Source organism: Peribacillus sp. Bi96 (genome assembly GCF_918698115.1).
In the GTDB taxonomy this organism is placed as follows: domain Bacteria; phylum Bacillota; class Bacilli; order Bacillales; family DSM-1321; genus Peribacillus.
In genome coordinates this window covers 57,290-172,632 of the sequence record NZ_CAKKLV010000009.1, presented here as the reverse complement: position 1 = coordinate 172,632, position 115,343 = coordinate 57,290, and the positions used below count along the sequence as shown (strand labels likewise).

Here is a 115,343-nt window from a genome sequence, read left to right as displayed (position 1 = left end):
ATCTTTTTATCCTAGGGCATCTTGAACAAGGCGTCAACAAACTGCAGAACATTGACCTGTCATTTAGCACGAGAACTTTTTCGATTAACTAACCGATGCAAAGATTAATTCGTCCTGAATCCAGATATTTCGGCCGATGAGTATCTTTAGGAATGCATCCCTTTCATCTCAAATGTCCAGCAAAACAAAAAGCCGGTTCCTCACATTCCAGGAATCCGGCTTTTCCGTTTATTGATGATTCATTTATAAGGAGCGATATTTTTTTAAGCTAATGATATTGATGGTGATAAAAATGACTGAAAATGCTAGGAGAATCAATAAATCCAGCGAAACATCCGTGAACGTGAAACCTTTGTACATGATGCCGTTCATGGCATCCGATGCATAATATAGCGGCATGATTTTTCCGATTTTTTGCAGCCAGTCTGCCATGCCATCCAATGGAAAAATCCCGGTAAAGAAGACTTGCGGCACGATGACCAGTGGAATGAACTGTACCATTTGGAATTCAGATGTTGCGAAACTCGACAGTAATGTACCGAGTGATAATGCAACGAGTGCGACAAGTATATTGGTCAATAAAACGAGCCAAATGGAACCAACTAGCACAATATCCAATACATTTACTGCATATAGTACGACAATTATCGTTTGAATCAGAGCAAATGATCCATATCCGATCACATAACCTGCCACGATTTCGTATCGTCTAATCGGTGTAGCAAGTAACCGTTCCAACGTTCCACTTGTACGCTCCTTCAAAAGCGCAATCCCTGCTATTAAAAAGACAAAAAAGAAAACGAAAAAGCTCACAAGCATCGGACTGAAAGTATCAAAACCCTTAGTTTTGGCATCCCCGTATACATATTGCTCCTCAATCAACGGCGTGGTTTTGACATGACCTTGCAACCCTTGCATAAGCTGCATTTGGACGGCCTTTGCACGAGACGGTTGGTCGTTCAAAAGTGTCAGTTCCATTTTGCCATTTTCAGCATGCAACCAGCCATCTGTATTCTTTTCAATCATTACTTTCTTTGAAAACTTCTCGGCCACCGTTACTTGAAAACCTGCTTGTTCCAATGCTTTAACCATGGTTTCATCACTGCCTGTAACAGCGATTTTCAAATCACTCGCTTCTGTATCGAAAATAAAATACATGAGCGTTAAAATGAGCAATGGAGCAAGGAAAAATAATGCGAGAGTCCTCCGATCTCGGCGCATCTGCTGTGTAATTCGAGTAACAAGGGAGGCAATTCGCATTACCGCTCACCTCCAATCTTCAGAAAAACATCATCAAGCGTTTCCACTGCATATTGTGCCTTTAAAGCTTCAGGGGTACCTGATGCGATGATTTCACCTTCACGCAGCATCGCTAGTTTATCGCATCGCTCCGCTTCATCCATTACATGCGTCGTTATAAGGATCGTCTTATGATCTTCATTTCTTAAACGCTCAAGTTCCTGCCAAATGGATTGTTTCAGGACAGGGTCTATGCCTACGGTCGGTTCATCCAAAATGAGAATCGCAGGATTTTGGATGAGTGCTACCGCTAGTGACAGACGGCGTTTCATTCCCCCAGAATAATACGCAACCCGAATGTTCAAATCATTCGTTAATTGGACGATTTCAGCTGCGTATTGAATACGTTCCCTTCGTTCCTTTTTCGATAAACGATAAAGCTTCGCAAAAAATTCTAGATTTTCAGCACCCGTCAGTTCTGTATATAAAGCATCGGACTGTGCCATATAGCCAACGTCCATTAACAGTGCTTCATTTGGAACTTCATGATCCAGAACCGTGATTTTTCCAGCATCCGGCTTAATCAATCCGACAATCATTTTAATCAACGTCGTCTTACCGCAACCGGATGGACCTAACAAGCCGAATATGCCGTTTTTTTCAATATTCATGTTCAATGACCCAATGACCTTTTTTTGATGAAAGCCCTTAGCAATTCCTTCAATGGTAACCGCATTTTTCAATGTACACACATCCTTCCTCTTTAATTAACACAGTGTTGAATGTATTTTCATTTTAAGGTAGCATTTGGTCTAATACAATCAACACATTTGGAAAAATGTTTAGTGAAAGGAGATATTAGAATGGCATCGATTCATGAGGAAATGGTACAAAAAACGAAAACGCAGATACAATATCATTTTATAGCACTAGTTGAAGAGGATGGGTTCTCACAAGTATCAGTGAAGAAAATTGCAGAACGCGCGAACATTAACCGGGGCACATTCTATTTGCATTACGTAGATAAATATGAATTGATGGATCACTTACAGCAGCAATTGCTGAATGAGCTTCAAGCACGCATTACTGCCATTTTGCCGAAAGAAGTTTTTATGGCTCTTCATCAACAACAACTTTACCCACCTTTCGTAGCGATTTTTCAATTCATCAGTGAGCATGCCCATGCATTGAGGGCCATTCTTGGTGATAAAGGCGATCCCTCTTTTGCAAAAAAAGTTAAGCGCGTATTCGGAGAAGTACTGTTGGAGCGTTTAATCAGCCAGCATCCAGCAGCGAAAGACGAAGAGTTTCTTAAGTATATGAACGCCTTTATGACATCTGCAATCTTAGGCGTGATCCAGGAGTGGCTGGAGAATTGCGAGGAGCAATCGGTTGAGGAAATGGCAAAAATCCACTTTCAAATTTTGAAATTCATCAGCCAATTACGTACATTCATTGAATGAACTTCATAAAAGGCATGTTCCATTAACATGCCTTTAAAATGGGATACACTCTTTACACTTATCTCTTTTCCTCCGCATTTGCCTCTACATTACCAATATGATAATACCTGCTCTTCGAGGTCTTCATGCTAAGCATGGACAATAATATCGATAGAGCGAACATGATCACGGAACCTGAGATCACCACGAACCGAATCGAAATGAAATGAGCTGAAATTCCAACTATTGCGGTGGTCATGATGATCAACAATGCTTCTAACAGTCCAAAAATACTTCCGACCCTCCCCATGATTTCCACTGGAATGTTGTTTTGATAAAATGTTTGAAAACCTGTGTTGGCAAAAGCCAGTGAAAAGGCAATAATGAAAAATCCAATGGCCGCTATCGTAAACGAAGTTGAAAAAGCAAAGATCATATAACCTATTGAGACAAATAAGGATCCCAGGCCAATTAGATACGATATTTGCACTTTGCTGATGGATACAGCATTGACGATCGCACCTGCTATGATGCCTGCCCCGGCTATACTTACAAGGAAACCATAATCGCTGTCAGACAAAAGGAGCACGGCCTTGGCAAACGCCGCTTCTTGGGAGTCTATGGCCGTTTCCATTACGACCATACAGCTGAAAAAGAAATAAATGAGCATGATATAAGAAAATTTACGGCTGAAGTTCAGCACGATCCCCCAATCCTTTTTCATGATGGTCCAAGACAGGTAACGATCGGATTGTTCAAAGGAATGTCCCTTTTCAAGGTTGGGCATAAATAGAGTTATGATGCCTGATAGCAATAAGGCTGCTGCGTTCATATAGATGGCCAAGACCGGTGTGCCGATCAAGAAAAGAATACCCGCTATCGCTGGCCCAATCAAAAAAGCTCCAGAATCGATTAAGCTTCGCAATGAGTTAAATCGTTTTCTCTGTTCTACGGGTATTAATTTTGTGATATACGACCTTGATGTTGTTACAAACATGGTCCCGGCCATATTGATCACGAAGACAACGGAATAAATGACCCAAATTGAAGAAATCGTTGGCAGCAAAGCTAGGAATACCGTTCGAAATAGGTCAAGTGCCACCATTAGATTCCGCTTATTTATCCTGTCGATCACGCTTCCTGCCCACACATTCGTGAATAATGAAGCCATCGGTTTAACGATATAAAGTCCAGCCACCGCTAAGGCTGAATTCGTCATATCCAGAATGATTAAATTGAGAGCGATAAAATAAACCCATGCACCGAAGTTTGAAATTCCGATTCCGCACAATAGGATCGAAGGATATTTCCAAGATATGAATACATGTTTGAATGTCAACGTTTCCTCTCCTTTAAACGTAATGAGGTATATAAGCAATAAAAAAATCCCGTTCCCAAGAGAAGCATCTTGTGGACGAGATCATATTTCTTGGTGCCACCGTAATGCTAGGAGACTGCCCTCAATAAACATGGTTGGAAAGCGATCCCTTCACCACTGTTTTCATCTAAATTTTAACATCAATAGGATAATATTGTAAATAATACGATTTTGCACGCAAAAAACCCCATTTTATATAAATGGGGTTTTAAAGCGAAACAAGATATGGATTCCTCGGCTTCAAGGTTCCTGGCCATAACGCAGGAATTAATAAAAAAATGCCGCCTAAAGAATGGTGGGATTCAAGGATTTTACCTTAGAGAAAACAATTTTAAAAAAGGGTTCTTTTTCTTATCCGTTATCCTTAACTCTTTCATTATGATTTGATCCTCATGATCGGCTATCCATTTTTTTAGTGCATCTTTATCCTGGCATTGTGTTAAATATGTCTGCCCGCCTTTGCCTGTCGCGTTAATAACATATCTATTGTACGTCTTCTCCATATTTGCCCGCCTTTTTTATGAAATGTCAAAAACTTTTTAAATACGAATGAATTGCTTTATCATTCCCAAAAGTAATTTTATATATTGTTCTACTTGAAAATGCTGTATATCGTACATCGATTCTGATTGTCATTTTTGATTTAATCGAACCTATCATAATGTGCTAACTAATATTTGTCAATACGTTTTCAAAATGTAAATAAAACGTAAATTTTCAGTTTTGTTAAAGAAATATTTTTTTACAATATAGGGGTTTACAACTGCTAAATGATGGGAGTAGAATACGTTTATCAATTTAATAGAATTCGGCCAAGACTCAAGGAAATTGAGTACGGAGGACCCACTTATTTGGGGTTAATTCTGCCTTGCAGAAGGGATGAGATTTGCTCTTTCGCCATCCTACCCGTCAGCTAACTTCGTCGGCTAAAGCGAAGGAGGTCATAAGACCGCCTATATCGAGAGTTTTTTTTCACGCTTTTTGTGGCAAATTAACTGTGATGTTTTCGTAGGTCTTTTTATTATGCCTTAAAAAAAATTGTGGAAAGAAGATTGATGGTTAAGATATTCATACAGTTTTAAACAATATTTTTATGGGTAGGGATGATCATTTGAATATGACAAAAAAATTATTGGATCCGCCAAAAATCCTTGTACTCGGCTTTGCCACCTTGATACTTATTGGGGCCTATTTGCTGACCCTGCCGATTTCCACTGAAAATGGAAATGGTCTTGCTTTTCTGGATGCTTTATTCACCTCAACCTCCGCTACATGTGTAACAGGGCTTGTCGTAGTGGATACGGGAACGACTTTCACCACCTTTGGTGAATTGGTCATCTTAACACTGATTCAGATAGGCGGCTTAGGATTCATGTCATTTGCTACGTTTTTCTTTTTCCTTTTAGGCAAAAGGATTTCTTTAAAAGGCAGGTTACTCTTGCAGGAGTCCTTAAATAATCTATCCATGGCAGGTATAGTCAAGTTAGTAAAACGGCTTTTAATTTTCACAGGCATCATTGAAGGCATCGGTGCCATCATCTTATCGATTCGCTTTTCTTTTGACATGCCAATCGGCAAAGCGATCTATTACGGGGTTTTTCATTCCATATCGAATTTCAATAATGCCGGATTTGATTTAATGGGAGAATTCAAGAGTTTGACCCCTTATGTATCGGATCCATTCGTAACCCTAACGGTCGCCTTCCTGATCACGTTTGGCGGAATAGGTTTTATCGTGATGAATGAACTATACGAATATCATGATACCCATCGTTTATCCATACATACGAAGGTTGTATTGATGACTAGCTTGATCCTTACAATAGGCGGTGCCATTTTAATCTTTTTATTTGAATTCGGTAATGCCAAAACATTGCAGCCTTTATCTTTCATGGGTAAAACGTTATCGTCTCTATTTCAATCGGTTTCACCAAGGACAGCAGGCTCCAATACGCTGAATATCCCTGATTTAACGCAGCCCACATTACTGCTCATCATTTTCTTGATGTTCGTTGGGGCTTCACCTGGATCGACTGGCGGCGGGATTAAAACAACCACATTAGCGACGCTCGTCGGAACGGTCTGGTCACAAATTACAGGAAAGGGTGATGTGGTATTATACCGTCACCGCATTGTGAGTGAAACGGTCTTTAAAGCGTTATCCGTTACATTCATTGGCGTATTCATCGTTTCCATAATCACCATTCTGCTGACCATCACTGAAAGCGGAAGTGATTTCTTGATGATTTTATTTGAAGCCACTTCAGCATTCGCCACCGTGGGACTTTCAATGGGTTTGACACCCGAATTATCACCGGTTGGCCGGATGCTCATCATATTCACGATGTTTGCAGGCAGGGTGGGTCCTTTGACTATTGCCTTTGCTATCGCAATGAGGCGTAAACCAGATCCATTCCGTCGGCCAAAAGGGAAAATCATGATTGGGTAATCATAAATGAAGGAGTGAAAAAGATGGGAAAACGACAATATGCCGTTATCGGTTTAGGTAGATTCGGAACGAGTGTGGCCCATAGATTGTATACGGCCGGTCAAGAGGTATTGGGGATTGATATCAGCGAGGAAAGAGTCGAGAATGCAGAATTAAGCGTTACCCATGCGGTCATTGCGGATACCACTGAAGAAGAGGCATTGAAGTCCATGGGGATCCGTAATTTTGATTGTGTCATCGTAGCCATCGGGAATGATATGCAATCCAGCATTTTAACCACCTTGCTTTTAAAAGAGCTGGGTGTCGAAAAAGTCATTGCCAAAGCCCTTAATAAAAATCACGGTCAAGTGCTCACCAAGGTTGGTGCTGACTGGGTCATCTATCCTGAGAGGGATATGGGGGAACGGGTCGCGAATCAGCTCCTGTCCCCTAACATGTTGAACTATATAGAACTCTCTAAAGAATACAATATCGAGGAAATCATCCTCCCCATGAGCATGAAGGGAAAAAGCCTCAGAGAGCTTGATTTACGTGCAAAGTATAATATCAGCGTCATTGCCATCGTGAGTAATGGTGAAATTATCATAGCACCATCACCTGATCACAATATTCATGAAAAAGATATGCTTTTAGTCGTCGGTAATAAAGAAGATCTAGCCGTGTTTGCTAATATTGAATAAGCTATGCCGTATCACTCTTTCCTGCTCTATTTGTAGGGAGACTTAATAGAGCAGGTCCAACTACCGATTATTTTTTGACACCCAACGCTAGCAGTATTTCCGCGGATACTACTTAGAATGTTATTATTATCCGTTATTTTATGTTCCCTCAACTCAGCTGGTCAGGTTCTTCCAATTCATTAGAAATAAAATCCGTGACATCTTACTCGCAACTGTAAGTATAATGAGAGCGCGGCCTTAAGTATCCTATCATTCTAGCTTTTACTGATAAAAAAACCGCCAAATGGCGGCCTTCTCATTGAAGCTTATGAAACCTTAATTTTCACAAAAGCGAGCATCCCAAGGACATGATTACGTATGTATTATTTAATGGTATTAATCGCTTGGGCAAGCGTGGATTTTATCGTCACTTTATCAAAAGGCAATTGAAGCTTGACTGCCGTTATGGCTATTTCCGGTCGTAGTCCTGAAAGGGTTGTATGGATTCCAAGCAGATGCAGGGATTCAATCAATTGTGACAGTTGATGAGCAGATACACTATCTATCGCATGAACGCCCGATAGGTCAATGAAAAGCCTAGTGACATTTTTTTCAGCGCACTTTTGTAAGGTGTTTTCAAGCAAGGACATGCCCCTCGCCGTGTCTATATCACCAATCAATGGGAGCAATGCTGTATTATCTTTAAGGGATATGATGGGAGAGCTCAATTCATCAATCGTTGCCTGTTGGGCTTTCATTATTTTATTGGCATATCTATGATTTGCTTCCGTAAACTTCTCCATCACTTCACTGAAAACCTTGATCACTATCCGATACCAGGAGTTTATTTCCTCTTGTGTATATTCCTCTTCATGCAATGCAACAAATTGGTCAATATAATCCAAGTATTGCTCTTGCGTTCGAAAAAATTCCCTCAATATGAAATATACGGGTGTTTTTAAATGTTGCTCATCCTTACCGATATCTTCAATCCAACCATCAAGATGCTTAAAGAACTCCCTTTCCTCTGTAACGAAGATTTGAAAGAAATGTAAGTGGAATTCATTATTTTGCTGTTTCAGTTTCTTTATAACTTGGGGATCAGGTGAGCTATAAACCCCCGCCTTATCATTTTTATTCAATGTTGCGTACCAATCCTCAGTCATTTGTGTTGCCTTACCTAATAAAAAGGAATATAGCTCTTTATTTCTATGCATAGACTTCTCCACCTATTTATTTTTTTAGTATTCCAAATGGTCTCGGCACACGATACATTTAACGCTCTCAAGACTGAATCGGCCATTATCAGGGTTTTGAAAGGGTAACAGCCCTCTTTCCATATACCTTCTCAGCTGCTTTTGAAAACCATAAAATCACCGATTTAGAAAAAAAAAAAAGGTTCTGCTCTTTTTCTATTTATCTGGTAAATCAAGTCCCCCCCAAGGATTGCAGCATTTTGATTCACTTCATTTATTGTTATAGTTTACCATTTTTTATTTTAGTTAACAAATCAACCTTTTTCATCCCCCTCCTCTTTAAAACGCAAAAAAAGGATCTGCTCCAGATCCCCTTTTGGTGACATTCAGCCAAGCTATCCCCAACCTCATAACTCCATCTTATCACCATTTCTCCTATCTCAAGAATTACTTTTTCATAAATAAACCCGTCCATAAACCTTGTACCCCAAAGGCTTCTTTTGATTGTTCCATATTCCTCATTTTACGTATTTCCACCACTTCAAAGTCCTTAAAGATTGTTTTAATTTTTTCTTCACTAAAACCCAATCCGCCTTTAAGGCTTCTTTGCCTATATACCTCCCAATCTGAAATATCGGCACCACCTAATATACCGCCTTCAACAAAACAAATAATCGAGTACAATCCTTTTGGCTTTAACGCCTTTTTCACCATCTCCAAATAATTAATCCTTCGATGTGGAGCAATATGATGAAAACAGCCTGAATCATAGACGAAGTCATATTGCCCTTCCTCAACTTCCAGCTCAAATATGTTTCTTTGAATGAAGTTCACATGCACTTTCTTTTCTGCCGCTCGTTCTTTTCCCCATTCCAAGGCTTCTTTTGAAAGATCCACCGCATCAACAGAACACCCCTTTTGAGCAAGGTAAATAGCATTTCTTCCAGGGCCGCACCCAAGCTCAAGAACCCTTCCTGAACCAAGTAATTCACTATCAAAGTAATGAATCAAATTCTCATCAGGGAGGTTTTCAAAAAAGGGAATCTTCTTTTCACGGTTTTCATAAAAACCATCCCAGAATGCAGTTGGCTCACGCAATAACGAGTCTAGCATATTTAAAACATCTTCATAGGTTGTAATCGTCTCCGACAAAACCATCACCTTCTCCCATTAAATCCCACATTTTAATTATACATTCTTTTTATAAAATCCAATGGAGACATCAAGATCACACACTGGTAAATGTGCTTCTTAAAGACCTTTTATCATGGCTACACTACTATTTGTGAAATTTAGTAAATTCTATTCATTCACGCTACTCCGTATTGAAGGATTCAGCTTCAATAGTTCTTCAATGAAATCCTCTCGATTTAAAGGAGATGAGGGCAGTATGATGAATGCCATATTGTATTTTTAAACGGTCAAGTGAAAGAGCTGGAGAGGATAAAGGGTTAAAGGACCTATCAATCGATTTGATATCATGGATGGAAATGGTTTTATGGATGAATGCCGACCGAATGATTAAGGTTTTACCTTCAATGACATAATAAGTCGTGAACCAAACCCAGAGAAGTAAACAGATGACGGGAATGCCGACCCATAGACTTGCGAAGTCTTTATCCAAAACTGCCGGTGAGAGAACCGCCAAGAATATTCCAAGAAAAATGGGATACATCCACCAATCTTTTTTTGATGGGAATTTCATACCTTCCACTCCTTTTCACAAAGATAATAAAATTAAATTAGCTGATTATTTTCGTTTATTGATTATGATCTTTCTATACATGCCATTCAGCATAATCGCTCGGTCTTCTTCAATTTTCATATTCTTATCATGCCTGCTGAACAAGTCTTCAAATCGCAAGCCAATATCTGTACCTAAAAATCTAATGATGGGTCTCACAAGCCTTTTGGGGAATGAAGGCTTTTCATCATTAGAGATGAATTTATCGAATAGAATGATTTTCCCGTCTTTTTTTAAAACCCTGCTCATTTCCCGAAGACATTCTTTTGCATCAGGTACGACGGAAAGGATCAAACTTCCAACTATATAATCAAACGATTCATTATTAAATTTCATATTCTGTGCATCCATCTCTAAAAAAGTGATCGAAGTATTTTTATATTTCCCCTTCGCCCTTTTCAGCATATCAGGTGAAAGGTCGATCGCTGTAACCTCAAGGTCAAGATGCTTGATTAACTCTAAATCTGCCCCCGTTCCTACACCCACAAAGAGAATCTTTCCTTTGTCGTGAAATGATATCTCTTCAAATATTCTTGTTCTGGCATTGAAAAAGAGATGTGAGTTGAAGATTTTGACGTAAACTGGAGACCAAACCTTATAAATAATTTTATTCCAAGAATTATTCAACACTCCCGCCTCCTGCACTTCTTCACATACTTCTTCTATAAAACATAAAAAATTCCTTCAAGCTATTATATATATGGAAAATCAGTGCTTATTTATACCTTCCATTTCTTCATATGTCGTACGCCAAATATTCGTTTCCCATTTCTTAAAATCCCTCTCCAAATATACTGATCGCACACATATTTGTGTAACCAAATTACCTTGACTGTCATAGTAATATACTATAAGATATACCAAAGGAGGTGAGGATTTGGTTCAACGACAACTATCCTCTGACTTACTTCGCGGACATGTAGATACGATGATTCTAAAGCTCCTGCAAAGTGGCGATAAATACGGCTATGAAATCAGTAAACTGATATACATGAGTTCAAATGAGCAATATGAAATAAAGGAAGCTACGATGTATTCCAGCTTAAAACGTCTAGAAAAAGACGGGTGCATCCTCTCTTACTGGGGAGATGCTACACAAGGCGGAAGAAGGAAATATTACAAAATCACCTCCATCGGGGAAGACACCTATACACAAAATAAAAATGACTGGGAGCAGGCCAAGCGCATACTAGAACGCCTCTTATAAGGAAGGAAGATGATATATGATTGAAAAACTGAATGCACATGTTCATAGCATTTTTGCCCCGTACGAAAGTGCAAAAACAGCAAAGGAATTGGAAGAAGAGCTGCTACAAAACTTACTGGAAAAATACAATGACCATAAAAGGAATGGTGCTAGTGAGCAGGAAGCGTATAAGCTGACCGTGGATTCGATTGGGGAAGTATCAGAGCTGATGGAATCACTCAATCTACAATATAATGTGCTGGAGCAGGCGATAAACATGGACTATTCCAGACAACGCTTAGTGGATTCCGACTTCCGCTCGGTATCCGTGCATGATGGGAAGTTTAATTCCTGCGATTTAAGCGGTTCTGATTTCAGTCATTCTGACCTAACGAACAGCACATTTAAGAGCAGTAACTTAAATAATTGCATCTTTGAAAATGCCAATTTAACGAGTACCTTATTTAAAAGTGCTAATTTAAAAGGCGTCACTTTCAAGAACAGCATTTATAACAAGACTCATTTTAAAGGTTGTAATTTATCTGGTCTTATATTTGACGGGGAAACATTCAACCAAACCATTTTCGAGGGTTCTTCATTGAAAATGGCATCATTTCGCGATGCCACACTCATCAATGTTCAATTCCGGATTTCCGATTTAAAGAAAATCGACTTTACTGGAGCATCAATGAATAAACTTACTTACAACTTTTTATATGGAGCAAAGGTCGATCTTAGCAGCGTAACCATCATCTAAAGGAGGGATTTCCAATGACTTTACCGATTGCGATTGTCGTATCCACCTCAATCATTTGCATAACCTTGTTCCTGACTGCCGTAACCTTAAAAGGGATGAGCATGGGAGACTGATAAAAACCCTGATGCTTGACGTTTCAAGTCAAGCATCAGGGTTTTTACAGGTTCAACATACCTTCCATTTCATGTAGCAGTACGCTCCCTAGCGTTAGGGGTGATCCATGAATGTAAAGTAATTGGCGGGTGAAAATAATGGCTAATAAATAATTGCAATATCAAGGATGGCACAAAGTATAACATCCACATGCTCCCCAAAGCCTCAGTGGAATTTGTAAGTTCATAGATAAGGATGGAATTGCAAAAGGTTCCAAAGGTAGCTCCTAATTCAAAGATGATATTTTTCCATCATAAATGACAACCGGCCATCCTCCTCTTACTTATACCTCCACTTCAAATTCTTTAACGTAAACAGCATTCCCTCTAATTTCAATATCATAGGTGTCATGGTTTTTTGTAACAGTAACGTGAACTCTGCCATCCTTACCGATTTCATTTCCCTGTTCTATTAACAGGTTCAATTCATTTTCAAGGTCACCCTTTTTGTATTTTGCATAATAAGCTCCCATTACACCTGAAGCCGTTCCTGTAACAGGGTCCTCAAGCGTACCTGAAAACGGGGAGGAAAAATGCCGTGCATGCATATGGGCATCCTGATCATCCGTTTCCAAGCAAAAGGGATGAACAGAAGCTCTAGGCATTTCCTTTAATATTTGTGGAAACAGGTTATTGTTCGCCTTCATCTTTTTGAATGCTTTGCGTTCTTTTATCGGAACCAGTAAAGTCCATAAACCTGTACTTCCATATAAAATTGGCAATTCCGCATCCAGATCTTCTATATCAAGTCCTAGGGAACTGGCTAAATCCCCCTTATCCCCGCTAAACGCTTCAAACTGTGGGGTGGCCTGTTTCATCGTTATGTATAGCTCTTGCTCCGCGGTCGTATCGATCTTGATTGGCAATATTCCCGCTCCTGTTTCAATCTTCAGCTCGTTTTTATCCAACAATCCCCTTGTCTTCAGTGCATGAATGGTAGCCATTGTGGCGTGTCCACAAAGATTCATTTCGTGACCTGGTGTAAAATAACGAATCCTAAGATCGGCAATATCGGATTTAATGGGAAAAGAGGTTTCATTGAACCCCACCTTCTTTGCTATATCTTGCATTTCCTTTTCCGTCAGCCCATCTGTATCTAGGACGACACCAGCCGGATTTCCTTTATTCGGCTTATTACTGAATGCATCATAATGAAATACCCTTACCATTTTCAAACAGAACATCTCCTATTAAATGAATGATAAACCTCTGATTAGTAATTCTATATCCTTATTAAAATCCCTTTTTGGTAAAAGGACTTGAAGGGAGCTTTAAAATATTTCTCCTGCGATGTTTCTTAAAATAAGGCTATTTCACCAAAAGTAAACCGCCTTCAAGAGAAGGCGGTCAATTAACTATCGTTGAGCTGTAAAATCCCGAAGGTTGGTTTATTGTTGTAGTTAAAAAGATTGGGCGAGTCGGAATCCAAGGTCGTCTATGCAAAATGACGGATGGCTGCGACGCCGACATGAAGCCCCACAACCCCTGGCCTCTTCAGCCCAACTGCCTCCTCGGAAAATTCGGTAGGAGCCGTACACTTGCTCATCATATAAATCCCAACACCACTCCCAAACATTCCCTAACATATCATACAGACCCCATGCATTCGGTTCCTTTCTTCCTACTTCATGGATTTTGCTCTTTGAATTTTCGCTATACCAAGCAATCTTATCAAGCACTCCGTATCTATAACCAGTCGTCCCTGCTTTACATGCATATTGCCACTCCGCTTCTGAAGGAAGGCGATAACCGTCTGATTCCCAATCACATATAATTTTTTCACCATCATTACTTATAGAATAACACGCTTTCAGTCCAGCTTTCTGTGAAAGTAGATTACAAAAAGAAATGGCCTCATTCCAAGAAATATTCACAACCGGTTTTAGATCTCCATGAAAAGAATGAGGTGACTTATTGGCAATGTCATAGTATAGACCCCTGGTTACAGGATAACAAGCAAGACGAAACGGTCTTATTTCCGTTTTCCATTTGCTTTTTATTCTATCGTCTCTTAACTTTATTTCTCCCCCTGGAATTTTTGCCATTGGATAGTCAATGTAACTGTTTATATCATTTGACAATCTACCTTCCTCCTAATGAACTTGGTTTTACAAATTCCACCTCATTTACAGTACCAATATCTTTTAATTCTATGCCCCACTCTCATATTCCTTGCTGTTTAAATAACGGAAACTTCAAATACTTGTTTGCAACACCATTAAAGCGTTCGATCCAGCGTTTCAACGGTAACTCATCTCCGAACGCCAATAACAGAACGCACATCAGTAATAAAAATAAAAAAAGAACGACTTTAAAGTAAGTCGTTCTCCTAACTGAAACGTTGTTTTGGTTCTTCACCACTTGGAAAAGCCAAGTAACCTATCATTGAATTAGTTATTGTCCTTTAATTCATTTGAGATTTATGCCATTTCCACGCACTTTCAATGATCTTTTCCAAATCTATTGTTGCTTTCCATCCAAGGTCTTCATATATCTTATTAGCTGAAGCAACCAGACGAGCTGGATCTCCTGGGCGACGGTCTGCATACTCAATGTTCGGTTTCACTCCTGTGACTTTTTCACATGTGTCGATTACATCTTTTACTGAAAATCCTTTTCCATTCCCCAGGTTGTAGATTGCTGTATCTTTCTTCCCGGACAATAGTGCTTGAAGCGCTATTATATGAGCTTTAGCTAAATCGGTAACGTGAATATAGTCACGAATGCAAGTACCATCTTCTGTGTCATAGTCTGTACCAAACACGGAGATTTTTTCCCGTTGACCTAATAAATGCTGTAAAATAATAGGAATCAGGTGTGTTTCCGGATCATGGCTTTCCCCGATTTCTGCCGTCTCATGTGCTCCAGCCGCATTAAAGTAGCGTAAAACGACGTAATGAAGTCCATATGCATGTGCAAAATCACCTAAGATTTGCTCTACCATCAATTTAGAGCGACCATATGGATTAATCGGATTTGTTGGCTGATCTTCATCAATCATCTCTACATTTGGTATCCCGTAAGTAGCTGCAGTGGATGAAAAAATGAAATTTTTAACATCATGCTTAATCATAGTTTTCAATAATGTTAGAGTTGCACCAACATTATTATCATAGTATTTATAAGGGTCTTGAACAGACTCCCCCACTAAGCTATTAGCAGCAAAGTGCATGACCGCTTTAATTGGGTATTTAAGGAATATCTCATCCAAAACCGCTTCGTCCCCTAAATTCCCTTCTACCAAGATTGCTTTCGAATCAACAAGTGAGCGAAAACCTGTTGAAAGATTATCTAGAATGACAACCTCTTCTGTATTTACTAACTCTTTTACAAGATGACTTCCAATATACCCTGCACCGCCAACGACCAAAATCATATTATATTTCCCCTTTCAAAACTACCTTCATTAGCGAAAAGCATTTCTGATGTTTTCATGGCTAAAGCATTATATTGGTGGTAATCAAACATTATGTAGGATTATCATGACTAACCATGGTAGATATGCCTTTTCCAGTCCATCTTTAACCTTTTCCAAAACGGTTCTTCGCATTAATTAAACTGATTATTCTGTCAAATCATTCATTGAAATTAACCATATTCACATCGTTTCATTTGCTTTGAGAAAAAGGACAAGTGAAAAAAGCCTATCATAGCCGGCTTTTTTCACTTGGATCAGATATAAAAAAGACTATTTGGTTGCTGCCTTGTGCATCTTGAGTATATTTTCCAGTTCTTTCAAAATATCGTCTCTCAATTCAGGACGTTGTAGGGCAAATTCAATTGTAGTTTTCACAAAGCCATCCACAACTCCAACATCATAGCGTTTTCCCTCAAAATCGTAGGCGAATACTTTTTGGATTTCATTCAATTTTTGGATGGCATCCGTCAATTGAATTTCTCCGCCAGCTCCCGTTTCCTGTGTAGCTAAGAAATCGAAAATTTCCGGTGTAAGTATATATCTTCCCATGATGGCTAAATTGGATGGTGCCGTCCCTTGTTTCGGTTTTTCAACGAAACGATTCACTTCGTATCTTCTACCTTCTTGGGCTAACGGGTCAATGACCCCATATCTATGTGTTTCTTCTTCATTTACTGGCTGAACGCCAATGATAGAAGAATTTGTCGCATCGTATTGGTTGATTAATTGACGTAATGAAGGCACTTCGCTTTGAACGATGTCATCGCCTAAAAGTACGGCAAATGGTTCATCACCAATAAAATTTCGTGCACACCAAACAGCATGTCCAAGGCCTTTAGGCTCTTTTTGCCTAATGTAATGGATATTGGCTAAATTGGATGGGTATTGTACTTTATCCAATAAATCGAATTTTCCTTTTTCCCTTAAGTTGTTCTCAAGCTCATAGGCATTATCAAAATGATCTTCTATCGCACGTTTATTCTTTCCTGTGACGATGATGATATCTTCAATTCCAGATTTGACGGCCTCTTCTATAATATATTGAATAGTTGGTTTGTCCACTATTGGCAGCATTTCTTTTGGCATTGCCTTCGTAGCAGGTAAAAATCTAGTTCCTAACCCCGCTGCAGGTATAATCGCCTTTTTCACTTTTTTCATTCTTTTGTAGCTCCTTCATATTGACTTTTTAAATAGATCCATAAAACTAGTCAGTGTTCCTAATCACTTATTTATAGTAACATAGTCTCGTTTTTTGTAAATATTTTAGTCGGCTGAATGCAATTTCACATTCTTTATTATATACCAATTTCTTCAAAATTAAAAACCCCCGAAAAAGGCATGCACCCTTTTTTTATACCTTTGACCGGATTGCCAGACATAAATGCAAGTAATTGTTCCTGTTTCGTGCAGTTTTTACTACATGGAAATAAATGCAAACGACCTTTCCCTGTATGATTATCAGGAAAAGGCCTTATGTTGTTCATATAGCTGTCAGGTCCTAGGACCGACTTATTTTGAACTATTAATTATTCCATTAATTGTTTCCATAAAAGCATTCATGACTTGCTTCAATTTCAGCTCAGCTTCTTCCATCTTTTCACCTTGGATTCCGAAATAGAATTTGATTTTAGGTTCTGTGCCAGATGGTCGTAAGCAAACCCAAGTGCCATCCTCAAGGAAGTACTTAATTACATTTGATTTAGGTAAATCAATGACTGCCTCCTTATTGGTGCCCACCGTTAGCTTCATGCTGCTTTGATAATCTTCCTGTACCGTTACAGCTTTTCCAGCTATTTGCTTTGGAGGATTCTCACGGAATTGGTTCAGGATCCCTTGGATTTGCCCAGCGCCTTCAATCCCCTTTAAAGTCAGGGATTGAAGCCCCTCAAGGTAATATCCGTACTTTTCAAAGATATTAAGCAACCCTTCATAAAGGTTCATACCCTGTTTTTTATAGTAAGCACAAACTTCCACGGCAAGAACGGCTGCTTGGATTGCATCTTTATCACGGGCAAAATCCTTGATTAAATAACCATAGCTTTCTTCATAACCGAATAAGAAGGTGTGCTTACCACTTACCTTATATTCGTTTATTTTTTCAGCGATAAATTTAAAACCGGTTAATACATCAACTGTCCCTAAACCATATTCCTTTGCAATCCTGCGCCCGATTTCAGACGTTACGATCGTTTTTAAAACAACGCCATTTTCAGGTAAAGTGCCTTTTGATTTCTTTTCTTTTAACAGATAATCCAATATAAGTGCCCCTGTTTGATTACCTGTAAGCACCACATATTCTCCATCATTATTTTTAACGGCTATACCGAGACGATCAGCATCCGGATCGGTTGCAATCAACAAGTCCGCCGATACCTCATTTCCTAATTCCATAGCCATTTCAAATGCGGCATGTTCTTCAGGGTTAGGGGATTTTACCGTCGAAAAATTGGGATCAGGCAATTCCTGCTCTTTTACAACATGAACCTTGTCGTACCCCAGGTCTTGTAAAGCCCGCCTTACCGACTTATTTGCCGTGCCATGAAGTGGCGTGAACACTACTGTCACATCAACTTCTTCACTTAAGTTTTTGTTTTCGGGAACTGTAAGCAATTTTTCATTATAAGCAGCATCGATATCCTCACCGACAATTTCAATGAGGCCCTGTGCTTTCAATGTCTCTTCATCTTTTACTGAAATGGTCAGTTCATTTTCAATTGCATCCACGAATTCAATCACTTTATCAGCCGTTGCCGGAGGAAGTTGAGCACCATCTGGTCCGTACACTTTATAACCATTATATTCCGGAGGATTATGACTTGCCGTGATAACAATCCCAGCATAGGCATTCAGTTCACGAACGGCAAAGGATAACTCTGGCGTTGGCCTTAACTCATCGAATAGGTAAGCCTTAATACCTTCTGATGCCAAGGTCTTGGCTGCTTCCAAGGCAAATTCAGGTGATTTAAAACGTGAATCATAGGCAATCGCGACACCTCTGCATTTTGCTTCATCACCGATTGATTGCAGATAATGAGCCAATCCCAATGTCGCTTTGCGGACTGTATAAAGATTCATCCGATTCGTACCTGCCCCGATTTCCCCGCGCATACCACCTGTGCCAAATTCCAAGTTCTTATAAAACGCATCTTCAATCTTTTTTTCATCATTTTGCATCTTGTTAAGTAATGATTTCATTTCCTCATCAAGGGAACCGAAATTCACCCATGAGTTATAAGAACTTTTCCAATCCATTTTCACATAATCCTTCTTTCTTCCTGGTTTCCGTTGGTAAATCTAAATAATTATAGCAAAAACTAACAGTATTGCATGAAATAAAAAAGCCGTTAATAGGACTATCTTCGCTATATTATCAGCAATAAATAGACATCAGTCAATCTTTTCAACATAAAAAAGTTTGCTTTATTACAACGGGGGGATATCCTGATGAATTTGAATGGAGGAATAATCTGGAAATGTAATGTCTGTCTATGGATTAGGCATGGTTGACATCGCCCCTGTCTTACTGAAAAGTTGTTTCTGTAAGACAGGATCGACGCCCGCTATGGAAAAATTATTCAGCTTCGGATACAACGGTAAAGCGTTGATTGATGTGTTGCGGATTTTCAATTTCATCAAGTACTGCAATGGCAAAATCGGCATAACTTACATAACTTTCGCCTTTCGAGTTTACAAGCAGGTTGTCTTTACCCAATTTATAACCACCTGTTCGATTTCCTTGCGGATCAAAGAAGGCAGAAGGACTGATGAAGGTCCACTGAATGCCATTGGCACTTTGTAAATCCTCGAGGTTTTTAGATTGATTATATGCTGTAGCAAAGTATTCTTTAGGGAATTCAGGCGTATCCAGTACACGAATCGTTTTCGCCTCGTCAACGAACAGGCTTCCAGCTCCGCCCACAACAATCAGTTTAGTTTGCGGAGCACCTTTCATGGCCTCAATTAAGACCTTTCCTGCATCCACATGCAGATTTTCTTTCCCTGGAGCAGCACCAAAGGCATTCACGATCACATCAAATTCTTTAATATCGTCTGCTTTCAGCGAGAATATGTCTTTTTCCACTACGGAAGCCGCGATATTTTGAACTTTGGCTTCGTCCCTGACTATGGCCGTAACTTCATGTCCCCTAGTCATTGCTTCCTTTAAAATTAGATTTCCGGCTTTTCCGCTTGCACCAATAATACCTATTTTCATTTTTCATTCCTCCTATATCGTTTGCGAAACATTAATTGTAATAAAATTAGTTACATGTAATAATATAAATTACATGTTAGCGATTTGTCAATTCTTTAGTATGGAGGATGGTGTTGCAATTCGAAGATAAATTGCCATTTTTTGCAGATATATTACAATTTTCGTAGATATATTCCGATTTTCGCTGATATATTGCAATTTTCGTAGAATATTCCAATTTCCACTTATATTGCGTTTCTGTTCTGCGATAAAAAAGCACCATTCCATGTAGGAATGGTGCGCTTATCATATTACCAATCAGTTCTTCCGATTCTTGCTCATTAGCAATCCCATACATACAGTAATGAGAGTAAAAGCAATAAAGGCCAAAAACGGAATCGTGATGAACCCTAACCAATTTATATACTCACCTGAGCAAGGAACACCACTTTGGCACATTTCGAATTGTTGTAAAGCTGGGATTTTTTGCAGACAATAGTGATACCCTGACACCAACATGCCCAAAATTGATAATGGGAGGATGTATCGATAAATTTTCAGGTCTTGCTCATAAAAGGCCCGGCCTAATAAAATAACGAGTGGGTACATAAAGATCCTTTGATACCAACAAAAGGTACAAGGTACATAATGGAGAACCTCACTAAAATAGAGACTTCCCGCAGTGGCCATGATGGACAGGATCCAAGAAAATAATAGTGGCTTGTTCATCAACTATTTCTCCTTCGCTGCTTCATCAACCATTTTCACTAAGTCATCAATTGTATTCCCTTCAAACTTCTTGCCATTAACAAATAAGGAAGGTGTTCCGGATACGCCCAATTCGTCGGCTATCTCCATATCCTTATTCCATTGGTCCTCGGATTTTTCGGCTTTAAAAGAAGAAACGACCTTTTTTGCATCGCTGTCATTGACGATTTCTTTCAATGTTTCTTCTAAAAACTTGTCCGTAAATACATCTTCCTTTTCATATTTCGGGTCATCTGGCTGCTTACTGTATAACAACTCATGAAATTTCCAAAAAGTATCATTTCCTAATTCCTGATAAACACTTTCCGCAAATTTAGCAGATCTAGTTGAATCGACGTTAATGAACGAAAAATTCATGAAATAAAATTGCGCTTTTCCAGTATCAATCAATTCACTTTTTATAGAAGGAAAAAACTGCTCCTCGAATGTCTTACATACTGGACATTTATAATCACCGAATTCAACAATTTGAACAGGAGCCGATTTATCTCCCAAAAAAGGCTGTGATTTATAATCGATTTCATAAACAGCTGTATCTTCGCCTTTTCTATTTGCCAAAAATATAAAGCCAATAATGATTACAGCGATTAATCCTATGATCCAAAACGTGAATGCAGAAGATTGTTTTTGATTATTATTTTTTTTGTTTTTTGTATTAGACACCTTATACCTCCATATCTGTTGTAGTTGTTTAGAATTTCCTTATACAGCCGTAGTGGAACCTATAAGGAACCATTAAAGCCGATTTCATTTCCCCCTTTCCTTCCCTACCTGTAACTGGTTCATTTACATGTTAAGTTTCACCATGATGTTTTGTCAATTACACATACCTTTTATTTTTGCCACTGACTAAACGGCCTTTCTTTTAAAGGATAATGGAATGAATTAATTTATTCTTGCACATCTTTCTAACTTGTAACTACTTGAATTACATGTTAAATAATTTATACTATATAAGAATAGAGATTTTAAAGGAGAGATAAAGATGTCAATCAGTACCCGTTTTTCCGTAGGAATCCATATATTATCTCTTTTAGAAATAAATAAAGAAGGCGTTAACACTTCTGATTTTATTGCCAAAAGTGTAAACACCAACCCTGCCTTAATCAGAAAAATCACCGGAATGCTTAAGACTGCAGGTTTAGTGAACGTTCGGCCAGGCATCGCTGGTGCAACATTAGCCAAGGAATTATCGGAAATTACTTTGCTTGATGTTTATCAAGCTGTTAACGTACTGTCCGACAAAGAGTTATTCGGAATACATGAAAATCCTAATCCAGCTTGTCTTGTTGGAAGAAACATACAGGGTGCAATAGAGCCCATCTTTTCAGTTGCTGAACTTGCCTTGGAAAAGGCATTGGGAGTAGTAACGATCGAAGATGTCGTTAAGGATATTATAGCAAAGGATAAAGATGAAAATTAGTCGATCTATCATTTCGGAGATATAATTGTACCTTTCGTTGATATATCTCCATTTTCGGAGATAAAATGACACTTTTCGTCGATATATCTTCATTTCCGGCGATATACTGGCACCTTTCGTCGATCTATCTTCACTTCCGGCGATATTCTGGCACCTTTCGTCGATCTATCTCCATTTCCGGAGAAATAATGACACGTTTCATCGGTATATCTCCATTTCCGGAGATATACCGGCACTTTTCGTCGATCTATCTTCACTTCCGGAGATATTCTGGCACTTTTCGTCATCTATCTTCACTTCCGGAGATATTCTGGCACCCTTCGTCGATATTTCTCCATTTCCGGCGATATACTGACACTTTTCGCCGATCTATCTCCATTTCCGGCGATATTCTGGCACCTTTCGTCGATATTTCTCCATTTCCGGCGATATTCTGGCACCTTTCATCGGTATATCTCCATTTCTGGAGATATTCTGGCACTTTTCGTCATCTATCTTCACTTCCGGAGATATTCTGGCACCCTTCGTCGATATTTCTCCATTTCCGGCGATATACTGACACCTTTCGTCGATCTATCTCCATTTCCGGCGATATTCTGGCACCTTTCGTTGATATATCTCCATTTTCGGAGATATACTGACACTTTTCGTCGATATATCTTCACTTCCGGAGATATTCTGGCACTTTTCGTCGATCTATCTTCTTTTCCGAAGATAAATTGGTACTTTTCGCAGATATATCTCCATTTCCGGCGATATACTGACACTTTCCGTCGATCTATCTCCACTTCCGGAGAAATAATGACACCTTTCATCGATTTATTTCATTTCCGGAGAAATAATTGCACCTTTCGTCGATAACTCTGTAAATCATAAGCTTCAAGATAGTTTGAGAGGCAAAAAACACATGAGATAAGACTCATGTGTTTTTTATTGATTGTTTATTTGTACTTAGGAACTTCTATCGTCAATTTATAGGAATCTAATAAACTATATAAATTATAAATCTGTTTCACTTGCTTTGTTGCCCAACCAATATCCGTTGCGTACTGGTGTGAAGCATATCCATACTTCTCGGCTGCTGTAGGATTCCATCTCATTTTGTACAGCGTATCCTGTCCAGCAGAGATATATCCTTTGGCGATAAATTCGGCACCGCCTATGATGGCCGCTTCCGGAGTGAACCAGCCTGCATTATATGCGTATTGTGCCCCGCTGCTTAACGCTGTTCCGTCATAAGCTCCCACTCCATACATATTATAGACCGTTTTCCCATTCACCTTTACACCTGTTGCTAATGGTGAAGTACCATTCCCCGTTTCCAGGAGGGCGTGAGAGATCAGGTAAATTTCATTCACTCCATACTTTTCACCTGCCGAAGTGAAGGTTGCTGCTTTGCCTTGTAAAATTCCTTTACCGGAAAGGATTCTATCATTCACTTCAGAAACATTCATGTTGGTGACTTGAGAGAGCTTAACGAATTGGTATGAATGAACTGGATCATTTACGAAATTATCAGGATTTAGATTATACCGTATGTCTTCTAGACTAGCATTTACCCATGTCTTGTTATAATTCACTTCATACCAATAGTACCCGTCAGAGCCTTTGACTTTTGAATTAATATTCAGTGATTGATTATTGCTGACAGCACCGACTACCCAATAATTAGATCCTGCTCCGCCCCTTACACGCCAGCCGGTTCCTTTAACGGTGCCCGTTGTTGAATTGATTAAGGTTAAGCCATCCTCGCGTATGTAGGTTTTATACCTTTTATCCGTTTGACCATTTGCAGCCATTTGAATTTCAACCATCTTGTCCATTGTCAGATTATACGCTTTATCGATCCTGACGATCGATCCATTAGAGCCCCCTGGACTTTCCGGTGCTTTGGCTGATAAATATTTAGAACTGACATAACCCGTTTTTCCATTCGCCGTTATTCTTGACCAGCCATTAGACTCGGAATACACCGTTACAGCCGTTTTGTTTATAAGCTTAGCAATAATTGAACCGGACGTTGATGCTGATGAGCGCATATTTAAACTGGAGCCATCACTCACATCTACATATTTTACTAACGTCGTTTCTTCACCGCCTGGATTCGGATTTGGACTTTCCGTTATAGGACCAGGCTTTGTTGCTGATAGATATTTCGTATTGACGTATCCTTCTCCGCCATACGCTTTAATTTTTGACCAACCATTTGATTCCGAGATGACTTCTACCTCTATACCTCTTGCCAATTTCACAATGACGGAAGCATCTTCAGACGGTTTATTCCGCATATTGAGCGTTCCTGAGCTTACATTTACATATTTCGTCGTCGTTTTTTCAGGGACGGATGGTTTTGATTCAGTTACCGGCTTTGTTGTCGAAAGATATTTCGTGCTGACATACCCTTCTTTCCCATTTGCTTTGATCTTCGCCCATCCTTGGGATTCCGAATATACCGTTACCTCCGTGCCATTTGTCAGCTTCGCGACTATGCTCGCGCTATCTGTCCCGCTTTTTCGCAAATTGAGTGTTCCAGAATCAACATTTACATATTTCGTTGTCGTTTTTTCAGGTGTGGATGGCTTGGATTCCGTTACTGGTTTTGTAGTCGATAGATATTTGGTGCTGACATGTCCGTCTTTTCCATTGGCTTTGATCTTCGCCCAACCTTTGGATTCCGAATACACCGTTACCTTCGTTCCTTTTGAAAGCTTCGCGACTATGCTTGCACTTGCCGTCCCGCTTTTTCGCATATTGAGCGTGCCGGAACTTACATTCACAAATTTCGTTGTCGTCTTTTCAGGTGTGGATATATTGGAGCCCGATCCTGGCTTTGCTGTCGATAGATATTTGGTGCTGACATATCCTTCTTTTCCGTTGGCTTTGATTTTCGCCCAACCCTTGGTCTCCGAATATACCGTTACCTTCGTTCCTTTTGAAAGCCTCGCGACTATGCTTGCACTTGCCGTCCCGCTTTTCCGCATATTGAGCGTACTTGCATTCACATATTTGGTCGTCGTCTTTACAGGTGCGGATATATTAGATCCTGATCCTGGCTTTGCTGTCGATAGATATTTCGTGCTGACATATCCTTCTTTTCCATTGGCTTTAATCTTCGCCCAACCTTTTGATTCCGAATATACCGTTACCTTCGTTCCTTTTGAAAGCCTCGTAATTATGCTAGCACTTGCCGTCCCGCTTTTTCGCATATTAAGCGTGCTTGCATTCACATATTTCGTTGTTGTTTTAACTGATGCTGCAGCTTTAGTTACCGTACCAGGCTTTGTCGTCGATAGATACTTGGTATTGACATAACCATCTTTTCCATTAGCTTTGATTTTCGCCCAACCTTTTGATTCCGAATACACCGTTACCTGAGTGCCTCTGGTCAGCTTCGCAACTATGCTTGCATTATCCGTCTCTGTTTTTCTCATATTCAGTGAACCCGTGCTAACATTCACATACTTTGTCGTTGCTTTAACCGATACTGCAGCTTTAGTTACCGTACCAGGTTTCTTCGTCGATAGATACTTGGTATTGACATAACCCTCTGTTCCATTGGCTTTGATCTTTGCCCAACCATTTGATTCCGAATACACCATCACCTGTGTGCCTCTGGTCAGCTTTGTTACGATGGTGCCATTATCCGTCCCTGTTTTCCTCACATTCAGTGAACCCGTGATAACATTCACATATTTAGTAGTCGTTTTAACCGATACTGCAGCTTTCGTTAAAGTCCCCGGCTTCTTTGCCGATAAATACTTCATACTGACATAACCATCTTTTCCATTGGCTTTGATTTTCGCCCAACCTTTTGATTCCGAATACACCGTTACCTGCGTACCCTTTGTCAGCTTTGTGACGATGCTTGCATTTTCCGCCCCAGTTTTTCTCATATTGAGTGAACCTGAATTCACATTGACATACATTACACTTGTTTCAAAATTGGTCTGTTCTGCGTGGAGTGGAGCTGCAGATATTTTTTCTTCGAATGCAACTGTAGACAACACTGCAAAACAGAAAGTTGGTAAAATTAGTTTTTTCATCTCATTCTCCCTACTAAAGAATTATATTTTTAACATTTATTTAAATATCGGTTAAATTCAGCGTTATATTATGGGTATATTTACTTATTCATTAAAAATATAACATAAACCTTTAGATCTACAGTGAGACCAACAGGGATTTTAATATAACGGTAAACTATTAGACATTTAAGTAATATTATAGAAATATTTGAAATATATATAAAACCGATAATTTCCCTTGGAAGGATAATGCGAATAAAAGATATATCAAAATAATTATTTCGCACTCCAATTAATTGCTTATAAGAAGTACATTTTTTTAAATGTATCGAATATATATGTAGGGTAAGCAGGAGGCCATCCAATCCTAATATTTGACGGATTGAGGCCATAAACTATATAATTACTATATATTTTTATATGAATCCTTCTGTTAAGGGGAGTAGCTATACAATAAAGTCGTCAATACAGGATTTTTTATCCTCGGCTTTATTGGCAACTGATTTTAGTTGTTTGCAAGACCTTGCCGATTATTTGGTGAGGTCTTTTACTTTTTAAAGACGGTATAACCAACAATCGGTTATACCGTCTTTTTTTGAATCAAAAATTGAACAATTAGGGGTGAAAAGTATGCAAAACTATAATGAATTAGCTCAAAGCGTTAAGATTTCCGATGATAAAAAAAACATCTTGCTTGATGTCGATCAATCTTTATCACTTATCGGAAAGGGCCGCAGCGCTTATGTTTTCCGAATACATTCCACCAATAAAGCATTAAAAGTATTTTTCCCGGGCCACACTCACACAGCTAAGGTAGAAGCTGAAATATACAAAACAGTCCAATCCATCGACTATTATCCAACTCTATATGATGCGGGAATAAATTATCTGGTTATCGATCACATCGAAGGCTACACTCTATTTGAATGTTTAACATTAGGAATCCCGATAACGAAAGAAAACATCGAGGAGATTGACCATGCCTTACAATTAGCAAGGAAAGAAGGATTGAATCCTTCTGATATCCATTTAAGAAACATCTTTATCACCTCCGAAAAAAAGGTGAAGATCATTGATGTAGCAAGGTTCAAACAAGTGAAATCCTGCAATCAATGGCACGACCTGAAAAGTGCTTTTCACCTTTTCTATTCGAAGTCATTTTTTCCGAAGAAAATCCCAAGCTTCATATTGAATTCCATAGCAGCCATTTATAAAAAACGATTCTTGCCCATCTGATCATCACTATAAAATCACAATGGAGGCACATATGAAAAAAATAATAACCATAGCTTTTCTGTCCATTCTTACATTAAGCGGGTGCTCGCTTTTGGGAGAAGTCAATTCATCATTGGAATATGCCGATAATGCGACAGAGTATGTAAGTACCATTAAGGAATTTTCCAATGAAGTACCTGCATTATCCCAAGATGCCGTCACGGATACCGAGGCAAGAAAAAATCTTGAAAAAGAACTGCAACTGATGAAAACGGAGATTGAAGAATTTAATGCAATCGAACCACCTCAAATCGCTGAAGGCATCCATGAAAAAATCGTCCAATCAAATCAACAGCTGTCAGATGGGATTGAATTATATCTGAATAACATTGAAAATGGTCAACTCGACCCTAAGGCTTTGGAAGATTCAGAGATTATGCAATCCATCGATAATATAACAAGCTTAGCAAAACAAATTGAAGAATTGGGTAATTAAGAATCATTCCATAGACTGGCGTCCCCCCTCTCTTTGGAGATTTTCATGAATAAAACAGAATGGCTGGAGACAAATTATTGACATGAAACCAAAAGGTTTTATATAATCAATAAATGCGAAACCAAATGGTTTTATATTTTTCAATAATAAAGGAGAATCAGTATGGAAAATCAACCAACATTACAAGATGTCAAGCAGACGGTTATTCTTGAAGCGCCTATCCAAAAAGTTTGGGATACAGTATCCACTGCAGAGGGGATAGCTTCATGGTTCATGCCAAATGATTTTCAAGCGAAAGTGGGACATGAGTTCCATGTGCAATCACCCTTTGGCCCATCTCCTTGTAAGGTAATAGAGATAGATGCTCCTCATCGGCTTTCATTCACTTGGGATACGGACGGTTGGGTCGTTTCGTTCATTTTAAAAGAACTGAATGGTAAAACCGAGTTTACCCTTATTCATGGTGGTTGGAAGCAGCCGGATACGATTCTTCCGAAACCGAACGAAAAAAGCTCAGTGATTCGCGATAGGATGGCACATGGCTGGGAACAGATCGTTCATTTAAAACTGAAAAAGGTTGTTGAGGGCTAAGTGTCTTCAGCAGAAAAGTATGATGTTTTTCAGGCTATCGCCGACCCAACCCGAAGAAAGGTCCTTCAATTGCTTTCAGAAGGGGAATTGCCTATTTCAGAAATCACTTCTCACTTTTCCATGAGCCGTACAGCGGTTGCCAAGCATCTACATATTCTTTCTGAAGCTGAATTAGTCAGTGGCCGGAAGATAGGAAGAGAGAAACGCTTTCGGCTTCAGCCAGAACCTTTAACGGAATTGAAACAGTGGCTTTCTTTTTACGAAAAATTTTGGGATAACAAACTTTCCATCCTTAAACATGTTATTGAAAATCCAGGAGAAGACGGGTTAAAAGTCATTGAAAAAGAAAATGATACACAGATGGACAAGCCTAATGAAATAACATAAAAAAACCCCCGGTGCATTTAAACCGGGGGTTTTCTCATAATTTTATGCATCCATTTCAATATTTTGTTCTTTGCGCTTCCGTATAACCATCGTTAGCAATAAGAACAGGTTAAATACGATGATGCATCCAGTAAGGAACAGTATACTTGTTGTTAAAGCATCCGCTCCAAGGCTCGTGCTCATTGCCTGACGGAAGCCCATGACAGAATACGTCATTGGTATGAACGGATGAACCGCACTGAAGAAGTTATTGGTCAACTCCACAGGGAACATTCCTCCGCTTGCACCTAGCTGTAATACAAGGAAAATCATCGCTAAAAGGCGACCTGGATTTCCAAAAGCTACGGTTAAGAAGGTAACAATGAACATGAAGGTAAGGGAAGTCAATATGGAAACTCCTATGAATTGCCCCATATTCTCGACCTGTAAATCCATTCCCCAAATCATGATCGCATCCAAAACTAGTGCTGAAAGCGTCGCTTGTATAAATAGGACCGTGAATTTACTGAACCACCATGCCACTCCTGATGTTGGTCTTGTAGACGGCATGCCTGTCGGAAATCCCATATTGAAGGCAATCGCTCCTACAAATAACCCTAGAGACAGCACATAAGGAGCTAGAGCATGACCATAATTAGGTACCTTACTGCTTTTTTGTTCTTTGACCTTTGTTGGTTCAGCGATCATGCTGTAATTATCATTCGTTGTTTTATTTTTACTTATCTCTTCAGCACCATCACTTAGTTTTTCCGAAAGTTCGCCCGTTCCATCTTGTAGGGTCGAGATTCCATCCCCCAATTTACTTGAACCTTCGGCAAGTGCTGATGAACCTTCATTGATCTTACCTGCACCATCAGTAAGTTGGATGACACCATTGCTTAAAGTGGGCAGATTGCTTGCTAATTGTTCAGTACCTTTAACAAGTGCTGATGAACCATTGTTCAAGGATGCTGAGTTGGCATTCAATTGATTGGCTCCATCGGCAAGTTTGTTCGCCCCTTCGCCAACTTGCCCAACACCCAATGTATACTTCTCTAAACCAGTTCCTAAAGAGGCGGAGCCTACTTGAAGTTGTGAAACTCCATCAACCAATTGACCAGATCCCTCAGTTAGTTTTGATAAGCCATTATTTAACGATGAACCACCTTGTGCTAACTGATTGATTCCATTCACTAGTTCTGGTGTTCGTTCATTTAAACTTTGGGTTGCCGTCGTTAATTGATTGCTGCCTATAACAGCCTCATTCAACCCGGTATTCAATTGGGTTGCACCCGGAATCAATTGATCCTCCAGTGCGCTTCTTAATGCTGCATATCCATTTAATGCTGAAACAGTGTTAGGATTCACTTTATTCACAGCGTTATTTAAGTTGGTCACCTGTTCAGGAAGCTGACCTAAACCATTCAATACTGGCATTACTTTATCCGTCAATTGTGTTGATAAGTCGGATATATTTGCTGCAAGAGACGATGCAATTTGCTTTTGGGCTCCTGCTTGGATTTGAAGCTCGTTTTGAATGGCCCCGATTAATTCTGTTTGTTGTTCACTTGTCATACTTTTGTATGCTTCAGTGTTTTGAACGGACTGGATCGTGCTTTGTCCATTGTTCTCAATCGTTGATTGAAGTTCCGTCAAAGCTCTTTGGCTATTCTCGAGATCTTTAGTAATGCTGGATACAGTACCGGACGTGCTGCTTCCTGCAGGAACCGCTTTTTGCAATTGATTTACACCGCTTTGAATACTTGTAAGTCCTTGCGTAAGCTGACTCAGCTGTTCGTCTGTAGGCAATTGACCATCCATCTTCTTCAGTCCGACATTTAACGCTTGGCTTCCTTCTGAAAGTTTAGTGATTCCCTCATTTAAACTCTGCTGACCCGCTGCCAGCTTCGGGATTCCTGTAGATTGGTCCGTTAATTGGTTTGCACTTTCTGATAATGTATTCAAGCCATCATTTAAATTCGCACTGCCCGTTTGAGCTTCCGTCAATCCAGTATTTAAATTTTGGGCTCCTGGAACGACTTGGGCCAGCCCAGTGGAAAGTTGGGAAGAACCTTGTACAAGTGCTTCACTATTATTCGTTAATTCCCCTGTGCCTGATGCAAGTTCGTTCACACCCGTTTGCAACTGTCCGACACCGGAAGTATATTGTGAAATCCCCTTGTTCAATTCCGTCGCACCACGTTCAAGTTTATTGACTCCATCCAAAAACTTGCCAACGCCAATTTGAAGTTTATTCGCTCCATCTTTAAAAGTTAATGTACTAGAAGCTAATTTATTCAGATTGTCTGTCACTTCTTTGTTTCCATCTTGCAGTTTTTCAGCGCCATCATCAAGTTTCGATGCTCCATCCGCTGCGTCACCAAATCCTTCTCCGATCTCGTCCAGTTGCGAGAAGATCGCTTCCGCATATTCCTTTGTTACACTTTCAGCAATTTCCGTTTTTAAATTATTCGTTGCCTGTTTTCCGACCGTTTCAGAAACGAAACTGCGTCCAGGATTCACATCATACGTTAAATTCATTTTCCTAGGCTTATTATCCATGACGGTCGAAGCATTTTTAGAAAAGTCCTCTGGAATGGTAACGACCATATAATATGTACCATCATCGAATCCTTTTTTCGCTTCTTTTTCCGTTACGAAATGCCATTCTAAATCATCATTGTCCTTTAATTGTTCAACAAGCTCATTACCGATTGTTAAGGTCTTACCCTCATACTCTGCCTTCACATCATTATTCACGACGGCAACAGGCAGTTTACCTGTATTGCCGTATGGGTTCCAAGCAGAACTAAGGAATAGCCCCCCATAAATAATCGGTACAAACAGCAAAACAATAGCGACACCAAGCAGTTTTCGATTTGTTAGGAAAAGCTTCCATTCTTGTTTTAACATGTTCACTCTTTTTCACCTTTCTTTTCACGCAATAATTCACTCAATGACGACGAATTCCAATTAAGAGTTGGAATATCCGTGGTGCCAAAGCTTTCTTTAAGCAAATCTGCTACTGTTCGGCTGGAAAAGAACTCCATTAATAGTTCATCCGCTTGAGAAAACATCCGACGAAGAACGTCCATACCCTTTTCTGCATACTCTCCATCTTTAAACGCTTTTTCTATAAGTCCTGTATCTGGAAATATCGAAATCGGGCCTTCCATCGCTTCAATAATTTCAAGGTTTTTAATCTTATCTACACTTTTGGCAAGAGAAAGGCCGCCATTATTACCAGGAACGGAAGTGATTATTTGCTTCACGACCAATTTCCTTATGATTTTTTTCAAATAAGAAGGAGACACTTCTAACCTCCTGCTGATCTCATTAGACGCCAGCGGGACATTTTTATCCTGGGTAGAGAGTATAACTATGATGCAGATGGCTTGCTCGACCCCTTTTGTTAATTGCAAATCCTTTCACCTCTTTAAGTACTTATATGGATGTTAGATATCCATAATGGATATTTGGTATCTATAATTAAAACCCGTTTCATCTTAAAAATCAAGTTATTTTTAGAAAAAATTACTAAAAAGGCATTTGCGACCTCAAAATAAGGTGAACCCCGCATGATGACATCATGCGGGGTTCACCTTTGCCATTTTACAGGTCATTTAAAAATTCATTTACTGCCTCTGGAGTTTTTGCATTTGCACTATGCAGATGTGCAATCTTTTCACCATTTTTGAAGACTAATAAAGATGGAATCCCCATTACGGTTTGCTCTTCAGAAATCTCAGGGAACTCGTCACGATCGATCGTAAACCACTGTTTGTCTTGATGTTCTTGAGTGATCTCATCAATGAACATGTCTAAACGTTTGCAGTCTGGGCACCAAGTAGTTGTAAAAATCCCGACTGTCAGTCCCTCTTGTTTGATTTGTTCACGGTATTCTTGTTCTGTATTAATATTTTTCATGATTGTCTCCTCCGAGCTTTTCTTTTCATCATCATACTTCAATCCATGAATGAATGTACTCAAGGATTAATATATAATTAATTCCTTCACAGTACAAACGGTTTCTCCTGGATTTACCTTACTCTTGTCCGGTTTATGTGTTGAATGTTTAAAGCTTGCTTATAAAACTTTACCTCAGTGTTCACTATGAACATGAAAAAAACCACTGATCCTATGGCCTTTTCTATATCATTCATATTGGGAAAGTAAGCTGTAAGTGACCTATTCTTCAAATCTTGGACATTCATGTATTGGAATATGGTGCCCACCAATTGCCTGAAACCACAATCAATGTCTGTAATTTAATCGTATTGGCAAAATAGTCATCATCGTCTTGTTCCTGCATCATCCTATTCCATAATCGGTTAATCCATTGCTGATTGGACGGATCAACCATGGCACTCACCATGAACGGAGCAACAAAGCTTGTACTATTTCCTTCTTCTACAGTTTTTCCGCTAAGTGTATAGCCGGATTGGATATTTTCAGGGTTACCACCCGTTTCCGCTTTAATCCAATCATTCATCTTCTTTAGCTGCGGCAGCGCTCTGTCATCACCAGTCAGTAAGTAATCAATCGTATAGCGCCAAGGGGTCCTACTGCTGTTCCAGCTATAATTGCCATCATTCTCCCCTTCCAAAAAGTCAGCTTGTGCCGGCCTGTATCCTCCCTTGGATTGGACAATGAAGTCCGGCATAAGTCCGGTATTACCGCTTTTCTGCTCATAAATGGAATGAATGATATGATAAGCCTTATCCGTTACATCTTCCCATTCATGATTCCCTGTTGCCGCCTCAAATGACTTCATATGATTGAGAAGAAGGTCCGATGCACGAGTTGATTGCCCGTATACATCATCATTATCTTCCGCCCAGTCTCCTAGTTTAATCATCGATTGCGATCGATTTATTTCATTCGACATGATCGCCTCCATGATGTCTTTTGCTCTGGCAAGATAGTCGATTTCCCCTTCACTTCCCCATTGACGATCAGCCAATAATAACGAAAAAGCGATATCCATATCACCATCAGTTGCTGAATCAGCATCACCTGGTGTATTTATGATCTTACCCGATTTATCCTTTACTTGCTGCCAAGCCATTAAAGAAGGATCATTGATACTTCCATGCGCTTTATAAAACCGATAGAGACCGTCGAAATACTGCTTATCCTTGCTGCCTGCCATGATTGCCGTTATCATCATCCCGTAACCATGTGCTTCAGAAACGGTCACTGCGTTTTTGGGTTCTGCATATCCTTTATCATTATAAAAAATATAATATTCATCTTTTTTATCGGCAGGCTGCTTAAGGTATTCATTTTTCCAAGTTTCATAAAATCCGGCTACGGCCTTATCCATTTCCTCTTGTGACACATTGTTTGGTTTTATCGTTCCTGATTGATAGACTGTATGCTGTGGAAATGGCCTTTTACTGCCCATCTCTTTCTTTGTGGATTGAGACACTACTGCAATCGTGGCAATGATTCCGAAAACGATCACGCCTACTATTATGGTTAAACTACCTCTTTTTTTCATGGCTGGCTCCTTGGCTTATGGTGTTTTATTCACTGTATTGAGCGAACTATAAACAATTGTATGTAAACGACGATTTTTCATTTCATGCTCCGTGAACGATTCCAGGATGACGGTCCCAGGCCGCGAAAGTTCCAACGCCCATATAAGATACTCGGGATTATTAGGTTTATCAGCATCAATAAAAATAAGATCGAAACTGGACAATCCCTTTTCTTTAAGAGCTTGCAAAGTTTTGAGCGCCGTCCCGACAATGATATCGATTTTATTGGCCATTCCCGCATTCTTTATATTCTCCTCAGCCACTTTAGCATGCTTAGCCTCATATTCAAGCGTTATCAACCTGCCATCAATCCGGCAACGCCCGCGATCCAAACACCGCTTAGCCGCCAAGAGTTCCAATTCCCACTATTCTTTTCGCTCCACTGGTTTTTGCGAGTAAATGAAGGCATTTCCCTTGGCCTGGGGATACATCAATGGCAGGCAGCCCCGCTTCTGCATTTGCTTTCAATATCGAATTCACGATGTGTTCAGACGTTTGAAGCTTTTCACCCAAAATATAAATCTACCTCATTCCAAATTTCTGATCAATCAATCATCCCCCTTTTTCAATTTCATATATCCTTCCCCATCCACTGAAATTGTTATTTGCTCATCAATGACTATCGAAAGTGGAAAAATTTCCGATTCTCTTTTCGAAAAGATCCAACGCCTTTTCCTAGGGCCTAAAAGTAAAAACGAGCCTGCTTCATGTTCCCCTATAAAATTTAAACCATCTTCTCTTATCGGCTCATCTTTCCTTACGGGAATACCCAAACCGATCAACTGATTTCCTAGTACTCTAACTTCATCAGTCGTAATGTTTATTTCGCTAATGCACAGGACTTCTTGAGCAGAAAAAGACACTGCCTCAGATTTCGGTGAAACGGCATATCTCGATATGAACTCGACAATGTTGCCTGAAGGGTCCAAAAAATAAAAGGCATGTGCATCCGAAAAGCTAAAATAAACTTCGTCCTCATCATCTTCCCTAGTTAATTCCACTTTTGATTTTGCCCATTCTTTTGCAGCAAGAAATAAATTGGTCGGTATGTTCATCGCAAAATGATAATAAGGCTTTTCTTCGTGTAGATATTTTTTAATTTCAAGTACACTGTCCCCAACTTTAATTTCAAAGCCATCTTGAGTATCCGCGAGCAACTCAAATCCTAACTCATTAACATAGAAAGTACGCATATCATTCAATGCATGACTATATAAAGTGACCTTATTGATAATCAACATTTCCACCCCCAACCCATCTAACAGATATTGTAAAGCAATGTTGTGTTTGTGCAAACATTCTGTACTCTTCATTCACATAAAAATATATGTATTTCAAATGGATGGAATACACCATGTTTTCATGGATCCACCGTATCGGCCAGCCAACTAAAAAAGAGGCCACCAAATTGTGGCCCCAAAAGTCATCGCAAGCTCTCAGTTTACGATTTTATTTATCACAGGTTCATGCTTTAATTTTTAGTCCAAGCATCGCTGCAAAGCCTATCGCTTGGTCAGGGGAAACTTCACATCCATTTAAATCTTCCAGGGATACGGTTAGCCTTTGAAATTGAGAACTGCTAAGATCAATTCCTTTAAGCGGAGTCCGAGAAAAATTCACTTCGTTTAGTTGACATGTATCGAACATCACTTTCTTGAAATTACACTCATAATAATCGGCACTGTCCAAAGAGCAATGTTCGAACTTCACTTGCTTTAAAGCAGCATAACCAAAAGCACTTAAATTTAAGTTACAATTCTCAAATAGGACATTTCCTAAACTGGCATCGGAAAGATTAATGCCTAGTAATTTGGACTCTCTGAATTCAACCCGATGAATCGAGCCACCCATGAAATCGGCATTCGTCAAATCACAATGGTCAAAAATTACATCCGTCAGTTCAATATTCCTGAATGATACATCACTGAATGTCACATGTTTAAAGACAACCTGTGATAAAACGATTTGGTCCATCTTTTCTCTATCAATCGTGCAATTAGTTATGATACAAGAATCCAGATAAGGCTCATCTTTATAATAAATTTCCTGAAAATTTGCTTGAGTTAAGTCCTTGGGAATCTTTGGCTGTTCAATTTTGATTTTGCCTGACATATTATCACCATTTCACTTTATTCTTTTAAAAAACGATTGAAGGCATTAGGTCCGTAACTGAATATAGCAATTGGTCTACTAATTTCGACTTAACTATAAACCATATTTCAGGTAAGTTCAATTCTTTAGAATATCGCTGAAATGACTATTAATTTTGGTCATTTTGTGTCACCTATTTGCAAAAAAAAAAAATGTCTCGTATGTATCGGCAGCTTCGCTGTTTCATTTGCATGAAGTGACATCATATTTCAGTCTTGAATCCTTTTGACATCCAAAAATAATATAGAGCTGCACCCATTATGGATATCATCCCGCTTATGAGAAAGAAAACTTGAAAGATAGTTCCTCCTACCGTCGGGGTATTGGATACAAATACGCTTGAAAGCAGAAAAAGGGCACCCAATCCAGACAAAAATAGAGCCATACGTTTTATACTTCCTTTGAAAAGGATATAACCCGTAAGTATGATTAAGTACGAAGCTGCAAGGATCATAAATATTGGAAATGTCGGCTTGAATTTCGCGGCATACACAAAATAGTCCAAATCCGAAATATCTTGGGCATCCATCACTTGATCATCCGATGCTTGTGAAAAATATGTTGAATACTTCCATTCCCACGGATTATCAAGAATTTCGCTGCCTTCATACCAGGTACAAACTGAAAAAAGCAAAAAGAAAATTGCAGCGATTATCATTTGAAAAATATATTTAAAAGACATGCCATCACCTCCAATCGCCATTATACCAATAAATGGTTAAAAATTATATCATTCGTCCACTCGTGCTCCTTACCTGACTTTAAGCAACATGAAACAAACAATGGCTTTTGAATAATATAATGTAACCACTTTTAAGGAGCGTTTGAGATATGACCACTCATGGAGATGACCTCCTTATTTCAGGAGCATGGTTATTAGGAATTGGCACACTCGCTGGTGCAATCGGTCAAACCCGGCAAACTTTAACGGGTACTAACCTCGGAAAAGATCTGCTCTTAAAAGGGAATGTCATTGAAGCCGTTGGAAATTCGCTGCAAGCAATCGGTCGAACAAAAATGATAAATCCGGAAAATGAACTTTCGGAATCCTATTTCATTTTCGGTGCTTGGCTTGAGGCTGCAGGTAATACAGCAAATGCAGTTGGAATAGATATGCAGCTGAATGGCTCAGAAGATGAGGGCACCAGAACGGATGCGCTCGGCAGTGGAATCCAAGGCCTAGGTGCCGTTTTTGAAGCAATCGGGGCATCTTTGACGGAGGAGTCCCTTTCACGATCTCTTGAAATTAAAGGAAATGCCCTCATTGCGGCGGGCTCTTTTTTTGAATCTATTGGGAGTATTTTCATTTTAAATAAAAAAAAGCGAATGGGAGAGCAAATCCTTTTGCTTGGCAGCTGGGCCCAGGTTTTCGGTGCATTTATATTAATCGAAGCATTTTACCTTGGTCCAGAACCTGAACAACCCGAGAAAGGTAAAGATGAACATAACGGCCATTATAGCTATGCCAACTATTCCGTATGATCCATTAAGGGGCCGCGAGTTCGATTTTCGAAATATACAGCATAATGACCCTACCCAACGGCGATGGATGCTTGTCAGCATATAGGATGGTAACTCCACTGTTCCTTACCTTTCTGGTGATCTCATCAACCAGTTGCCGGGAAGTGGCGTGAAAAACTAGATGGTTAAGACCCACTCGCCCCCTATGATAGGGAATGTCAAGAAACCTTGTTTCCGTTTGTACAAAAACGATGTACATCTCACCCGCTTTCCCACTCCTGAAATCGCTCATAGCCCATCTCGTCCAAAACCAGCCCCCAAAATCAATGGTCCTCTTTTTAAACATGAAACATACAGCTCAATATGATGGATGAAACCTTTTGACAACTGTCATCCCCACATGTCCCGGCGTTCAAATTTTTTCAGTGCTCTTGGAGAAACGGGCATAATATTATGATGCGATAACCTTAGTCAAGGTTTACAGAACAAAAAAGGGCTGCTACATTACAGTCCTTTTCCCCCGCCCCTTTATCAAACCAATAAAGGTCTCTATACAACACTTATGCAGGTCCACTTATTTTAAGATTTCGTCATAAACCTCCCCACCGCCATTTATTTTGATAATTTTCAGGCGATTGGTATTTTTGACGAAAACGGTTTTATATTGTTTTTTACCGTTCAGTTCAATAAGGAATACTCGTTTATCATCGTTATCCGTTTCCTTATTGAAAGTATAGTCTTCGTTGCCGATTTGCTCGATGATTTGGTCATATTCGGGTAAAGAAGACCACTTCTCATGTTTAGGACTTGTTTGAGTTTCATCTGCTGTTTGCACAGATTTTTCCCCGTTTTCATCCGCTTTGTCATTATTGCAAGCAGTTAGCATTGTTGCTGCGGCAATCAACGCGATCATAGATTTATACATACTTCACATCATCTCCTATTCCTATATTCCCCCTCATTTTAACTAAAAACCAATTTAACTAAACAATTCAAATCCGAGTGGACAAAATGGATTAATTTTGATATTATAGTTACTCAGGGTAACAATTACTCTTGGTAACTATATATTATAAGGAGTGTTTCTAATAAAGACTTTCCAAAAATTCTTTCAAGAACTATTGCTGCTGTACCGGCCTTTTGAAAATAATTTAAATATACAGCTGAACCAGCATGATTTACACCGAGCGCAATGGTCCATATTGCATTACTTATCCAATTATGGTTCTGCAACTCTAGTAGAACTGGCCAATTACCAAAATGTTGAAAAACCCACGATTACGAGGACCATCACCCGTTTAGAAGAGCTTGGGTATGTCGAGCATGTCCCAAGCAAGGATAGACGCGAAAAAAGAATGCGGCTTACGGAGCTTGGATCAAAGATATACAGTGAAGTCCGCGTGACAATCGATCGATACGAACAGGACATCCTAAAAGGGATCACCGAAGAGGAACAACTCGCAGCCATCCGCATCATGGGCGAAATAAGAAATAACATCATAAAGTAAGGAGATAATAAAATGGAACAATCCAGACCTAAATTATGGACGAAGGACTTCATCATCGTTTCTTCCATTAATTTTTTCATAACTTTAATCTTTTATTTATTGATGGTGACACTTGCCATCTATGCTGTAAATGAATTGCATGCATCTACAAGTCAAGCAGGACTCATATCGGGTATATTCATAATAGGAACATTAATCGGACGTCTATTCATCGGCCGTTTCATTGATTCAATCGGCCGGAAGAAAACATTATTCATCGGTTTGATCTTTTTCACATTGACAACCATTCTATATTTTGTGGATCTAGGAATTGGCTTCCTGCTCGTTAACCGGCTGATTCATGGTATGGCGATGGGGATGGCTAGTACTGCGACAGGAACGATCGTCGCTCAGATCATCCCTACAACACGAAAAGGCGAGGGCATCGGCTATTACAGCATGAGCGCGACACTTGCGACAGCAATCGGCCCTTTCATCGGTCTTTATATGGCCCAACATACAAGCTTCAAAGTCATTTTCAGTTTCTGCCTGGCATTAGGGATTATCAGTCTGATTACAGCATTCTTCTTGTATGTACCAGCATTGAAAGTAACGGCAAAAGTATCTGAAAGTAAAGGATTCAAGCTTTCCAATTTTATTGAACCGAAGGCACTGCCCATTTCATTCATTACACTGTTATTGGCATTCTGTTATTCCAGCGTCCTTTCTTTCATCAGTTTCTATGCCATAGAAATCGACCTGGTCAATACTGCAAGCTTCTTTTTTGTCGTTTACGCAGTAGCCGTATTATTATCACGCCCTTTCTCAGGACCGCTAATGGACCGGAAAGGCGCGAACTTCATTATGTATCCAGCTTTCATGATTTTCGGTGTCGGGTTGCTCCTACTAAGTATATCAACCAATAGCTTCACTTTATTGGCAGCTGGTTTCCTCATCGGCCTTGGATTCGGTAACATGCAATCAAGCTCACAGGCTATTGCCGTGAAATTGACACCTCCTCACCGTATGGGAATGGCAACATCCACCTTCTTTATCATGCTTGATGCAGGACTTGGGTTTGGCCCTTATATTCTGGGATTCATCATTCCAGTAACAGGCTATAGCACACTTTATGTCATCCTTGGCGTTGTGGTCATCGCAACTTCCGTTCTTTACTACTTCTTGCACGGCAGGAAAGAACGGACTGCACGAGCAAAAATCGTTTCCATTTAACCGATAACGGAAAAAAGGATATCCTATTGGAGGATATCCTTTTTTCATGGCCTTTGTTCCACGAGTTCGATTCTTGGAATCTGTCCGAGATAAGCAGTCCGTGAAATTGCACATGGGAATTCGTCAGTTGTTGGTGATAATTCGACCTTCAGTGAGATATTTCGACCATTACTAAAAAAGAAGCCGCTCAAAAGTTTTTACTTTTGAGAAAGCTTCTAGTGATAGTGGTCCTTATTTGACTTCTATATTTTCTACATAAAAACCAAGATTTTTGGTCTTCTTTTGCTCTGCTGATTGGATGACTGTTTCCCCTTTATATAAAGTCTTTCCGGTCTTTAAATCGGCGATCAGCAATTGAGGCGGTTTAGTTTTATAATCCATTTCTTCTGGATATCTGTCATTACCTAGAAGTAAATACACACTTCCATTCTTAACGGTGGCGAAGTATTCTTCATTCTTATGAACAGCTAGGTCTAGCTCTAGATCCTTCGTTACCTTTTGACTGCTTAGATCAATCGTCTTAATGTGATAATTGTTGGATTGATTATCAACTACGTATAGATTTTTCCCATCCCCAAAGCCTTTTCTTATCTTGTCTAGGCTAAGCGATTCATTTTTTGGCCATTTAACATGTTCCATTTTTTCCGTTTCATAATTATAAGATAGCAGTTTGCTTTCATTTGGCCTTTCCTCATACGAACCATCCTCATGATTTACCCCTTTGATTACAGAAAATAAAATCATGTTGTTTGACTGGGTGGGAGCAACATCAACTGGCATCCCAACTTCGACTTGGTCATTGCCTTTATAAGTTTCGGAAAATAGAGTTTTATCGCTTATTACTTTCTTATTAGCTAAATCGATCGTATACAGATGAACCTCTTTCGTTTGCTTGTCATCGTTGGAATTCACATCATTAGTCGTTAATACCTGTAGCTTTGAATGGACCAATTGCACATCCACCACATTCGTATTCATTTTTCTCACTTGATCGGGAAGTTCCAAACTGAAAGAAGTTTCATCGTTGCCTTTCTTCTCCAATAAAGCGATATCAAACTCCGCTTCCATGTTTCCGTTCTTTGTGAAATCCTCATTCACCGAGGCGTAAGCTAGGAAATCACTGTCTTCATAAAAAGAATCGATGTAATCCTTCCCACGCATAAATGAACGATGTTCTTTCATTAATCTTCCCATTTGAGCATCTTGTCTTCCAGTTAAACTTTCAAAGTAAGACTTTTCGCTGTCATATGTTGTTTGATTGGATTCAATCGTTAATGATTCAAAATAGGGATCGGCTTCATGTGAACCATGTATGATTACCGGATCAAGCTCTTTGCTACTACCTTCTAGCTTCTTGAACGTATACATTGGAAGTCCTGAAGCGGAGGAAGCTACTTTGACATAATAGGTCCCGATGCTTAAAATGACTACCAATCCAATTATGATGCTGCATAGATAACGTTTCACCTTGTTCACTCTCCTTAAAAGTTGTTGTTATACAGTAACGCGGTTTTTTAATAACCAAGAACCAAGCCAAATCGAAATTCCTGTCACGATGATTCCTAAAGCGATCAGTGTTCCAACAAGTTCACCAGGGTAAAAATAGAAAACATCACTTGCCATTGCGAAAACAGGAGTTAAAAACAACGCTGCAGCTATTCCGCAATACACCAAGCCCAAAATGATACCTTTTATACGGAAACTTCTTTCAAACATGATCGCTGTAAATAATATAGCCATGACCATTAGACCGATCCCATAGGAAAGCAAGAATTGCGTGAATGTAGTTGGAATAATTAAATTCAAGACAGGATTGAATTTGATTATTCCAGCAGACGACATTTCCATGTTCAAGAACGCTTCAGGCACCCTTGAATCAAAAAGGGCATTTTCCATTGGTAAAATGATAATCTGCCAAGCAATCAATCCTAACACCATCAAAAAGATGGCCGTGGCCTTGGAAAGGTAGATCGACAATCTGGATGTCGGTAACATCAATAGGCGATAAATGAACGTATTTTTTCCAAACCAATCACGATACCATATAAGGAAAATGTAAAAAATAAGAGCAACGGCACTGAGCGCGATCGGTCCTTGAAACAAAAGCGTATTGGCGATATGGGTAAAATCAATGCCTCCATAATTGGTAATATAAGCGGCCTCCGATAGTTTTTCTTCCGACATGATCTTCCTGGCATCATTAAGAAGACTGTTCGTTACAATGATCACTCCAGCAAATTGTGAAACCAAGGTGATCAACAATAAGCTAAGATAGATTTTACTGAAACGGTTGATTTCAAAGTTCACTAGTTTTAAATAACGCATCATGATTGATACACCTCTCTCATTACATCGACTACCGATTTCCCTTCCTCTTCACGCATTTCTTCTGTATTGAACTCTTTCAGCACTGTACCATTATCCAATAAAATGACCTTATCGATTAAATGTTCAATATCACCAATTTCATGGGTCGTGATGATGACGCCCCTGTCTTCAATAAGGTGACTTGCAAAGACATCGGCGATTTGCTCACGGCTAAACATATCGATGCCCGAAAACGGTTCGTCCATCAGTACATAATCCACGTCAAGGGACAGACCCAGCATTAAGTTAAGCTTAGCTGTATTCCCTTTTGACAATTCCGAAATGGGGGTCTCCTCTTTCAGCTTAAAGAATCCCATTAATTGATTGGCTCTTTCCGTGTTCCATGATGTATAGAAATCCTCCATGAACACCATTGCCTGTTTAACCGTCATTTGCGGAAGCATCGTTGGTGCGTCTGGAATGAAGGTGATTTTTTCATAGCTGTCCTTTGTCATTTTTTGATCATCAATCAGGATTTCGCCTTTATATGGCGTCAAGCCCATAATGGCTTTGAGTGTAGTCGTTTTACCGACACCATTTATCCCGATCAGACAAGTGACTTCCCCTTTATTGGCGGTAAAAGAAACACCGTCCAAGATTTTCTTCCGGCCGTAATTCTTAGAGATTTTTTTTACTTCGATCATTCTTCTTCCCCCTCCCTTATTTCTTCCGAATATTTCTCTTTAACCACACGAAGCAGTTCATCAACTGGCACATTAATAGGACGGATCGCATCGACAAACGAATCAACGGCAGCCAGAATAAGTTCCTGCCTCACAGCCTGTAAAACCGTTTCGTTCGTCGTAATTTGACTGGGAAAATTTCGTTCAGTATGAATCAAGCCCTGTTCCTCCATTTCTTTATACGCTTTTTGAGCAGTATTAGGATTTATGTTCAATGAAGCGGCCAGTTCTCTTCGAGAGGGAATTTCCTGTCCGGCCACGAATTTGCCAATGGCTATTTGTTCTTTAAAATGCCTAACGACTTGCAGATATACCGGTTCCCGGGTATTTACGTTCATAAAAAACCACCCCCTATTTATTAAAAAAAGTCTGATTGTCTTGCGTGTATGTACCAAGTGGTTCATACACCTTATGGATGTACTATACCCGTAATACACCTAAGCTGTCAATCCTGTATTTCAATAAAATGAAAAACTCGAATACGCGGTGCTAGTAGTTTACACAACCGTTAGTCATGCGGTGATTGGCATTAACTCGGCAAAAATAAGGTGCATTCAATGGGTCAGTATTATTACCCTTAACGGTTCCGAATTTTTCCGTGAAGAGTAAAACCTATAAATTACTCAAATAATAATGGAGCATTTAAATGTATATAAAGGAGATGATTTTTATCAAAAACCGATTTTTAACATTAATGATCTTGTTTATGTCTTTTGCTTTGATCTTTTCTCCTCTAACCACTGAGGCAAAAGGAAAAGGGGCTCAACAAAGACAATGTATTAGTAAATCATCGGAACAGCTAAAACATTCTTTACAGAAACTTTGGATTGACCATACTATATGGACAAGAAGCTATATGGTAAGCGCCTTATCAGATTTGGATGACAAAGAAAAGGTACTGAATAGGTTATTAAAAAATCAGGATGATATAGGAAATGCAATCAAACCTTATTATGGCGATGCAGCTGGCAACAAACTAGCTGAACTGTTAAGGGAGCACATCGTTCTTGCAGGAAAAGTGGTGGATGCAGCAAAAAGCGGAAACCAGGAAAATCTGAAAAAATTTAATGCTGAATGGTATAGAAACGCTGATGATATTGCTCTTTTCCTTAGTAAAGCCAATCCGAATTGGAGCAATGATGAATTAAAGGAATTGCTATATACACATTTAAAATTGCTTACAGACCAAGTTGTATCCAGAATAAAAAAGGATACAGATGCGGAAATTTCTGCTTTTGATAAAGGTGAAGATCATATTATTAAATTGGCTGACACCCTAACAGAAGGGATTATCAAACAATTCCCAAATAAGTTTTAAAACTTAATAAAAAACAAATCCCGAATCTATCTCTTTCTTTCAAAGATAAAGTCGGGATTTTATTTGAGGGTGTACTTTAACGGGGTAGATCCATACTTTTGCTAAACCCCGTTTAACTGTTTCATCTCCTAAACTTCGTAAGGGTGACTTAGATTCAACCTTAACCTAAAACTTTGGATTTCCACACTCACTTGGCATCATATCCACTTTATCAGCATCATGATCACCCTGCTTATTCATCGATTTCAGCCAGTGTTTTGCTCGTTCATCCATCTCTTTTATAAAATCATTTTTCCCGTTTACATATCCATTGATATCATTCGGGAATTGTGCAGCCAAGCGCTGTTTCAGCTGACTATATCTTTGTGCTTCATAGGAATGGGCCAACATATAGTCCCGAAAAGCGAGGTGTCTGGCTATTTCTTCATGTCCTTTTTGAAACATGTGAATATGGTGCGTCCTCTCATTCCCGCCTTTACTAAAAAATCTTCGTCCAGCGATCCCATTCTCTCCCCTGGCTTCATAACCTATCTGTTCCATTTTTTGATTAAACCCAACGACACGTTCTATACTACGAACGACTGCCAAAATATCTATTACAGGTTTGGCATGAATGGCAGGTATCGCCGTACTGCCAATATGGTATAGCCCTATCAATTCATCCCCAAATATATCCTGTAATTCTTTGCATTCACCTTGAAACAGAATCGACCACTCTTTCTTATGTGAAACGACCTCGACCTTTCTCATGAAAGCCTCCTTTTTCCAATGCAGGTTATATCTCATTGATCTGGAGCGTGCAAAAAATAATAAACGTTTCCTTTTTAAAAAAATCACATACCCATTACGTTCTTTATTCGCTTGTTCCAGAACAAATTGAATAAATGGAGCTTTCGATTCCGTATACCCACCACATCAGCTGGATGGATTTGAGATAATTCCCGTTTTATTGCTGATGTTGGTTCCGTACGTTAGGATGAGTTCTTAGATAATCCCTAAATGAAAGTTGATTTTTCCACTGTTCACTTCCGTATTTATAGAAATGCAAATGGTGTGTCCCCGCTCTCCATTGACCTTTTCTAAAAAAACGCCTTTCGGGAAATTCCTTATGTGCGACAAATACATACCCAATCGATTGCAAGGGTTCAATGAACATATCCACCTCATCTAAATGATGAACGCCAGCCATGATGTCCAAAATGGGTTTTGCCCCCAATCCTTCGACAGATGTACTTCCAATATGCTCAACAAAAAGGGGATAATTTTTTAATGCCTCCATTATCCTCGCTTTTTCCTGTTCGAACTCACTTACCCACTCGGGCTTATAATCTTCGATTTTGATTGGTTTTTCCATTTAATCACCCACTTCCATGAAGTTTCGGCAAACATCTTTTTTTCCATTTCGTTCGAATGACGATCTATCTTCTTATGTTCATAAAGGACATATATGTGGGGTCATTTCGGATTTCCTTCACTTCATATTTTCACTTTCTCAATTATGTATTCGTGGCTCATATTTTGTAATTAGTTTCTTTCATTTCTTTTGGAATAATCCCAAATTTAGCGATTAAAAGCATCGCAAGAAACCCAAAACAACAAAAACTCGTATTATCACTTGTGAAAAATGCATCTGGTATAATCATTAATACTAATAATAGATTCAAAATATAAGAAAAAAGAAAGCCCACATAGGATAGGCAAGATAGATAGTTCCCAATCAGTCTCCTCTTGTAATGAACATCATCAGATTTATTTCCTTTTATGATGCTAACGCATTGCCTAATTTCTCTAATAAGACCGTATGTGAAACCAATAATCAACAGAGCCACAATAAGATAATCAACTATTGCTTTCTCCACATTATTATCCTCCTTGGTAATAGGTATTTACTCACATTATATACGGATAACACATACCAAAGTTTCAAAATAAAGGGAATAACCCTAGAGATTCACCATCTCGTCGACAAAAAAAAAAGACCACCTAATAGGAGGTCCCTTCACTATTTAAAATCATAAAAAACCTTTGTTTTTCTTTTTTTTCATGAACCCGCGAATGATCATTCCGGCAATAATGAGGATCGCCACGAATGCGACTGGCTGGATATAGGGCTTGGCCATCTCGTTAATCTGGTCCCAATTGCTTCCTAACTTCATCCCGAGGAATACAAAAAGCACAGACCACGGAAGTACAGCTAGCAGCGTATAATTCGTGAACTTCATTAATGGCATTTTGGAAATCCCTGCTGGAATGGAAATAGCATGTCTGACAACCGGAATGAACCTAGCCGTAAAAATGACGCTTGGTCCATATTTAGTAAACCAAGTTTCCGATAGTTCAATATGTTTTTTGTGAATGAATATATACTTTCCATATTTTTCTAAAAATGGTCTTCCACCATAATATCCGATTAAATAAACAAATATCTGAGCGATGGTTCCGCCAATTGTTCCAGCAATAACCGCGCCAACAAAGCCAATTTTTCCTTGGGAAACTAAAAAGCCCCCATAGGATAATACAATTTCACTTGGAATAATTTCAATCATAAGTCCAAGTGTAATTCCTAGGTACCCATAATCCATGAGTGTAAGTAAAATAGATTGGATAAAGTCGTTTATCATTCAACTTCTCTCTTTCGTTTTCTTTCTTTTCTCTTATATGAATCTCGAATGTTATTATTAAAAATGGGGCCGCTTGACGGCAGGAAAAATAGAATGTCCCCTAGCTATAAATAACTTTTGACTGATTTGTGAAATATGATGGCTTATCGGCTTGTTTCAGATTAAGAATCATTTTCATAATTTCAACCATTCCCTCAGGGTTTTCCAATTCCATTTCCTTTTGATAGGTTTCGATCGATTTATCCCACTGATCCATTTTTTCATGGTCCTTTAAAATAGTAAGCATTTGTTTTTCAAATGAAGATTTAGGATTGATTTCAAATACAAGTTTATTGTCTTTTAAATACTGTAGATTAATTTCCTCCTGTCCTGGCAGCATCGAATGGACGAAAATCGGAAGCCTTTTTCGAAGTGCTTCACTAATGGTGACACCACCTGGTTTCGTGATGATTACATCCACTTCATCATAAATTTTGTTCATTTCAATTCTTGATGAGATATAAGGCAATGGTTTAATATGAGCTAAACCCCATGTATTAATCTCATCATATAGCTTTTTGTTGTTACCACAAAGTACAAAATAATCAAAAGCGGTTGATTTTTTTAATTCACCAGCTAAATTCAAAATCCCGCCCAAACCACTATTTCCTCCTGAGATTAAAACTTTGGGGCGATCTGTGTTGTTAAATACACGTGCCCTTTTAGTGATTTCCTCATGCACAGGAATACCTGTTACCATCATACTATGTTTCGATATTTGATTCTTGCTTAATAGCTTTTCTTTCAATTCCTGACTTGGAAGAAAGTGAAAATCAATCCCATTGCTTCCCCATACATTATTAATAAAGAAATCCGTATACACGTTTATAATCGGGGTGCTGCACTTCCCTTTTATCTTTAACTGGCTTAAAAGATAGGAAGGGAATCCGTGTGTACACACAATTAAATCTGGCCTTTCCTCCGCTATCAATTGTTCCATTTTTTTCAAAAATATATGTTGATACCATTTAAATGAACGTTCCTTCTGCGAGTTAACGTAAAAAAGGTTTTTGTAGGCGAGATTATAGCTTTCTGGTGCATAACGGATCCATTTCAAATAACCGGTTGTTATCATTTTTTCTAAAGAATTATTCGTATAACTTAACAAATCTACTTTTTTCAAAATAACTCCGTCTGTATGCTTTTTAAACATATCCATTAAGGCCTCTGCAACTTGATGATGTCCCGACTGCATGCGGAAGAGAGGTAAAAACAAAACCTTCTTCATATATGTCATCCCCTATTGAAATCATTCTTTTTAATGTAATGATTACGGACTTGGAAAAAAGACGTTTTGCATGTTCAAGAGTTTTTTTCCCTTTACAATATAACACTTTTTTTGTTAATAACTTTCATTTTAATCAATTTTTAATGATACGTTCACCTTATCACAAGCCCCCGTTCCCTAAACTTAGGCAGCCCGCTTGAATAGTCTTCTATCCATTCTTTTTTTTGCTCTTCATGTAATTGATAAAAGCATATATCAAAAAAAAGACGATGAATACGACACCTAAAAGTGGAACATATTCTGGATTTATATGAAAGGCGTTGCCCATATAATACCCTGCCACTATAAAAGGGACAGTCCAGAGAAACGTGCCTAGCAGGGAAAAGAGAATGAATTTAAAGAGGGGAATATTATTGATTCCTGCAAAATACGGACTAATCTGCCTTATTCCTGGTAGATAAAACCCAAACACGATTGTTTTTTGGACATTATTCATATACTTTTCCTGTACTTTCTCCCATCGTTCATTGGTAATGCCCACGTATTTCCCAAATTTCTTTATAAATGGATATCCAACATATTTCCCACATACATAAGCGATAAGCATCCCTAAAAAGGCTCCAAGAAATGCACTCAGGGTTGCTAAACCAAAAGAGAGCTTATTTTGTCCAATTAAGACTCCGATTAAAAATAGAAGAGATTCCTCTGGAGCGGGAATGCCCACAATGCCCATGAACAAAAAAAGAAAAATGATAAGATAGCCATATAAGTCAATAAAATGTAAAATACTATCTATGTTCATAAAATCCCCTCGAATCAGTTATAAGTCTTTTAATGTAATAAATTTTGTTCCCTTTTTAATTGTTTCCTCTAAGTAAATTTCCAAAACTTCAATCATATAGTGAGGTGCTTCTTTATCCGCACCCAAGGTTTCCCCGCAGTCATGGAGCAAGATAATGGAACTTTCCGTTGACGTTGTTCGCAATTGATTTAGCAGGTCATTCTTGCATGTTTCCACCTTCCAATCTCCAAAAATGGCCGACCACATGACCACTCTATATTTTTTACTGATCATGGGTGTAAATAGATTAAAATGGCCCCACGGCGGTCTGTAAAAGGTGACTTTTTCATGCGTACAATCCGTAATGGCCTTTTCAGTCATATTTAACTGTTTCCTTAAACGAAAGGGCGAAAGGATCCAGCTTGAAACATGATCAAAGTGATGAATCCCAATTGTATGTCCCTCATCATGCATTCGTTTAATGATATCAGGGTTATTTCTCACTTTACTGCCCACAACAAAAAACGAACCCTTTATCTCGTACTTTTTTAAAAGATCAAGTAATCGTGTCGTATATTCAGGATTGGGACCATCATCAAAAGTTAGGGCTATCCCATTATTTCTCTTGTTTTTTTGGGTTATGCCCGATCCGCTTACACGAATAATTACGGTAGGGACAATCGTATAAACTAGAAAAAACAATAATATGATACCCAAGCTAATCATCCATATTTGTGTCACTCACAGAACACCTCAATCTTGTATTTTACGGCAAATTTTCATGCACAAGAAACGGATTACCTTTTGGGTAAGAATAATGCCACTTCCGTTCCAATTCCTTCTTCACTAACCACTTTAATTTCTCCATTATGTTGCTTCATTATATTATTTGCTATCGATAAACCTAGCCCTGATCCACCTGTCTCACGGCTTCTAGCCTTATCCACACGATAAAAACGCTCAAAGATATTTTCTATGTCACGCTCAGGTATTCCAATACCATAGTCTTTTACCCGAATGACGGTAGAGTATAGCTGAACCTTTACATACACATCAATTTTGTCTGTACTATATTTGATTGCATTATCTAAAAGAATGATGATCACCTGTTTTATCTTCAATTCATCTGCTATAACCGTAATGGAATCTTCTTCGTAATGAAAGTTTATTTCTCGCCCATAAACCTCTTTGAATTGTTTAAATACGTTCTCACATAACGTTATTACATTCACTGATTTATAATCTAAGGTAATTTCCAATTCCGTATCGGCTAATTCCAGCAGCCTTTCCGTCATTTTCTGTATTCGGGTTGCCTCTGAATGAATGACATTTATCACATCAAGTGCTTTTTCTTCACTTTTTATGCGGCGTCTTCTCAAGAGATCGGCATAACTTTTTATAATCGTTAGCGGTGTCTTTATTTCATGAGAAGCATCTGAAATGAATTGCTTCTGTTTATCCAAATTCACATCCAATCTGCCCATCATCCGATTGAAAGTAACCGCCATTTTTTGCAGTTCATCTTTTGTTTCATGTTGAATGATGATTTTTTTGGGTATACCGCTTTGTTCAATATCCTCCATCGTATTTATCATATTGGAAATAGGTCTCATAATTACACTTGATAACCACCTGCCGCCTAGCAGCGATAACCCTGCCCCTAATAGGGTACAAAATGTCAGAATGGAAAGTAATACATCCTTCCCTAATTCCAGTCCTAGTAATCTATCTCCAATTTCTAAAGTTCCAACAACTTTACCTTTAGATAGGATGGGAACCCTAACGATTAATATTTGTTCTTCTTTGCTAGCTTGTCTAATTGTGCTTCTATGGGCTTCTTGTTCGCTAGAAAATTCTCCTTTAAATTTAGTAAGCAAATAATGGTCGCTGGACACTTCACTTCTAATTTGCGAGTCAGGTTGTATAATTCTTATAAATGAATGATTCGTTAAATATGTGGTTAATTTTTTTTCCATTTCTTGAGGCGCATCATCCATTTTTATTTCGGCAATGACATTTTGGGCTTTGTGCACCAATACATCCTCTTCCATATTTACAGTAATTTTCATGAAAGAAATAAATACAACAGCATTGACTGCAACCAACACACAGAGTATCCAAGCTGTCGTAATCAGGTTAATTTTTGTTGTAATTTTCATTACTTATTTCTCCCTTACTGTATAGCCAATTCCTCTAACCGTTTGAATAATGATCGGATCAGAAAAACCTTCTTCCGTTTTCTTTCTTAAATGACGGATATACACATCAATTACATTGGTCTCCCCTTCATACTCATAACCCCATACATTCATCAGGATATTTTCTCGCGTCACGATTTTGTTTTTATTGGAAAGTAAATAAACGAGTAAATCAAATTCCTTTGGGGTTAACGCTATGGAAGAATCCCCCCTCTTAACCTCTCTCGTATCGAGATTAATGAATAAATCTTTTATTGATAAGATTGTTTCCTCTTCTCTTGTAGCATTGGCAGTTATTGAATTCTGACGTATGGATGAACGTATTCTTGCCAATAATTCCTCGATTTCAAAAGGCTTCGTTATATAGTCATTGGCTCCTTGATCCAGCCCTGCCACCTTATCCATTGTAATATTACGAGCTGTTAATAGGATGATTGGCAGTAATGTGTTCTCATTTCGTATCCTTCTTAAAACCTCAATGCCATTCAGCTCAGGTAGCATAACATCCAAAAGTACTAAATCTAATTCTTCGTGCAATGCGGCTTCCAGCCCCGCCTTGCCGGTATGGGCAACAAGCACTTCATACCCCTCAAATTCGAGTTCTATTTTTAATATCGTTGCTATCTGGATTTCATCTTCTACAACCAAAATACGCTGTTTCATTTAAAACCCTCCTACTTGAGTGGAATATGCATCCATATCCATATGTATTTATCGAATTTGAATATTAGCTCCATACTTTACACGAACCTAAATATTCCGTTTAAAATTTCAATTCCCTCTATATTTATCCAAAGTCCTGCATTTTAATCGTTTCCACTAATTCTTGAAATGCTCTTTCTTCAATTTAGCATTATTTTGCTTTTTATTTCGCTTTTTAATTAATTTTTAATCCTTTTTTCAAATTGCGTTAAGATTGACTTGAATAAGTGTCTTTATAAAACATTAGAAGATAAGGAGAATTCATAAATTTGGAGGATTCCCCTCATTCACCCATGCTGAGCGACAAAAATAAAGGCCACCAAATTGGTGGCCTTTATTTTATGGAAAGAAATCTATCTTTAGGTAGAAGCTGATCGTTTAACAAAACTGCGGGATTAGTCCAAATCTCCAAATCCATATTTTTCAAAAATCTTGGCAGAATCTTCGCTTTGAAGATAGTCGTAAAATAGCTTCGCTTCTTTAGGGTGAGAACTTTCTTTAATGATGCCTGCCGGATAAATGATGGGATCGTGTATATCTTCCTTGGCTGTTGCAACGATATCAACTTTTGATGAGTTCATCGCATCCGTTTTATAAACGAGCCCTGCTTCCACGTTTCCCGTTTCTACATATGTAAGCACTTGCCGGACATCCTTGGCATATATCACTCTATCCTCAACCTCTTTCCAGAGATTCAAGTTTTCCAATGTTTGTTTCGCATACTGCCCTGCTGGTACAGACTCTGGCGTACCGATCGAAATCTTATCAGCCTTTGTGAGGTCTTCCATCGAACCCATTTCCTTATCTGAATCTTTTGGCACCACCAGCACCAGTTCATTACCGACTAAATCGATCCCGTTTTTCTCTTCAATAAGATCTTCATCCACTAATTTATCAAATGTATCTTCTGCAGCTGAGAAAAACAGGTCAACAGGTGCACCTTGGGATATTTGCTGCTGAAGAGCTCCCGAAGCGCCAAAGTTATATTGAACTTTCACATTTGCGTTTTCCTTTTCAAAATCCGCTTTTATATCATTTAAAGCATCTTGTAAACTTGCAGCTGCGGAAACCGTCAATTCCACTTTCTCGCCGTCTTGCTGCGCCTTCTTTTCCGTATTTTCCCCTTCATCTTTTGAACACCCAGTCCCCACAATCACAAGCAGCATAATCGAGAAAATCATTAGATATATTTTTTTCATTGTCACTTTTCCTTCCTATCTTGTTATAAATAATTACATCTAATTATAACTAGTTATAATTAGATATAACAGTATAAAACAAAAATTCAGGGTTTACATCAATCCCCTTTCCCTGTGAATTTACTTTCTAAAGGGCACTAAGATACAATAAGGGCGGAGGGATGCACATGTCGCAGGAGCTATCCTATACAATCGAAGAAGTTGCACAGCTTTTAAAAGTATCTAAATTGACGATATATGACCTTGTTAAAAAAGGGGAACTGCCTGTATTCCGAGTGGGCAGGCAAATGAGAATGGATGCAAAGGACCTGGAGAAATATATCACTGACGGGAAATCCCATGCATCCCAGGTCCCTGTTGCCGAGCCTCATCAGAACGAAGTGAAGGAAACACAAACTCTTGTCATCAGCGGTCAGGACATGGTGCTGGATATACTTGGGCAGTATATCACGAAGGATTCCGGCCATAAAACACTACGGTCCAATATAGGAAGTTTGAGCGGACTTATATCCATGTACAATGGTGATTCGGACATCGTGAGTTTACACATGTTTGACGGAGATACAGGTGAATATAATCTTCCATATATAAAAAAGATCTTGGTCGGCTACCCCTATATTTTACTTAATCTCGTTTCAAGAAAAGCGGGTTTATATGTTAAAAAGGGTAACCCTTTCAATCTCACCAGCTGGATTGATTTAAACAAGGACCTGACCATCATCAATAGGGAAAGAGGTTCTGGTGCAAGAATCCTTCTTGATGAGCAGCTAAGGATCCACAAAATTCCATCCAAAAACCTTAAAGGGTATGAAAACGAAGAAACCAACCATTTAAGTGTGGCATCAGCTGTTTCGTCAGGGGGTGCGGATGTAGGAGTTGGAATTGAAAAAGCGGCAAAAATGGTCGGAGTCGATTTCATTCCATTAATTACGGAACGCTACGACCTTGTTCTATTAAAAACGCCGAAAAACGAGCACATCATAAACATCGTCAAAAGTATCCTATCCTCGGAACCATTTCGAGCGGAAATCGATGCTTTAGGTGATTACGATGTTTCCCGGACAGGCTCTATCATTCACGAGACATTTTAAAACAGGAAGGCTACTGGATCAGCAGCCTTCCTGTTCTCTTTTGCCATGTTTTCTTACTGCTCTAAAGAGCACACTCTTCGATTTCAAACCCTAAATCTTTGATGATTCCCCAATCCTCCGTTGGTTCTTGGCCAGCTGTCGTTAAATAATCGCCGACGAAGATCGAATTGGCTGCATAAAGTGCCATGGGCTGCACGGAACGGAGGTTGACCTCACGACCGCCGGCCAGACGAATTTCTTTACTCGGATTAACGAATCTCATCATTGAAATCAATTTCAAGCATTTAGTAGGTGTAAGCTCGGAAGTTCCCTCAAGTGGCGTTCCGTCAATTGCATTGAGAAAATTACAAGGAATGGAATCCGCATCAAGGCTGCGTAAGGATAGAGCGATTTCCACCGTTTCCGCCTCAGATTCCCCCATACCGAAAATGGCACCGGAACATGGAGACATTCCAGCATCTTTCACAGCTTCGACTGTATCTACCCGGTCCTCATATGTATGTGTCGATGTAATATTGCTGTAGTTTTCCTGTGATGTATTCAAGTTGTGGTTGTAGCGGTGAACCCCAGCTTCCGCTAGTTTGCCGGCATGTTCTTCATTCAGGAAGCCTAGACAGCAACAGATTTTAAGGTCCGTTGTTTCGCGGATTTCTTTGACGGCTTCAATGACATGATCAATTTCCCTGTTGGTTGGACGCCGGCCGGAAGCAACGATGCAATACGTACCCGCTTTACGACGAATTGATTCTTGTGCTCCCTCGACAATCTTTTCTTTAGTCAGCCATGCATATTTATCGATTGGGGCTTCCGATACGATGGACTGCGAGCAATAACCGCAATCTTCGGGACATAACCCTGACTTCGTATTGATGATCATATTCAATTTGACCTTTTTTCCATAATGATGTTTACGTATGAGGTATGCTGCATTCAAAATTTCCAAAACTTCTTCATCTGGGGCTTGCACGATGGATAATGCCTCATCCGCTGTCACTTTATACCCTTTGATTACGTTTTCCGCTAACCTCTTCCAATCCCTTGTTAATGTTTCCAAATCCCATTCCTCTTTTCTTTTAGTGTTGTATATGCCTTCCGATAACTGTTGCCGCGACGAATCCCCTATTAACTGAATCCATTGGAACGGATTGTTTTCAACACATCTATCACCTGATTGATGTGTTGTTCATGATGTGTCGCCATTAAAGTGAGCCGAATTCGAGAAGCTCCATTCTTTACTGTTGGAGGACGAATCGCTGATGCGTAAATTCCGTACTTATGTAATTATTTGGAAAGGAAAATGTCCCGTTCCGGTTCACCGCAGATAATGGAGATTCTCCCCCAGATACTGTGTAGCCAAGAGCGGACAATTCGTTAAAAAGACGTCGGCTCATGTTTTGAAGATGCGTTCTGCGTTCGGGTTCAGTTAGAATGATATCGACTGCAGCCTCGCATGTGCATCATCCACCATGATGAGGGCCCCGTACCGTTTGTGTAAACATCCGCCCCATCCTCGCTTGAAGCTTTCTGCAGAATAAGGATTACAGATAATGTTTCAGCAGTAAGCTCATCATTCAAAAATAGATTTCCCGTCATAAGCGAACCTCCAAACGCTTTAATATGTTAACCAATTCATTTTATAGTTAACATATGGATGAATAATACCATACAAACAAAATATTATTCAATGTTAATTTTCAATATTTTCCTAGTCTGTCCTTTTGATCATCAGGAAGATTGCACTTTATATGTTAACTAAACTACAAATTAGTTGACATATAAAATATGAATCAGGCAAACTAATAGTGGGCATCTTGTCTACAACTTCAAAAAAGGAGGTTAGAAACTTGAAAGCAAGAACGATTTCTTATGTGGCCCTTTTTACCGCATTAACCGCAATTGGTGCCTTTATTAAAATACCGATTCCATACATACCATTCACGCTGCAAATTCTGGCAGTCTATTTAGCCGGCGCATTGTTGGGGCCACGTCTTGGTTTGCTCAGTCAGTTATGCTACGTCTTGATTGGACTCATCGGAGTTCCGGTGTTTGCTGAGGGCGGTGGGTTAGGCTATATATTCAAACCAACTTTCGGCTATTTACTAGGATATATACTGGGGGCCTATGTAAACGGGAGACTGATCAACCGGTATAATCTCTCCACGATTCGTTCCATTTTCTTTGCTAATCTTGCCACATTGCTCACTGTTTACTTAATCGGCTGCATCTGGCTGTACGGCGCAATGAAGTGGATTGTGGAAACGCCGCTTTCAATCAACCAAACGATTCTTTACGGCTTCTTATTACCTACACCAGGTGATTTGCTGCTGTGCATTCTATGTGCTGTCATCATTCAACAAGTACGTCCACGCATTGCAAGATATATAAACATAAAGGAGCTGAATCATCCATGGGCCAAGCCTACTTTATAACCGGAACTGGCACGGATATCGGAAAAACGATTGTCACGAGTGCACTTTATCTGTCACTTCAAGCATTAGGAAAAAGCGTTACGATTTTCAAGCCGTTTCAAACTGGAATCATCGAGGAATCGAAAACATACCCGGACATTTCTTGGTTCGAGCAGGAACTAGGTGTAAAGGGATCAGGGTTTTACATGCTTGAACCTGAAACCTCTCCACATTTGGCGATTAAATTAACTGGTAGTCAGATCGATGTAAAGAAAGTCGTGGAAAGAGTCCATGAGCTTGAGGAAATGTATGACATCGTATTAGTCGAGGGTGCAGGTGGATTGGCTGTCCCGCTCATTGAACGATCGGACAGTTTTTATATGACGAAGGATTTCATTAGGGATTGCAGCATGCCTGTCGTATTCGTATCCACATGTGGTTTAGGCGCGATCCATCATGTCGTGACGACACACTCCTATGCCCAAATTCATGATATATACGTTAAAGCGATTGTATATAACCATTATATTCCTGATGATCGGATTCAAAATGATAATATCGCAACCATAGAAAAGCTGACAGGTCTCACTGGTCTCGCCTGCATTCCAACACTTGCCGATGTTAGAAAAGACTTAAGGAGCCTTACCCTTGATTTACTTCGTGATCAAGATTATACCCAACAACTGAAAGAGGTGTTCCAAGCATGAATGGACAGGAATTAGAACAATGGGATAAGGAATATGTATGGCACCCATTCACACAAATGAAAACGTATCGGGAAAGTAAACCGTTAATCATCGAGCGCGGCGAAGGCAGCTACCTGATTGATGTGGATGGCAAACGATATTTGGACGGCTATGCTTCATTATGGGTGAATGTGCACGGACATAATGAGCCGGAATTAAACGGCGCTCTTATTGAACAAATGAACAAAGTCGCGCACTCGACCCTGCTGGGATCTGCAAATGTACCATCGATCTTACTGGCAAAAAAACTGGCTGAGATCACACCTGGTCATTTATCGAAGGTCTTCTACTCTGACACGGGGTCTGCAGCTGTGGAAATCGCCCTTAAAGTCGCTTATCAATATTGGCAGAATATCGATCCCGTCAAACATCAGCATAAAAACAAATTCGTCTCCCTGGACGAAGCATATCACGGTGATACGGTTGGAGCCGTGAGTGTGGGCGGAATGGATCTATTCCATAGAATCTTTAAGCCCCTATTATTCGAACGGATTTCCGCCCCTTCACCATATGTGTATCACATGACAGAATACGGAGATCAAGAAGCAGTGAAAAACCATTGTTTGAAGGAACTGGAGAAGTTACTGCAAGAACAATCAGAGGAAATTGCAGGAATGATCATCGAACCAATCGTTCAAGGTGCCGCAGGCATCATAACCCATCCACCAGGCTTTTTAAAAGAGGTCGAACAATTATGCAGGAAGTACGATATCCTTTTAATTTGTGACGAGGTGGCCGTAGGATTCGGTCGCACCGGTACGATGTTTGCCTGCGAACATGAAGATGTCGTCCCTGATATCATGTGCATGGGCAAAGGGATCACTGGCGGCTATATGCCTCTTGCAGCAACCATCATGAACGAGCAGATCTTTCAGTCCTTTTTAGGAGAACTCGAAGAACATAAAACCTTTTATCACGGCCACACCTATACAGGAAATCAGCTAGCTTGTGCACTCGCCCTGAAGAATATCGAGCTAATGGAAAGCCGCAATCTCATTGAAGACATCCAGAAAAAATCAAAATATCTATCCGAAAAACTGCAAGCGCTATACGAACTTCCGATAGTCGGCGATATCCGCCAGCGCGGCTTCATGATTGGAGTGGAAATCGTGAAAGACCGCCAAACAAAAGAAACGTTCACGCTCCAGGAAAACGTCGTTTCCGGAATCATCCAAACCGCACGGGAAAATGGCCTGATCATTCGGGAGCTTGGTCCAGTCATCACGATGATGCCGATTCTTTCCATGTCAGAAAAGGAACTGAAGATCATGGTCGAAACCGTCTACCGGTCCATACAAGAAGTCTCCATTCATAAAGGATTGATTCCAGCAGCAAAATGACCCAAAAAGAACCGGATGAGTGTTTCATTCCGGTTCTTTTTCGATTGAATCTTTTGTTTTCGTGAAATAAGCAGCCATTAAAAGAAAGAACACGGATAAGGTCCACAAGGATTTCCTCATTGAAAAAAGCTGAACCCCCAGTTCACACCATTATAAATCTGGTAAGCTGCCAAAACATCCTATATCAAATCCAACCTCTTCGCAAAACGTCCCAAAACCTCTTTACTATAATCCTTCTTACCTGAAAACCCAGTAAAAAAATTATTATGCCACAAGACTCAAAGGAATTTATGGCCGCTTGCTCATTTTAGATTAAAATGTGTGAATATAAAGCATCAATAACCTCCTTTTTTGTAATCTTGTTAATCACTTTAATAACATCACAGAAATTCATTCCTCTTGTAGAATAATGAAGAATGGAGTTCGCTAATTTTGTTGGATTATCATATACGTCGATAATCATTCCGATAATCCTTCGTTTAGAAATCAAAAATTCATAATCATCGATACTTCGCGCTTGTATCTTATTTTTTGCCAATCTAATTTCTTCCATAAGTACACATGGTTTGCTTGTAATGGCACTTAAAAAGGCGAAAGAATAACTATTGGATATTTCGTATTTTACATCGATGTCTCTATCAACAAGAGAGTGACTATAGATTTTTTGCTGAAAGTCGGAGGTTCTGCCAAATAGTATTTCTAATCCTATTCTTATCATAAATTCATTTTGGATATCCGTATCAGATGAGGTCACACTTTCATTGGCAATCGTACTTCCCAATAATAAGACCGATTGATTAGTATTAATCGGTTCGATCTTTAAACTCTCTCTTTTGACAGGTAATAAAGGCAAGTATCTATTTTTTTCTTTCAAAGTAGAACCCGTAACCTCATCTCCTATAATTGAATAGATTTCTTCAGGGATTATATCTCCAATTATAATCAATTTCATATTTTCAATAGAATAGAATTTCTGAAAACACCTCTCCATGATGTTGGCATCCATTGAATCTATACTCGCGAAATTCCCTACGATTGGTTGTGCTCCCCCGCTTTCATCCCCGTATAAGTCTGATAATAAATTAGTGAAGCATTTGGCTTTCTTATTACTTTGTGAATGTAAAATTTCTTGCTTAATGATTTTTTTTTCTTTTTCCACTATGTCATTAGTTATAGAGATGGATTGAACAAGTTTTAAAATCATTTGAATATTTAACTCAAGCTGTTCCGTACAAGATATTACAAATGAGGTATATTCATAATTCGTACTAGCATTTATAGAAGATCCCATTTCCCCAAATCTATGTAAGGCATCGAATTGATTGTTTTGTATAATTAGATGCTCTAAAAAATGAGCCGTTCCATAAGGGATTTTTCCATTACATTCTTTTTCATGATAAATGGAATGGCTATCCATCCCTCCAAAGTCGATGGATAGGAGAATATAATTTTCGTGAAAACCAGTTTTATTTACTAAATAAGTATCTAACCCGTTTATTTTCTTTTTTTCTATAAAACTACCAGTAAACATGCGGTCTCCTTATCTCTCCCCCAAAGTGTAAATGGAATAACCTTGTAAAACTTGAGCGACATCTTGTATATCCTGAGGTTTTATACGATCCATGTAATCTATCATTTCATCCATGGACCTAACTTGACCGCTAACGATCCCATTTTGATGAAAATCAATTAGGCTAATTGGGGAATCTTGAGATAGTTTATAACTATTTATCAACGTTTTTATAGTGGCCTCTAGTTCTTTTTTTGTAAATGCCCCTTCTTTTATCGACTTGATTTCATCAAATATTTTTCTAAGCACCATTCCTTCAGAAGCGGGATCAATAGCTGTTTGTATGAATAGAAGACCATTTATCGCATCCAGTATGCTTATAATTGAATAAGCGGCATTGAGATCATTTCTTACATTCATAAATAACCTTGAGTGTGCGGACCCACCTAAAAGCCGATTAAACACCACTAATGCGGGGTAATCTTTGTTTTTAAACGTGATTCCCCCTGTACTTAAACATGTCGTCATTATCGAATGCTTAAACTGATATTTTTCGGAATTATATGTTTTTATATTGCTTTGCACGGGGCATGGAGGAATAATTGTTTGGCCTGTGGCATCAGTTTCTATCTGGAAATAGCCACATAATTGTTCCAAAACATTTTCTTCATTAAAGTCTCCAATTACATACATATGTATGGAGGATGTTTGAAGTATCTTTTGATAGAGAGAGGCCAAATTTGTCTCATTCCACTCTTCTATTTCATGGATGGATCCTATCTGGTCAATATACAAGTTTTGTGGTTTGCTTTGTAGATATAGAAGGCTCTTTTTATAAGAATAATTATACGCATTAAAAATCTCATTATGGATTCTTGATACATGAAGCTTTTTTTCAATTTCAACTGATTTCTTTGTTATTAATGGTTTGGTTAATAAATCATGCAAAATATTTAATATTTCCGGATTGATTATTTTGTGATTTTGGTTGTAAAACTTAAGTGACAAACACAAAACCTGTTTATTGCCTTTTTTATCAATGGAAACTCCTATTTTTGCTCCGTACTCTACATCAAGTTTTGACTGGATTATAAGATTGTTTCTAAATTGTTCACTTCCATGCAGTAAAATATATGGTAGTAATGCAGCACCAGTAGCCACTTTCTCATCAAGGTCCAAATACATTCTGACAGCGATTGTAGTTTGAAAATACTTTTTCGAAGGCAAAAGGTGGAAGTTGATATTTCTAAAGTTTTTCGTTAAAAATTCACTTCTCATGTTACCTCCAAGCTTTTGTTCTTTTTATTGATATAAAAGGATCTTATGAAGCTATAGGTTAAAATTAAGCTTATAACTACAAAGGGTAAAGAAGCAGCTATCAGCAATTTTTCAACACTTATGAAATAAGATAAATAAGGTAAAAGTCCAGTCAACATTATAAATAAAATTCCATCTAATGCATCCGCAATGGAAATTACCTTCCCTCTAATGTGATTTGGCGTAGTTTGAAGTTCAACATTTAATAAATTGGATGGAAGAAACATGGCTATCCATAAAAATAAATATAATATGGGACCTAATATAAAGGGTGACAGAGCAATACCAATACTACTAAACGATAAAATGACCAAAGGTAATACATATCCATATTTAGTTATTTTCAAAGACAAATATTTTTCTCTCCAAGGAACCGTTAAATAATTCCCTATCAACATACCTAGAGCTGCAATAAATCGATAAACACCATAATATTTCTCACCGTCCTGAATGGTGGAGTTTAGCAAGGGAACTAACAAAACATCTGTGATGCTTAGACATCCCCAAATCAAAAATGATCCGAAAATCAGGTTTTTTAGAACCATGTGATTTTTTATATATTTGACACTGGTTATTAATCCACTTTCTTTGGAGCTTGTGCTTTCCTGGCTACCTTCCAAACTAGAAGAATCATTATCCAGATTTGCAGTGGGAAGCTTAGTCCAAGTTATTATTCCAGCAATAAAAAATGTAATTGCATTAAAAATCAGCAAACCGGTTACAGTGTCATTTAATAATCCGAAAGCGGCAATCGCTGAACCGATTACTCTAGCTATACTTGTTAAAATCCCCATTAGCCCGTTAGCTAAGCCTAACTGATCTTTATTCACAAGAGATGGGATACTTGAGGAAAGGGCAGGATGATAAGGTAGCTCGATAATGCCAATTAGCAATGTGATAATAAGAATGGTGGTTGTACTGTGAGAATTAAATGCCATTACACATGTTAAAAGTGCTAACAATATATTTATTATTGTTAAGGTAAACCGTCTAGAATATTTATCAACTATACTGCCGGCAATTGAAAAAAGTAAAAATTGCGGTGCGAAACGAATAATGAGAAATAGACCAAAGATGAATATGGATTGAGATAAAGTGAAAATATAGGCAGCAAGAGCTATTCCTTGTGCCATGTTACCAAGTGTGGAAAGTGATTCAGATAAGCATAAATAAGGAAACCTTTTTTCATTTAATAATGGTGTATATTTCTTATATTGATGTAATAAGTGCAATAAGATACCCCCAACTAATTTGAATGCAAAATGACCTTGTAAAACGTTTAACCTTTTGGAACTATCCCATAACCAAATTATGCATGTCATGTACGAGTGTTTCTCCATCAGGCGACAAGGAAGCATGGTCTTGAATCGTGGATAAACCGAGTTGTAACTCTTCTCTAATTCTATCTATTTCTTCATTAATTAATTCTGCATGATCAATAGACCGATTTTGTTTCAATAACCGATAAAAATGTAATACTCTGCAATGCACGAAGCATCCATGGTAAATACCGTATAAAGGTCTTAATTCATCTCTCCATGGTGACCTATAAATAGGCTTCATATCGTTGAAAATATGGGGCCTTGCGCACATAAGTGTATTTAATCTACCATGACTTGCCTCATGTATTAACCATTCAGCAACTTTAACTACAGGTCTTGAAACATGACAAGCAAAGATTATTCCATGTACTCGAAAATCAGAAAAGAAAGGTAGACCAGGTGGGTTGAAAAACACAATGTTTTCTATATTATTATCAATTTCGTCAAACATTTCCGGCCAAGTATTTTTGATTAATTGCAACGCTTCTTCAAAAGTCTCCTTTATCTCCTGCGATACAATTTCAGTGCTTCCCATATTCATACGCAATTCGGCAGAGGATGCAATGTTTACATATTCCTCGAACCAAAAAACTTCATTTGTAATGAATGGATGTTTCGATAATTTGTTAAGATCTTTTCCATTCACTTTGTAATTTTCTTTTTCCACTTCAAAAGTAATGTGGTTATTTTCACTTATTACCAGAATTTCTTTAGGATCTTGATTCTCTGTCAGGTCTTTCATGAAAAAAAGATCCTTTGGTTCCACGCTAAATCTGAGCTCGAAATTTTCTAGCGTAGCATTTATTTTATATTTCAATTGTAAGAATATGTGCAGAAAACCATTCCAAATCCACGTTTGTTTTTCTATTTCGTCCATTGAGGAAAAATTCTTATACTGTTCAATCCATAAGTAAACATACGGCTTATTAAGAACAATATTTCTTTCTACTGCATTACAATTCCTGAATATCTTGATTGCATCTCCCAACCATTTTAGGTTTTCAGCTTCATTTGCATGGATTAACTCTAAAGCTTTAATATTTCTAAGAGAAAGCAATTGTTTGTGAACATCGCTATTAATATCTACACTTGCTGGAGTTAATAAGTTTTTAAAATCAATTGTTTTCATTATTAATCCTCCATTTACTGCTTTGGAATCTTTTTGATACTTCTCTCACAGTATTGCAATAGTCTTCTATTTTTGTATTTTTCCCCAACTCAACAGTAATACCTCGAACATCAGGGAACATTTCTAAACAAATGACTAGTTGATTCCAGCTTTGTTCAAAAGAAATCTGTCCCTGTTTGGATACACCGCTAGCTCCAATATGAATCTCGGTAATATGAGCTCCTTTCAAAAGGCTTAACAAATCCTCAAAAGATTTGTTAAACGCTTTAGCAGTTGCCCATGTATGAGGAATATCGAGAATGATTGGAATATTGGCTTCACTGGAAATTGATTTCAATAATTTATAGTCCTCTAAAACATCTACTCCTCCCCAATCATGATATCGAGGTCCTAATTCAATAACAAACGGTATCCCGTATGTTTCTTGATAACTCTTAATTTTCTTTATAACTCTATTCTTTAAACCTGCATCTTTAATTGGAGCAAAAATATAACCAAATTGAAGCCCATCTGTAGTTCCTAAAATGGAAAGGTGTTCTCCGATCCAATGGGCTTTAATTTCTTTGGCTTGTTGAAAGACTGCTTTTGTTAGATCTTTTGTTGGTTCATGTATATCCGCCAATGGCAGTGTGCTGCAATGAGCAATTTTTTCGAAATTTGACGGCACATTTTGAATATTGGATGGGAGGTGTACCTCGATATAGTGGTATAAGGGATCTAATTCGCTGTTTATAAATCTTAAATACTCCTGAGAGTCTATCCAAGCAACACCTATCCCTAATTTTTTTCCCAATGTCGCTTCTTTTTTCGAAAGTGTTTCAGTTTTCATAAATGACCTCCTGACGCTTCATAATTGGCACTTTTACTTTATGTATATCACACCATTGTGCAAAGCTATATAAATACCAAAATGAACTTCCTAAATCATATAAATGGGCAGAGGGATTCCTTCCTAAGAGACTTGAACGATCATTCAGGAACTTATCTAATTCTTTAAAATTGATTAAGTCTTTCAACTGGCTTGTTTTTAAAAATTCATAAGCAACTCTTCCTAGTTCACCATGTTTCATCCATATAAAAACAGGATGAGGAAATCCGCATTTCGGTCTTTTTTGTATTTCAATAGGAATTCTGTTTTTACTGAGATTACGGAAAAGGCTTTTTTCCTTATCGGGTGGTAATGACAAGGCTGCATGTAAAAAATCTTGATCTAACAATGGCACTCTACATTCCACTGAAGCATTCATTGTCCCTAAATCCACTCTCGGTAACGCATCAGCTTCTAAATGATAAAAACCAAAGCTACGGATTGCATTTCCTAAATTTTCTCCATTCGTCATGAAACCTTCTATTTTATGTTTTCGGTCTTGAAAGCATGTTTCACCAATATGATTCCAGACATCCTCATCAATCATTAATAATTTTTTTGTTGTAGCCGATTTCATCCAATGATCGAATTGTTCCATTGAATCCGAATGCAGCCAGTCATAGCTCCCGAAAATTTCATCGCTGCCTGTACCTGTAATAACAACCTTTAGACCTCTTTTTTCTGCGGCTTTTCCTAAAGCATAATATGCAACTATGGTTGGATCCATTGATAATCCATCCTGGTTAGATAACGCTTCGGGCAATAATTCAATAAACTCTTTTTCTGATAGAATCACTTCATTTAAGGGTACATTCAAAAATTCACAAACATACTTACTAAAGGGCACTTCAGAATATGAAAAATCACCTGTTTTTTCATACCTTAGCGTAAATGCTTCTACATTGGCACCTTGAGATACTAATTCTGATAAAACCGTACTTGAATCAACTCCACCAGATAGGAACATGCCCAATTTTTGATTCGGTTCCATTACACTTGTTATCGCTTGAGTAAAAAGACTTTCTAAATCTGCTGGTTTATTTTTTTCATAAGCATTCGAAAGCTTATGTGAGACGATCTCTTTATCTAAACTTAATTCGAGCGTTTCCCCTGGTGAGACCTTCTTAATAGAATCGATCAAAGTCATTGGTTCAAGTAATGTGTCTCGATACATGAGATATTCATAGAATTGCTCTTCTGTTATTAGGCACTCTTCATGTAAACTTTTCAACGTGTTTAGTAATGCAGGGAATTCAGAAGCATAGATATATTCTCGATTTTTAGTTTTTGCCCAATATAGAGGCTTGATTCCTGGAAAATCACGCGCTAAAAAAAGTTTTTCAGTATGAGTATCAAATGCAGCAATGGAATACATTCCTCTTAATTTTTGTAACCCTTCATTCCCGAACTTTTCAAACAGCTCTGCCACTACTTCTGTGTCACATTCTGTTTTCCATGAACAATCTAACTCAATCCGTAACTGCTGAAAATTATTTAATTCTCCATTAAAGGTTACGATCCATCTCCCAGAAGAACTAATGAATGGTTGATTGGCTTCTTCATTAGTATCTCTAATTGATAATCTAACAGTTCCCATTGAAATATGATCTAAGTCCACAATTCTGCAATTATCAGGTCCTCGATGCATCATTCCATTTAAACATTGCTTTACATATAAAGGTTTGTTATTTTCCCTTCCAAGAAACCCAGATATACCGCACATTTTATACCTCCAAATTGAACATGATATTAAATAAAACCAATACATGGATATGGCATAACGCACCAAAAATAATAAATTTAAATACTAGTCAATTACTCTTTAATTATCAACACGTGGTCCAAGAAGCTGGCCTAATACGGCATCCGTTAAGCTACCGTTTGGATTAGCTTCCAGAAAACCAGGTGCTACAAGTTCTTGCAGGTCATTTAATGTAAGTTCTTTATTATCGGAATTTAGTTCGGTATTCTTTTTTATTTTTTCCATATAATCTTCCCCTCCTTAAAATTAGTTATCAGTACGTGGCCCAAGAAGCTGGCCTAATACGGCATCTCGTAAGCCACCATTTGGATTGGCTTCAAGAAACCCGGGAGCAACAAGCTCTTGTAACTCATTTAATGAAAGTTCTTTTTTATCTGCATTTAAATCTAGGTCTTTATTTGATTTATCCATATACGTTCCTCCTTCCCCCACTATGTATTAAAATTTATTATTGGTTTGGTGCGCTATATCATATCCATGTACTAAACTGATTAATGCTAGTGTTTAAGTGTAATAAGCTGTTCATCTATATCCAAAGCGTTAGCACAAAGTATTCTGAGTTTTAAGGCAGAAGAAATTATATGTCTTTCAGAATCATTAAGATTATCTGTTGTATATCCTTCCTCGTAAGAAGATAAAAGGTTAAAGTAATCTGCATTTATTCTATAAGTCTTATTTAATGGTGAAACGATATAAAAAGATTCGCATGGTAATAATGGATGAAATTCATTGTTACCCTCAATTACGCTTAATACATCATATTTAGTTTTGATAATTGTAGCTGAAGTGTTTTTATAAAGAGTCCCCTCAATTAAGGACGTATTTTTGCTAGGTAATTTATAGGAAGCTTTGAATATGGCATATTCTAATTCGAAAAGTTCCACCAGTTTTAATGGAAGCATTTCTTTTTGCGATCTAAGAAAGTAAATAAAAGCAGTAGCTTTTTCTATTCCTTTGCCATAGCCTAGGGGGTGAGGAATGCTGAACTCGATGTTCCATAAAAAAGGAGATGAAAAGAATTCGTTAAATATACTTGTTTCTATTAATTCATTATCATTAGAGGCATTTAATTCTTCGCTTAATAAGGGGACACCATTTGAGAATATGGTTGTTAAATGGGCTAGGATTTGTAACCACCTTCCTCTTCTTTCTGAATGAAATGCATGTAAATTCACATGAAGCAGTTCTTCTTTGCCCATTTTTTTTACTGTTTGCTGGAATTTTCCACCTTTGATATCTGGACTCCACTTAGGGTCAATGCTCATTTTCACAAGCAAATCCTGTAAGGCTATCTCATGCTTAATTGAAGTACTCATGTTTAGGCACGGCTCCCTTTACATTCATTAGTTTTTTTATATCCGCAGTAATTTGTGAATCATTAGACAGTCTGTCTGTCATTAATATCAATGCAGAATCTTCACATGTTAATAAACCCAACATATCCCATATTTCATCATCCACTCTTTCACAAGCACATGGTATATAGGCATCTCCAGCCTTTCTAACAGCGCTTAACCAAAACATTGAGATTAAAGGATTTCCTTTAAGAATCCCAAGAATTTCTTTTTTGTTCTCCGTTCCCCAGTTTTTATAGTCAGACAATACACAGCCTAAATCGATTGATAAAGGAATATGTAAATCACTCAATTCAGTAATTATCTTTTTATAAAATAATTGAGGGGATAGTGATAATTGTCTAATCGGATGTAAATAAATTGGGATATCATGATTTTTTTTTAAATCAGAAATCCAAGATTGTAAATCCTGGATTGATTTTTTATTTTGATACTGGAATCCACCCGGATCCATGAATGAATTGTTGATTCCCCATGTTCCAATCTTCAAAATTATTTTTCCAATTTTTAATTCTGTTAGTAAGCTAACGTAATCTTTCATTAAATTTGAATGTTGATCAGTATATGGTATGGCTAAAGTGGTCTCCATATTAAATTGTGAATATAGCATTTTAGAAGCTTTTTTCGTTCTATCAGAAAATATGTTACTGAATACAACAGAGTCTATTGGAGATGCTCCAATAAGTTTGCTTTGATCTAGCGCGCTATCTGAATCTTCAATATGCACGATTCTTTTAAGTATTTTTTCCGCCTCCATTTTCAAAAAATTCAGCTTTTAATAAAGATGATACTATTACAAATAAATGGAAAAATCTATATGTTTTTGTAAAATGAGGAATTTGGAGTGGTAGCTTATTAACGCTCACATAGGGAAATATATTCTAATTTTCAAATCTAAGTAATAGACCTTGTTATCTATCGAGGAAAATACTTATCATTGTTATTATTGGTAATGATAACCAAAAGTTAACTGTCCTTTATTTCCGTCTAAAGATTGTAAGAACCTTTGAGAGTTCATTTCGGATATTGTTCAGTATTTATTGTATGACTTTCCCTAAAATGCAACCAATTGCCCAACTTTATAGGTGCCCGCATTCGAGTAATTAATAGCCAATCACTCTTTTCCACAGCATCATTCATTTTCATTTCTAAGGTTTATTTAACCAATGTAAAATCACATTTTAAGACTTTCCAGTAGCCCTTTTTTAAGGGCTATTTTGTCTTTCCTAAAACTAGGAGGAACGGTGTCATTTCCGGAATTCCACTGGTCACTTTTGGAATCTATCAAAGTTAAAAAACAATTTATTATGGATTTACTGGATATAATCAGGAGGTAATAGTGATGGCAAAAAAAAGCAAAAATATATAAAATGTTCGTAAACCCTGCATTAATTATTCTTTTGAGTATTTCATTATTTTTCAGTATGAATGTATCAAATGTTCAAGCAGCTGCTGCTGGAAAAAAGGCTAGGCAAGACCATTGTGTTAAGCGGAATTGGGATAGATACTCAGCTCGTTCTATAGCTAGGTATTTATTTTATTATCTATTTTCGATTTATTTAATTTTAGGAATTTGCATTTATTTTTTAATGGATATCGGACACATTCCCAAGATTATTTTGTTTTTTGTATTAGTGTTCAGTGTGGATCTTATTAAAAAAAAGTTAATAAATAAAGTTTTGAATCTTAACCTTAAATAAAATTTCAAAATAATATCGAATTGAATCCCCCACTCCCGTTATGCAAGAAACACGAAAAATGACATTTGGAATAAAAAAAGAAGATGACCCTATACAGAGGTCATCTTCTTCATATACATATTCTTTTTCTTAACAAACTGACAGGCCTTGTGTTAGCGAATGCCTTTCATGTACCCTTGAATTTTTGGTGATAAGGCCAACAGGGCCAGTCCAAGGATCATGGAAGCAACACCGATCACGCCAAAGTAAGCCATTTCGGTTTGCGGAGTGTAGAATCTGACGATTTGCGCGTTCAGCGCTTGCGCTGCTGCACTTGCCAGGAACCACAAGCTCATCGTTTGTGCCGAGAAGGCAGCTGGAGCCAATTTAGTTGTTGCTGAAAGTCCAACAGGTGATAGACAAAGTTCTCCAAGTACTACAAGGAAATAGCTTAGTACAAGCCATAGTGGATTGACTAATGAGTCTGATCCGCCGAAATAAACAGGAAGCAGAATTACCAAGAATGATAAACCAGCGAAGAACAATCCTAACGAGAATTTTTGTGGGATGGTTGGCTGGCGCTTACCTAATTTAATCCATAACCATGCGAATACTGGTGCAAGAGTAATGATGAACAAAGGATTCAATGATTGGAACCATGCCGGGTTTATTTCTATTCCAGCAAAATTCAACTGTGTCCGTTTGTCAGCATAGCTTGCTAATATAGTTGCACCTTGCTCTTGAATCGCCCAGAACATGACAGCTGCTATAAACAAAGGAATATAGGCAATCAAGCGGGAACGTTCAACAGAAGTTGTTTTAGGGCTGCGATACATGAAAATGAAATAAAGGGTCGGAATAACGATCCCTAGGATACCTACAAGATTAATAAAGGTCTTAATCGTCAAGATACCTGCAGAAGCAGTGATGCCAATGATGGCCGCTACGATCAATGTAGCTATTCCCAGTTTAGTGAATGTCGCTTTCTTTTCATCTTGTGATAAAGGGTTAGCAGGAAGAGTCCCGGCTAGGCCCAAGTTCTTTTTCTTTGTTGCAACAAAGACGATGAGTCCAAGTAACATACCAATTGCCGCAAGTCCAAAACCAAGGTGGAAGCTGTAGTTCATTCCGACTGTACCGACAACAAACGGTGAAAGGAATGCTCCCGCGTTGATACCCATATAGAATATACTGAAACCGGAATCCCGGCGCTCATCATTTTCCGCATATATTTCTCCAACAATGCTGGAGACGTTCGGTTTTAATAAACCAGTACCCAGAACGATAAGTACCATGGAAACAAAGAACAGGGAGAGACTGCCTGGTACAGCAAGGACAATATGCCCGAGCATGATCAAGATACCACCGTAAAATACGGCTTTTGAAGTCCCGAAAATCCTATCGGCTAGCCAGCCGCCAATTATACCGGACATATATACTAAAGATCCGTAAATGGATACTAGGGCAAGTGCTGTTGTTTCATCAAGACCTAGTCCCCCTTTAGAAACTTCATAATACATATAGTAAACAAGAATGGCCCTCATGCCATAATAGGAGAAACGCTCCCAGAACTCAGTAAAGAAAAGGGTGAATAATCCTTTCGGGTTCCCAAAAAAACCTTTTTGGGGTACGCTATCCACAATTTTCTGTTTATTTATCGTTGCCATACCTAGCCCTCCTTTTATTATTGTATAATAACTTTTATTTTCTCTGTTGTAAACAAATATTTAGTATATTTAAATAATTAATTTCAAAATAAATATTAATAGCTTTTCACCATACATGTTACACTGCGAATCACATCATCTGATAGGAATCGTCATTATTGATATATTGCCCTAACTTTGCCAATGATATTACGTTTAATACCTCTCTAGTTACCTTTTTCCAATTAAATGAAGTCCAAAAAATAATAAGGAAAAACCCCAACCAAAACCGTTATATACACCGTATAATAGAAATAATACAAAATGAGGAGGCATAAAAATGCTCGGTACCATAACCGTTGTAATGATTTTTTCCATCCCCATACTTGGCATTCTGACAAGCCATTTTGAGAAACAATCAAAAACCAAACACAGTATGCTCAAAGATGAGTTGGAACTCGAAAAAATTAAGCATGAAAACTTCCTTTTGGAGACAGAGAAAATGAGGCTGGAACTGGATCAGATGAAATTCGATGAAAAAAGAGACGAGCCAAGGTTACTGTAGTCAAGTAACGTTGGTTCGTCTTTTTAAGGTGCATCCCTGTTTTAAAAACCTTTCGGGTCTCATAAGAATAATGAAGTCCGTTCTAATGAATATATTGATTGCCCACAAGATGGTCTGAGAGTACCTTGGTCGGGATGATGAATTCGACGGCCCCCATGTATCCTGGGGCAGCTTCAAAGCTGTTGAAGGCGATGACAAGCTTGCCATCTTTGTTTATATAAAAGTTTTGATTTTCATCAATGCCTTTAAATGGAGTAAGATCATCATCTTCGGCCCAATATATTTTATCCGGATCTTCTGCCATTTGTTGCTTCATCTGTTCCTTGATGTTCTCACTGATCACCTGCAGATAGCGATCATCTTTAAATAAGCTATTTAACGTTATAAGCACTTCGTTTTTCTTGTCGACTGTATCAAATTGACTTTCTGTAGAACTGGAGGCAGAAATCTTGTCAGTATAACGCTGTACAGATAAGATCGTTTCATTATCAGTCAATATCTTATATCCGCTTTCCACTGAGATATTTCCCTTTTCCCCTTCCTTCAGTTTTGACATGGAGTCCGTGAATTCCTTGTAGAGCTGCTTGCTTTCCGATAAGTATTTATCATTCAAACCATTTTCCAGCTGTTTATTCTCCAGACCAGAAATGGCAGGTGTTTTGATTACTGCCGAGGAATTATTGACTTCTTCTTTCCATTCGACGAAGGTGATCATTTTGATGACCTTTTCAACTATCGGAATATCAATCATCGCTTTCGCCGCTGCCGGACTGGTGTTGACGGAAGCTGTCACAATCAGAAGTGCTGCCGCCGCTGACACCAAGATATTCCTGCCAATCCGTGGCTTCTTCCTGGGCCTTTCATTCAAGGCTGCTTGAACGACATCTTTCAATTCCTTAGGGATCGGTGTTTGAAGGTATCCTTCCCGCAAATCTTTTAATTTTTTTTCCATCTTTTCGTTTCCTCCTGTTCAGTCATGTTGATCCGTAATAGTTGCAGTGCTTTATATAATCTCGTTTTAACCGTGCTTACGTTCTCTTCCAACACTTCCGCTATTCCTTCCAACTTCAGGTCCTCAAAGAATCGTAGAATGACTACCGTCTTATACTTGACCGAAAGTCCTTCAAGTGCCTTTTGCAAATCCAGGTCAGGGTAGTAATCTTCCTCTCCGCTGCGTAAGTATTCTATTGTTTCGTCATCGGCGACGGTCAGCTTCTTTTTCTTTCGCAAAATATCAAGTGCCGTTCGGACTATGATCTTATATAGCCAACTATCTATAGAAGCTGCGTCTTTGATTTTATTACTGGAGGCTAACGCTTTTCTGATCGATTCCTGCACGATATCAAGCGCATCCTCTTGATTCTTCACATAATAAAAAGCTAGTCTGTATAAATTTTCTTGCCTTTCGGTTATCCTTGCGGCCAATAACTGATTCATATCTAGATTTTTCATTGCATTATAGAGCTCCTTACATTTTAGTTACGTATCCTAGGTACAAAGGATAGACGCACTAACTGCTATAAAAGTTTGAAAATAGCTAATGAAATTTTTTCATATAAAATAATGAAATTTTTTACAAACTTTTAAGGCTTTTGGCGCGTCTATATAGTAGAATGATAAACGAGGTGGAGTGCATCATGAGGAAATTAAATTATAAAAAAGTCTTTATTTTTCTATTTTGTCTAACAGCTGCAGCGGGAACGTTGGGATTAGCCATCAAAAGCCTTGCTTTTGATAAAAAGCGAACCGTTTCGGCCTATACAAGCGATGAAAATTACCCAGAAGCTGATATTCAAACGTATTTAAAAGATAATACGAAAGGCGGGTATTCAGTAAGCAGGCCCGTTCTCCATATAGAAAATATCGACACGCAACTAGACGCTTACATAAAGAAAGAAATTAAGGATTACGAAAAGAAATGGAAAGCCTCCGACGTAAAAGCGTCTGAGCTTAACCTCACGTATACAATCCTCCATTTCTCAAAGCAGACCATTACCATCACCTTCGAAAAATATGAACAAGTGGAAGAAAAGAAGCAGTCTGAATCACGGACCTTCACTTACGATATTCCGTCTCAGCGTAAGCTCTCCATAGAAGACATTTTTGCCACGGATACCGATTATTTATCCGTTTTATCAGATATTGTTTTTGAAGAGTTAACCGAGAAGGAAGAAGAAGGCATTTCAAAGAGTCTTATTAAAAAGGATAACAAACTGAATGCCGCTAACTTCGATTCTTTTTCTGTCTTGAAAAATACACTTGTATTTTACGTTAAGACTGATGACTCAGCTAAGACTCATACTATAGCCATCAAGAAGGAACTGTTCAAAAATAGTTTGCTAGATTCATATCAAAGTCAAGATTTGAATGAGGATCGTGTAAAGGAATGGCAACCAAAACACATCGTCGCAAAGCTGCCCGTTCATAATGAATGGATTGACCCGTCCAAAAAGGTCATTGCCTTAACGTTCGATGATGGACCGCATCCAAGTCATACCATGTCCATTCTGAAAGACCTGAACAAGTATAATGCACATGCGACCTTTTTCGTATTAGGAAGCCGCGTACAGCACTATCCTGTTGTTCTGCAAAAAATGCTGGAACAAGGCAATGAAATCGGCAACCACTCATGGGATCATCCTCAGCTGACGCGCTTAAGCAAAAACAAAATAAAAAGTCAAATCGAAAAAACCCAGGACGCTGTAGTAAAAGCCACTGGTGCAAAGCCAATACTCATCCGTCCCCCATATGGTGCGATCAACAGTAATGCACGTGAAAATATGAAGGATATGCAAGTCATACTTTGGGATATCGATCCCGAAGATTGGAAAGAACGCGATGAAAAGAAAATCGTGAGCAAAGTGATGAGTAAAGCCAAAGATGGCAAAATCATATTAATGCATGATATCTACCAAACTAGCGCCCAGGCTGCAGGAACAATCATCAAACAACTTCATGACGAAGGCTATCAAATGGTCACTATTTCTGAGTTGGAGAAGGTAAATAAAGACCGTGAACTTTCCGGAATCGTCATAAAAGAATAATCAAAAGGAAAGAGCCTGTTTCAATTGAAACAGGCTCTTTTGCATGAAGATAAAATAAGCAGACCTTTGATCAAAGGTCTGCTCTGTTTTTTCATTCACCAAGATCCACATTATGATACACTTGCTGAACATCTTCCAAATCTTCCAATGCATCAATCATTTTTTCGAATTGTGCTTGAGAATCTTGTGGAAGGGCTAGATCATTTTGAGCAAGCATCGTCAGCTCCGCCACAGTAAAATCGGTGATGCCGACATCCTTGAATGCTTGCTGTACAGCATGAAATTGTTCAGGTTCAGCATAAACGATGACCGATTCCTCTTCTTCAATGATGTCACGTACATCAACATCCGCTTCCATTAATAGCTCAAGCACATCATCAGCCGTTTTACCTTCAATCCCGATTACAGCCGTTGCATCGAACATATAAGCAACAGATCCACTGACACCCATGTTCCCGCCATTTTTCCCAAATGCGGCACGTACATCAGAAGCCGTCCGATTTACGTTGTTCGTCAATGCATCAACAATGACCATTGATCCATTTGGTCCGAATCCTTCATAGCGAAGCTCGTCATAGCTTTCTTCCGAACCGCCTTTTGCCTTTTCAATGGCACGGTCAATGATCGCTCTTGGTACATTGTACGTTTTCGCACGCTCAAGCACGACCCTTAATGCCTGATTGGATTCCGGGTCTGGTTCACCTTGTTTTGCCACTACATAAATTTCCCGTCCGAACTTAGCATAAATACGACTTGTATTTGCATCTTTTGACGCTTTTTTTTCTTTAATGTTATTCCACTTACGACCCATTATATTCCACTCTCTTTCATCATTGAATATATACGAATAGATTATTATGATACTTGTCCTACCAGTGAATTCTCACGAACACCATTTGAAGACAGGATATACGTTTACTCGATTATATTATACATCAATTGTATAACTTTGAAAAAGTCCTGTACATCTTCTCCATTGCATTAAATAGGCTTACTTGGCGCTAATGTTTATAAAATACTATGGAAAATATCAAGAGTGGTATAGTATGAAGTGATTGGAAAGGAGATACGATATATGGAAAACCAAATCATCATCGGGATACCTGGAAAATGGAAAAACCGGACGGCGTTGATTCAAACTCTCGCTTCAAAAGGCGAGGGGTACCTGTTAGCCGGAAATATTTTTCACAACAAGGATAAGAACATCACTTTTCAGGCTGAAGTCCAGGATTATGAACCGACTTTAAAAGAGACCTTTTCCTACGCCAGTAAAGGAGCCTTTTCAGAGAGCTTATTAGAGGAAATCAATGATCATACCTTTACGGTCTATATTATTGCCGATATATCAGATACAGGAAATGTTACAGATCTGATCGACGCAGGCGCAGCAATCCTCAGGGCAGGCGGATTGGCAGTGAAAATAGAGACAGCCGGCATTGCCCATTCAAAGATGGATTGGCTGCAGCTTCATCATAACCCGGATATTCTTTCGGTTTACGCTCATTTTGTCACGATCATTGGTGAGGAAGATTATTATTGTTCATTCGGAATGAAAGCGTTTGGCCTTCCGGATGCCGTTACACTTAACACAATGAGTCCGAAAGAAGCGGCCGCTTTACTGAATACGTTCAATTATTACCATGTAGGTGAACGACCTCTCTTTACAAATGGTGAAACCTTTAGCATACAAAAAGATGCTCCCAACTATATTTTGACAGGCCTTCAGGACTTTAGATACGAAGAAGACAATCCCTTTTACAATCCATTTGGATTATGGAATTTGGGAACAAGCAAATAGAGGAGCAAATGCTCCTCCATTATATTTTGTTATACTGATTCCGCACTCATTTCTTCTTCATTTTCTTTCTTCACGAGTGACATGCCGCTTGCCTGGTATTTGAGGATTTTTTGAATGACCGTGCCAAGATGCGCTCCCGCTTCAACAGGTGGAATGCCTCCTTTATGAATGTTGGAAATGACCATCCTTTCCGCTTCAATCGTACCCAAACAAGGTTTATAGCAAATATAAGCGCTTAATGATTCAGCACTGACAAGACCAGGCCGTTCGCCGATCAGCAGGACAATCACCTTAGGCCTCAGGATTTCACCGATATCATCCATAACGGCAACCCTGCCTTTTTCTATATAAAACGGTGTACCTGTATCCAGTTTTGCCCCTGCCAAAGATTGTTTGAAAGATAAGTAGACGTCCTCGACATTATCTTCGATCGCCTTGGCACTTAATCCATCGGAAATGATGATTTGAACCGTAGGGTTCTTTATGCATTTGGCTTCAATCATCCGCTTCGCTTCATCCGAAAGTTTCCTTCCATAATCCGGACGGCGTAAATACACTTCTTTATCACCAGCCCTCGTTTTCACCTTGAACAAGTTCAAGCGTTTCAATAGAATCTCACTAACTTCACCATATACAGCATCAACGGCTGCGGCATGGTCAAAACGGAATTTAAGCCAAGAATCCGTTTTCGGACGTGTCCCCGCTCTGCCTACACCTATCCGGGCAGGAGTATTCGCTTTCAAAGCATCCAATTCTTCCTTATTATATGGATCGTTCATTCCCATCTCATCCACTCCTAATGGTTAAATATAGTTGGATCTCCTGCATGCTTCGTCAACTTGCCATTTTCCAAAATCCCCATCTTCTCCAGCCAGGCTTCATATAATGGTGCGGGCCGCTTATCCATCGTTTGTCTCAATGTCGCTATATCGTGGTAACTCAAAGACTGATAGTTTAACATGCAGTCATCGCCCATCGGAGTTGCGATGATGAAATTCACGCCAGCCGCTGTTAAAAGTACGCCCAAATCCTCGATATCATTCTGATCCGCTTTCATATGATTCGTATAGCAAATATCCACACCCATCGGCAGCCCATGCATTTTCCCCATGAAGTGATCTTCCAACCCGGCACGGATGACCTGCTTGCTGTTATATAAGTATTCAGGTCCGATGAATCCGACGACCGTATTGACGATGTACGGATCAAAATACCGGGCAAACCCATAGTTCCTGGCCTCAAGCGTCACTTGATCGATTCCAAAATGGGCTTCCGCCGATAACTCGGAACCTTGCCCCGTTTCAAAATAAAGATGCTGTGGACCTGTACCCGTCCCATAGGACTTTGCGACCTCATTCGCTTCTTCAAGCAATCGAACGTTAATGCCAAAAGAACGATTGGCAGCCTCCGTCCCGGCTATGCTTTGAAAGATCATGTCAGCAGGTGCCCCCTGCTGCACGGCTTTAATTTGGGTGGCCACATGGGCAAGCACACAATTTTGCGTCGGGATATTCCACTTCTGAATCACGTCTTGAGTCGCATGTAGCAGCCTCTTTACGCTTTCGACTGAATCATCGACAGGGTTGATTCCAATGAGAGCATCCCCGATTCCATAGGAAAGGCCCTCTTTTAAAGAAGCAAGCATTCCATCGACATTGTCCGTCGGATGGTTAGGCTGAAGGCGGGAGGCAAGCGTTCCCTTGTATCCAATCGTACTATTATTCTTGGTGAGCACTTCGATTTTATTGGCAGCATGGACAAGGTCGAGGTTCGACATGAGTTTGGCAGCGGCTGCTATCATTTCACTATTCAACCCCCTGCTTATTCGCTTTAAATCCTCGCCTGTCGTTTCGTCACTCAAAATATATTCACGCAGCTCGGCAACGCTCCAATTCTTCACAGTTTGATAGATGGTCCCATTGATGAGACCGTCTATGATCCGCGACACTTCATCCTCTTCCGGAGAAAGTAATGGATAGTTCCTAATGTCTGCCAAAGTCAATTCACTAAGCACCGCTTTTGCCGCAATCCGTTCCTGGACAGAATCTGCCGCAATGCCCGCAAGCCTATCTCCTGACTTCTCTTCATTCGCTTTGGCCAAGACTTCTTTCAACGATTTGAATTGATGGATTTCCCCAAAGTATTGAGTGGATAATTTCATCGAATATTCCTCCGTTTCTTAGTTGTGAAAGGTTAGCGTTTTAACGACAACCGGAACGACCCCTGTCTGCAATAGCCTTCCTATATCTAAATAATCACCATGTTCCACTTGTGTCTGATCAATACAGATGACCGGCATTTCTGGTCGATTCGCCATAAATGTCTGACCAAGCACTTTTCCATAATCACTATCCATGACAATAATGAGAGGTTGCTGCTGATCCGGTTTTTGCTTCAATGCCTCGGTAAAAGTGGCTACAAGCAGCTGAATGTCACGAAATGAAAGATAAGGCAGATTCGTTAAATAAAAGGCAAAATTCAATCCCTCCTGCAAGGCGTCGTATATCGTGATCGCCTCCTGAACCGATTGCTTCAATCTCTCGATTCCGTTTTCCAGCACGCCTTCAAAATCGAGCCGATAGACTGGAATATTGCGAATCGGCAGATGGGAATCATTCACCTCGATAGTGGCCCCGCTGATTTCAGTTGTATGTGAGCCTGCCCCAAGGACAGTCGCCCGAACCGTTTCAGTTGGATGTTCCCACTCCCAAGCAGCCAATTCTTCATTTTCTTTTATGGAAGTGGCAAGCATCATACCGATATCCTGAAAGCTTTTGTCCACCCGTTCTTCATGATAGATACAATCACTGACTCCTCCCGAGAACATCAACCCATCTATTCGTCCTGTCCAAGATGGCGCCTTCCCCACTAAAAGGAGTTCATCTTCTTTTGTAAATGAATCGGCCAAAAACCTCGAAAGCACCTTCGCCATTTCATTTGCAATCATTGCCCCGTCAGCATTAAAAGGAGAATACCCAATTGATTTCAGCCATTTCCTTATTGAAGGGGCGACCTTCATCTTTTTCCCCTCCCATTCCACCAAACGGCCTCCTATATTTAGTGTGCATGTTCCGCAAAGGATACCAGTCCGGTATACGGCAATATTCGCTGTTCCGCCGCCAATATCTATGTTCGCTATTGTCTTTCTTGTCTCAATCGAATGTTGATAGGCACCGGATCCCTTGGCGGCAATGATTCCCTCCAAATCCGGACCCGCCGCCGCTACAAGGAATTCCCCTGCCGCCTGCGATAACTGGTGTACCATTTCTTCTGCATTTTGTTTGGTTGCCGTCTCCCCTGTGATGATGACTGCCCCTGTTTGTATGTGTTCCATCGTGATCCCGGCATAAGAATACTCATTCTCTACCAATCTATGAATAGCAGGAATATCAATGACCGTATCGGATAAAAGCGGGGTCCTGAAAATTGGACTTCGGTACAGAATTTTCTTATCGGTAATTTCGATTTTAGGCACCTGTCCGCCACCCGCCACATTCCTGAGCGAAAGCTCGCTGATAACTAGCTTGGTCGTGCTTGTGCCAATATCAATTCCTGCACTGATGATCTTTTCCACCTGTTCATTCATTAAAATCACACCTCGGTTTTACACCACTTGAATTTTATCGTCGTCATCTACCTGGTCATTCTCTTTATATTCATTTATGCCGATAACACCTGCTGCACGATCTTTTTCCTCTAATTCCAAAGCTTTCGGGACGGACAGCCAATAAGCTAGACCTATTCCAATGACCCCGGCAGATAGCTTCCCTACAATGATGGGGAAAATTAAGGACGGCTGAAAGTTGGCAGTGAATGATAAATGATCGCCCAATAAGAAAGCTGCACACACAGCGAAGGAAATGTTTATGACCTTATCTTTCGGCGGCATATCTTTAACCAGTTTGAACATCGCCAATATATTGGCTACAGTGGCTAATATCCCTGCACTCCCCGCTTTGCTCAAACCAATTTTCCCGCCCATCGCTTCTAGTGGCTTTCCGGCATATTTTTGGATCAGGTAAATCATCGGAAAAGCACCAGCCAGCATGATACCGATATACCCTGCCGTTTCCAAGGCACGGAACTGATCCGCCTTATCGGCCATGATCGGATGAAAACCCCAAGCACCCAATACATTGGAAAACAGTCCTGTGAAAATTTCCACGATTGAAAACACGAGTACAAGCTTAATCGCTGTATCCAAAACTTTTCCAAATAGCATGAAACCTTTGATCATCAGATCCGGTAAAAAATAAAGACCTAACGCAAGCAATATCACAAAAATAAGGAGCGGGGAAAGATTCAGGGCAATTTTCAAATAGCTCAACGTGAATTCGTATGTGGAATCCGCATTCGTGGAAATCACTTCGCGAACTTTTGAATTCGTAGCCACCACCAGCATGCTTGAGATAAAAGCACCAATTGGAATCGTCAAGATTCCAGACATGACTCCAAGAGCCATATATTTATGATCACGCTTCTCCAGCATGGCAAGCCCCATTGGAATCGAGAATACGATTGTTGCTCCTGACATGAATCCGACAATCATCGCCATGATCCAGCCTTCATATGTTTCCTGTAACTCAGCGGCTAATTGATACCCCCCCATATCGGTTGCCAAAATAGTTGTTGCTGCGAGTGCAGGATCTGCACCAATCGCGGCGAAAACCGGGCCGCATACGGTATCGATGAACCATGATAAATAAGGGATGGAGGCCATGATCCCAGCTGCCGGGACAAATATATGTCCAACGGTATGCAACCCTTCCATGAACTGCTTGCCCAACCCTTGCTCGCTGTCTTTAATCGATGCAAAAGCACCAATCACGGCACACACCATAATGACATAGATAACGAATTTCCCTACCATCTCCATACAAATCCCCCCTGAATTTCGATTTCTTTTGCCTACCGATTTTTAAAAAAAGGGTATAAAAAAAAGACGCCTCATATAGCCCAAACTTAGGTTTTCAGCAGAATTGCCTGCCTACATCCCATTTGGTCCATCAAAGCGCCATTGCTTCATCTATTCACTTGTTTTTTATCATTTATAACGATTAGCTTTGCCACTTCCTCCATGGAAAGCTGCTTATCCATACTTAGCTTTCGAAGCTTGTTATAAGCGATTTCTTCTGTTACATTCTTTCTTTTCATGATAATTCCTTTTGCTTTTTCAATTACTTTACGATTTGTGAGCGATTCATCCAATTGAGCCATTCGTTCCTGATACTTTTTTGCATTATCAGCCTGCAATAAGGCAATCTCCACTGCTGGGATTAGATCGGCCTCTGTAATCGGCTTTACAAGATATCCTACGATATTGGCTCGTTTCGCCTGATCGATATATTCGCGCTGGCTGAATGCCGTTAAAAGCAAGACAGGTATCTGAAAGGTATTGGAAATAACTTCGCTAGCCTTAAGCCCATTCAATTTAGGCATTTTTATATCCATCAAAACGAGATCCGGTTGTAAAGCATGTGCCAACTCAATTGCCTTCTCGCCGTCACGTGCATGTCCAACCACATCGAAGCCTGCATCCTTGAGCATAATCGTTATATCAAGCAGAACAATCGATTCATCTTCCACGACCAAAATCCTCTTGACCACTTATCCCACCTACCTATTGTATGGAAATCTTACAGAAGCCAGGGTACCTTCTTTGATCCGATGAATCGAAAACTCCCCATTCAAATCATTTTCAACCGTCATGCGGATGATATCCAATCCCAATGACGTTTTCATTTCCGGCGAATATCCGATGCCATTATCCATGACTTGAATCTCCAATTCAGAACCATCCTTTTGAAAGCAAACGGTAATCTTCCCTTCCGTTCCTTCAATGAAAGCATGCTTCACACAATTATGAATGAGTTCATTCACCACAAGTGCGACAGAAATACCAATGTCAGAATCAATCGAATGAAGCTCACCCATATATTCGATACTCAGGTCGTTTCGAACTTGATCCTCCGTACACACGATCATATCGCCGATTTTTTTAATAAGCTCCAGTAAGTCCACATGATCGACATGGCTGCTTGCCAGAATGATTTCATAAACCGACGATATGCTTAACACCCGATTTAGACTGACCGATAAATGGGGCTTGCTTTCTTTTGGAACCCCTATCCTCATTTGCAGACGAAGTAAACTGGCAACAGTCTGCAAGTTATTTTTCACCCTATGATGAATTTCACGAATGACTACTGACTTGCTAATCAGCTCTCTCTCTTTATCACGCAGTTCAGTCAAATCGCGGATGATAATGAACGTTTCGTTGGATTTCTTATTGCCTAAATGGAATTTCTTTATTTGGAAAATTTTCTTCCCAATCGTCATTTCCTTCATTAAAATCTCTTCTTTTGAAGCAAGAATATCGGAAAAACTAGGAAAATACTCGAAAATGCAGTCCCCTAACACACAATCCATCAAACAATTTTCCGTCACTAGATTGATGGCAGCCGGATTCGTATAGACAATTCGATTCTGTTTATTAATCAGGAAAATGGACTCTTCGATAAATTCAGGAACTAAGGAATTTTGCTGTTCTTGCCTATCAAAATGATTCAACGTTTCAGGTTCTTCTAGAATCGCCTTTTCCATGATCAAAACGGCTATGACCCGATTGCATTCCCCCTTGATTGGAACAACACTTTGCTGGACCATCGCTCCCTCTTGAGTCAATGCCCGGTTCACAAACATGTCCTTACCGGTGCGCAATACATAAAATACTGCCGGCTCAAAAGCTTCATAAGCAAATTTCCCGACAACCGGATGATCATAAACAGATTTTACTGAATGCGCGCTTTCCTCTGCCACGACAATGGCATGCTTTCCTTCACGCACCGGACAGTCAATAAAGACATTCGCCTTATTCAAATCAGCTATCAACGATAAATTCTTTGATAGGTTTTCTAGAATTTGAATATCCTTGTCCAGTAAGTGAGTATGCATCTCACATAACTCTCGGACAGAAGTTGTCCGTTCCATAGGCAAAACCCCAATAAACGTTTATTCATGGATATTATTATTGATTATTATAGATATTGCCCCTATTTTTGTCAATATTCAAAATATTCTAATGTAATGTATTCTTACATTAGATAGCGATATTTTAATAGTATACCCCTATAAAAAATCATCCCTAAATTAGCCCTTTTATCTAATTTGCATTTCTGTGCAACAATTTTTTTCCACCTCCTAATATTTTCGAATTATTCACATTATCTAATTTATCAAATTATTTTTAGTGATTATGAACAATGACAATCCATAATCATTAAATTAATATGTAATATATAGATACATAAGATGTTATTTAACATAACACGAAATATGATTATGGATCATTTCATCTATATTATCTGGAAGTACATGTTAATAAACTAAAGATGATGGGGGAAAAATAATGGCATTAGAAAATGATTCGAAAAAAATTGTCAGTATCGATGAAGCGACTAAATTCAATAAAAAGAAGTTTAATATGCCACATATTTATGTCATATTATTCGTATTTATCATACTTGCAGCACTCGCAACTTATTTCGTTCCTGCTGGTGTTTATGAGCGAATTCCAGGTCCTGAGGATCGATTGACGATTGATCCAAACTCCTATCGACTCGTTGAACAAACACCTATTACTCCAGTAGACTTCATGACAGCTATACCAAAAGGCTTGGTAGCTGCAGGGGAGATCGTTTTTTTCACATTCATCATCGGAGGAATATTTTCAGTACTACGGAAAACAGGACTTATTGAAATAGGAGTGGATAGATTAGCAAGGCGATTTTCGACAAAAAGTATGATGTTAATTCCTATCCTCACAGTAGTATTTGCTATTATTTGCAGTTTGATTGGAACACAGGAATTAAGTTTAGTGTATGTACCTGTCATCCTCCCCCTAATGATTGCCTTAGGATTTGATTCTATGGTTGCCGTCTCTGTAGCTTTAGTCGCAACTACCGCTGGGTTCATGACAGGCTTTCTTAACCCCATTAACACTGGGTTAGGTCAAAAAATCGCAGGTCTTCCCCTATATTCCGGTATCGAGCTAAGGATTATCGCTTTTATCATATTTGTTACTGCTGGGATGGCTTACATTATGCGGTATGCTAAAAAGGTTAAAAATAATCCAAAGTGTAGTTTTGTATTTGATGACGATCAAACCAAACGGACGCTATACTTAAATAAGCCTGGATCTGAAATATATAAGGTGAATAAAAAACAGAAAATTGCATTAATTTTAACGGTCGGTTTCTTGTTTCTACTCGTATATGGCGTTTTAGCAAAAGGTTGGTTTATGTTGGAAATGGCAGGTCTCTTCATTATCATGGGAATCGTTGTCGGTTTAGTTGCCGGGTTAAACTTATCGGAAATTTGCGAAGGATTTAATGACGGATTTCGAGAAGTTTTGGTCGGTTCCATGATTGTGGGTGTTGCAAGAGCTGTCGCTGTTGTTATGGAGGATGGTCAAGTAATGGACACGATCGTTCATAGTCTCGGTAATCTTGTCGGCGACTTCCCCGCTGTATTTAGCGCTCTCGGCATGTTTATTGTACAAATGTTATGTAGTCTTTTAATCCCCTCCGGAAGCGGTCAGGCTTTAGTTACCATGCCCATCATGGCTCCATTGGCCGACATCATCGGTGTTACAAGACAAACAGCCGTGTTAGCTTATCAGCTAGCAGACGGAATCGGTAATATATTATATCCAACATCTGGCTATTTCATGGCCACCCTTGCCTTAGCAGGAGTCGCCTGGCAAAAATGGGTTCGCTTTTACCTGCCCTTGTTTTTAATCTGGTTCCTCTTATCGGGCGCTTTCTTGATCATCGCTCAAACAATTCACTGGAATGGTTAATTTCAAATTAAAAATATTACAAAATACTAAAGCAACGTTGTATTAGTACGTTGCTTTAGTTGAATTACAAGCAATTAAATTAAATGAATCCACCATTGACCCTAATCGTCTGACCCGTAACCCACTGGGCTTGTTCACTCACCAAAAACGATACCACATTGGCAATGTCTTCCGTTTCACCTAAACGTCCGAAGGCATTCATTTTTTTCATTCCTTCGATTTGCTGCTCAGATTTCCCTACATTAAACAACTCTGTGTTAACCGGTCCTGGAGCAATTGCATTGATCGTAATCCCTTTTGGGCCGAACTCTTTGGACAGATGTCTTGTGAATTGTTCAACCGCCCCCTTTGTACCTGCATACATGCTATATGAAGGAAACATCTGTCCTATTACAGAGGTTGAAATATTGACGATCCTTCCATCGGCCTCCATACATTTCAGGGCTTGTTGGCAAGCAAAGAATGTCCCCTTGGCGTTCACTGCAAACTGTTTATCAAAGTCTTCTTCCGTTGCTTCGGAAAGTGGTTTATTTATCATCAGTCCCGCATTGTTCACTAAAATATTGATTTTCCCGAACGCTTGGACCGTTTCTTCGAAGAGATTTATAATTTGGGAAACTTGGCTAATATCTGCTTGGATTGCTACCGCTTCCCCGCCGTTCTTCTTTATACCTTCAACCGCTTCATATGCCTTTTGAGAACTGCCTGAATAGTTGATCACCACTTTTGCACCCAAATCAGCAAGCTGTTCCGCTATAGCACGACCAATACCTCTTGATGAACCTGTAACCAAGGCAACTTTTCCATCCAACCGATTTTCCACTCATTTCCCTTCTTTCTTTTCATGATAGGATTTAATAAACATCCTTTCAGTCCATATTTTACCACCTTTCTCCCTTTACCATCAGCCTAGAGTCGCCCTTTATCTCCCATACTCATGAATTTCACCTCTTCTGGTTATAGTAAAGAAGAAAATAAACGGAGGAGGTACATTTAATGAAAAGTTCTAAGGAATTTGTTGAAAGTATTCAAGAACAGCAAAAAAAGGAAGAAGGCAATTTCCGCCGTCAAGGCAATGGGAATCCCGCTCAGAAATTACCGAATAAAAAACATTAATGAAGCCCATCTTCAATAGATCCCAGCCTTAATATAAGGCTGGGATTCTTTTTCACTCCGATGTACTTTTCTTCTTCATCTCTTCGATTTCTTTTGAGAATGTTTCTTCTATCTCTTTTTTATTTCCATATAAAAAGAGGTTATCACCTATTTTGATTTTATACTCATATAACTCTTTCCTGATTTTCACTTCTCCGCTTTCAATAAACAACATATTGATGTCCGCTCCTTCTGGGATAACATCAAACGCTTTGACATCGATGAATTCTGAATCCTCATAAATATCGATCTCCATGACCACGTCTTCATCTTCTAAAAACAGGACCTCCTCTATCGGGTGTTCCCATAATTCATAATGATTGTACATTTCACTTTTCATCTTATTCGATATTCTATTATTCAGGATTGGAGCTTTCACTAAAACGATTAAGATCACCAGTATCCCTATAATGATGCTTAACTCTATCAAGCGTAGATCATCTGTAAGCAATGTACTGATCGATGAAATGATGACCGCAAGTGAGAAGGCACCAAATAAAATTAAAAACATGCTTATTTTCCTTCGAACGGGGTGATCAATAATCGATTTTGACTCGTCAGTTGTAAACCCAGTACCCGTCAGCATGGAGATAACCTGAAATCTTGCCACTGAGCTTTTCAATCCAGTCAATTTCATCAAGGTAACCGATATTTCAATAACAAGAACAATGATTATAAAATAAAGTACCATAAACAGTAAATTCATCAAAATAACCACTCCCTCAGTTATGCTTTACCCAAATTCCAAAAAAGAAATCGCATTCGTTTTCTTTTCAAGCTCCCATCAATATATTCGCTTACTGCGAATAACTGACAAGACAAACAAAAAAACACAGTAAGATCCATTGAATCCTACTGTGTTTTTTAATTGATCAATCAAGATCTATCATAACTTCCAAATTCATTATTATGTTTCATATCAAATGGTCTTCAGCAGCAGTTTTTTCAACAGCGGTGTAAATTGTTCCGGCAATTCAGCAACACTCGGAATCATCAGCCGTTCTTTTCCGTAGATGTTTTTCATCGTCAGTTCTTCACTTTCATCAATCAATCCGTCTGCTAAAAACAGGCCTATGACTTCTATTCCCTTTTTCCTGGCTTCGGAGACGGCAAGATGCGTATCGACAATTCCATTTTGATCATATTCGCTTGCTGCCGGCTCACCATCGGAAAATACGAGCAAGAAACGGTTTTTTTCACGTCTTTTTTCCAATTCCATTGTGGCAACCCTGATGCTGTATCCGTCCCTGTTGTCTTCCTCCGGTTCAAGCTGCATGATTTTTGCTCCTGTATTTGCATAAAGAGAGTCCGAATGGGACTGGATCACGTGGAAGTAATTCGGCTGATATCCTTCTCTCACTTCATTTGCATCTTCCCAAAATCCCACGATTGAGTGGGGTATCCTTAACTTTTTCAGCACTTCATGAAAGAGTACGACCCCTCGTTTCGTTTCATCCATTTTGTTATGCATAGAAGCCGAGCAATCGATAAGCAATGTGAATACTGCATCCATTTCATTTGAATCCTGGTTCTTTTTATAAAAGACCCTTGGATTTTCTTCTAGTACAATCGGCAGTAATTTCTTCGATAAACGACCAAAAACTAAATCTTTTCTTGGGGCATTCTTTTTATTTTCCAGTGTTTTTTCAATTATACTTGCAAGTTTTCTCTTAAATGGTTCGATATCAGCAACGAACTCGCGGTAGCGTTTTTCTTCAGTAAGAGTCGGTATTTTTGCTTCTTTGATTACCTGGACGACGTCTTTATTGTCTTCACCAAATGGATGTTCACCACTCTTGCCGATATTCGTTTGCTTCTTCTCTAGCGTTTCCTGCTGATTGTATTCCTTTTGTTCACTTTCACCTGAAGAACCTTGGATGGACGCCAGTGCTTGGTCGGCATCTTCCGCTTCACGCGCACCTCCGCCCATCAAGCTTGTTTTCGTTCCCTGTTCCAATTCAAATTGAAGAAAGGTCGAATTATTCTCGCCATTCTTATTTTCTCGGTGCCATGTGGAGAACTTTTCATCAATGAACTCACTTTTCTCTTCATCTACATCTTCTGTATCATCGTTCAACAGTTCATCATTTCTAGTCAGTTCGTCAAATAAGGTATTTGCTGTATACTTCTCCACATTTGCAATGGGGAAGATGAAATATTCATTCATCGTATCCTGATATCCATCGTTCACACGAAAAACGATTTGCTCACAAATCCTTGTGATATCACTTGTTTTAGTGGCTTCAAAAACCGAATGGATATGCGGCTTGATTTTCTCCAGTTCTTCCAGTTGCCGCACATTGGCTCTGGGAAAAATGGGATCTGGCCTGTCAGATTGAAGCAGTAAATAGATGAGGCAGTATAATTCATCCAGTGCAAAACTTCTTGTGACATTCGTAGCCAATTGGCTTTCGAAATATTGTTTAAGGTAAGCTCTCCTTACCGAAAACCATTTTTTCGTGCCTGGCCTTTCTTTCTTCACCAATTCTTCTAATCGCAAGTCTTCCAATAAAGCGAACAATTGGGCTGCAAACTTTGGAAGTGAACTTTCCTCGATTATCTCCTGATACTCCTTCATACTCTGGATTGTTGAATGATGCAACGTACCTATCGTTCTAAGGAGCACGTCCGTTTTCAACCCAGCTTCCTTCACTTCCTTATTTCCGTTTTCCCAAAAATGACTGGCTGTGACCTTATTCTCGATGGAATCAATGAAGGAGCCATAATTGTATTCGAATTCCAGCTCAGGAATGCCTGACAAGACAGTCGAGAGATCCTGCAGCTGCAAAAAAAGAGCCGTATCAATTATTGAATCATTGAATCGGATATACTTCATGAGGCATTCTCCTAGTTAGAATAATGTGTCAGCCAAGTTCTTCACAAACTCCCGCTCCCGTTCCTCGTCCAACTTATCCACGATGGAACGAAGAATCGCCCGTTTTGGCGGAATCAATACACTCAGGTCGCAAGCATCAAGCAAAGCCCGGATCGATGCCGCATCTTCGGCCACTTTTCCTTGATTCACAGCATTTATCAGGTCACTCGACAGTTTAACGAACAATTCAATATTTCTTGAATCCTTTAACTTTGTATTGGTCTCGATCAAATGCTTTAATTGCTCCCCTTCGATATAAGGAACCTCGATCACGATAAACCTATTCTTCAGCGCTTCATTCAAAGGAACTGTGCCTACATAGCCTTCATTGATCGCAGCAATGACATTAAAGCCATCTTTAGCAGTGATGACTTCGTTCGTGAACGGATTCGTTATCGTTCTCCTGTAATCAAGCACCCCATTGATCAGCGGCAGTGTTTCCGGTTTAGCCATGTTTATTTCATCTATGTATAGAAAATGACCGTGATTCATTGAATTGATCACAGGTCCTGGAACGAATTCAATCACCTGTTTTTCCTCTTTGTAAGCCAATGTCTTGAAGCCCAATAAGCTTTCGGCATCAAGATCGACTGAGCAGTTCACACTGAACATCGGTTGGTTGAACAAATTCGATAATGTCTCGGCAAACTTAGTCTTTCCGGCCCCTGTCGGACCTTTCAGGAGAATATTCTTCCCCATGCTTAAGGCAGTGATGGCATCTACCATCAACTCCATCTCGGGAGGCAAATACCCGCCTTTCCTGATCAATTCCTCAAATTGAGCAGGCATTTTTTTATTTGTTTGTAATATCGTTGCGATTTCTTTTGGTAATCGATTGATCATTATGTCCCTACACCCCTTTTTGAACATTTTAAGGCTCTTTCCCATTAAAAACAAACACTAAGAAAAAGAGCTGCCATTTATGAAATGAATCTAAAAAGTCAGTCAGCTTATGAACCAGGCTTCACCGACCGCTATATGAAGATAATTTCCTTTTAAGGACATGGGCGATGTCATGTTTTTCAAATCATGAAAAGACGGCACCTCCAATTTATAGATGGGGCCGAAAGGAATACTCGCTTCCTCTTCTCTTTTTATAACAAACAAAATTCTAATGTAGAGATATTTTGATTAATTTTTTGCTATTTGAATCAAACTAAACTTGTCTTAATTTTGAAGGAGAAAGGTGACTTAACAAAATGGCTAAAGTATTATACATCACAGCGCATCCACATGATGATACACAATCTTTTAGTATGGCAGCAGGAAAGGCTTTTATTGAGACTTACAAAGAGGTCAATCCGAACGATGAAGTCGTTCATCTTGATCTTTATAAAGAGAACATCCCTCAACTTGATGTTGATGTTTTTAGTGGATGGGGCAAGCTTCAAACAGGAAAAGGTTTTGAAGAGCTTTCAGCAGAGGAACAAGCAAAAGTCGGACGCCTAGGTGAACTAAGCGATCAGTTTGTTTCAGCTGATAAATATGTATTCGTAACGCCTTTATGGAATTTTTCATTCCCTCCAGTAATGAAAGCATATATTGATTCTGTTTCTGTTGCAGGTAAAACATTTAAGTACACGGAACAAGGCGCGGTTGGTCTTTTAACAGATAAAAAAGCACTTCATATCCAAGCCCGCGGAGGTTTTTATTCTGAAGGCCCAGCTGCAGAGATGGAAATGGGTCATCGTTATTTAAATGTCATAATGAATTTCTATGGTATTCCGTCTTTTGAAGGCATATTCATTGAGGGTCATAATGCAATGGCAGATAAAGCACAAGAAATCAAAGAAAAAGGAATTGCACGTGCAAAGGACTTAGCTCATACTTTTTAAAAAATAGCGGGAAACGCATCGAATAGTTTCCCTCCTTAATTATGACTGTATCTCGAAAATAATGGGATACAGTTTTTTCATTTAATAAAATCAACCTTATAGCCTATTCGGCCATGGTTCCATATTTGAGAGAAAAAAGCCAACCACAATCCTCATATAGACTTATGTGATCATTAGAAAAAAACCGATTCTCCACATGACATGGATTATCGGTTTTTTGTTTTAAGTAGTAAGTACTTACTTTTTTATATTCACACTGGGTACTCCGACTGCCGTGCAATTATCGGGCACGGATTTCAAAACGACTGCATTTGCCCCCACTTTCGAATTCGCGCCAATTCGGATGCCACCGTGTATTTTAGCGCCACATCCTATATACGCATAATCACATACGGTAGGTGCTTTTTTACTTTCTTTATTTTGTCCGAGCGATACTTGATGCATAATCGTAACATGATCCCCTATTTGGCAATATGGGTTGATCATAACGCCTTTAGCCCCATGAGGCAGACGTAAATCCTTTCCAATTTGACATTGTCCAGGAAACTCGCAATTCAGGAAAAGTCTTACAAGCAATAAATCTACCATGCGGTACATAATCCATAATACTTGTTTTACGACAGGAATGTTCACTTTATAGTAAATCGTATTGCCTATCCGGTAAATGAACATGACGATTATTCCATGAATTCCGCCCAGTCTCCCCCAGTTATTAATAAATGCCAATTTATTCAACCATTTAAATAATCCCATAACATACCTCCTAAGAGCATGACCCTATTTTATCAAACAGAGATAGTAATTTTCCCTCTTCATTCTCCCAATTATATTCTTGTCTATATGCAGCTTTTCCTCGTTCCCCCATGTTCGTGGCCATTTCAGGGGATTCCAGTAAATAAACCGCTTTTTGAACCATTTCATCCATATTTAATACATCGACCGACACTCCACATTCCCATTTATCCAGTACATCTTGAATAAGAAAATCAGAAACCATAAATGGAATGCCAGCGGCCATATATTCAAAACACTTTGTTGTTTTACCACCCATGAAATTAGGATCAGGGACTAAAAATGCCATACCTACATGTGCTCTCTGAATCGATTCAAACGCTTTATCAAAAGCCATTGCACCCTCCAGACTGATATGATCCTCCAAGTTGTTTTTAAAAATGAAAGTGTTCAATTTTCCGATGTATTCTTCACTGCCCGTTCCAATAATCTTCATGTGAAATTTCTTCTTTAAATCCACTAATCTTTTTGCGAGAAGCAGCATGGTTTCCCCGCCGCGTATATCTGAAATGCCCCCTAGATAGATAAAGGTAAAAACATCTTCTTTTGCTTCATTTTCTTTCATAAAAGGGACTTTCGGGTAATTATACACGTCCATTGTTGGGCAGGTTAGGAATCGATAATCCTCTTTATACGTACTTTCTGCAAACACGACCCCGCTGCATGCCCTCAGCAATTGTCTCTCCAAAAAACGATACATGCTCAATGCAAATTCGGGGATTTTTTTTCTCATAAGGACCTTTGGTACATTTTCATGCATGTCATAAACGATGCCCGGATGATAGCTGGGAATCCATCTGATTATATTCATTAAAATGAGCAGCTCTGGATCATGAAACTGAATCACATCAGGTTTATCTTTCTTGATTTTCTTATATAAAGGAGTCCACGTTAACATACGCTTTTTTCTTGATTGTTTAGCTAACAGTTCCACTTCTATATTGGCTGGAATATTACCTGGCAATAGATTATTTTCAATCGCTATATGTTTCACCTTGTACTTTCCTGTTTCTCCATGAGAAAATGCTTGGCGAAAATAAATCCTCGTATCATTCCATGGGTGCACAGAACTAATATTATAAAATAACTTCATCTGTTATCTCCCTTTTGTGAATCTGACCCTAACAACAAATACATGATAATGAAAGTAAAAACCATCCCACCTGTCACGAACGTTGTTGTAAGCGCAGTATCCGCTAAACACCATGCAGGTACAACAAACAGGATTATGCCAACACCTTGCCACTTTTCGTTTTGCGTCAGGCTATCATAAAGCCATAATACCGCTGCTAAGATCCCTGTATAAATCAAGAATCCAAGATAACCGAAATTAGCAAAAGCATCGGCGAACATATTCGCATTGGCTGCCATTTCAGGTCGGCCAAAGTACTCTGTACCGATAATATATGGCGGACTCCTGTCATAAACAGGATCTATGAATTTTTCAAATATACTATACGATAGCAAGGCTTTTGGATGAGTTGAAAAGAAATCGATATAATAGGTTGTCAGCAAACCCGGTGTGATGATCATCCTTCTGGCAAACAAATTAGATAAATATGTCTGATCAAGGATAAAATCCAGAAAAATGCTGATGCCTAACAACGAGCAAAGGCTCAAGCAAAAATACACCGCGAAATTCCGGCCCTTATTCTGAAACGCAATAAATACAACAATTAACAAAAAGGTCGATAAAAGAGTCGATTTCAACCCGTTTGCGGTGTATAAAAGGTATTGTAACGCCAGTCCGATAAACACATAGACATATTTTTTTTTGCATAAGCCAATGGTCACGATAAATGGATTACACACTTTTGCAAGCCACTGGATAATATAGCCGGCCGCAGGGGTTAGTTTTGTTCGAAAGGATAATCTCTTATCATAGATATCCTCAGAATCTATAGGGGGCTTTAGACTAAATCCACCCGAAATCTTGAAGATGTAAAGAAAAAAAATGAATAGTGTTACAACGAAAACGATTTTTAATAGACCGATATTAACATTAGCAGGTGTAATCTTCATCGTTGGCAATCGATTTACATTTCCAATGATAAGTAAACAAAAACACAAAAGAACATTCGTATATATAAAATCAGGCTGTAGCGTAAATAAATAATTTGGAACCCATACTACCGGTATATAGACAATAAAATATAAAATCCAGAAAACGAGTTCCGACGGCTTATCCAGATCCTTTTTTATGAATATGGCTGGCAATATAATTAAAAACATGGAAATTACTATCATGACTGCACTTGGATGTTGTCGATATATATATCCCATATAAGCATATTCAGGGGAAATAAAGTAAACGTAGGAAATATCGAGTAACCAGACGTATATTCCTACCAGACCCATTTGAATCAGCTTCATTTTTTTAGGTTATCCTCTCGATCTATGGAATGTATCGCCCTATAGCCGAGGAGAGCAAGAAAGTAGTAACTGGCCCCCATACAAATGCTATAGTATAAAATGGCTGTTTCAGCTGATCCCCCAAAAGTGAAGATGACCAGTACTCCAATAGTTGACAGCAACAGCCTTGAAACGTCCCATAAAAGCTGAGTCTGCTGTTTATTGACTATATACAATATTTGGGAAACTGGTACAACAATCACTTGACACAGAAACATAAATGACATCAACCTCACATATTCACCGGAAACACTCCACTCTTCTCCAAAAACAAAACCAAAGAGCCCTGGGGCTATCCACGCTAAAAGTATCAGTGACGGTATACCTGCCATTGCTAACTTAGTAATGATGCTTCTATATAATTTCAAAACTCTTCCAGGCTCATTCTTAATACTTTTAACTACTTCGGCGTAGAATACTGTTGAAATACTCGCTCCCACCAATGTAATGGGTAAACCGATCGTTTTTGAAGCCATGGAAAAATAACCTGTCACTTCGGGTCCGTATAGACGCATTAATAACAAAAATATGATTTGCATAGATAAAGAACTTAAGAGTGTCGACCATGTGGAGTATTTGGCGAATTTCTCATATTTTTTAAGCAAATATCCGATTCTCCTATAGTCCACTTTTGGCCAATGCATTTGCTTTAAGAAAAATCGCCATATATACGCAAGTGATATTCCTCGTCCAATCATATCTCCCGCTATTAAACCCATTCCTGGAGTGATATGATTAACCGAAATAAGCGAGAACTGACTAATCACATTACTAATTGATTGCAGCAGTTTAGAATGGGTTATACCTTTAAACTTATCTTCTTTTACCATCCAGTAAATCAACACTTGGTAAATCCCGGCAAAAAACAGACCACTTGAAAGCAAAAGGTCATTCATCATCGAAGTTTTAATTCCGTATAATTGAAATAACGATAAATTAAAAAAGCTAAAACTCATATTCAGGATACAAACAACGGCAATCGTAAACATACTAATGTACAGTATGTGAATTGTATTCTTATGGTTTTTTTCTAAAGGAATCGCCTTTTCTAAACAAAGAGATGCAAATGACATGAGAATGGCCAAAAGGGAAGTATAGGCTGAAAACACACCAAAATCTGCTGGTTTATATATTCTTGTTAATACGGGCGAACTTACAATGATAATCAGCTGTGCAAGTGAATTTCCCGTTAATAATACAAGTATTTTATTGATAAAATCATTTTTTATTTTCATATTCTCATACCACGCCACATCTCTATTTTATATACTTACGTACATTGTTCAGATTAGCTAAATCGATCTTTCGTTAACGTTTCTTTTATTTGATCGGTCGGATAGTACATAATCCAGTCAAGAATCGATAGATTTTTTACACACTCTTTCTCATTTTTCACTTCATACACGGGATGAATGAAATTTTGATAGACTACCTCGATCCCTTCTTGCTGAAATAATTCCACTTCCAAATAATCCTTACCGCTTTTCCCGCTTAAATAGCATGTACCGCCAGTTTGCTTAAGTAAGCTGACTAATCTCTCTGTTTTTCCAAAGGATGTGTTAAACTCAGTGGAAAGTTGTGTCTCTCCTTCATAGTTTAAATAATGTAAGATCAATTCAATTAAATGAATATTTAAATCGACTAACAAAGCCTGTTCTTTTTGATATGCTTCTTTCAGCATCGGGAAAAAGTCGTGAAAGTACGGGGCTTTTTTATAAACTTCTGAAATTTGTTTCAAATGATTCCTTTTCCATTTTTGGTTGGGGGAATGATAACTGATTAACTTTTCATGTAACATTTCAGGTTTTTTTTGAAGTGGCACCGTTAGCCTGGACTTTTTTCCATCCCCACCAAGAATATATGTTTTATTTTGAAAATTACTTGAAGAGTATTTCACATCTGTCAAATATATGAATACATCAGATTGGAAAGCTTTATGAAAGAAACCGATCCACGGCAGGAAATTAGGTTGGTGAATGGTGACGATCTTCGTTTTTCCCACCTACAAAACCTCTTTTGAAAAAATTAATAGAAACGTTTCCGCGTATTTACAATTCACTTGGGAACCTCTCCAACTGCCAATGTGCTCTGCATTCACTAAGTAATGACCCATATATCCGATTAACTGCGATTGAAACAAGGAAATCATTTGTTTTTTATCTTCCATGAATTCTGTAATATCACTATAAACATTGGGATGAAATTGATTGGCCGCGATGTTATTGTTTTGGTTGATTTGTTCGAATTCATATAACGTAAATTGTTTTTTCCTGAAGCAGCTTCGTACGACCTTTGCTAATTTTTGATGATCTTGATGACTGTCATTCATCCAATGTGTGTAGACTTCGTCTGGATTCACCTTTTCAATGATCGTATCGAGTTCTTTTATTAATGTATGTAATGGAATATCCTCAACGTTATGTCCCTCACAATGCTTAGAGAACTGTACCTCATATCCAAAATTGATAGCTGACTCGATGGACTCTTGCTTCCTGACATCGATATTGGAAGGGATGGAGAATATGACGTTGATAATTTGATGGCCTCGGCTCATTAGCTTACGAATTGTACCGCCCATACTAATTTCTGCATCATCTGGGTGTGCTGTTACTAATAATATTTTTTTCATCATGTTCCTCCATTCAATGCCTTTTCAATTATAGCTATCGCTTTAAGTGTTAGGTTCTTTTGTTCTCTGTACGCTGTTTTGTTTTTTGTTAATATCCATTCGGATAATTCAGTGATTTCATAGATTAAACTATTCTCTTTAATAGGTATACTCAACGTTTCTTCCGTGTTATTTTTGAGATTGTGGAAACTGATTTTTCGAATCTTATATAACGAATGAAGCCTGACCGTTCCTTCCTCACCGTAGATTTCCGATATGGAATCACATGTTAAATGTATTTTTGAAATCAACATCGTCAAGTTAAACTCTTTATATTCAAAAATGAGCGTACCGCCTAAATCCATTTTTTCTACGTTCATTTGTTTAAAATAATAACTGTTAACCGGAACTCCAAATAATTGAAGTGCAGCATAAATGGGATAAATTCCAATCGTTCTTAATGTGCCTCCACCATGATTTTCATCAAAAAGTGGCGCTTTTTCTCCATTCAATAAAGCCAAGTACTGCTTCGTGTAGTTTTGATACTTTAGGGTTGCCCCATGAATTTTCCCTGCCTTTTTAATGACACTTTCCAAAATACGGAAGTTAGGTTCGTAAATAGATTGTATGGCCTCAAATACAAACACATTTTGTTTATCTGCAGCATGGAAAACCCGATTTGCTTGCTCGACTGTCATAAATGCCGTTTTTTCCACAATCACGTTCTTCCCATGCTCAATAGCCTTCATCGCATGCTCATAATGGTAAGCATTAGGAGTAGCAATATATACAGTATCCAGCTCCTCATCTTCATAGGCGTCACCCAAAGACCGATAAGCTTTTGAAACTCCTTTATCTTTTGCAAGCTTCTTAGTGCAATGATATCTTCTTCCCCAAATCCCGATTACTTCTCCATTGGAACTTTCATTAATGGCATCAATCATTGCACAGCTAATTCTACCCGTCCCTATTATGGCAATCCTATTTTTCATCGTCATTTTCCAGTACCTGTTTGCATGTCGTCACAATGTATGTCAAATCCGCTTCAGACAGTTCCAAGTGACATGGTAACGTAAAGTGCGATTCACTAAATCTCTCGGCATTTGGGAGAGAGACCTGAGCATATTCATCACGCAATGTCGGCTGTAAATGTAACGGGACTCCATAACAATGTCCCGTGCTTATATGACGCTCCTTTAAATGCTGTTGAAATTTCTCGCATTGCTCTTTGTTTTTAGACATGACGATAATTTTATAATACGTTGAGTCATTGTGATCGGGCTCCGCTTGGAAATATAGACCATTCTCCCGGAAAACATCTTCTAATTTCTCTTTATAATAATGGAAGATATCCTGCCTCGAGTGAATCATCCCATCCGCTTCCTGAATTTGCAGGTAACCAAGGAGTGCATTAAATTCGCTTAAAAGCATGTCGCTGGATAGCACTTGATTGATGGCGCCACTTTCATTTCCGTGGTGCCTCAGCAACTCACAGTATTTGCTTAAACGCTCATCATCCGTTGTCATGACACCTCCCGTAGCACTGGTTACAATTTTAGTGGGATACATGGAGAATACCCCGGCATATCCAATTGAACCGGCCTTATATCCATTTATAGTGGCACCAAAAGCATGGGAAGCATCTTCGATTAGATACAGATTATTCTCATCGCAAAACTCTTTCATTTCAAAAATATTACTAGGGATCTTACCGGCAATATACGTAATGAGGACAACCTTCGTATTGGGGGTCACGGCGTTCTTTAAACTATTAAAATCTAAATTGAAATCGTCTAAATTAATGTCACAAAGAACGACTCTTCCTTTCGCATTTTTCACCGCATACACGGGTGAAACGAACGTATTGCTCGGCATGATCACATCTTTGCCTTCAACATCCAGATACTTTAAAATCACTTCAATGGCGGCTGTTGCACTAGAAAGAGCGACCGCATACTTAGATTTGCTGAATTGTCTGACGCCTTCTTCTAATTTCCGAGTGTAATCCCCTAGAATTAACTTTCCGGAATCCAAAATGCGCGGAAGGTTTGTCAGATATTCTCGTTTTACCCAATCCGTTATCACCGGCTTTGTATTTACGATATTCTCCATATAACCCCATCCTTTTCCATAGTTAGAAGGTCGACAGCCAATTAAATGCGAAGCAGTCTAACCCAACCATCAAAATGAACACCTTCTGACTTCTTGAATATTTATAGAGTGTTACCGACTAAATCTGACAGCGTGGTTTCTATTTTCGACACCAATTTCGTTTTCTCATGATTGAGGGCTAACTTTTTTATGTTTTCTTGTATGTCCATAAACATCTGTTTGTCACTTTTCATGGTTTTTACATACGCCGCCATTTTTGTTAATTCACTATAGTCAAATCCGTGTCCTGCATGATATTTTGTCATGGCCTCATGCTGCCAGCCTTTATAGTTTATTAAGGTTGGTTTTCCGGCTGCCCAAAAGTCAAACAGTTTATTTTGACTATTCCTGTTTAATATTTCATTATTACGTACAAAACACAGACCAATATGGCATATGGCCATTAATAAGTACGCTTCTTTTTTAGAAACCTGATCTAAGAAAATAACGTTGTTTAATTTTTTGCTCTCTTTTACTTGAATTAACCGCTCCTTTTCCTTTCCATCCCCTACAATTAGATAAACAATATCAGGGTCATCTGTCTTTTCAGCAAGTTCTAAAATATAATCGATATTATTGATAAATCCTAATGTGCCCGCATATAAACAGATAAACTTCGCCTTCAAACCTAATTTATCCAATGCTTCTTCTTTAACTTCTGAACAAATTTGAGTGAAATGGTCAATATCCGCAAAGTTAGTGACCGTCGATATTTTTTCCTGTTTAACTCCTTTATTCAATAAATCTTCTTTCATGCCGGGCGAAAGCACGATGATTTTATCAGCTGCCGAATAAATCATGCTTTCTAACGCAAATAAAATTCTTTTCAACCATTTATTTTTTATAATTCCCATCGCAATGGGGATATCTGGCCATAAATCTCTTACTTCAAATACAAATTTGCATCGCTTCACCTTAGCAAGAAGCATTCCTATTAATCCAATTGTCAAAGGAGTCGAGGAAGCATAAACAACGTCTATCCCTTTCTCCTTCACCCCAATAAAAAAACTTTTATACATATAATGAATAAAAGATAGAATTCTTTTCATATAACCAAATTCTTGTTTATATTTCGTTTTGGTTGATATAATCTTTATTCCCCTACAGGGATCTGTTTCATTTCCGGTAATTATGGTGACTTTATTATTTTTGGAAACCAAAAAATTGGCAATTTCATAGGATCGAGTACTTCCTTTATTGGTATTGAAATATTGATGCAAATATAGAACCTTCACTTCATCACTTCCTCTAAAACTATGTTTTCCGCATACAGGTGTCCATTTCCCAATATGCACGATGATTTACAGGTGAATGTTTAGCCGTATGGCGTTAACGTTCACCCCCAGATAACAAATGTACCATTTAAAAAGTCGAGCCTTGTCCCTGTTTTAGCATGGAGCGTTTCAATTTTGAATCGCTCTAATAAATTTGCAACGCTAATATTTACACTTGTTTTTCGTAATATACGAACGTTTTTTCCGACTCCCCCCCTTCTGTCTTTTCCCTTTACCTTGGCATTTCTTTTGAATAAAAAACTGAATATCTCTGTTCAATCAAAATGTCCTCTTTCATGAAATGGTTTTGACAAACTACCGGATACCGAACAGTATGTCCTGGCGATGTGTCTACTTCATTTCCATAAATAGTGTATGAATTTCAATATGCGACTACATAAAAGGTTAAGCTAAATTGCATGGGAAAAGGGATGTTTGTGAAGTGCAAATTGGCACGAATTGCGAGTTGGCTCCTGGAATCGATATGTAGTTCAGGAGTGGAATATAGAAAGCGAGTTACCCTGTGGGGAAATGTCTGGATTGGCGGGAGGGCCATTATTAATCGGGGAGTAACAATAGGGAGTCATACCGTCGTCGATTAATGTGCCGTCTTAAAAAAAGATGTTCCTTAAGAAGTTGTTGGTGGTGGCAAGCGTTGTGTCGTCAAGCATATTGAGGGAATTAAAAAGCAGAGCTCACTCATCTCCCGAGTGGCCCTGCCTTCATTTTTTCATTTTAAATTTCCCTTAATGCTTCTGGGATCGCTGTTTCTCCAGAGATTAAATCAAAAGAACGCTTGTAGGTATTTTCTTCGGTCAATGATGCCAAAATCGTTTGGGCCACATCTTCCCGTGAAATCGGACCTCGTTCCAATGCTTCGGCTGCGGTCACTTTGCCCGTTCCCGGTTCGTTCACAAGACCGCCCGGCCGAATGATGGTATAGATTAAATCGCTTTGTAACAATGCTCTATCCGCATAGTGCTTGGCCACATAATACGGTTTAATGGCTTCATTCCAGTTTTCCCGATTATTGGCCTGGAAAGCACTCACCATGATGAATCGGTTGATGCCCAAATTTTCTGCTGCTTCAATCGTTTTAACAGCACCATCAAGATCGATCAAAAGTGTTTGTTCTGCACCAGTGCTCCCTCCGGATCCTGCTGTAAACACGATTGCATCACAGCCCTTTGCTGCATTTACAATCTCTTCCACTGTGCCCGTTAAACTGACGACTGTGGATTCAATTCCATTTTTCTCAAACTGCTTCCTCTGTTCTTCTTTGCGAATCATTGCTCGCACACTATGCTCCTGGCTATCTTTTAATAAATCTACTAGGTGTTTGCCGATCTGCCCATTTGCTCCAACTACGAATACTTTCATTAAAGTCAGCTCCCATGGTTAGTTTTGTTTCATACAAATTATTTCATGTACTTAGATCATTATCAAACAATCAGCCCGTCGTCGATTCATCGTCTTACATTGGAAAAAGTTTGGCAATCACCCTTTTGTATTTTATACTAATGATAATACGTGTTCTTCAAGACACAAAGGGGAGGTGTAAAGATGGCAGTTCCTGTATTAATGCCACCTTCTGCAGCGTCTCATGCAAAGCCTATTATTGGAGGCGATACTTTGCATGGGGTTAAATTAAGCTAAACTCAATCGCCCTACTTATCATTTCTAATATTCGGCTTTGCACCTTATTTCATTCTAAAAAAAGAATAAGGGGCTGGCAGAAATGAACTATGTAAAAGCAACGGCCGTTTTGCCTGAAAAACTGATCGTTGAAATCCAAAAGTATGTGCAAGGCGAAACCATATATATCCCTAAACCTGAAAAAACCCATCACAAATGGGGGACCTGTTCGGGTTCAAGGGGACTGATCGATGACCGAAATGCCGCTATAAAATCTGCATTCAAAGACGGGCAAACCATTCATCAATTAGCCGAAGAACATTTTCTCTCCGTGGAGACCATCAAGAAAATCGTTTATTCTAAATAGGATTAAATGGAGCACTGATAATGATATCAGTGCTCTTTCTATGTCGAGTACGTTTCTTAGTCGTTTTCCCCCTTTTAATGAGGATGCATTTTCTGTAAAGTAAATAAAAACGTAATATGTATCGCAGCAACAGAAACAGGAGTGAAGAAAATGGAACCTTTTATCAGAAGCGAGCAGTATAACTTCATTAAATCTCAAACACAGATTCTCATAAATGGACATGCGACTGCAAACGATAAGGATGTGATCCACACCCTGAAGACAGTAGCCAAAGAAAGAGTATTAAGCCTATTCAGTGACTTGAGCGAAGAGCAAAAGCAGCTGTTGGATCCTGTTGATACCATTAAAGATCCCGCACAAGCCGACGTCTTACTCTTGCAGGTAAAGCCCTATGTGATCCCCTTTAAAGAAATAACCGAAAAAACGATAAAAAAGGTATTTCCTAAAGCGAAGAAATTAAAAGCCCCTTTGTTGGAAAACATCGATTTGAGAGAGATTTCATACTTGGGATGGGATGATGGCGGATCAGGAAAGAAATTCATCATCGCCTATCACCATAATAAACTCACCGGTTTGAATGGTACCATTAAACCTTCCAACAAAAAGGGAATTTGCGCCATTTGCAGTCGTTTTGAAGAAATAGGGATGTTCATGTCTGAAACAAAAGGAACCGTCCAAGGGACATTCATTAAGAAAGGGAATTATATTTGCCTGGATAGTATGAAATGCAACCAGAATATAACCACTTTAGATAAAATGAATGATTTCATCGGGCGTCTGATATAGTATGAAAAAGCAATCCTTCATCATTGATGGATTGCTTTTTCATTGTTGTACCTTTACTCCCTTAAACAAAAGCCAAAAGGTTAATGATAGCTCTTACTCCAGGATTGGCTATTGCCAAGGAGAATAACGTTTTGTAGTCGGTATGGTTCGGCAGGAGCAAGAACCCTAACTCTAAGTCTCTGGAATAATAAAGTGGCGCAATTTCTTTATTAAGATGAATCAAAAAGAGCTGTGTGGATTCCCATTTACATGATTCGAATCAAGAAATCGGTAAAAACCTGCAGACTTCTAAATTACGAACCGGCAAAAGATACCGGCAGTTGAGATAATCTTCTTCTGCGCTAAAAAAATTATCATTTTGCCCTGCTTATAGGATTTAAGTATAATTGAAGAGATACATGAAAGAAGGATTGATATATTGAAAAGCAAAATGAATCAGTTGTTTAAAGACCAAAAGAGCGTTCATGTGCTGTATTCCTATAATGAAGCAGAAAATTACCTTAAGCAGGTTTTGAATTTTATCCAAGACGGCGTCGCGGCAGGAGATTACGTCATTCTTATTGAAAATGATCGTTTATATCCCATTATCCACAAAGAGCTGAGCACGCGGTTGACCAACGATCAAATGAAGTTCATTCACTTTGTAAACAACTTCGATTTCTATTGTTCAAGCGGAAGTTATCATCCCCCTGCGATCGAAGAATACTTTAATAAAATGGTACAGCCCTATGTGGAAAATAAGATCTCTTTCCGATCTTGGGCACATGTGGAGTGGGCAACCATGGAAGAGCCCCTGCATATCATCGAAGATTTCGAGAGAATAGTAGACGAAGCTGTAAACTTGCTGTCGTTTCCCTTAATTTGTGCGTACGAAGGACACAAAATGCCAGACTACCTCGAAAAGATTTTGATGGAAACACATCCCTATATTCTAAACGATAATGATTTTATCGTATCCGAACAATACGTGCCATCGCCTTCGACCGTTATAAAAAAATAGACCACACGCGTAGGAAAACCTCCTACGCGTGTTTTTTTTCGTCGTTGAATGATTGAATGTCCATTATGAATTCCTCGTATATTTCAGCGGGAGCAATTCACTGATTTCCGTCTTGATTGTTTCCCCATCAACATTCAGTATGACAAAGCAGTCTTTTGCATAATCCGAGATTAATTCACGACACATCCCACATGGACTAACAACTTTTAAAGCCCTATTTTCTTCATCAGAATAAGGATGCTTAACCGCCACGATCGTATCAAATTCCTTTTCGCCTTCCGATATGGCCTTGCCAATCGCAATGGCTTCAGCACATACGGTAACCCGGCCAATATACGCTTCAATATGTACGGCATCCACTATTTTCCCTGACTTCGTTCTTAATGCCGCACCAACATGATGCTTATTTTCCTCGTAAAGCTCCGTAATTTTTGCACTTGCAGCCGCTATTAAATCATGATCCGCCCCATTCAATGGATAGGTTTTGATGATAGTACCTCCTTCTCTTCTACTACTTTATTTAGGGATTTTTTTTAACGCTTCTACAGCCAATAAGCGGAAATAAGAAGCGGCAGGAAAAAGTGCCGTTTCATCTACTATAAACTTAGGATGATGGAGGTCATACGGACCGCCTGAACCTATCATTACGAAAGCACCTGGTATTTTTTCTTGGTAAAAAGCGAAGTCTTCCCCTATGGAGCTAGCTTCTAACGTTTTTGTCGTGTAACCGGCTGTGTCTCCGACCTGAAGCGCCAAATCTGCCCACTCAGGCGTATTATCAACTGATGGGGGGCCTGGATGCCACGATAATTCAACGTTTGCATTGAATGTTTCACTTATACCGTGTAGGACTTGTTTCATACGTTTCTGAATGAACTCTCGTTGGGTTTTACTGAATGTGCGGACGGTTCCTTCCATATATGCACTATCTGGGATAACATTCCACGTTGAGCCACTATGAATTTGAGTGATGCTCAAAACAGCGGACTCTTTTGGTGCCACATTTCGGCTGATGATGGTTTGCAACGTTGAGATAATATGTCCTGTTATGATAATCGGATCATTTCCCTCTTCCGGTTTGGCCGCATGTGAGCCAGTTGCTTTAACATGCACTTCAAAGCGATCGACACCCGCTGTCAGTGCGCCATGTTTTGTCCCTAACTCCCCAACTTTCAACGTCGGATCATTGTGAAGACCAAAAATCACATCCACATCATTCAACACACCGGTTTCCATTAAAGCACTTGCACCATGCCCCGTTTCCTCCGCAGGTTGAAATATCAAACGAATCGTTCCGGACAGAGCTCTTTCTTCTTTTTTTAATAAAAAAGCAGTCCCCAAAATGACAGAAGTGTGAAAATCATGACCACATGCATGCATTACGCCTACATGCCTTGAAGGGAAGTCCACCTCAGATTGCTCCAAAATTGGTAAAGCATCAATATCGGAGCGAAGTGCTATCGTAGGTCCCGGCTTGCTCCCTTTTATCTCAGCTACTACACCAGTTTTTAATGAAAAATCAAGGATCTCAATATTTTGAGATTGAAGTGCATCTTTAATTTTTTTTGTCGTTTCAAATTCTTGGTTTGATAATTCAGGTGTCATATGAAGATCACGCCTGAATGCCAATAGATAATTTTCCAATTCTACATTGCTTATAGTCAACGGTTGTCCATCTCCTTAAAAACCCGAATATTAAAGAACGAAAGCTAACGGAATATCAAATGAAGCACTATCGATAAGCTATTTGATAAACGTGCAAAGGATGAGTTCTAATTTAGGTGGTATCGTAAGCATCATAACAATGAATTCCCAAAAATGAAAAGTGTTTATTTTGAATATTTTAACATTGACATTTTATTATACAAGATGCTACCATTTGAAGTAATTTACTATATTAGATTAACGTATCAATTCAAAAAAGGAATAAATTATTACGGTAGAAAAAAAGGAAAGACATACATACACATTGTCGGAAGAAACCCTCTTCTAAACTGGAAGCGGGTTTTTATTTTAGACTTAATTCATAGTAAACCAGTAAGGATATTAACATTATAAATCCACTGCGTTTAAAAGTGAAGACACAAAGGAGCAATTGACACATGAAAAAGAAAACAGTAAAACTTGGTGTATTTTTGGCAGGAACAGGACATCACGTAGCTTCATGGAGACATCCTCACGCCAATCCGAAAGCCAATATGAGCATCGATTACTTTAAGGGTTTGGCGCAGACTGCCGAAAAAGGTTTATTTGATTTATTATTTTTGGCAGATAGTTTATCAGTTGCAAAGGACTCGCATCCTAATATTCTGACTCGATTCGAGCCATTGACCCTGTTATCTTATCTAGCCTCGGCGACTTCCAATATTGGTTTGGTTTCAACGGCCTCTACCACATACGAAGAACCCTTTAATGTTGCTAGAAAATTTGCTTCTTTAGACCATATTACCTCCGGCCGCGCTGGATGGAATGTTGTCACAACGTCCCTTGCCTCTACTGCTGTAAACTTCAATAAATCAGAACATTTAGAACATGGTCTTCGTTATAAAAGGGCGACTGAATTTGTTGAAGTTACCAAGAAATTGTGGGACTCATGGGAAGACGATACGTTGGTTATTGATAAAGAAACAGGACAATTCATTGATGAAAGCAAGTTTCATGAAATCAATCATCAAGGTGAGTTTTTTTCTGTAAAAGGACCATTAAATATTTCTCGCTCACCTCAGGGGCATCCGGTCATCGTACAAGCAGGCTCTTCTGGCGATGGGCAATTGCTTGCAGCTAAGCACGCAGAGATTGTCTTTACTGCCCAGGAGAACAAGGAGGACGCGATTTCTTTCTACCATGAATTAAAAGGTCATTTGGCCGCTTTTAATCGGGAGAAAAGCAGCTTGAGTATTATGCCAGGTTTATTCCCGATTGTGGGACAGACCGAGAAGGAAGCCCAAGAAAAGTACGAGGCATTGCAGGAGCTGATTATTCCCGAAATAGGATTGGCTGTTATGGGAAGGTATTTTGGAAATGTGGATTTTTCGAATATCCCTTTGGATACACCGTTTGCTGATATTTCGTTACCAGATAATGTAGATAGCATCCAAAGTAAATATGATTTGATCATAAAACGGGCGATCAATGAAAATTTGACGTTACGTCAGACATATCAGTGGGTTGCTGGATCACGTGGACATCATATCGCGATTGGAACACCAACGCAGATCGCGGATAAAATTGAAGATTGGGTGAATGGAAATGCAGCTGACGGCTTTAATATTATGTCAGCCCTATTACCTGATTCTTTAACAGATTTTGTTGAACTTGTTGTCCCTGAACTGCAATCAAAAGGGATTTTCCGTACGAAATATGAAAGTAACACATTACGAGGGAATCTTGGCCTGGATAAACCGGTCAATCAATATTCTCATAAGCTTTAAAACATCAAGCACCTGGCGGATAAATTCAAATAGACAGAATCACCCAGCCGAAGAGGAATTAACTAGAGCATAGGAGGCGCAAGATGAGTCAAATCTTTCGTGAAGTACGTGTAGAAGATGTCGATAAATTTCTTCAATTAACATTGGATGCTTATGCAAGTATTAGAGAGTTGGATATTCACTTTTCTGCGGCAACGGCCACAAGAGAGGAAGCAATTAAGCATATATCCGAAAATAAGGTGTATGTTCTGGAGGAAAATGGGACATTCATTTCCACCGTATCAATTCGGTTACCGTGGGGCCCCAATCCTGGCCCGCTTGTATTGCCACACATAGGCTGGTTCGCTACAAACCCTGCATATAAGCGTCAAGGCATAGGCAAAAAAGTTCTGTCATGGCTCGAGGAAGAAATTTTGAAGAAGCAACTGAGAGCCCCCGCGGTTACACTTGGAACCGCGGATAATCATCCATGGCTAAAAGAAATGTACGAAAATAGTGGATTTGAAGAAATAGGTCAAAAAGATTTAGGCAAAGGTCATCTCACAATATATTTGAGGAAAATCTTGTTACCAGGACAATATCAAGCTTGGACTGAAAAACATAATCAAACTATTTAAAAATCGGAGGAAAATAACGATGAAAAAAATACTTTCCCTTGGACTCTCTTTACTTTTCATATTAGTACTTGCAGCATGTGGCAATTCAAAACAAGAGGATACGGCCAAGGATTCCGAGCAAAAAACAATCAAAGTGGGGTCAACTGGCCAAAGCTATCCAAACGGTTATCAAGAGGATGGTAAATTAATAGGTTTTGACGTAGAAGTTACAGAACGCATAGCTGAGGATTTAGGATACAAGGTAGAGTGGGTCACTTCTGATTTCAGTGGGATAATGGGGCAATTGGGATCAGGTAAATTAGACACCGTTGCGAATGCGGTTGCTATAACACCAGAACGACAAGATCAATTTAATTTTACAGAGCCATATAGTTATTATGGTGCACAAATCGTATCAAGCACAAAAAACAATGATATTAAAAGTTTGGATGATCTTAAAGGCAAAACAGTTTCCGGTGTGTTGGGGTCTAATAACGTTGCGAACCTAGAAAAATATGATAAAAACGGCGATATCAAAATACGAACCTATGAAACTCGGGATGGCGCAATGCAAGATGCCATTAACAACCGTGTAGATGGATATATCAATTCCCGCCCAATCCTAGTTGCAGAAATAAAGAAAAATGATCTTCCGTTAAAACTAGTCGGTGATCCAGTGGCCTATGAAAATGTAGGATATCCATTTCCCAAGACAGAAAAGGGCAAAAAATTAAATGAAGAATTCACGACAGAAATAAAAAAACTAAAAGAAGATGGTACATTAGCGAAGCTATCCAAAAAATATTTTGGTGAAGATATTACCACGAATTCCGGCGAATAAGCATAGCGGAGGTTTTAAAGCATTATGAATTTTGATTTACAATATATGTTGGAAATTTCCCTACAAATCGCAAAATTTATTCCGATCACTCTGGTTTTAGCCATCATTTCGATGGTTTTAGCCATTATTATCGGACTAGTAGTAGCCTTAATAAAAAATAGCAATATTTTTGGAATCACCCATTTGGCAGGCTTATATATCTCTTTATTTCGAGGAATGCCAACATTGGTACTATTATTCATCATTTACTACGGTTTACCACAGTTATTCCCATCGTTGTCAACGATGGAAGCACTCACGGCGGCGATTATTGGATTTAGTTTGAAAGAATCCTCTTATTTAGCAGAAATTTTCCGAGCTGGATTGAACTCCGTGGATAAAGGGCAGATGGAAGCTGGCCTTGCAACTGGCATGAAAAGAGTGCAAATTTACTCGCGAATCATTTTACCACAAGCTGCTTTAAATGCATTGCCAGCAACAGGGAATACATTTATATCTTTGATTAAAGAAACGTCCCTTGCCTTTACATTAGGAATTACGGAACTATTTGCAGAGGGAAAAATGATTGCATCCGCTAACATGCGCTTTTTCGAGACGTATTTGGTGGTTGGCTTGATTTACTGGCTATTGGTTATTCTTTATTCTTGGATACAAAAATATCTGGAAATTTGGCTCAGCAAACCACTTAGAAGGTGATCATATGATAAAAGTAAGAAACTTAACCAAGCATTTTGATGATAAACAAGTATTGAACGATATTAACTTGGATATAAGAACTGGGGAAGTTGTCGCCATTATTGGTCCATCTGGTTCTGGAAAATCAACGTTATTACGCTGTCTGAACTTGTTGGAAAAGCCCAACAGCGGCACCATCGAAATCAAGGATGTAAAATTGGATACCCAAAAATATAAAGAGAGAGACGCGTACCAATTAAGACAGCAAACAGCGATGGTATTCCAACACTATAACCTTTTTAAAAATAAAACAGCTTTAAGAAACGTGATTGAATCTTTGCTTGTCAGCAAAAAGATGAAAAAAGAGGAAGCCATTCAAATCGGCGTGGATTTATTGAAACGGGTCGGCTTAGAAAAACAAGCGAAACAATACCCCGCTACCTTATCTGGTGGACAACAGCAGCGTGTTAGCATCGCTAGAGCATTAGCGGTAAAACCACATGCCATTTTATTTGATGAACCTACCTCCGCTCTAGATCCCGAATTGGTTAATGAGGTTTTACAAGTAATACGGGAGTTAGCGAAAGATGATACCACAATGGTGATCGTGACGCACGAAATGCAATTTGCGAAGGAAGTGGCTGACCATGTCATTTTCATGGCAGATGGACATATTATCGAACAAGGCACCCCAGAACAAGTAATTGAACATTCTCTTAATCCGCGAACTCAGCGTTTTTTACGGCAAATGGGAGATGAAACGGACGGAGCTGCCAGGCAAAAAAGGATGTGAAGTGTATGAACACGGAAAAGTTATCTGAATTGATTTATCATTCCAATCCGTTGGTAAATGAAGAAGTACTACAGGCTGCCATCGAAGGACTTCTAGATTATCTTGCTGTTTCCTATCAAACAAAATCCGAAAAGGAAATTTCGATTTTAAAGCAAATCATTTTGGAAGAAGGCGGAAATGGGACGAGTTACTTGATTGGAAGTCACATACATGCAACAAGATCCCAAGCAGCACTCTTCAATGGCTTTCAAGCTCATTTACTAGATTATGATGATGTACATTCAGATGTACGAGGTCATCCAAGCGCAGTCATTTTGTCTGCTTTGTTAGCAGTTGGAGAACCTGAAATGCCTGGGAAACGTTTTTTAGCTGCCTATGTGGTTGGTGTGGAGATTATGGCTCGGTTTGGAGAAGCTATGAACCCATATCATTATACAAAAGGTTGGCATAACACAGCTACACTTGGCGTAATAGCTGCAGCTGGTGCGGTTGCGTATTTACGGGAATACTCACCGCGCTTAATAGCTGAAACGATGAGTCTTGCTGCTACCCAATCGGCGGGTCTCCGACTCCAATTTGGTACCGTGATAAAGCCGCTCCATGTAGGGATTGCTGCCAAAAACGCTGTGGATTCCGCAGATTGGATTCGGATGGGATTACATAGCAACCCCGACTTTTTGAACGATAAGAATGGTTTCTTTGAGGTATATGCAGAAAATGGAGTTCCAGATTTGACGGCGAACTGGGGAAAGACATGGCGGATCGTAACACCAGGATTATGGTTTAAACAGTATCCTTTTTGTTCTGCTGCGGCACATGGCGCTGATGCAGCTGTCTTTTTACATAAGGCGTATGATTTGTCGGAAGATGACATTGAATCCGTGAGTGTTTGCTTTCCTCCAAATGGTGATTCCGCTTTAATTCACCATAACCCATCGACTGGTGAAGAAGGAAGATTTTCGATTGAGTATATTGTATGGCTCGCGCTAACAGGCAAACCCCTGACCTTTGCTTCTTTTGAATCGAAACCGATCCCCCATTCATGGAGAGAACCCTTTCAAAAAGTAAATAGAGAGACGGATGCAACGATCAAGCCTTCCAAAGCAGCACTCCCAGTGGGACGATTTACAATTGTGACCGTGACCACAACGAATGGGGATGTACTTTCGAAACGAATCGATACACCTAAAGGAAGTCCTGGGAATCCATTAACAAAATCCCAGCTAAAGGAAAAATTGCTTAAAGCCGTCGGAGATGAAGGAGAGACAGAGAAAATAATAGCAGCTGTCCATGCACTGACTCACACATCACTTGGTGTTTTTCAAAAAGCTGACTATAGAAGCTGACAGATTGTAAATAAGGCGAACAGTATTTATATACTGCTCGCCTTATTTGTATATCATCCTAATCTATGATGTCCTTTTTCTTTAGCACGGTATCCTTTACTCGTGAGTTTCGGTGCTTTACTCGTGAATTTCGGCGTTTTACTCGTGAGTTTTGGCATTTTACTCGTGAGTTTTGGCGTTTTACTCGTGAATTCGCATTTACTCTTTAGTTTCGGCGCTTTACTCGTGAGTTTTGGCATTTTACTCGTGAATTCGCATTTACTCTTTAGTTTCGGCGCTTTACTCGTGAATTTCGGCGTTTTACTCGTGAATTCGCATTTACTCGTGAGTTTCGGCGCTTTACTCGTGAGTTTTGATCATTTACTCGTGAGTTTTTGGCGTTTTACTCGTGAGTTTCGGCGCTTTAATCGTGAATTTAGGTGCTTTACTCGTGATTTTTGGCGTTTTACTCGTGAGTTTCGGCGCTTTACTCGTGAGTTTTGGCGTTTTACTCGTGAATTTAGGTGCTTTACTCGTGATTTTTGGCGTTTTACTCGTGAGTTTCGGCGCTTTACTCGTGAGTTTTGGCATTTTACTCGTGAATTCGCATTTACTCTTTAGTCTCGGCGCTTTACTCGTGAGTTTCGATCATTTACTCTTTAGTTTCGGCGCTTTACTCGTGAGTTTTGATCATTTACTCGTGAGTTTTGGCGTTTTACTCGTGAGTTTCGGTGTTTTACTCGTGAATTCTGACCATTTACTCGTGAATACCACATTTCCAACTACAAAAAAGAAGCACCATAATCAATGATTATGGTGCTTCTTTTTGCAATTATGGCAATACTGATGCGCCCATCAAGTAGCGGTCCACTTCACGAGCCACTTCTCGGCCTTCATTGATCGCCCAGACGATGAGGCTTTGCCCTCTTCTTGCATCTCCGGCAGCGAAAACGCCTTCGACATTCGTTCTGTATTCGCCATAGACGGCATCAATTTTTTGATTGACCGTTTCTACTCCAAATTGGGTCAATAGCGGTTGCTCTGTCCCCTCAAATCCGATTGCGATGAAAACGAATTGTGCAGGCCATACTTTTTCAGTTCCTGGAACTTCCCTGAAAATGTATATTCCATCATCGCCTTTGACTTTTTCCATTGAGATTGTGTGCAGTTCTTTAACGTTGCCATTCTCATCCGCTACGATTTTCTTTGTTTGGATTGAATATTGACGCGGATCGGCACCGAATTTCGCTTCCGCTTCTTCATACGCATAATCAAGGGAAAAAACATTCGGGTAGGCTGGCCACATATTATCAGATGTACGGGCCGTCGGAAGGATGGGGTGCTTCCCGAATTGTACGACGCTCTTACATTCCTGGCGAAGTGCAGTCGCTACACAATCCGCTCCTGTATCCCCCCCGCCAATGACGATGACGTCCTTACCCTTTGTGTCTAAAAACTTGCCGTCTTCAAAATTGGAGTCCAACAGGCTTTTAGTGGAGGTCGTCAAGTAATTCATTGCAAGGTGGATGCCTGATGCCCCACGTCCTTCAATTTCCAGGTCACGCTGCTTTTGGGCACCTGTGCAAAGGATGACTGCATCATATTGTTCTTGCAGTTCTTCGGCTGAAATATCTTTGCCTACTTCTGTATTGGTAATGAAATCGATGCCTTCCTGGGTCAATAATTTGATTCGGCGTGCAACGACATCTTTTTCAAGCTTCATGTTTGGGATGCCGTATGTCAACAGCCCGCCCGCACGGTCAGCGCGCTCATAAACCGTGACCGAATGACCTGCTTGATTCAACTGATCGGCACTCGCCAATCCTGCCGGGCCTGAACCGATGATGGCAATTTTCTTGCCGGTCCTGCTTTCAGGAATGCGTGGCGTGATCCAGCCATTTTCAAATCCTTTATCGATGATGGTCCGTTCAATGTTCTTGATGGTAACGGCAGGATCGCTTATCGCTACCGTACAAGACCCTTCACAAGGGGCCGGGCAGACGCGCCCGGTGAATTCAGGGAAATTATTCGTTTTCGATAAACGGTCCAATGCTTCTTTCCATCTGCCGCGGTAAACCAAATCATTCCACTCCGGGATCAGATTATTAATCGGACAGCCCGTCGTTACCCGGTTCAATTCCATGCCCATATGGCAGAAAGGGGTGGCGCAGTCCATACACCGCGCTCCCTGTGTACTTAACTTTTCATAAGAGAAAGGAGCTGTATACTCTCTCCAGTCGCTTAAACGAGTGAGAGGATTCCGGTCTTTTGGTTTTTCTCGCGGATAATCCATAAATCCTGTTGCTTTTCCCATCTTTCTCTCCCCTTCCTTACTGCATCACAGCTTGTTTAGTGATTTTTTTATCTTGAACGGCATTTGCTTGAAATGCACTCATGATCGCTTCTTCATCCGATAGCCCTGCATGCTTCTGCTCTTCGATGCTTTTCATCATCCGTTTGTAATCTTTCGGAATGACTTTTACGAATTTCTTTGCGAAAGTCTCCCAGTTCTCCAGTACATAAGAAGCCTTGGCACTCTCTGTATAATGAAGGTGGCTGTGAATCATTTCTTTTACCTCGCTTGCATCATCCCCAAGCGTCTCGAATTCTATCATTTCAGCATTGCATAATGCCTTGAATTCTTC

Annotated in this window: 116 protein-coding genes, 3 pseudogenes and 1 riboswitch (1 of these 120 cut by a window edge); of the genes and pseudogenes, 35 read left to right on the top strand and 84 right to left on the bottom strand. The window is 39.1% G+C overall.

Features of this window, described 5'->3' with window-relative positions; all coding sequences use genetic code 11:
- Positions 1-243: 243 nt before the first annotated feature.
- On the bottom strand, positions 244-1,260 hold the full coding sequence (locus LQ203_RS13780; protein WP_230158945.1) for an ABC transporter permease: 1,017 nt from the start codon (positions 1,258-1,260) through the stop codon (positions 244-246).
- Complete coding sequence (locus LQ203_RS13775) at positions 1,260-1,982, bottom strand: ABC transporter ATP-binding protein (RefSeq protein ID WP_230158944.1); 723 nt, start codon at positions 1,980-1,982, stop codon at positions 1,260-1,262. Before LQ203_RS13775 ends, LQ203_RS13780 begins: the two co-directional genes overlap by 1 nt.
- Positions 1,983-2,102: 120 nt before the next feature.
- On the opposite strand from LQ203_RS13775, the gene LQ203_RS13770 reads away from it, so the two are divergent.
- Positions 2,103-2,702, top strand: a complete 600-nt coding sequence (locus LQ203_RS13770) for a TetR/AcrR family transcriptional regulator C-terminal domain-containing protein (protein WP_230158943.1) — start codon at positions 2,103-2,105, stop codon at positions 2,700-2,702.
- A 58-nt stretch (positions 2,703-2,760) separates the two neighbouring features.
- Here the strand turns inward: LQ203_RS13770 and LQ203_RS13765 are convergent, their stop codons facing one another.
- On the bottom strand, positions 2,761-4,020 hold the full coding sequence (locus LQ203_RS13765) for an MFS transporter (protein ID WP_230158940.1): 1,260 nt from the start codon (positions 4,018-4,020) through the stop codon (positions 2,761-2,763).
- Between the two features lie 350 nt (positions 4,021-4,370).
- Positions 4,371-4,562, bottom strand: a complete 192-nt coding sequence (locus LQ203_RS13760; RefSeq protein ID WP_230158939.1) for a hypothetical protein — start codon at positions 4,560-4,562, stop codon at positions 4,371-4,373.
- Between the two features lie 297 nt (positions 4,563-4,859).
- Positions 4,860-5,002: riboswitch (cyclic di-AMP (ydaO/yuaA leader) on the top strand.
- Positions 5,003-5,176: 174 nt separating this feature from the next.
- On the opposite strand from LQ203_RS13760, the gene LQ203_RS13755 reads away from it, so the two are divergent.
- Together LQ203_RS13755 and LQ203_RS13750 are read left to right on the top strand one after the other, a co-directional pair.
- Positions 5,177-6,508: a TrkH family potassium uptake protein gene (locus LQ203_RS13755; RefSeq protein ID WP_230158938.1), complete on the top strand. Its 1,332-nt coding sequence runs from the start codon at positions 5,177-5,179 to the stop codon at positions 6,506-6,508.
- A 23-nt stretch (positions 6,509-6,531) separates the two neighbouring features.
- Positions 6,532-7,188 carry a TrkA family potassium uptake protein gene (locus LQ203_RS13750; protein WP_230158937.1) on the top strand — a complete coding sequence of 219 codons (657 nt, stop codon included), beginning with the start codon at positions 6,532-6,534 and terminating at the stop codon, positions 7,186-7,188.
- A 362-nt stretch (positions 7,189-7,550) separates the two neighbouring features.
- Here LQ203_RS13750 and LQ203_RS13745 read toward each other — a convergent pair whose 3' ends face one another.
- From LQ203_RS13745 to LQ203_RS13730, 4 genes are all read right to left on the bottom strand, one after another.
- On the bottom strand, positions 7,551-8,384 hold the full coding sequence (locus LQ203_RS13745) for an STAS domain-containing protein (RefSeq protein ID WP_230158936.1): 834 nt from the start codon (positions 8,382-8,384) through the stop codon (positions 7,551-7,553).
- Between the two features lie 426 nt (positions 8,385-8,810).
- A complete protein-coding gene (locus LQ203_RS13740) occupies positions 8,811-9,515 on the bottom strand; it encodes a class I SAM-dependent methyltransferase (protein ID WP_230158934.1) in 705 nt (234 codons plus the stop codon).
- 199 nt (positions 9,516-9,714) lie between these two features.
- A complete protein-coding gene (locus LQ203_RS13735; RefSeq protein ID WP_230158932.1) occupies positions 9,715-10,068 on the bottom strand; it encodes a PH domain-containing protein in 354 nt (117 codons plus the stop codon).
- A 45-nt stretch (positions 10,069-10,113) separates the two neighbouring features.
- The gene (locus LQ203_RS13730; RefSeq protein WP_230158931.1) at positions 10,114-10,734 is read right to left on the bottom strand and encodes a class I SAM-dependent methyltransferase; all 621 of its coding nucleotides are present in this window, start codon (positions 10,732-10,734) and stop codon (positions 10,114-10,116) included.
- 250 nt (positions 10,735-10,984) lie between these two features.
- Between LQ203_RS13730 and LQ203_RS13725 the strand changes: the two genes are divergently transcribed.
- Positions 10,985-11,314, top strand: coding sequence for a PadR family transcriptional regulator (locus LQ203_RS13725; RefSeq protein ID WP_230158929.1), 330 nt, complete (start codon positions 10,985-10,987; stop codon positions 11,312-11,314).
- Positions 11,315-11,330: 16 nt separating this feature from the next.
- Positions 11,331-12,050, top strand: coding sequence for a pentapeptide repeat-containing protein (locus LQ203_RS13720; RefSeq protein WP_230158928.1), 720 nt, complete (start codon positions 11,331-11,333; stop codon positions 12,048-12,050).
- 263 nt (positions 12,051-12,313) lie between these two features.
- Here the strand turns inward: LQ203_RS13720 and LQ203_RS13715 are convergent.
- The 9 genes and pseudogenes from LQ203_RS13715 to LQ203_RS13675 all read right to left on the bottom strand — a co-directional run.
- Positions 12,314-12,445, bottom strand: a pseudogene (locus tag LQ203_RS13715) (MFS transporter); the annotation flags it as partial.
- Between the two features lie 41 nt (positions 12,446-12,486).
- Complete coding sequence (locus LQ203_RS13710) at positions 12,487-13,377, bottom strand: PhzF family phenazine biosynthesis protein (protein WP_230158926.1); 891 nt, start codon at positions 13,375-13,377, stop codon at positions 12,487-12,489.
- A gap of 225 nt (positions 13,378-13,602) precedes the next feature.
- Entirely contained in the window at positions 13,603-14,247 is a 645-nt protein-coding gene (locus LQ203_RS13705) for an SUMF1/EgtB/PvdO family nonheme iron enzyme (RefSeq protein ID WP_230158968.1), read from the bottom strand.
- Between the two features lie 359 nt (positions 14,248-14,606).
- On the bottom strand, positions 14,607-15,578 hold the full coding sequence (galE, locus tag LQ203_RS13700) for a UDP-glucose 4-epimerase GalE (RefSeq protein ID WP_230158924.1): 972 nt from the start codon (positions 15,576-15,578) through the stop codon (positions 14,607-14,609).
- 312 nt (positions 15,579-15,890) lie between these two features.
- Complete coding sequence (galU, locus tag LQ203_RS13695; RefSeq protein ID WP_230158923.1) at positions 15,891-16,778, bottom strand: UTP--glucose-1-phosphate uridylyltransferase GalU; 888 nt, start codon at positions 16,776-16,778, stop codon at positions 15,891-15,893.
- Positions 16,779-17,129: 351 nt separating this feature from the next.
- A complete protein-coding gene (locus LQ203_RS13690) occupies positions 17,130-18,872 on the bottom strand; it encodes a phospho-sugar mutase (RefSeq protein ID WP_230158922.1) in 1,743 nt (580 codons plus the stop codon).
- A 319-nt stretch (positions 18,873-19,191) separates the two neighbouring features.
- A complete protein-coding gene (locus LQ203_RS13685; RefSeq protein ID WP_230158921.1) occupies positions 19,192-19,833 on the bottom strand; it encodes an NAD(P)-dependent oxidoreductase in 642 nt (213 codons plus the stop codon).
- Positions 19,834-20,130: 297 nt separating this feature from the next.
- Complete coding sequence (locus LQ203_RS13680; protein ID WP_230158920.1) at positions 20,131-20,541, bottom strand: disulfide oxidoreductase; 411 nt, start codon at positions 20,539-20,541, stop codon at positions 20,131-20,133.
- Positions 20,542-20,544: 3 nt separating this feature from the next.
- Positions 20,545-21,243 carry a DsbA family protein gene (locus LQ203_RS13675; protein ID WP_230158919.1) on the bottom strand — a complete coding sequence of 233 codons (699 nt, stop codon included), beginning with the start codon at positions 21,241-21,243 and terminating at the stop codon, positions 20,545-20,547.
- A gap of 322 nt (positions 21,244-21,565) precedes the next feature.
- Between LQ203_RS13675 and LQ203_RS13670 the strand changes: the two genes are divergently transcribed.
- Positions 21,566-22,003, top strand: a complete 438-nt coding sequence (locus tag LQ203_RS13670; protein ID WP_230158918.1) for an Rrf2 family transcriptional regulator — start codon at positions 21,566-21,568, stop codon at positions 22,001-22,003.
- Between the two features lie 89 nt (positions 22,004-22,092).
- On the opposite strand, the gene LQ203_RS13665 is transcribed toward LQ203_RS13670, so the two are convergent.
- Positions 22,093-22,290 (bottom strand): hypothetical protein, encoded by a 198-nt coding sequence (locus LQ203_RS13665; RefSeq protein ID WP_230158917.1) that lies wholly within the window; start codon positions 22,288-22,290, stop codon positions 22,093-22,095.
- Positions 22,291-22,944: 654 nt separating this feature from the next.
- Entirely contained in the window at positions 22,945-26,046 is a 3,102-nt protein-coding gene (locus tag LQ203_RS13660; RefSeq protein ID WP_230158916.1) for an SH3 domain-containing protein, read from the bottom strand.
- Positions 26,047-26,658: 612 nt separating this feature from the next.
- Between LQ203_RS13660 and LQ203_RS13655 the strand changes: the two genes are divergently transcribed.
- The 4 genes from LQ203_RS13655 to LQ203_RS13640 all read left to right on the top strand — a co-directional run bounded on the left by LQ203_RS13655 (position 26,659) and on the right by LQ203_RS13640 (position 28,717).
- Positions 26,659-27,264 carry a protein kinase family protein gene (locus LQ203_RS13655; protein WP_230158915.1) on the top strand — a complete coding sequence of 202 codons (606 nt, stop codon included), beginning with the start codon at positions 26,659-26,661 and terminating at the stop codon, positions 27,262-27,264.
- Between the two features lie 31 nt (positions 27,265-27,295).
- The gene (locus LQ203_RS13650; protein ID WP_230158913.1) at positions 27,296-27,739 is read left to right on the top strand and encodes a DUF6376 family protein; all 444 of its coding nucleotides are present in this window, start codon (positions 27,296-27,298) and stop codon (positions 27,737-27,739) included.
- A 162-nt stretch (positions 27,740-27,901) separates the two neighbouring features.
- The gene (locus LQ203_RS13645) at positions 27,902-28,330 is read left to right on the top strand and encodes an SRPBCC domain-containing protein (RefSeq protein WP_230158912.1); all 429 of its coding nucleotides are present in this window, start codon (positions 27,902-27,904) and stop codon (positions 28,328-28,330) included.
- Entirely contained in the window at positions 28,331-28,717 is a 387-nt protein-coding gene (locus tag LQ203_RS13640; RefSeq protein ID WP_230158911.1) for a metalloregulator ArsR/SmtB family transcription factor, read from the top strand. It abuts the gene before it with no gap.
- 42 nt (positions 28,718-28,759) lie between these two features.
- Here LQ203_RS13640 and LQ203_RS13635 read toward each other — a convergent pair whose 3' ends face one another.
- The 9 genes from LQ203_RS13635 to LQ203_RS13595 form a co-directional block, all read right to left on the bottom strand.
- Entirely contained in the window at positions 28,760-31,609 is a 2,850-nt protein-coding gene (locus LQ203_RS13635; RefSeq protein WP_230158967.1) for a YhgE/Pip domain-containing protein, read from the bottom strand.
- Positions 31,610-31,611: 2 nt separating this feature from the next.
- Positions 31,612-32,118, bottom strand: a complete 507-nt coding sequence (locus LQ203_RS13630) for an Rrf2 family transcriptional regulator (RefSeq protein ID WP_230158910.1) — start codon at positions 32,116-32,118, stop codon at positions 31,612-31,614.
- A 190-nt stretch (positions 32,119-32,308) separates the two neighbouring features.
- Positions 32,309-32,665, bottom strand: a complete 357-nt coding sequence (locus LQ203_RS13625; RefSeq protein WP_290370586.1) for a thioredoxin family protein — start codon at positions 32,663-32,665, stop codon at positions 32,309-32,311.
- A 241-nt stretch (positions 32,666-32,906) separates the two neighbouring features.
- Positions 32,907-34,199: a glycosyl hydrolase family 8 gene (locus LQ203_RS13620; protein ID WP_230158907.1), complete on the bottom strand. Its 1,293-nt coding sequence runs from the start codon at positions 34,197-34,199 to the stop codon at positions 32,907-32,909.
- Positions 34,200-34,214: 15 nt separating this feature from the next.
- Positions 34,215-34,589 (bottom strand): class I SAM-dependent methyltransferase, encoded by a 375-nt coding sequence (locus tag LQ203_RS13615; RefSeq protein WP_230158904.1) that lies wholly within the window; start codon positions 34,587-34,589, stop codon positions 34,215-34,217.
- The gene (locus LQ203_RS13610; RefSeq protein WP_230158903.1) at positions 34,579-34,752 is read right to left on the bottom strand and encodes a hypothetical protein; all 174 of its coding nucleotides are present in this window, start codon (positions 34,750-34,752) and stop codon (positions 34,579-34,581) included. The genes LQ203_RS13615 and LQ203_RS13610 overlap by 11 nt, the downstream gene beginning before the upstream one ends.
- Before the next feature lie 35 nt (positions 34,753-34,787).
- Positions 34,788-35,480, bottom strand: a complete 693-nt coding sequence (locus LQ203_RS13605) for a glyoxalase (protein WP_230158902.1) — start codon at positions 35,478-35,480, stop codon at positions 34,788-34,790.
- Between the two features lie 223 nt (positions 35,481-35,703).
- A complete protein-coding gene (locus LQ203_RS13600; protein ID WP_230158901.1) occupies positions 35,704-36,351 on the bottom strand; it encodes a pentapeptide repeat-containing protein in 648 nt (215 codons plus the stop codon).
- A 241-nt stretch (positions 36,352-36,592) separates the two neighbouring features.
- The gene (locus tag LQ203_RS13595; RefSeq protein WP_230158899.1) at positions 36,593-37,072 is read right to left on the bottom strand and encodes a DUF4306 domain-containing protein; all 480 of its coding nucleotides are present in this window, start codon (positions 37,070-37,072) and stop codon (positions 36,593-36,595) included.
- Between the two features lie 149 nt (positions 37,073-37,221).
- Between LQ203_RS13595 and LQ203_RS13590 the strand changes: the two genes are divergently transcribed.
- A complete protein-coding gene (locus LQ203_RS13590; RefSeq protein WP_230158897.1) occupies positions 37,222-37,872 on the top strand; it encodes a hypothetical protein in 651 nt (216 codons plus the stop codon).
- Positions 37,873-37,936: 64 nt separating this feature from the next.
- Here the strand turns inward: LQ203_RS13590 and LQ203_RS13585 are convergent.
- Both LQ203_RS13585 and LQ203_RS13580 read right to left on the bottom strand, forming a co-directional pair.
- A pseudogene (locus LQ203_RS13585) lies at positions 37,937-38,238 on the bottom strand (hypothetical protein); the annotation flags it as partial.
- 187 nt (positions 38,239-38,425) lie between these two features.
- Positions 38,426-38,776, bottom strand: a complete 351-nt coding sequence (locus LQ203_RS13580; RefSeq protein ID WP_230158894.1) for a hypothetical protein — start codon at positions 38,774-38,776, stop codon at positions 38,426-38,428.
- Between the two features lie 163 nt (positions 38,777-38,939).
- Between LQ203_RS13580 and LQ203_RS13575 the strand changes: the two genes are divergently transcribed.
- On the top strand, positions 38,940-39,359 hold the full coding sequence (locus LQ203_RS13575; protein WP_230158966.1) for a MarR family transcriptional regulator: 420 nt from the start codon (positions 38,940-38,942) through the stop codon (positions 39,357-39,359).
- Positions 39,360-39,371: 12 nt separating this feature from the next.
- Positions 39,372-40,571, top strand: a complete 1,200-nt coding sequence (locus tag LQ203_RS13570; RefSeq protein WP_230158893.1) for an MFS transporter — start codon at positions 39,372-39,374, stop codon at positions 40,569-40,571.
- A 231-nt stretch (positions 40,572-40,802) separates the two neighbouring features.
- Here LQ203_RS13570 and LQ203_RS13565 read toward each other — a convergent pair whose 3' ends face one another.
- Genes LQ203_RS13565 through LQ203_RS13550 form a run of 4 tightly spaced genes read right to left on the bottom strand, consistent with a single transcriptional unit; the run spans position 40,803 to position 43,959 of the window.
- The gene (locus tag LQ203_RS13565) at positions 40,803-42,038 is read right to left on the bottom strand and encodes a hypothetical protein (protein ID WP_230158891.1); all 1,236 of its coding nucleotides are present in this window, start codon (positions 42,036-42,038) and stop codon (positions 40,803-40,805) included.
- Positions 42,039-42,065: 27 nt separating this feature from the next.
- Entirely contained in the window at positions 42,066-42,899 is an 834-nt protein-coding gene (locus LQ203_RS13560; RefSeq protein WP_230158890.1) for a hypothetical protein, read from the bottom strand.
- On the bottom strand, positions 42,896-43,582 hold the full coding sequence (locus tag LQ203_RS13555) for an ABC transporter ATP-binding protein (RefSeq protein WP_230158889.1): 687 nt from the start codon (positions 43,580-43,582) through the stop codon (positions 42,896-42,898). The genes LQ203_RS13560 and LQ203_RS13555 overlap by 4 nt, the downstream gene beginning before the upstream one ends.
- Entirely contained in the window at positions 43,579-43,959 is a 381-nt protein-coding gene (locus LQ203_RS13550) for a GntR family transcriptional regulator (RefSeq protein WP_230158888.1), read from the bottom strand. Before LQ203_RS13550 ends, LQ203_RS13555 begins: the two co-directional genes overlap by 4 nt.
- A 332-nt stretch (positions 43,960-44,291) precedes the next feature.
- Between LQ203_RS13550 and LQ203_RS13545 the strand changes: the two genes are divergently transcribed.
- Complete coding sequence (locus LQ203_RS13545) at positions 44,292-44,939, top strand: glycosyltransferase (protein WP_230158965.1); 648 nt, start codon at positions 44,292-44,294, stop codon at positions 44,937-44,939.
- A gap of 165 nt (positions 44,940-45,104) precedes the next feature.
- On the opposite strand, the gene LQ203_RS13540 is transcribed toward LQ203_RS13545, so the two are convergent.
- From LQ203_RS13540 to modA, 10 genes are all read right to left on the bottom strand, one after another.
- Positions 45,105-45,689: a GrpB family protein gene (locus LQ203_RS13540; RefSeq protein WP_230158964.1), complete on the bottom strand. Its 585-nt coding sequence runs from the start codon at positions 45,687-45,689 to the stop codon at positions 45,105-45,107.
- A 196-nt stretch (positions 45,690-45,885) separates the two neighbouring features.
- Positions 45,886-46,293, bottom strand: a complete 408-nt coding sequence (locus LQ203_RS13535; RefSeq protein WP_356714451.1) for a GrpB family protein — start codon at positions 46,291-46,293, stop codon at positions 45,886-45,888.
- Positions 46,294-46,450: 157 nt separating this feature from the next.
- On the bottom strand, positions 46,451-46,798 hold the full coding sequence (locus tag LQ203_RS13530; RefSeq protein ID WP_230158884.1) for a hypothetical protein: 348 nt from the start codon (positions 46,796-46,798) through the stop codon (positions 46,451-46,453).
- A 153-nt stretch (positions 46,799-46,951) separates the two neighbouring features.
- Positions 46,952-47,560 (bottom strand): DedA family protein, encoded by a 609-nt coding sequence (locus LQ203_RS13525; protein WP_230158882.1) that lies wholly within the window; start codon positions 47,558-47,560, stop codon positions 46,952-46,954.
- A 100-nt stretch (positions 47,561-47,660) separates the two neighbouring features.
- A complete protein-coding gene (locus LQ203_RS13520; RefSeq protein WP_230158881.1) occupies positions 47,661-48,827 on the bottom strand; it encodes a galactosyldiacylglycerol synthase in 1,167 nt (388 codons plus the stop codon).
- A gap of 208 nt (positions 48,828-49,035) precedes the next feature.
- On the bottom strand, positions 49,036-49,629 hold the full coding sequence (locus LQ203_RS13515) for a DedA family protein (protein ID WP_230158879.1): 594 nt from the start codon (positions 49,627-49,629) through the stop codon (positions 49,036-49,038).
- 18 nt (positions 49,630-49,647) lie between these two features.
- Positions 49,648-50,349 (bottom strand): polysaccharide deacetylase family protein, encoded by a 702-nt coding sequence (locus LQ203_RS13510; RefSeq protein WP_230158878.1) that lies wholly within the window; start codon positions 50,347-50,349, stop codon positions 49,648-49,650.
- A gap of 56 nt (positions 50,350-50,405) precedes the next feature.
- Positions 50,406-51,767, bottom strand: coding sequence for a HAMP domain-containing sensor histidine kinase (locus tag LQ203_RS13505; protein ID WP_230158877.1), 1,362 nt, complete (start codon positions 51,765-51,767; stop codon positions 50,406-50,408).
- A 3-nt stretch (positions 51,768-51,770) separates the two neighbouring features.
- On the bottom strand, positions 51,771-52,469 hold the full coding sequence (locus LQ203_RS13500) for a response regulator transcription factor (protein WP_230158875.1): 699 nt from the start codon (positions 52,467-52,469) through the stop codon (positions 51,771-51,773).
- A 434-nt stretch (positions 52,470-52,903) separates the two neighbouring features.
- On the bottom strand, positions 52,904-53,707 hold the full coding sequence (gene modA / locus LQ203_RS13495) for a molybdate ABC transporter substrate-binding protein (protein ID WP_230158873.1): 804 nt from the start codon (positions 53,705-53,707) through the stop codon (positions 52,904-52,906).
- Positions 53,708-53,874: 167 nt separating this feature from the next.
- Between modA and LQ203_RS13490 the strand changes: the two genes are divergently transcribed.
- Positions 53,875-54,798 (top strand): helix-turn-helix transcriptional regulator, encoded by a 924-nt coding sequence (locus LQ203_RS13490; RefSeq protein WP_230158872.1) that lies wholly within the window; start codon positions 53,875-53,877, stop codon positions 54,796-54,798.
- Between the two features lie 61 nt (positions 54,799-54,859).
- Here the strand turns inward: LQ203_RS13490 and bioB are convergent, their stop codons facing one another.
- On the bottom strand, positions 54,860-55,852 hold the full coding sequence (bioB, locus tag LQ203_RS13485) for a biotin synthase BioB (RefSeq protein WP_230158870.1): 993 nt from the start codon (positions 55,850-55,852) through the stop codon (positions 54,860-54,862).
- A 365-nt stretch (positions 55,853-56,217) separates the two neighbouring features.
- Complete coding sequence (locus LQ203_RS13480; RefSeq protein WP_230158868.1) at positions 56,218-56,391, bottom strand: hypothetical protein; 174 nt, start codon at positions 56,389-56,391, stop codon at positions 56,218-56,220.
- Between the two features lie 251 nt (positions 56,392-56,642).
- Between LQ203_RS13480 and LQ203_RS13475 the strand changes: the two genes are divergently transcribed.
- The 3 genes from LQ203_RS13475 to bioA are packed head-to-tail and all read left to right on the top strand — an operon-like array spanning position 56,643 to position 59,292.
- On the top strand, positions 56,643-57,227 hold the full coding sequence (locus LQ203_RS13475; protein WP_230158867.1) for a biotin transporter BioY: 585 nt from the start codon (positions 56,643-56,645) through the stop codon (positions 57,225-57,227).
- Positions 57,206-57,913 carry a dethiobiotin synthase gene (gene bioD / locus LQ203_RS13470; protein WP_230158866.1) on the top strand — a complete coding sequence of 236 codons (708 nt, stop codon included), beginning with the start codon at positions 57,206-57,208 and terminating at the stop codon, positions 57,911-57,913. The genes LQ203_RS13475 and bioD overlap by 22 nt, the downstream gene beginning before the upstream one ends.
- On the top strand, positions 57,910-59,292 hold the full coding sequence (gene bioA / locus LQ203_RS13465; RefSeq protein WP_230158865.1) for an adenosylmethionine--8-amino-7-oxononanoate transaminase: 1,383 nt from the start codon (positions 57,910-57,912) through the stop codon (positions 59,290-59,292). Before bioD ends, bioA begins: the two co-directional genes overlap by 4 nt.
- 307 nt (positions 59,293-59,599) lie before the next feature.
- Here bioA and LQ203_RS13460 read toward each other — a convergent pair whose 3' ends face one another.
- From LQ203_RS13460 to LQ203_RS13410, 11 genes are all read right to left on the bottom strand, one after another.
- Positions 59,600-60,823 carry an insulinase family protein gene (locus LQ203_RS13460; RefSeq protein ID WP_230158863.1) on the bottom strand — a complete coding sequence of 408 codons (1,224 nt, stop codon included), beginning with the start codon at positions 60,821-60,823 and terminating at the stop codon, positions 59,600-59,602.
- A 9-nt stretch (positions 60,824-60,832) separates the two neighbouring features.
- Complete coding sequence (locus LQ203_RS13455) at positions 60,833-62,080, bottom strand: pitrilysin family protein (RefSeq protein WP_230158861.1); 1,248 nt, start codon at positions 62,078-62,080, stop codon at positions 60,833-60,835.
- A complete protein-coding gene (locus LQ203_RS13450) occupies positions 62,077-63,351 on the bottom strand; it encodes an MFS transporter (protein WP_230158860.1) in 1,275 nt (424 codons plus the stop codon). Before LQ203_RS13450 ends, LQ203_RS13455 begins: the two co-directional genes overlap by 4 nt.
- 61 nt (positions 63,352-63,412) lie before the next feature.
- On the bottom strand, positions 63,413-64,570 hold the full coding sequence (locus tag LQ203_RS13445) for an HEXXH motif-containing putative peptide modification protein (protein WP_230158858.1): 1,158 nt from the start codon (positions 64,568-64,570) through the stop codon (positions 63,413-63,415).
- Complete coding sequence (locus LQ203_RS13440) at positions 64,557-65,399, bottom strand: DUF692 family multinuclear iron-containing protein (protein WP_230158857.1); 843 nt, start codon at positions 65,397-65,399, stop codon at positions 64,557-64,559. Before LQ203_RS13440 ends, LQ203_RS13445 begins: the two co-directional genes overlap by 14 nt.
- On the bottom strand, positions 65,389-67,161 hold the full coding sequence (asnB, locus tag LQ203_RS13435) for an asparagine synthase (glutamine-hydrolyzing) (RefSeq protein WP_230158856.1): 1,773 nt from the start codon (positions 67,159-67,161) through the stop codon (positions 65,389-65,391). The genes LQ203_RS13440 and asnB overlap by 11 nt, the downstream gene beginning before the upstream one ends.
- Positions 67,162-67,260: 99 nt before the next feature.
- The gene (locus tag LQ203_RS13430; protein WP_230158850.1) at positions 67,261-67,425 is read right to left on the bottom strand and encodes a hypothetical protein; all 165 of its coding nucleotides are present in this window, start codon (positions 67,423-67,425) and stop codon (positions 67,261-67,263) included.
- 21 nt (positions 67,426-67,446) lie between these two features.
- Positions 67,447-67,611 carry a hypothetical protein gene (locus LQ203_RS13425; protein ID WP_230158848.1) on the bottom strand — a complete coding sequence of 55 codons (165 nt, stop codon included), beginning with the start codon at positions 67,609-67,611 and terminating at the stop codon, positions 67,447-67,449.
- Between the two features lie 86 nt (positions 67,612-67,697).
- On the bottom strand, positions 67,698-68,516 hold the full coding sequence (locus tag LQ203_RS13420) for a hypothetical protein (RefSeq protein WP_230158847.1): 819 nt from the start codon (positions 68,514-68,516) through the stop codon (positions 67,698-67,700).
- Complete coding sequence (locus LQ203_RS13415; protein ID WP_230158845.1) at positions 68,500-69,312, bottom strand: hypothetical protein; 813 nt, start codon at positions 69,310-69,312, stop codon at positions 68,500-68,502. Before LQ203_RS13415 ends, LQ203_RS13420 begins: the two co-directional genes overlap by 17 nt.
- A gap of 1,095 nt (positions 69,313-70,407) precedes the next feature.
- Positions 70,408-71,901, bottom strand: a complete 1,494-nt coding sequence (locus LQ203_RS13410; RefSeq protein WP_230158843.1) for a peptide MFS transporter — start codon at positions 71,899-71,901, stop codon at positions 70,408-70,410.
- A 319-nt stretch (positions 71,902-72,220) separates the two neighbouring features.
- On the opposite strand from LQ203_RS13410, the gene LQ203_RS13405 reads away from it, so the two are divergent.
- Complete coding sequence (locus tag LQ203_RS13405) at positions 72,221-72,445, top strand: hypothetical protein (RefSeq protein WP_230158841.1); 225 nt, start codon at positions 72,221-72,223, stop codon at positions 72,443-72,445.
- 82 nt (positions 72,446-72,527) lie between these two features.
- On the opposite strand, the gene LQ203_RS13400 is transcribed toward LQ203_RS13405, so the two are convergent.
- Positions 72,528-73,397, bottom strand: a complete 870-nt coding sequence (locus LQ203_RS13400; protein WP_230158840.1) for an anti-sigma-V factor rsiV — start codon at positions 73,395-73,397, stop codon at positions 72,528-72,530.
- Positions 73,382-73,897: a sigma-70 family RNA polymerase sigma factor gene (locus LQ203_RS13395; protein WP_230158835.1), complete on the bottom strand. Its 516-nt coding sequence runs from the start codon at positions 73,895-73,897 to the stop codon at positions 73,382-73,384. The genes LQ203_RS13400 and LQ203_RS13395 overlap by 16 nt, the downstream gene beginning before the upstream one ends.
- A gap of 185 nt (positions 73,898-74,082) precedes the next feature.
- Between LQ203_RS13395 and LQ203_RS13390 the strand changes: the two genes are divergently transcribed.
- A complete protein-coding gene (locus LQ203_RS13390; protein ID WP_230158833.1) occupies positions 74,083-75,489 on the top strand; it encodes a polysaccharide deacetylase family protein in 1,407 nt (468 codons plus the stop codon).
- A 91-nt stretch (positions 75,490-75,580) separates the two neighbouring features.
- Here LQ203_RS13390 and LQ203_RS13385 read toward each other — a convergent pair whose 3' ends face one another.
- Complete coding sequence (locus LQ203_RS13385; protein ID WP_230158831.1) at positions 75,581-76,300, bottom strand: YebC/PmpR family DNA-binding transcriptional regulator; 720 nt, start codon at positions 76,298-76,300, stop codon at positions 75,581-75,583.
- Positions 76,301-76,564: 264 nt separating this feature from the next.
- On the opposite strand from LQ203_RS13385, the gene LQ203_RS13380 reads away from it, so the two are divergent.
- Positions 76,565-77,287 (top strand): DUF4261 domain-containing protein, encoded by a 723-nt coding sequence (locus LQ203_RS13380; RefSeq protein ID WP_230158829.1) that lies wholly within the window; start codon positions 76,565-76,567, stop codon positions 77,285-77,287.
- 29 nt (positions 77,288-77,316) lie between these two features.
- Here the strand turns inward: LQ203_RS13380 and eutC are convergent.
- The 6 genes and pseudogenes from eutC to LQ203_RS13350 all read right to left on the bottom strand — a co-directional run.
- A pseudogene (eutC, locus tag LQ203_RS13375) lies at positions 77,317-78,069 on the bottom strand (ethanolamine ammonia-lyase subunit EutC); the annotation flags it as partial.
- Between the two features lie 14 nt (positions 78,070-78,083).
- Positions 78,084-79,448 carry an ethanolamine ammonia-lyase subunit EutB gene (locus LQ203_RS13370; protein ID WP_230158828.1) on the bottom strand — a complete coding sequence of 455 codons (1,365 nt, stop codon included), beginning with the start codon at positions 79,446-79,448 and terminating at the stop codon, positions 78,084-78,086.
- 18 nt (positions 79,449-79,466) lie between these two features.
- Positions 79,467-80,873 (bottom strand): ethanolamine ammonia-lyase reactivating factor EutA, encoded by a 1,407-nt coding sequence (locus LQ203_RS13365; RefSeq protein ID WP_230158827.1) that lies wholly within the window; start codon positions 80,871-80,873, stop codon positions 79,467-79,469.
- 18 nt (positions 80,874-80,891) lie between these two features.
- Positions 80,892-82,163 (bottom strand): ethanolamine utilization protein EutH, encoded by a 1,272-nt coding sequence (eutH, locus tag LQ203_RS13360; RefSeq protein ID WP_230158826.1) that lies wholly within the window; start codon positions 82,161-82,163, stop codon positions 80,892-80,894.
- A 146-nt stretch (positions 82,164-82,309) separates the two neighbouring features.
- Positions 82,310-82,894 carry a response regulator gene (locus LQ203_RS13355; protein WP_230158824.1) on the bottom strand — a complete coding sequence of 195 codons (585 nt, stop codon included), beginning with the start codon at positions 82,892-82,894 and terminating at the stop codon, positions 82,310-82,312.
- Positions 82,895-82,903: 9 nt separating this feature from the next.
- Positions 82,904-84,277, bottom strand: coding sequence for a sensor histidine kinase (locus LQ203_RS13350; protein WP_230158823.1), 1,374 nt, complete (start codon positions 84,275-84,277; stop codon positions 82,904-82,906).
- 418 nt (positions 84,278-84,695) lie between these two features.
- Between LQ203_RS13350 and LQ203_RS13345 the strand changes: the two genes are divergently transcribed.
- Complete coding sequence (locus LQ203_RS13345; protein ID WP_230158821.1) at positions 84,696-86,147, top strand: SLC13 family permease; 1,452 nt, start codon at positions 84,696-84,698, stop codon at positions 86,145-86,147.
- A gap of 79 nt (positions 86,148-86,226) precedes the next feature.
- Here the strand turns inward: LQ203_RS13345 and LQ203_RS13340 are convergent, their stop codons facing one another.
- Positions 86,227-86,970: an SDR family oxidoreductase gene (locus tag LQ203_RS13340; protein WP_230158820.1), complete on the bottom strand. Its 744-nt coding sequence runs from the start codon at positions 86,968-86,970 to the stop codon at positions 86,227-86,229.
- Positions 86,971-87,143: 173 nt separating this feature from the next.
- On the opposite strand from LQ203_RS13340, the gene LQ203_RS13335 reads away from it, so the two are divergent.
- Entirely contained in the window at positions 87,144-87,263 is a 120-nt protein-coding gene (locus LQ203_RS13335) for a DUF4023 family protein (protein ID WP_061465287.1), read from the top strand.
- A 52-nt stretch (positions 87,264-87,315) separates the two neighbouring features.
- On the opposite strand, the gene LQ203_RS13330 is transcribed toward LQ203_RS13335, so the two are convergent.
- From LQ203_RS13330 to LQ203_RS13320, 3 genes are all read right to left on the bottom strand, one after another.
- Positions 87,316-88,008 (bottom strand): hypothetical protein, encoded by a 693-nt coding sequence (locus tag LQ203_RS13330; RefSeq protein WP_230158963.1) that lies wholly within the window; start codon positions 88,006-88,008, stop codon positions 87,316-87,318.
- 213 nt (positions 88,009-88,221) lie between these two features.
- Entirely contained in the window at positions 88,222-90,138 is a 1,917-nt protein-coding gene (locus LQ203_RS13325; protein WP_230158818.1) for a VWA domain-containing protein, read from the bottom strand.
- A 15-nt stretch (positions 90,139-90,153) separates the two neighbouring features.
- Positions 90,154-90,966, bottom strand: coding sequence for a MoxR family ATPase (locus LQ203_RS13320; protein WP_230158962.1), 813 nt, complete (start codon positions 90,964-90,966; stop codon positions 90,154-90,156).
- 410 nt (positions 90,967-91,376) lie between these two features.
- Here LQ203_RS13320 and LQ203_RS13315 point away from each other — a divergent pair, with 410 nt between their 5' ends.
- On the top strand, positions 91,377-92,012 hold the full coding sequence (locus LQ203_RS13315; RefSeq protein ID WP_230158817.1) for an FMN-dependent NADH-azoreductase: 636 nt from the start codon (positions 91,377-91,379) through the stop codon (positions 92,010-92,012).
- A 237-nt stretch (positions 92,013-92,249) separates the two neighbouring features.
- Here the strand turns inward: LQ203_RS13315 and LQ203_RS13310 are convergent, their stop codons facing one another.
- From LQ203_RS13310 to LQ203_RS13265, 10 genes are all read right to left on the bottom strand, one after another.
- The gene (locus LQ203_RS13310) at positions 92,250-92,765 is read right to left on the bottom strand and encodes a serine acetyltransferase (protein ID WP_230158816.1); all 516 of its coding nucleotides are present in this window, start codon (positions 92,763-92,765) and stop codon (positions 92,250-92,252) included.
- A 10-nt stretch (positions 92,766-92,775) separates the two neighbouring features.
- Positions 92,776-93,897 (bottom strand): glycosyltransferase, encoded by a 1,122-nt coding sequence (locus tag LQ203_RS13305; protein ID WP_230158815.1) that lies wholly within the window; start codon positions 93,895-93,897, stop codon positions 92,776-92,778.
- On the bottom strand, positions 93,894-95,177 hold the full coding sequence (locus LQ203_RS13300; protein ID WP_230158814.1) for a hypothetical protein: 1,284 nt from the start codon (positions 95,175-95,177) through the stop codon (positions 93,894-93,896). Before LQ203_RS13300 ends, LQ203_RS13305 begins: the two co-directional genes overlap by 4 nt.
- Complete coding sequence (locus LQ203_RS13295) at positions 95,174-96,451, bottom strand: oligosaccharide flippase family protein (protein ID WP_230158813.1); 1,278 nt, start codon at positions 96,449-96,451, stop codon at positions 95,174-95,176. Before LQ203_RS13295 ends, LQ203_RS13300 begins: the two co-directional genes overlap by 4 nt.
- A gap of 53 nt (positions 96,452-96,504) precedes the next feature.
- Positions 96,505-97,218: a WbqC family protein gene (locus tag LQ203_RS13290; RefSeq protein WP_230158812.1), complete on the bottom strand. Its 714-nt coding sequence runs from the start codon at positions 97,216-97,218 to the stop codon at positions 96,505-96,507.
- A complete protein-coding gene (locus LQ203_RS13285) occupies positions 97,219-97,845 on the bottom strand; it encodes a PIG-L deacetylase family protein (RefSeq protein WP_230158811.1) in 627 nt (208 codons plus the stop codon). It abuts the gene before it with no gap.
- Positions 97,845-98,816, bottom strand: coding sequence for a Gfo/Idh/MocA family oxidoreductase (locus LQ203_RS13280; protein WP_230158810.1), 972 nt, complete (start codon positions 98,814-98,816; stop codon positions 97,845-97,847). The genes LQ203_RS13285 and LQ203_RS13280 overlap by 1 nt, the downstream gene beginning before the upstream one ends.
- Entirely contained in the window at positions 98,806-99,936 is a 1,131-nt protein-coding gene (locus LQ203_RS13275) for a DegT/DnrJ/EryC1/StrS family aminotransferase (RefSeq protein WP_230158809.1), read from the bottom strand. The genes LQ203_RS13280 and LQ203_RS13275 overlap by 11 nt, the downstream gene beginning before the upstream one ends.
- A 101-nt stretch (positions 99,937-100,037) precedes the next feature.
- Positions 100,038-101,210, bottom strand: a complete 1,173-nt coding sequence (locus LQ203_RS13270) for a glycosyltransferase family 4 protein (protein WP_230158808.1) — start codon at positions 101,208-101,210, stop codon at positions 100,038-100,040.
- A gap of 774 nt (positions 101,211-101,984) precedes the next feature.
- A complete protein-coding gene (locus tag LQ203_RS13265; protein ID WP_230158807.1) occupies positions 101,985-102,629 on the bottom strand; it encodes an SDR family oxidoreductase in 645 nt (214 codons plus the stop codon).
- Positions 102,630-102,987: 358 nt separating this feature from the next.
- On the opposite strand from LQ203_RS13265, the gene LQ203_RS13260 reads away from it, so the two are divergent.
- From LQ203_RS13260 to LQ203_RS13250, 3 genes are all read left to right on the top strand, one after another.
- Entirely contained in the window at positions 102,988-103,251 is a 264-nt protein-coding gene (locus LQ203_RS13260) for a CD3324 family protein (RefSeq protein WP_230158806.1), read from the top strand.
- A 150-nt stretch (positions 103,252-103,401) separates the two neighbouring features.
- Positions 103,402-104,037, top strand: coding sequence for a FusB/FusC family EF-G-binding protein (locus LQ203_RS13255; RefSeq protein WP_230158805.1), 636 nt, complete (start codon positions 103,402-103,404; stop codon positions 104,035-104,037).
- 418 nt (positions 104,038-104,455) lie between these two features.
- Entirely contained in the window at positions 104,456-105,037 is a 582-nt protein-coding gene (locus LQ203_RS13250; protein ID WP_230158804.1) for an MEDS domain-containing protein, read from the top strand.
- Positions 105,038-105,100: 63 nt separating this feature from the next.
- On the opposite strand, the gene LQ203_RS13245 is transcribed toward LQ203_RS13250, so the two are convergent.
- Both LQ203_RS13245 and LQ203_RS13240 read right to left on the bottom strand, forming a co-directional pair.
- Entirely contained in the window at positions 105,101-105,529 is a 429-nt protein-coding gene (locus tag LQ203_RS13245) for a cytidine deaminase (protein ID WP_230158961.1), read from the bottom strand.
- Between the two features lie 24 nt (positions 105,530-105,553).
- Positions 105,554-106,702 carry an amidohydrolase gene (locus LQ203_RS13240; RefSeq protein WP_290370583.1) on the bottom strand — a complete coding sequence of 383 codons (1,149 nt, stop codon included), beginning with the start codon at positions 106,700-106,702 and terminating at the stop codon, positions 105,554-105,556.
- A gap of 437 nt (positions 106,703-107,139) precedes the next feature.
- On the opposite strand from LQ203_RS13240, the gene LQ203_RS13235 reads away from it, so the two are divergent.
- The 8 genes from LQ203_RS13235 (at position 107,140) to LQ203_RS13200 (ending at position 113,509) form a co-directional block, all read left to right on the top strand.
- Positions 107,140-108,468, top strand: a complete 1,329-nt coding sequence (locus LQ203_RS13235; RefSeq protein WP_230158803.1) for an LLM class flavin-dependent oxidoreductase — start codon at positions 107,140-107,142, stop codon at positions 108,466-108,468.
- 83 nt (positions 108,469-108,551) lie between these two features.
- Complete coding sequence (locus LQ203_RS13230; protein ID WP_230158802.1) at positions 108,552-109,085, top strand: GNAT family N-acetyltransferase; 534 nt, start codon at positions 108,552-108,554, stop codon at positions 109,083-109,085.
- Positions 109,086-109,104: 19 nt separating this feature from the next.
- Positions 109,105-109,905, top strand: a complete 801-nt coding sequence (locus LQ203_RS13225; RefSeq protein ID WP_230158801.1) for an amino acid ABC transporter substrate-binding protein — start codon at positions 109,105-109,107, stop codon at positions 109,903-109,905.
- 24 nt (positions 109,906-109,929) lie between these two features.
- A complete protein-coding gene (locus LQ203_RS13220) occupies positions 109,930-110,601 on the top strand; it encodes an amino acid ABC transporter permease (RefSeq protein WP_230158800.1) in 672 nt (223 codons plus the stop codon).
- A gap of 4 nt (positions 110,602-110,605) precedes the next feature.
- Positions 110,606-111,373 (top strand): amino acid ABC transporter ATP-binding protein, encoded by a 768-nt coding sequence (locus LQ203_RS13215; RefSeq protein ID WP_230158799.1) that lies wholly within the window; start codon positions 110,606-110,608, stop codon positions 111,371-111,373.
- 5 nt (positions 111,374-111,378) lie between these two features.
- The gene (locus LQ203_RS13210; protein WP_230158798.1) at positions 111,379-112,719 is read left to right on the top strand and encodes an MmgE/PrpD family protein; all 1,341 of its coding nucleotides are present in this window, start codon (positions 111,379-111,381) and stop codon (positions 112,717-112,719) included.
- A 102-nt stretch (positions 112,720-112,821) separates the two neighbouring features.
- Complete coding sequence (locus LQ203_RS13205) at positions 112,822-113,319, top strand: hypothetical protein (protein ID WP_230158797.1); 498 nt, start codon at positions 112,822-112,824, stop codon at positions 113,317-113,319.
- Complete coding sequence (locus LQ203_RS13200; protein WP_230158796.1) at positions 113,276-113,509, top strand: hypothetical protein; 234 nt, start codon at positions 113,276-113,278, stop codon at positions 113,507-113,509. The genes LQ203_RS13205 and LQ203_RS13200 overlap by 44 nt, the downstream gene beginning before the upstream one ends.
- 21 nt (positions 113,510-113,530) lie before the next feature.
- Here LQ203_RS13200 and gltD read toward each other — a convergent pair whose 3' ends face one another.
- Entirely contained in the window at positions 113,531-115,012 is a 1,482-nt protein-coding gene (gene gltD, locus LQ203_RS13195) for a glutamate synthase small subunit (RefSeq protein ID WP_230158795.1), read from the bottom strand.
- Positions 115,013-115,028: 16 nt separating this feature from the next.
- Positions 115,029-115,343: the final stretch of a glutamate synthase large subunit gene (gene gltB, locus LQ203_RS13190; RefSeq protein WP_230158794.1), read on the bottom strand. 4,230 nt of this gene lie beyond the right edge of the window; 315 of the gene's 4,545 nt are visible here — the last part of the coding sequence; its start codon lies beyond the right edge, outside the window — the gene reads right to left on this strand; its stop codon occupies positions 115,029-115,031.

Bases quoted from the DNA above. Each gene is read 5' to 3' on its own strand.
- LQ203_RS13350 (WP_230158823.1), bottom strand. From the start codon at position 84,277: ATGGAACGGACAACTTCTGTCCGAGAGTTATGTGAGATGCATACTCAC.
- LQ203_RS13665 (WP_230158917.1), bottom strand. From the start codon at position 22,290: ATGACGAAAAGTGCCAGAATATCTCCGGAAGTGAAGATAGATCGACGA.
- LQ203_RS13595 (WP_230158899.1), bottom strand. From the start codon at position 37,072: ATGTCTTTTAAATATATTTTTCAAATGATAATCGCTGCAATTTTCTTT.
- LQ203_RS13300 (WP_230158814.1), bottom strand. From the start codon at position 95,177: ATGAAGCTGATTCAAATGGGTCTGGTAGGAATATACGTCTGGTTACTC.
- LQ203_RS13325 (WP_230158818.1), bottom strand. From the start codon at position 90,138: ATGAAGTATATCCGATTCAATGATTCAATAATTGATACGGCTCTTTTT.
- LQ203_RS13210 (WP_230158798.1), top strand. From the start codon at position 111,379: ATGAACACGGAAAAGTTATCTGAATTGATTTATCATTCCAATCCGTTG.
- LQ203_RS13265 (WP_230158807.1), bottom strand. From the start codon at position 102,629: ATGAAAGTATTCGTAGTTGGAGCAAATGGGCAGATCGGCAAACACCTA.
- bioA (WP_230158865.1), top strand. From the start codon at position 57,910: ATGAATGGACAGGAATTAGAACAATGGGATAAGGAATATGTATGGCAC.
- LQ203_RS13570 (WP_230158893.1), top strand. From the start codon at position 39,372: ATGGAACAATCCAGACCTAAATTATGGACGAAGGACTTCATCATCGTT.
- LQ203_RS13540 (WP_230158964.1), bottom strand. From the start codon at position 45,689: ATGAGAAAGGTCGAGGTCGTTTCACATAAGAAAGAGTGGTCGATTCTG.
- LQ203_RS13535 (WP_356714451.1), bottom strand. From the start codon at position 46,293: ATGGAAAAACCAATCAAAATCGAAGATTATAAGCCCGAGTGGGTAAGT.
- LQ203_RS13215 (WP_230158799.1), top strand. From the start codon at position 110,606: ATGATAAAAGTAAGAAACTTAACCAAGCATTTTGATGATAAACAAGTA.
- LQ203_RS13720 (WP_230158928.1), top strand. From the start codon at position 11,331: ATGATTGAAAAACTGAATGCACATGTTCATAGCATTTTTGCCCCGTAC.
- LQ203_RS13600 (WP_230158901.1), bottom strand. From the start codon at position 36,351: ATGTCAGGCAAAATCAAAATTGAACAGCCAAAGATTCCCAAGGACTTA.
- bioD (WP_230158866.1), top strand. From the start codon at position 57,206: ATGGGCCAAGCCTACTTTATAACCGGAACTGGCACGGATATCGGAAAA.
- LQ203_RS13385 (WP_230158831.1), bottom strand. From the start codon at position 76,300: ATGGGTCGTAAGTGGAATAACATTAAAGAAAAAAAAGCGTCAAAAGAT.
- LQ203_RS13555 (WP_230158889.1), bottom strand. From the start codon at position 43,582: ATGATCGAAGTAAAAAAAATCTCTAAGAATTACGGCCGGAAGAAAATC.
- LQ203_RS13390 (WP_230158833.1), top strand. From the start codon at position 74,083: ATGAGGAAATTAAATTATAAAAAAGTCTTTATTTTTCTATTTTGTCTA.
- LQ203_RS13370 (WP_230158828.1), bottom strand. From the start codon at position 79,448: ATGAAATTATCCACTCAATACTTTGGGGAAATCCATCAATTCAAATCG.
- LQ203_RS13395 (WP_230158835.1), bottom strand. From the start codon at position 73,897: ATGAAAAATCTAGATATGAATCAGTTATTGGCCGCAAGGATAACCGAA.
- LQ203_RS13745 (WP_230158936.1), bottom strand. From the start codon at position 8,384: ATGCATAGAAATAAAGAGCTATATTCCTTTTTATTAGGTAAGGCAACA.
- LQ203_RS13660 (WP_230158916.1), bottom strand. From the start codon at position 26,046: ATGAAAAAACTAATTTTACCAACTTTCTGTTTTGCAGTGTTGTCTACA.
- LQ203_RS13440 (WP_230158857.1), bottom strand. From the start codon at position 65,399: ATGAAAACTGAAACACTTTCGAAAAAAGAAGCGACATTGGGAAAAAAA.
- LQ203_RS13260 (WP_230158806.1), top strand. From the start codon at position 102,988: ATGAACTATGTAAAAGCAACGGCCGTTTTGCCTGAAAAACTGATCGTT.
- LQ203_RS13655 (WP_230158915.1), top strand. From the start codon at position 26,659: ATGCAAAACTATAATGAATTAGCTCAAAGCGTTAAGATTTCCGATGAT.
- LQ203_RS13460 (WP_230158863.1), bottom strand. From the start codon at position 60,823: ATGTTTACTGGTAGTTTTATAGAAAAAAAGAAAATAAACGGGTTAGAT.
- LQ203_RS13755 (WP_230158938.1), top strand. From the start codon at position 5,177: ATGACAAAAAAATTATTGGATCCGCCAAAAATCCTTGTACTCGGCTTT.
- LQ203_RS13335 (WP_061465287.1), top strand. From the start codon at position 87,144: ATGAAAAGTTCTAAGGAATTTGTTGAAAGTATTCAAGAACAGCAAAAA.
- modA (WP_230158873.1), bottom strand. From the start codon at position 53,707: ATGAAAAAAATATATCTAATGATTTTCTCGATTATGCTGCTTGTGATT.
- LQ203_RS13405 (WP_230158841.1), top strand. From the start codon at position 72,221: ATGCTCGGTACCATAACCGTTGTAATGATTTTTTCCATCCCCATACTT.
- galE (WP_230158924.1), bottom strand. From the start codon at position 15,578: ATGATTTTGGTCGTTGGCGGTGCAGGGTATATTGGAAGTCATCTTGTA.
- LQ203_RS13490 (WP_230158872.1), top strand. From the start codon at position 53,875: ATGTCGCAGGAGCTATCCTATACAATCGAAGAAGTTGCACAGCTTTTA.
- asnB (WP_230158856.1), bottom strand. From the start codon at position 67,161: ATGTGCGGTATATCTGGGTTTCTTGGAAGGGAAAATAACAAACCTTTA.
- LQ203_RS13410 (WP_230158843.1), bottom strand. From the start codon at position 71,901: ATGGCAACGATAAATAAACAGAAAATTGTGGATAGCGTACCCCAAAAA.
- LQ203_RS13295 (WP_230158813.1), bottom strand. From the start codon at position 96,451: ATGAAAATAAAAAATGATTTTATCAATAAAATACTTGTATTATTAACG.
- LQ203_RS13525 (WP_230158882.1), bottom strand. From the start codon at position 47,560: ATGATAAACGACTTTATCCAATCTATTTTACTTACACTCATGGATTAT.
- LQ203_RS13635 (WP_230158967.1), bottom strand. From the start codon at position 31,609: ATGTTAAAACAAGAATGGAAGCTTTTCCTAACAAATCGAAAACTGCTT.
- galU (WP_230158923.1), bottom strand. From the start codon at position 16,778: ATGAAAAAAGTGAAAAAGGCGATTATACCTGCAGCGGGGTTAGGAACT.
- LQ203_RS13550 (WP_230158888.1), bottom strand. From the start codon at position 43,959: ATGAACGTAAATACCCGGGAACCGGTATATCTGCAAGTCGTTAGGCAT.
- LQ203_RS13400 (WP_230158840.1), bottom strand. From the start codon at position 73,397: ATGGAAAAAAAATTAAAAGATTTGCGGGAAGGATACCTTCAAACACCG.
- LQ203_RS13780 (WP_230158945.1), bottom strand. From the start codon at position 1,260: ATGCGAATTGCCTCCCTTGTTACTCGAATTACACAGCAGATGCGCCGA.
- LQ203_RS13520 (WP_230158881.1), bottom strand. From the start codon at position 48,827: ATGAAGAAGGTTTTGTTTTTACCTCTCTTCCGCATGCAGTCGGGACAT.
- LQ203_RS13650 (WP_230158913.1), top strand. From the start codon at position 27,296: ATGAAAAAAATAATAACCATAGCTTTTCTGTCCATTCTTACATTAAGC.
- LQ203_RS13235 (WP_230158803.1), top strand. From the start codon at position 107,140: ATGAAAAAGAAAACAGTAAAACTTGGTGTATTTTTGGCAGGAACAGGA.
- LQ203_RS13285 (WP_230158811.1), bottom strand. From the start codon at position 97,845: ATGAAAAAAATATTATTAGTAACAGCACACCCAGATGATGCAGAAATT.
- LQ203_RS13220 (WP_230158800.1), top strand. From the start codon at position 109,930: ATGAATTTTGATTTACAATATATGTTGGAAATTTCCCTACAAATCGCA.
- LQ203_RS13365 (WP_230158827.1), bottom strand. From the start codon at position 80,873: ATGAATGAACAGGTGGAAAAGATCATCAGTGCAGGAATTGATATTGGC.
- LQ203_RS13345 (WP_230158821.1), top strand. From the start codon at position 84,696: ATGGCATTAGAAAATGATTCGAAAAAAATTGTCAGTATCGATGAAGCG.
- LQ203_RS13230 (WP_230158802.1), top strand. From the start codon at position 108,552: ATGAGTCAAATCTTTCGTGAAGTACGTGTAGAAGATGTCGATAAATTT.
- LQ203_RS13645 (WP_230158912.1), top strand. From the start codon at position 27,902: ATGGAAAATCAACCAACATTACAAGATGTCAAGCAGACGGTTATTCTT.
- LQ203_RS13760 (WP_230158939.1), bottom strand. From the start codon at position 4,562: ATGGAGAAGACGTACAATAGATATGTTATTAACGCGACAGGCAAAGGC.
- LQ203_RS13515 (WP_230158879.1), bottom strand. From the start codon at position 49,629: ATGAACATAGATAGTATTTTACATTTTATTGACTTATATGGCTATCTT.
- LQ203_RS13315 (WP_230158817.1), top strand. From the start codon at position 91,377: ATGGCTAAAGTATTATACATCACAGCGCATCCACATGATGATACACAA.
- LQ203_RS13620 (WP_230158907.1), bottom strand. From the start codon at position 34,199: ATGAAAAAAAGAGGTAGTTTAACCATAATAGTAGGCGTGATCGTTTTC.
- LQ203_RS13275 (WP_230158809.1), bottom strand. From the start codon at position 99,936: ATGGAGAATATCGTAAATACAAAGCCGGTGATAACGGATTGGGTAAAA.
- LQ203_RS13770 (WP_230158943.1), top strand. From the start codon at position 2,103: ATGGCATCGATTCATGAGGAAATGGTACAAAAAACGAAAACGCAGATA.
- LQ203_RS13310 (WP_230158816.1), bottom strand. From the start codon at position 92,765: ATGGGATTATTTAAATGGTTGAATAAATTGGCATTTATTAATAACTGG.
- LQ203_RS13480 (WP_230158868.1), bottom strand. From the start codon at position 56,391: ATGACGGGAAATCTATTTTTGAATGATGAGCTTACTGCTGAAACATTA.
- LQ203_RS13380 (WP_230158829.1), top strand. From the start codon at position 76,565: ATGGAAAACCAAATCATCATCGGGATACCTGGAAAATGGAAAAACCGG.
- LQ203_RS13500 (WP_230158875.1), bottom strand. From the start codon at position 52,469: ATGAAACAGCGTATTTTGGTTGTAGAAGATGAAATCCAGATAGCAACG.
- LQ203_RS13580 (WP_230158894.1), bottom strand. From the start codon at position 38,776: ATGTATAAATCTATGATCGCGTTGATTGCCGCAGCAACAATGCTAACT.
- LQ203_RS13420 (WP_230158847.1), bottom strand. From the start codon at position 68,516: ATGAGTACTTCAATTAAGCATGAGATAGCCTTACAGGATTTGCTTGTG.
- LQ203_RS13735 (WP_230158932.1), bottom strand. From the start codon at position 10,068: ATGAAATTCCCATCAAAAAAAGATTGGTGGATGTATCCCATTTTTCTT.
- LQ203_RS13705 (WP_230158968.1), bottom strand. From the start codon at position 14,247: ATGGCAAAAATTCCAGGGGGAGAAATAAAGTTAAGAGACGATAGAATA.
- LQ203_RS13560 (WP_230158890.1), bottom strand. From the start codon at position 42,899: ATGATGCGTTATTTAAAACTAGTGAACTTTGAAATCAACCGTTTCAGT.
- LQ203_RS13280 (WP_230158810.1), bottom strand. From the start codon at position 98,816: ATGAAAAATAGGATTGCCATAATAGGGACGGGTAGAATTAGCTGTGCA.
- LQ203_RS13750 (WP_230158937.1), top strand. From the start codon at position 6,532: ATGGGAAAACGACAATATGCCGTTATCGGTTTAGGTAGATTCGGAACG.
- gltD (WP_230158795.1), bottom strand. From the start codon at position 115,012: ATGGGAAAAGCAACAGGATTTATGGATTATCCGCGAGAAAAACCAAAA.
- LQ203_RS13685 (WP_230158921.1), bottom strand. From the start codon at position 19,833: ATGAAAATAGGTATTATTGGTGCAAGCGGAAAAGCCGGAAATCTAATT.
- LQ203_RS13320 (WP_230158962.1), bottom strand. From the start codon at position 90,966: ATGCCTGCTCAATTTGAGGAATTGATCAGGAAAGGCGGGTATTTGCCT.
- eutH (WP_230158826.1), bottom strand. From the start codon at position 82,163: ATGGAGATGGTAGGGAAATTCGTTATCTATGTCATTATGGTGTGTGCC.
- LQ203_RS13605 (WP_230158902.1), bottom strand. From the start codon at position 35,480: ATGTTGATTATCAATAAGGTCACTTTATATAGTCATGCATTGAATGAT.
- LQ203_RS13430 (WP_230158850.1), bottom strand. From the start codon at position 67,425: ATGGAAAAAATAAAAAAGAATACCGAACTAAATTCCGATAATAAAGAA.
- LQ203_RS13305 (WP_230158815.1), bottom strand. From the start codon at position 93,897: ATGAAGTTATTTTATAATATTAGTTCTGTGCACCCATGGAATGATACG.
- LQ203_RS13680 (WP_230158920.1), bottom strand. From the start codon at position 20,541: ATGAACAAGCCACTATTATTTTCTTGGATCCTGTCCATCATGGCCACT.
- LQ203_RS13425 (WP_230158848.1), bottom strand. From the start codon at position 67,611: ATGGATAAATCAAATAAAGACCTAGATTTAAATGCAGATAAAAAAGAA.
- LQ203_RS13590 (WP_230158897.1), top strand. From the start codon at position 37,222: ATGACCACTCATGGAGATGACCTCCTTATTTCAGGAGCATGGTTATTA.
- LQ203_RS13445 (WP_230158858.1), bottom strand. From the start codon at position 64,570: ATGAAAACAATTGATTTTAAAAACTTATTAACTCCAGCAAGTGTAGAT.
- LQ203_RS13455 (WP_230158861.1), bottom strand. From the start codon at position 62,080: ATGAGAAGTGAATTTTTAACGAAAAACTTTAGAAATATCAACTTCCAC.
- LQ203_RS13505 (WP_230158877.1), bottom strand. From the start codon at position 51,767: ATGAAAATTACAACAAAAATTAACCTGATTACGACAGCTTGGATACTC.
- LQ203_RS13255 (WP_230158805.1), top strand. From the start codon at position 103,402: ATGGAACCTTTTATCAGAAGCGAGCAGTATAACTTCATTAAATCTCAA.
- LQ203_RS13690 (WP_230158922.1), bottom strand. From the start codon at position 18,872: ATGGATTGGAAAAGTTCTTATAACTCATGGGTGAATTTCGGTTCCCTT.
- LQ203_RS13415 (WP_230158845.1), bottom strand. From the start codon at position 69,312: ATGGAGGCGGAAAAAATACTTAAAAGAATCGTGCATATTGAAGATTCA.
- LQ203_RS13225 (WP_230158801.1), top strand. From the start codon at position 109,105: ATGAAAAAAATACTTTCCCTTGGACTCTCTTTACTTTTCATATTAGTA.
- LQ203_RS13330 (WP_230158963.1), bottom strand. From the start codon at position 88,008: ATGAATTTACTGTTTATGGTACTTTATTTTATAATCATTGTTCTTGTT.
- LQ203_RS13670 (WP_230158918.1), top strand. From the start codon at position 21,566: ATGTCAATCAGTACCCGTTTTTCCGTAGGAATCCATATATTATCTCTT.